Genomic DNA, 115,343 nt, shown 5'->3' with positions numbered 1-115,343 from the left:
TCAACTTCTTTTGAAAGCTCAAATAAGGCATAGAGCAGCGCCCGCAGCGGTGTGCCTGCCATTTCAGCATCACCGACCATCATGGCGCTTCTGAACTCAGTCGATAGTTTAAGCCGCGCAGAGTTGGCCTTTGAGGCATCACTCATGAGTTGATCAAAATGGTGAACCTTGAACGCTTTGGCGAAATTTTGATAGTTATCCAAGGTTTTTTCGCCTTGGTGCTCCATTTCTGCCATTTTCAGGTAGAAGCGCTCAACCGATTGGAGCTTCTGCCATTCGCCTTTCTCAAAACCAACAGGCACCAAAAACTGAACGGCAGTTTGCACCGCAAAATCAATCAATTCATCGACAAACGTTTTTTTACCTTTTTGGCGCGGAGCTTCGGCTTCAGTCACCATGTCTTTACCGTCGATACACGAATAAGCCGTTAATACTTTCAACGCGGCTGCATAACCAGCCATTTGCAGGTCTGCATCGGTGTAAAGGCCTTCAGCACCTTGTGCGCGAACCTTTTTGTCTAATCCAATTAACGATTCAACTTGTTCTTTAACGGCTTCTTCGATTTCCCAGCCCAAATCATCACGAAAGGTTTCTAGTGCTTGATGACGCTTACGCAAAATCAGAATGATGGTGCCTTTTACGTTAGAGCCTCCACGCAATGCTGAGTCAGTTTCAGTCACTACGTACCACGCTGCCGTCACCTGCAAGCCGCTGGCCCAGATAATATTAGCCATGTCCGCCCAAATGGCACCGCTTTGATGGGTAAACATCAGCACCTGCAAGCCATTGTCTGGCATCTTCTGCGCCATCTTTCGATAGGCCGCGACCATACCTGCGCGGAAGCTGTCGTCCTCCCCCTTAATAGCAATAGCTCGTCTACTATCCCAAATCCAGTGGGCAAACTCCTTTGGCGGATTTTTTCGTAACCAAGCAATAAAAAACTCTGTAATCTCTTCATACTTAACCGCATCTCCATACGGAGGGTCAGTTACGTATATATCATTTTCTACTTCTATATTATGCGCCGGATGACAGTTTACGAACGCTTTAGCTGGTAACGGAAAGCTATAGGTTTTCTCTAGCAGATATTTAGAAGCAAAAGAGAATGGTCTTACTCCATAGTTGTAAAAAGTATTTAGAGCCTGATTGTAGAATGTTTGCGAGATTGATTCGCGCGCAGCACCAGTTCCGTACCGACATAGTTTTGTGGACCAATCTAACAGCCTACTGAATGATACATATAGCTGCTCTGAAAATTCTGGGTCCGCTAGGAGCGTCTTTTTTATGATCCCTAACATCAAAAGTTGCCTAGGAGCAAACAAATGATGCCAATATGTCCAGCCTCGTTCTCTTATTGGTTGATCTGTGTTATATCCCCTCTCGATTACCATATCTGGTATGAAACCATTTTCCTGCCATTCATTAAAATGAGAAGCAACATAGTCAACGACCTTAGATTCTCGCTTTAGATCATCATTAGTAACTGATCGAAACTCGGTTTCAAGGCGGGATTTTCCATCGATCATTTTTTCCCACTGAACGCAGTAAAGGCGTTCTTGAAAAATATCATCTTTTCTTGGGATAAAATCACTTCTTTCCCATTTCCGAAGAAATGATGTAGTAATTCTACCGACACGAACATCACCACGGATACTGCTAATTTTTGATCTATAATGTTGTCCCGGATTGGGGCTGTGAATCAAATAACCATCATTAACAGTTGGATTATCCAGCACCTCCATTTCATTCTTATTTTTGCAGTACTTAACCTCAATCTCATACCGCTTTTCCGATTCAACTGGAATTAATCTAACAACTACAAACTTGCTAGCGCTAACTACAAGTGTCGGAAGAACCGGAACCGCCCAGCCACTTTCTGGACAAATTACTTCAACACAATAAAGGTATGCCTTTGCTCTCCAGCCTCGACCATCAACCTCAACTTCAAGCTCATCAATTTCTTTCTGAACTCTTTCAACCAATTTTGCTTGAGCCGCCGCAAAACCTGATTTGCTGTTCGCTTGCGCGCCGACGATATTGAAACTCCCCCACGTCAAAAGGCATGCCATGGGATTTAAATCAGAGGCATATACATTGCAACCGAGTCGAGCGGCTTCAAAAGGAATTTGTCCAGAGCCAGCAAATACGTCTGCAACCTTTGGCCTATGACCAAAACGTGCTATTCCCATTTGCTCTACTAACCCAGGAATCGAGTTTGCGGAGGTTCCTAAGTGAGAATTAACTCTGTTCCAGATAAGAGCAAAAAGTGAATCTCCAACTTCCTCCGCACGCTTTCCTGCGCGAACTTGATCATTAAAAGGAAGTACTAAGTAATCCCCAACATCCTCCCGTTTTGAAGCAGGTAAATTTTCTTCAATTCGCCTTTGCATTGATTCAGGGTCCATACCCATAAGAAGCTCAAAGATTTCTAAATCTTTTAAGCGATTCTCGGTCACTGGAAGCAGAGAACCTAAAATGCAAGCCTTGTTCAAGACTAGAGGTTTGCGACCTTTCCAATAACTACCTAATGCTACTAAAGTCTTGCTTTGAACGGCGCTCTGCTCTTTAAAACTTTCAGCAGATAATTTTTGCACAGGAAAGAGGTGCTCAATCAGAGCCGGCTTGTCTTTCCATTCAAACGGTTGTAATGCCATTAAAACTCTCCCTTTTCCATAAATCCAAACAGATCCTGGGGTTCGTCTTCAGCTTGAATCTTTTTAGACTTTGGCTTCCTTTTGGTTTCCAATTTAATATTGGCTCCATCCGATAGCGCACAGTAAATCGCTTTACGCCAGCCGCGCTGCATTTGATCGTCTCGACCCGCTTCGGCAGCGGTTTTACTATAAAGCCACCATCTTTCTTCTGGGCGCAGAGCCAACCACTTTTGGCAAATCACTAGACATTCGTCAGGAGAGGCATGTTCAGCAGCCCAGCCAAGCACGCACAACTCACGCCCAAGAAAGCGGTCGAGCTTTACTTTTCCGGTAGACCAGGTACCAGAACCTTGTTTTTTCACTTTTAGGCGAGCATTGAAATCTCGGCGAGCATCATCGCGAATCTTGGTCCATAGCTCCCTTGCCAAAATCAGGCGGCGCTCTACCGTTTCCCTGCGGGCTTCATCACCATCGAAGCCATAGTCCTCATAAATCACTACGGCATCTCGGGGTGCTGCGGGAATTTCTACATAAAAGTGATGCATGCCAAAATCAGACGGTGCACCGAAGTCAACTGTTTTACTCATCGTTGCTCGACCTCACCGGTTCCAATTTCAATTCCTAATTGCTTGGTAAATTGCTCCAAATCATGACCTGTCTTCGTATATACTTTCTTAAAAGTCATCACTACAGGTGCTTCAGGACTAAGAATACTTTGTAAATGAGCCAAAGCCGTTTCAACAAATTGAGCGCTTATTTTCATCTCACCCAAAGATAAATGAATCACTTTTGGAGCAGACCCAACCATTAGACTTACTTGCTCAAACTCTATGCCCTTTTCCTGCGCAATTTTTAGGCCTTCATAGGTTTTGGTTGAGCTGTCCATTCGTTTTGGAGAGGGGCTCACTAAGATCGCGGGCTTATCTTTTACAATGGGAATCTCTTTGGAACCCGACTCCGCAAAAGTGAAGTTACGCTTCTCTTCTAATCCATCACATTCAGCAAAAACATAAACCGTAGTTTCCTGATCGGATAACTGAATTGGTCCATTGTATGACTCACCGTTTCTGGCTTCTGAGCCATCGAGGGTGAACTTTATGTTTCCTTTTGGGGCTACAAACAACTCTACGGTTCTAGCAATTTCATCAAACCGATTGCGAATGGTTAGTCGATTTTTCCATGTTGTAGGAGTCCCTGTGAGATTTTTTCCAGTTGGATCAACGGCAAGGAATTGAACACGCAAAGCTTTGGTTGCCAGAATATTTTCCCCTAAAACGGGACTATTTTCTGAAACTTCACCATCCTCCGCATAATGTATCCTAGGGCAGTTTCCTGCATTGGCAACATCTATCTTCAAACGTACAGTTCCAGAATCATCAGGTGATGAGTCCTCACTTACAATCACTTCTGTTGTTTTTGGCTTAGGCTTTTTGGTGATATATCCATTTCCAAGATCTTCCCAAACACCTCTCTGATAAGCTTCTATTGAAAGTTGCTCAAAACCTTTGCTTGGTAGCCATGGCATCTGTGTCTTTTGCTTCATTTTATCAAGCAAATCGGTTTTACGAGCTTCATCCTGAGGTCCAAATAGCAATGACTCAGATCTTGCTCTCAACGCATCAAAGTTTTCTGTGATTTGCGTATATAGTTTGATTGGGTCAGACGTCAACGTCTTGATTATTTGTCGTTCGCCATTGTAAGACTCATTTGATGGATAGGTACTATCTAACGCCTTTGAGCGCAGCAAATCTTGCCCGCCACCATTACCAGGGAACAATACTTTATCGAAAACAGTAAGAACTGTCGTTTGAAAGTCCTGCTCATATTGGGCTTTCTTTTCATCCAGCTCTTTACGTTGAGGATGAGAGGTTGGAATCTCATTATCGGCCTTTGTAACTGCATAAACATGACGTGCGGCTTTTTCAATACTTGCAATTGATGACTTATCACCAGTTAAAACAAGTATATTGTTTTTATTAATTAAGCTTCTAAAGAAATTTGCTACAAACCCTGGTGGATTTTTTCCATCTGGACTTATGATTAATAGTGCTCTTGAAGACTTCAATGCTGCTTCTGCATCATCCATTTCAGGAAGTGGCAACACTTTTTCGTAAGCCTCCTTTGTAACTGGACGATACATTTCTTCGAGGCGGAAACTAATCAACTCCCGGACTTTATTCTCTGGGGCTTTATCTGCATAACCTTGAAGCTTCTTGGTTAGGTTTTCTTGATGGCTAAAATAATTTCTGCCTTCTTGAGTTTGATGTAGATACCATGCTGACTTGGCTAATTCTGCAAATGCAGCTCTGTAATCACTCCCTTGATGATTAGGATCAATCAAGCACTCAAGCATTTCGCTCTCAGTTAAACCTTTAACCGAATTTACAGCTGTTGATAGGCTTGCCGTTAGCAAAATTGTACCCACTTGCTTGGCATAGTGGGTGCCGCTATTTAAATCAATAATTTGTGCATGTGCACTATCGGTTGAATCCCAAAGATCTCGTGCGATAACATCTCGCATCTCAGATATTTCAGCCAATTTTTCTCTAACATCGTGGATTGAAAGATCAAAGTGTTGAGCTCCAATTAAATATACGTCCTCGTCACTTTCCCAAACGGATTTCAACAATCGGGAAACTAACTCCATCAAACCCCGCGTTTGTTTGAATTTTTCATTCTCTTTGAAGAGTGCAACTATGCTTTTGAAGCTAGGATGGAAAGGATATGTTGATTCAATGTCATTTGCTAAAGCCTCAGCACTTCGCTCAACAGTTTTGGCTTTAGCTGCTTCAGCAAGTCTTGTTGCGTAAACAGAGGCGATCTCAGAAATTTCACTTTTATCAGGAAGAGCTAAAAACAAGCGCTTTCTTAGAATTTCATAAATTTCATTTGACTCCAGATTTACAGGCGTAATTGAAACCTCTGCACGCCCAAGTTCTTGTGTAGCATCATCTAAAGCTCGTTGAATCAGCTTGCCCCCTGTGTCGTAGGCGGCTTCAAGGTCTGACACGACAATACACACATTCTTTTTCTTCTGTGCAGCTGTCAGCATATTGGAGAAAGCCCGTGTAACTACATCTGCAATGGTTCCTTGCCCAAGTACTTGGGTGCTGTAGTAATGAAAGTAAGGAGGCATCTCATCCAATAAAATAAGAATAGGTTCATCCCCATCAAATAGGTTAACCCAAGCTTGTTCGTCTGGTGCCTTGGCACCAGATTCCCAGTACTCCCGGAATACACCTTCTCTACCTAACTGGTGCGCTATTTCGCCCCAGAAATAAGTGTGGGGATTATTACGCCCGTTGAAGGCGGCTATTTTGGCTGAACCATAATCAGACTGGTATGGCATTGCGCCTATGTGACTATTGCGAAGCGCAGCGTCTTTGGCCAATAAACCAAAGCCGACCATCAAGTGGGTTTTACCACCACCCATTGCTTGCTTGAGGTGGAAGACAGTGTCATTTGATTTTCCAGCTAAACGGGCCATACCCTTGGCGAGCAATGTTTTAAAACCATCAGTGATGAAGGTCTTTTTAAAGTACTCTTGGCCATTGGTGTCGTTGATTATTTGATCAAGCTGCTCGATTTGATCGCCGACATTGATTTCCAATGCCTTCGGCTGCAACTGGCATGCATTACGTACGGTTTTCATTACACTGCTCCTAAATCTGCTTTTTTATTCTTGATCACTGCTTTCGCCAGCCTTGCCATCGCGTACCCAGCCATCTACTTCATCCTTTTTAAATTTCCAAAGACGTCCAATCTTGTGTGCAGGCATACCTTTCTCTGCAATCTACTTGTATACCGTGTCTCGCTTAATGCCGAGGTAATCTGCAATTTCATCAACGGATAACCATCTGTCTTCCATTTTGGACTCCATTCTGGTCGTTTTTTAGGCAACAAACCTTGAGGAACACCCATCTATAGGGCTATATCCTAACAAACAGGGTGTAAACTTGTCAGGATTCCAGAACTCCAACTTTGTCACGAACGAACAAAATAAACATTTTCAACAAGTTGATTGAACACTAAGGCCTTCGGTGCCATGCTGGAATTATGTTCAGTGATGGAGTAACCCGATGGATGCGTTCAGTTGGGGGATGGTAGGCTTGCTGGCCTTCTTCACGCTTGTCTTCGTGTGGAGTCTGTATAGCTACAAGGCGCATGCAAAAGAGAGACACCATGAAACCGATCGCTGATATCGCCCTCATGGCGGTGGTTGCGCTGGGCTTGATAGCACTTGGCAACACGCTGTTCGCTTGGCTACTGATCTGTCTGCCGCTGGTGTATGGTGCTGGCCAATACTGGCATGAGCCACCAGGCGCCCCATCACGGCCAGGTTGCAGTTAATGGCTCTTGCCGCCCTCACCTGCTGGCACTGGCCCGCCGGGCTGTTCACAGCGCTGAGCATCGCACTTATCTGGACAGCGAAAACCCTCAAGGCAACCCCGCGTCCAAAGCGTAAGGGTGGGCCAGTCATCAAAAATGGCTACTTCCGGAGCTAACTGCGCGCCTCCTTGGCCACACTGGCGATAAGGTACCTTGAGCAACCAAGCATCTCCTGAATCGCGGAATAACTGTGGCCTGTCACCAACAGCCTAGCGATGTGCTGACGCTTCTTCTCATCCTTGGTATTTCCCTTCATCCCTGGCCTTGGCAATACCCTGCTGCTGCCTGCGACGGCGATCTTCATAGTCTTTACGAGCGACGGCTGCGAGCATATCCAACAGCATGCCATTTACAGCCTGCAAGATGGCGCTGGTGAACTCGGCGCGGCTGTTCCCCTGTAATGCCACCCAGGAAGTCGGAAGCCCTGGCCGTGCCAGCGTAGCCCCGGATTCGTTCTCTAACCCGACCTGAATAGCGTTGGCACGCTCCTGACTAAAATATGGAGAACGTGATGATGACTGAGTTCAAACGTACCCAACGTGATTATCCTCTATCCTTTAAGATAGCCGTGCTATAGCCGGTTCAAAATATATTAAAAACTCACCTAAAAAGCGGCTTTGACTGCGTGTGGGGGCCTCGCATTGATTGATATGGGGAGGCTGCACGATTGATAATGGACTATGTGGGAACGCTGCACGATAGCAGGAACCCGTGAGCGGCCTCTCAATATGCTGTTTTAGTTACTTGTACCCCAAGCGGCCCACGAAAAGCCACTAACAAATTGAAGATAATAGATTATTTACATTCTGCATCGGCAAATAAGTGAGAGGGCGGCGGGGTGATTAACCCCGCCAAGTTCAGCCTAAGCGCTTCTGATGGCGTTCACGGTTATCGGCCTTACGCCGCTCGCTCTTACGCAGTAGGACATATAGGGCACCGCTACCGCCGTGACGCCGCTCGGCACTGTGTAGCGCCATCACCGCGGGGATCTGCGGTAGCCAGGCGCTGACATAACTCTTCAGCAGCGCCTGGGGCTGGCTACGCTCCCCCTTACCATGCAACACCAGTACGGTGCGGATGTCGCGAGCTAAACAGTCCGCGATAAACTGTAGTAAGGCGCTCCGGGCCTCGTTCAGGGTATGACGATGCAAATCCAGTACCGCCTGCAACGCATATTTTCCCAGGCGTAGCTTACGGTAGACCCCCTCCTGGATCCCGTCGCGTTTAAACCCCACCAGATCGTGGGGGCGTAACATCTCGACGCCCTCCAGCGAGAGATAATCCGACGACGCCGTCGATACCTGCTGCGCCGCCGCACGCCGGGCGAGCTGAGCCTCGCTCGGTGCGCTCTGCAAGGTAAGCTGTACCCGATCGGAGAGTAAAGGCTTCACCCCGACCATCGCCTGATGAAACAGCACATCGTGCTCCATCACGTCCTCTTCCTGACTCATCGCTTAGTCTCCACGCGTGAGGGTTGATCCTGAACCACCGTCAGACAACGCCGATACACTCGACGGGCCGCCTGCGTCAAGGCGAACAACAGCAGTCCACACAGCAACAACTCCACACTGACACGCCAGGTGATACCTTGCTCAGCCAACGTTGCCGCCAGGTAACTATACACCCAGGTTCCCGGCAACAACGTTAAGAACGATATCAGGGTATAACGCCAGAAGCCGATATCCGTCAGCCCATAGGCATAGTTCTGGATGTTATAGGGGAACAAGGGGACTAAGCGGGTAAAGATCAAAAAATCGACGCCATAGGCATCGATTCCGCGGGCGATACGTTGAAACAGGGGACGATCGCCGAAACGTGACAATAACCACTCACGTCCTAAATGACGGGCCAACAAGAAGGCACAGGCCGACGCCAATGTCGCGGCCAACAAGGAGAGCAATGTGCCCCAGAAGGCGCCAAACAGCAGCGCCGCCGCGATCACCAAGGCGCTGCCCGGAAACAGTAACAGCGAGGCAACGACGAAAAGTAGCACATAGCCGATCGCCCCATAACAAAATCCGAATGCACCGAGCAGTTGACGCAGCGCCGCCAGATCCGAACACAACGCGCGTAATGGCGTACACGCGAGGCCGACCACCAGCAATATCAACGCGGCCCAGGCGAACCCGCGCTTACCCCTTCTTTTCCATCATCATGACCTCTCAGTTCACACTCGCGACAGCCAACTGACGCAAATCAGTGCGCTGCGCCACACATTACATACATGGCAATTATCAAATTTTGCCAAAGGATAAATAATTCTCAGGGTTATAGACAACATACATGCGCTCAACTTATCGGCGCCTGTCGCACAATCTGGCTCGATAATGCAGGGAGTGACTATGGAAAGCCACTTTATCTGGTGGAACACAGAGCATCGCCCGTTAGACGTCCATCGCCTGACCGAAGACGTCATCGCCACCTCGCTCCACTACTCACCCAAGCGACGTGAGCGCTATCTGCATGCCCGCGTGGCACTAGCCGAACTGATGGCGATTCTGTATGGCTACAGTAAGTTGCCACGCACGGCGATCGACCGCCATGGTCGCCCTTTCTTTATCGATCCAACGCTGCCCGACTTTAGCCTGGCCTACGCCGGCCATATCGTCGGTGTGATGCTAGGCTGCACCGGTCAGGTTGGCCTCGACATCGAGGTGATCCGAGCGCGCCAAGGGGGATTTATCCCCTTGCAACAACAGTGGTTGAGTAACACAGAGAAAGCCTGGATTGCCCGGCAGGAGGATCGTTTAGAGGCGATAACCCAGCTCTGGACCATCCGCCAGTCGATCTTAAAAATCTCTGGGCTCGGCGACAGCGGGCTGCCGACCCTACATATCCAGCCCGGCGCCGGTAAGCTGCGATCCAGCATAACGCCTCAGGTTGAGACCTTGAGCGCCATCCATCATGACATGGCCTGGCCCTGTAGCCGCAGCCCGGCATTGCAACGCCTACACTACTGGCACATGCAGCCGAATGGACGCTTGGCCAACGTCGATAAGGAGAAACGCCAAGAGTTAGACCACTCTCCCAGTTTTCTCCGCTTTACGAGTCATACCATCCTACAGGCGCTCCCGGACTGAGCGCGACATCGGCGCGCCACCAATAACAAGGGAGGGCCGAAGCCCTCCCTGTCGTATCATGCGCATGTCCCGATGATCAGTGCGCGTCAACCAATACAATCTTCAGCACAAACAGCAGCGCGACCGCGACAACACAGGGGCTGATTTCACGCCAGCGACCGGTAAACGCCTTCATCACGCAATAGGAGATGAAGCCCAACGCAATGCCTTCGGTGATCGAGAAGCTAAAGGGCATCATCACGGCGGTAATAAAAGCCGGTACCGCCTCAGTGAGATCGTCCCACTTCACTCGAGCCAGACTCGACGTCATCAATACGCCGACATAGATCAACGCCCCCGCGGCGGCGTAGGCCGGCACCATAGCAGCCAGCGGAGAGAGGAAGATCACCAGCATAAACAACAGCCCCACCACCACGGCAGTCAGGCCGGTACGGCCGCCGACGGAGACGCCAGAGGAGCTTTCGATATAGGCGGTAACGGAGGAGGTACCAATGAACGAGCCGGCCACCGAGCTGATGCTATCGACATACAGCGCCTGCTGCATGCGGGGAAACTTACCGTTGGCATCCGTCAGTCCGGCCTTATCCGTCACCCCGATCAGCGTACCGGAGGAGTCGAACAGGTTCACCAGCATAAACGAGAAGATGACGCCAGACAGGCCGATGTTGAGTGCTCCGCTCAGATCCACCTGACCGACCACACTGGTCACACTCGGCGGCATGGAGAATATCCCGCTGTACTGCACGTCACCCAGCAGCAAGCCAATGGTGGTTGTCACTACAATGGAGACCAGGACGGCGGCGTGGATATTACGGGAAGCCAGGACGGCAATAATGAAGAAACCCAGAGCCCCCAGCAATACATGGTGCGAAGTCAGCTCACCGACTGTCACCAGCGTATCTTTATTTGGCACGATGATGCCCGCGTTCTTCAGCCCCATCATGGCGATGAATAGACCAATCCCGCTGGTGATCCCGACACGCAGGCTCAGCGGAATATTGGCGATCATCCAGTAACGGATGCGGAATACCGTCAATAGAAACAGGCCGACAGCGCCCCAGAAGATCGCCCCCATACCGATTTGCCAAGAGATCCCCATGGCACCAACGACGACAAAGGCGAAGAAGGCGTTCAATCCCATGGCCGGTGCCAAAGCAACCGGCAGGTTGGCCAGCAACCCCATCAGAATACTCCCGAAGGCGGCGATCAGACAGGTGGTGACAAATACCGCCTGGGTGTCCATGCCGGCCGCACTCAAGATCTGCGGGTTAACGAAGACAATGTACACCATGGTAAGGAAGGTGGTGAAACCGGCGATCACCTCGGTCCTAACGGTGGTACCATGCGCCTGCAGCTTAAAGACGCGCTCGAATACGCCCCGGGAAGAGGGTGTCGTGGACTGGGATGGGCTCATACATGAAATCCGTATAGTGTCTTGGATGGTTATCCTATACTAAAAATGCCAAATTATGATGTCTGTCACATCCTTTTTTTGGTGTTTTTTTGCCACCGATCAGCCAATGTGATGTAACGCAAACGCTTATATACATAAAATCGCTACAATAGACAAAGAAAAACGCTTTAATATCAAAATGATAAAAACAACAAGATTAAGGTAATCACAATGAAAAATATTAGCCTCAAGCACACGCAATCGCTTTCTCGCACAGCAATGTTGCATCTTCTGGCCGTTTCCCGTGGCGAGCAACCTGCCGATATTCGTATCGATAATGTTTTACTGCTAGATCTCATCAACGGCGGCACTCGACCGGGCCCCATCCTGATCAGCGGCGATAGCATCGCCGGCGTCGGCCCCGACTATGCCGATGCCCCGGCCCGCCAGCATATCGATGCCGGTGGCGCCGTCGCCGTACCCGGTTTTATCGATGCTCATCTCCACATTGAATCCAGCATGATGACACCGATCACCTTCGAGAGTGTGACGCTACCGCTTGGGGTGACCACCATCGTCTGCGACCCCCATGAGATTATCAATGTGATGGGCGAAGCGGGGCTAGCCTGGTTCTTACGCTGCGCCGACGGTGCCCGGCAGAATCAGTTTGTCCAAGTCAGCTCTTGCGTACCCGCATTGGCTGGCACCGATGTCAATGGCGCCGAGTTTCCGCTGCCGGCGATGTTGCATTACCGCGATCATCCCCATGTTTTAGGCTTGGCGGAGATGATGAATTTCCCTGGTGTCATCGCTGGCGATGAATCCACCCTAGATAAACTGGATGCCTTCCGCCATCTCACGCTGGATGGCCATAGTCCAACGTTGCACGGCAAGGCGCTGAATGCCTATCTGGCGGCAGGAATAGAGAACTGCCATGAAACCATGGCGCTAGAGGAGGGACGGGAGAAGTTGGCACTCGGCATGGCGCTGATGATTCGAGAAGGGTCGGCGGCGCGTAACCTGGATACCCTGGCACCGCTGATCACCGAGTTCAATAGCCCACAATGCATGCTATGTACCGATGACCGCAATCCATGGGAGATCGCCCATGAGGGGCATATCGATGCCCTGATCCGCCGCCTGATCCAACAGCATCATCTGGCGCCGCATGTGGCGTATCGCGTCGCCAGTTGGTCGGCAGCGCGCCACTATGGCCTAAAACGGCTAGGTCTGATCGCCCCAGGGAAAAAGGCCGACATCGTCCTGCTGGATGATGTCGAACAGGTCACCATCCGCCAAGTTTTCGCGGGAGGTCAACCCGTTGATGGTGCACAGTTACTGCGCGATGCTGCGGCGCGCCAGCTGGCGAGTTGCCCGCCGCAGCACAACACCGTACAGCGGGCGCCATTAAGCGCCGACGATTTGACGCTGACGCTGACACCCGGTACGGCCTACCGCGCACTGACGCTGATCCCCAATGAGCTGATTACCCCGGCCTGCATCGTCCGCTGGCAGGGTGATGATTTCGATACCCCAGATGTCTGCCGTATGGCGGTGATGGAGCGCTATGGCCACGGGAAGGCCCCGGCGTTGGGTCTACTGCATAACAGCGGTCTGAATAAAGGAGCCCTGGCGGCCACCGTCAGCCACGACAGCCATAACATCGTCACCATCGGGCACGATCCGGCAGAGATGGCGCAAGCCGTCAATCAACTCATCCAAGACGGCGGTGGGCTATGCGTCGTTGCCGACGGTCAGGTCCAGGCGCATCTGCCATTACCTATCGCCGGTTTAATGAGCTCTTTGTCGGCCGAAGAGATCGCTGAGGTAATCGACCAACTCAAACAGGCTTGCCACGCATGCGGTATGACCTTGAACGAACCCTTCATCCAGATGGCGTTCCTTTCCCTGCCGGTGATCCCGTCACTCAAACTGACTAGCCTCGGTCTGTTCGATGTCGATCACTTCTGCTTTACCGAGGTTCGCATGGACGAGGAGAGCGTTTAAACTAGGCAGAAATCTTGATACGGCGCGGGTGCTTTCCGCGCCGACTGGCCAAAAGGGACGACCATGAGCAGTATCCGCTGTATTCTCTTCGACTGTGACGGAACGCTGGTAGACAGCGAAATCATCTGTAGTAAAGCCTATGTCAGTATGTTCGCGCGCTATGGGATAACGCTATCCCTGGATGAGATCTATCGCGAGTTCAAAGGGGTGAGACTGTATGACATCATCGATATCATCCAACGTCGTCACCCTTTTCACGCCGATCGCGCCGAGATGGAGTCTCACTACCGCGCCGAAGTCGCGCGCCTGTTCGCTAGCGAACTCCAGCCGATCCCACACGCCCACGAGTTATTGAGTCAGATCTGCGTCCCTATGTGTACCGCCTCGAACGGGCCGGTCAGTAAGATGCAAAGCTCACTCGGCGCTACCGGTATGCTGCCATTCTTCGGCGATCATCTGTACAGCGGCTATGATATCCAAAGTTGGAAACCCGAACCGGATCTGATGCACCATGCGGCGCAAAGCATGGGAGTGACGATCGAGGAGTGCATTCTGGTGGATGACTCACCGGCCGGCGCACATGCCGGGATCGCCGCGGGTATTCCGGTCTTCTACTTTTGCGCCGATCCCCATAATCCGCCCATCGATCATCCCCTGGTGACCGCCTTCGATGATCTGCGCCAATTACCCTCGCTATGGCGCCAACGCGGCTGGCAACTGACTCACACCGCCTAGCCTCCTTATAGCGACGAGCCGCCCTGCGATGCAGGGCGGCTCGTCGGTAAAACGTATTGGCCAGATAGGCTTACTGCTCTCGACTTCCGGCTAACAACTGCTCCAGATCGTCGCCACCGATATGGCGGAAATCCTGACCTTTCACATAGTAGAAAATAAATTCGCAGATATTCTGGCAACGATCGCCGATGCGCTCGATGGAGCGGGCACAGAATAACGCCGTCAGGACGCTGGGGATGGTCCGTGAATCTTCCATCATATAGGTCATCAGCTGACGAACGATCCCTTCATACTCCTGATCGACCTTCTTATCTTCCCGATAGATACGAATGGCTTCATGCAAATCCATACGCGCGAAGGCATCCAGTACATCGTGCAGCATCTGCACCGTATGCTGCCCCAATGACTCCAGGCTAACCAGCAACGGTTGATGCTGCTGGGAGAACTTCTCCAACGCGGTACGACAGATCTTATCGGCCACATCACCGATGCGCTCCAGCTCAGAGATAGTCTTGATGATTGCCATCACCAGGCGTAAATCGCTGGCGGTCGGCTGACGCTTGGCAATAATTTTGACACAGGCCTCATCGATGGCGATCTCCATCATATTGACCTTGGCATCTCCCTCGATCACACGACGCGCCAACTCGGCATCCTGATTATGCATGGCAGTAATGGCATCGGTGAGTTGCTGCTCTACCAGGCCCCCCATGCTCATTACCTGAGTGCGGATATGCTCAAGCTCGGCATTAAACTGGCCGGAGGTATGCTTGTTTAAATTCAAATTATCCATATTCCCTTCCTCAACCATCAGCCATAACGACCAGTAATATAATCTTCCGTCTGCCGCTGTGCCGGTGCGGTAAACAGTTTATCCGTATCGCTAAATTCGATCAGCTCACCCAGATACATAAATGCGGTATAGTCGGAACAACGCGCCGCCTGCTGCATGTTATGGGTCACGATCACCACGGTATAATCCTGCTTCAGCTCGGTGATCAGCTCTTCGATGCGACTGGTCGAGATGGGATCCAATGCCGAGCAGGGCTCATCCAGCAGCAGCACCTCCGGACGGATAGCGATGCCGCGCGCGATGCACAGACGCTGCTGCTGACCGCCAGATAGGCTGTAACCGCTCTGATGCAGCTTATCCTTGGTCTCATTCCACAGGGCGGCCTTGGTCAGGGCCCACTGCACACGCTCATCCATATCGGCGCGTGACAGCTTCTCGAACAGACGAACACCGAAGGCGATATTGTCATAGATCGACATCGGGAAAGGCGTCGGCTTCTGGAAGACCATCCCCACCTTGGCGCGCAACAACGCCACATCTTGGCTATCCGTCAGGATGTTCTGACCATCCAACAGGATCTCCCCCTCGGCGCGCTGCTCCGGGTAGAGCTGGAACATCTTGTTAAAGGTACGCAACAGCGTCGACTTGCCACAACCGGATGGGCCGATGAAGGCGGTGACTTTATTCTGTTCAATATCCAGCGAGATATTCTTCAGCGCATGGAATTTACCGTAATAGAAGTTCAGATCGCGTACCTGAATTTTACTGTTGGTCGTGTCTGTCACTACATTACTCATCGTTTTTCTCTCTGTGAGCGGTGCCGCCGTGACGGCACCCCAAAATTAGTATTTTTTCTTGGCGAAAATCACGCGGGCCACGATATTCAGCAGCAAGACACACAGCGTGATCAGCAGTACACCAGCCCAAGCCAGCTGTTGCCACTCCGCAAACGGACTCATGGCAAACTTAAAGATGGTGACCGGCAGGTTAGCCAGCGGCTGCATCATGTCGGTGCTCCAGAACTGGTTGGAGAGTGACGTAAACAGCAGCGGCGCGGTCTCACCGGCGATACGGGCGATGGCCAACAGTACCCCGGTAATAATCCCCGAGACCGACGCTTTTAGGGTGATCGCCGAAATCATCTTCCACTTCGGCGTACCCAGCGCATAAGCGGCCTCACGTAGGCTATCAGGCACCAGCTTCAACATATTCTCGGTGGTACGAATAACGATGGGCACCTGCAACAGCGCTAGCGCAATCACGCCAGCCCAACCGGAGAAGTGCTGCATCTTCGCCACGACGATGGTATAGACGAACAGACCGACGACGATCGATGGCGCAGACAGTAAGATATCGTTAATAAAGCGAGTCACGTTAGCCAACAGACTATTACGGCCATACTCAGCCAGGTAGATCCCCGCCATGATGCCCAGCGGCGTGCCGATCACCGTTGCCCACAGGATCAACAACCCGGAGCCGACGATGGCGTTAGCCAACCCGCCCCCCTCGGTATTCGGCGGTGGCGTCATCTCAGTAAACAGCGCCAACGACATACCATCGATGCCACGGGTGAAGGTAGAGAATAGGATCCATACCAACCAGAACAGACCAAAGGCCATGGTGCCCATCGACAGGCACAGGGCGATGCGGTTCTTCTGCCGACGCCAAGCCTGCATGCGGCGACGAGACTCCGCCAGCTGCTGCGGGTTTTGCACATCCATCGTTGCCATCTTAACGTCCCTCATTTTTCGCCAGGCGCAGGATCATCAGCTTGGACAACGCCAACACGATGAAGGTAATCACGAACAGGATCAGTCCCAGCTCCATCAGCGCGGCGGTGTGCAACCCAGACTCGGCCTCGGCGAACTCGTTGGCCAATGCCGAGGTAATACTGTTACCCGGCATATACAACGAGAAGCTATCCAGCTGGTAGGTATTACCGATAACGAAAGTGACCGCCATGGTCTCCCCCAGCGCACGCCCCAGACCCAGCATGATGCCACCGATCACCCCATTTTTGGTGAAGGGTAAAACGATGCGCCAGATGACCTCCCAGGTGGTACAGCCGATGCCATAAGCCGACTCTTTCATCATCACCGGCGTCTGCTCAAACACATCGCGCATTACCGCCGCGATGTAAGGGATGATCATGATAGCCAGGATCACCCCGGCAGCCAGGATGCCGATGCCGAAGGCCGGGCCAGAAAATAGGGTACCGACGATGGGAATGCCAGCCAGCAATTCACCCACCGGGGTTTGAAAATATTCGGCAAACAATGGCGCGAAGATAAACAGCCCCCACATGCCGTAGACGATACTGGGGATCGCCGCCAACAGTTCGATCGCCACCCCTAAAGGACGACGCAACCAGTTGGGAGCCAACTCGGTCAAGAATAGCGCAATACCGAAACTGACCGGGACGGCAATGATCAACGCGATCAGCGAGGTCACCAAGGTACCGTAGATCGGCACCAAAGCCCCGAACTGCTCTGCTGGCGCATCCCATTCTTTGCTCCACAGGAAGGCGAAGCCAAACTTCTCCATGCTGGGCAGCGCGGCGATGATCAGGGAAACGATGATGCCTCCCAGCAACAACAACGTGATCAGCGCCGCCAGCTTGACCAACAGCGCAAAAATCACATCTCCGAGCTTACTCGGCGCTCTCATCATCGGCTGTTTATTAACGGAAGGCGAATCAGCCATGTCTATCTCTTCTTAAACGATCATGATAGGGCACGCCCGGAAGGGCGTGCCGAAAAATCATCAATACAGGGCGTTACCGCCGCTATCCTTGACGCTCGTCTTCCAGGCCGCGCGGATCTGCTCCACCACGGACGCGGGTAAGGTGGCATAATCCAATGCATTGGCCTGCTTGGCGCCATCGTTATAGGCCCAATCGAAGAACTTCAGTACCTCAGCCGTCTGCTTTGGCTTGGTCGATGCCTTATGCACCAGAATAAACGTCGTCGAGGTGATCGGCCATACATTATCGCCCGCCTGGTTCGTCAGATCCTGAGCGAAAGAGCGGCTCCAATCGGCCCCTTTAGCCGCATTGCTGAAGCTGACCTCCGTCGGGCTAACCGCTTGACCATCAGCAGAAACCAGTTTGGTGTACGCCAACTTATTCTGTTTAGCGTAGGCATACTCGACGTAGCCAATAGAGCCCGGCAGACGCTGGACAAAAGCGGCGACGCCGTCATTGCCCTTACCCCCTAAACCGGTCGGCCAATTCACCGTCGAACCGGCACCAACATCGGCCTTCCATTGCGGATTAACTTTGCTCAAGTAGCTGGTAAAGACGAAAGAGGTACCGGAACCATCCGCACGCCGCACCACGGCAATATTCTGATCCGGCAGTTTAACGCCCGGATTGAGTTTGGCGATCGCCGCGTCATTCCACTTCTTAATCTTACCCAGGTAGATGTCGCCCAGCGTCTCACCATCTAATGTCAACTCACCCGACTTCACCCCCGGTAGGTTCACTGCCATCACGACCCCACCGATCACGGTAGGGAATTGAAACAGACCGTCGGCCGCCAGCTTCTCATCGCTTAGCGGTGCATCGGAGGCACCGAAATCGACGGTGTTCGCGATGATCTGCTTCACGCCGCCTGAAGAACCAATACCTTGATAATTCACTTTGTTACCGGTTTCTTTCTGGTAGGAATCGGCCCACTTGGCATAAACCGGCGCCGGGAAGGTAGCGCCGGCACCTGTCAGGCTCTCAGCGGCGAAGGCCGGGGTGGCACTCAAGGAGACGGTCGCGGCGACAATCCCAGCGACAGCGGTACGCATCAGTTTCATATTCCCTCCAGGGAAGCGTTATCAAGCTAACGTATCAACAATCGGATCAAGTATGGTGCAGGAAGCAAAATAAGGCAGTTTGATGACAGTAAAATGTATGGATTATGACAGTTTTATGACAGTTGATCGTGGGAGGGAGAAGGAGGAGAAGAAGTCAGAGGAGCATCCGAGACGACCACGTTTATGAACGACAGCCCAGTGGCGAGGATAAGCTTCTTATGCAACTTTCTAGACAGTATCACATTTACGATCAGATAATCATCTATCTCTTTGATGATATTGCTAACCATTCATGGGATAATATAAAAATTTTCTATATCATAAGATATGTTTACAGGGTAACTAATAAATGATTCACCAAGATAACGATAAGCAACATATTAAACTGTCTTATGTGACACATTTTTATTGCAATCAGAAAAGTCTTGAATCTATATTTTCTTTGTTGAGAAAGTATGAGCAACTACCGTTATCCCTGCGTAGCGCAATTGAATTTATTATCATCGATGATGGCTCACCGATTTCTTATCAAATTGAAAAGTTTGATTTAAACATTACCTGGCTAAAAATTACTGAAGATATTAAGTGGAACCAAGCCGGAGCGCGCAATCTCGGTGTGACCTATGCAAAGTCAGATAAGATATTGCTCACTGATCTTGACCATGAACTACCCGAAGAGACGTTAAGCTATTTAATTAAAACTAAAAACCCAGGTAGAAATTTTTATAAAATTTATCGCCGCAGCGATGAGCGTGGCCTCTACAAAGGCCATTCCAATCTCTTTTTTATGTCGCGAGCGCGTTTCTTCCGTCACTTTGGCTATGACGAAGAGTTCGCTGGGAATTATGGTGCGGAAGACTATCGCTTTGTTAAATATCACAAATACCATGGTTCTCGACAGAAATATTTGCCTAAAAAGTTTGTCTGTTATGAAAGAAAGTTAGATCGTGAAAAAAGCTATCATAGTCTAGAGCGTGACTTATCGGCGAATACACCGATCGATCGGCAAAAACGGTATGAGTGTGAAAACTATGGCGATGAATATGGGCACAGTCGTATGTTCCTTAATTTTGAATGGCGTATCATCTACCGTCATAATCTATTCCCGGTAACGTTGCCGCAGCAAAAACGTTGGTGGAAACCGCTGTGGTGGTTACGTTATCTCTTCGCTTCGTTAGCCCGCTAACGCACGCTTGCAGAGCGCCACTAAAAAAGGGGATGAATACTCATCCCCTTATCATCACAGACGAAGACTTACTCAACGGTGACAGATTTAGCCAAATTACGCGGCTGATCTACGTCAGTACCTTTGATCAATGCAACATGGTACGAAAGCAGCTGTAATGGGACCGTGTAGAAAATCGGCGCGATCACCTCTTCTACATGCGGCAACGCAATGATACGCATCCCTTCACTTTCGCTAAACCCGGCGCTTTGGGCGGCGAAAACGTACAGCAGACCACCGCGGGCGCGCACCTCTTCAATGTTGGATTTTAGTTTCTCCAACAGTTCATTGTTCGGAGCGACCACCACCACGGGCATATCGGAATCGATCAGTGCTAATGGACCATGCTTCAGCTCGCCAGCGGCGTAGGCTTCGGCATGAATATAGGAGATCTCCTTCAGCTTCAGCGCACCTTCCATCGCGATCGGGTACTGATCACCACGCCCTAAGAACAATGCATGATGCTTATCCAGGAACTCCTCAGCTAACGCTTCGATGCTACGATCCAGCGACAGCATCTGTTCGATACGGCTCGGCAAGGCTTGTAGCGCATGAACAATATCATGCTCGATATCGGCAGCCATACCATGCAGACGACCGATACGCGCCACCAGCATCAGCAACACCGTTAATTGCGTGGTGAAGGCCTTGGTTGAAGCCACACCGATCTCGGTACCGGCACGCGTCATCAATGCCAGGTCGGACTCACGCACCAGCGATGAACTGGCGACGTTACAAATCGCCAGCGATCCCAGGTAGCCGATCGCCTTTGACAGACGCAACGCCGCTAGAGTATCAGCCGTTTCACCGGACTGAGATAGCGTGATGATCAGGCTGTTCTTGCGCACCGCAGACTTGCGATAGCGGAACTCCGACGCGATCTCCACATCACAAGGAATACCGGCCAATGCCTCAAACCAATAACGCGCCACCATGCCAGAATGATAAGAGGTGCCGCAGGCGATGATTTGCACATGCTCCACCTGTGATAACAGGCGATCCCCTGCCTCACCCAGTTCGCTCAGATCGATGCAGCCATGGCTAAAACGCCCCTCAAGGGTATTTTTAATGGCCTGAGGCTGTTCATAGATCTCCTTTTGCATGTAGTGACGATAATTGCCTTTGTCACCAGCATCGTACTGCACGTTGGACTCAATCTCGGCGCGTTCTACCGCCGCACCACTCGCATCGAAAATGGTCACGCTATGACGCGTCACCTCGGCAATATCCCCCTCTTCCAGGAAGATGAAGCGACGCGTTACGGGTAGCAAGGCAAGCTGATCGGAGGCGAGGAAGTTCTCTCCCATACCGCGACCGATGACCAATGGACTACCGGAGCGTGCACAGACCAGTACGTTAGGCTGTTGGCTATCCATGACGACGGTACCGTAAGCACCTCGTAGTTGTGGGATCACCCGCTTAACGACCTCTAACAGGGATCCGCCTTGACGCTGCTCCCAGTTCACCAAATGGGCAATCACTTCGGTATCGGTTTCAGAGGTAAAGTGATAACCACGCTCGATCAATTGCGCGCGCAGTATTTCATGATTTTCGATGATACCGTTGTGTACCACGCTAATGTGGCCGGACACATGGGGGTGCGCATTCTGTTCACTCGGCTCACCATGAGTCGCCCAACGGGTATGGGCAATACCGGTTCCCCCGATCATCGGAGATAGGGCGACAGCATCGCTCAATGCCTTGACCTTGCCGACTCGGCGTAAACGTTGTACATGGCCTTGAGAATCGACTATCGCCAATCCCGCCGAGTCATAACCGCGATACTCTAAACGGCGCAGGCCTTCTAACAGAATATCTGCGACATCACGTTGCGCCACTGCGCCAACAATTCCACACATACGATTTAATTCCTATAACAAAACCACCAAGGCGGTTTGTCGATGCCCGTATCGATCTGATTGATAAACGACGTATTACGTCGTTGCCCCGAGCCTTGTAGAGAGTGGGGCCACGCCTTATCTGTTGTAGGGCGCGTTATTATGTTTTGCGCTGTACTCCTGCTTGGAGTACAGCGCAAAACCGCTGCGGCCGTCAGGCCGCAGCGATCGCGCTTATTTTTTCTTCACCGGCCGTTTCCAACCGCGGATCTGTGACTGTTTCACCCGGCTAAGGACTAACTCATCGTCGCCAACGTCTTTCGTTACCGTTGTACCCGCCGCAATGGTCGCGCCGCGGCCAATGGTAACCGGCGCCACCAGTTGGCTATCGGAACCGACAAATACATCATCACCGATCACCGTCTGATGCTTATTGGCACCGTCATAGTTACAGGTGATCGTACCGGCGCCGATATTCACCCCCGCACCAATCTGCGCATCCCCGAGGTAACTCAAATGACCGGCTTTAGAACCATGGCCTAAATGCGCCTTCTTCATTTCGACGAAGTTACCCACATGCGCTTGAGCATCCAAACGGGCACCGGGGCGCAGGCGCGCAAATGGCCCCACAGTACAGGATTCGGCGAGCGCCGCCCCCTCGATCACCGTGTAGGGACTGATCACGCTATCGGCGGCAATCTGACAATCCTTCAGCACGCAACCGCTGCCGATATGCACCCGATCACCCAATGTCACCTTACCCTCAATGATCACATTGGTATCGATGATCACATCACGTCCATGACACAACTCCCCGCGCAGATCGAAACGCGCCGGGTCGAGCAACATGACGCCCGCTAACAACAGACGCTGCGCCTGCTGCTGCTGATAAGCTCGCTCCAAGCCAGCCAGTTGCAAGCGGTTATTCACGCCCTCAACCTCATACAGGTGATCGGGATGTACCGCCTCAATCCGCCGCCCTTCTTGATGAGCCATGGCGATAATGTCGGTGATGTAAAACTCACCCTGGGCATTATTGTTATCCAGACGTGCCAACCAACGTTTCAGATCCGCACCATTCGCCACCAGAATACCGGTATTAATCTCATCGATATGGCGCTGTGCTTCACTGGCATCCTTATGTTCGACGATACCCGTAACCACACCATCCTGACGCACGATACGACCATAGCCTGTCGGATCGGTGAGTTTGACGGTCAATAGTCCAATCCCTCCCTGCGGTTTGGCAGCGATCAGGCGTTGCAGCGTCGCAGTCGCGATCAGCGGCACGTCACCGTATAACATCAGGATATCTTCATCATCGGCAAAATAAGGTGCCGCCTGCTGCATCGCATGACCGGTACCTAACTGCTGTGCCTGTAAGACCCAATTCAATGGCTGACCGGCCAAACGAGACTGCAATAACTCGCCGCCATGACCATAGACCAGATGAACCTGATGTGCGCCCAGCGTCAATGCGCTGTCGATGACATGTTGCACCATCGGCTTACCTGCCAGCGGATGCAATACCTTGGGAAGATCGGAATACATGCGGGTCCCCTTACCGGCGGCAAGGATGACCACGCTTAACGGATGTGTCGACATAAGCAATCTGATCCATTCAAATTGATGGGCTCAAGTAAACCTGTTAGCCAGCAGGATTACTACATATTTCTCTACTCAAAACACGCTCAGACCCGTGAGCCTGAAGGGATGGGGTGATGATAGATAACTTGGCGCCGCAAGGGCAAACACTCTCTGCCTCGTGCGCTGTTTTTAGGGTTAGCGCTTAATAAGCAACCCGTAATCGATTAGGGGAGAACACTTTTTTTCACCATAAAAAAAACCTCTCCAATGGGAGAGGTTTTTGCGGCAGTCTGTCTGCTTACATCGCTTTTTTGGTCAGTTCGATTACACGCAGTTTCGCAATCGCCTTGGCCAGCTCTGCGGATGCCTGAGCATAGTCGACATCGCCGTGCGAGCTACGGATGTGCTCTTCGGCTTTACGCTTCGATTCCATCGCGCGCGCCTCGTCGAGGTCTTGACCACGGATAGCGGTATCGGCCAGCACGGTTACCGCGCTGGACTGCACCTCAAGGATGCCGCCGGACAAGTAGATAAACTCTTCCTCGCCGTGCTGTTTAACGATACGCACCATGCCAGGCTTAATGGCAGTAAGCAGCGGAGCATGACCCGGGTAGATACCCAGCTCACCTTCACTACCCGTCACCTGGATTTTTTGCACCAGCCCGGAGAACATCTGACGCTCCGCGCTGACCACATCCAGATGGAAAGTCATAGCCATATCACCCTCCTATCAGGCGTTACAGTTTCTTGGCTTTTTCCATGGCTTCGTCGATAGAACCCACCATGTAGAACGCCTGCTCCGGCAGATGGTCATAGTCACCGTTCATGATGCCTTTAAAGCCCTGAATGGTGTCTTTCAGTGACACATACTTACCCGGAGAACCGGTGAACACTTCGGCCACGAAGAACGGCTGAGACAGGAAGCGTTGGATCTTACGCGCACGGGCAACCACCAGCTTATCCTCTTCGGATAGCTCGTCCATACCCAGAATGGCGATGATATCCTTCAGCTCCTGATAACGCTGTAGGATGGACTGCACGCCGCGTGCGGTATCGTAGTGCTCCTGACCCACCACCAGCGGATCCAGCTGACGGCTGGTCGAATCCAGCGGGTCAACGGCCGGGTAGATACCCAGCGAGGCGATCTGACGACTCAGTACGACGGTCGCATCCAAGTGGGCGAAGGTGGTCGCCGGGGAGGGGTCAGTCAAGTCATCCGCCGGGACGTATACGGCCTGTACGGAGGTGATAGAGCCCGTCTTCGTTGAGGTGATACGCTCTTGCAACACACCCATCTCTTCCGCCAGGGTCGGCTGATAACCTACCGCCGACGGCATACGACCCAGCAGAGCAGAAACTTCGGTACCAGCCAAGGTATAACGATAAATGTTATCGATGAACAACAACACATCGCGACCTTCATCACGGAATTTCTCCGCCATGGTCAGACCGGTCAACGCCACACGCAGACGGTTTCCCGGCGGCTCATTCATCTGGCCGTATACCAGAGAAACTTTATCCAATACGTTGGAGTCGGTCATCTCGTGGTAGAAGTCGTTACCCTCACGGGTACGCTCGCCTACACCGGCAAATACGGAGTAACCGGAGTGCTCGATAGCGATGTTACGGATAAGCTCCATCATGTTAACGGTCTTACCCACACCGGCACCACCGAACAGGCCAACTTTACCGCCTTTGGCGAACGGGCAAATCAGGTCGATAACCTTGATGCCGGTCTCCAGCAGCTCCTGAGAGTTGGACAGATCTTCATAGCTCGGCGCCGCGCGGTGGATAGCCCAACGCTCTTCTTCGCCGATCTCGCCCTTCATGTCGACCGGATCACCCAGTACGTTCATGATACGGCCCAGGGTCGCCTTACCGACCGGAACCTCGATCGGATGGTCTTGGTCTTCAACCACCAGCCCACGGCGCAGACCGTCGGAGGAGCCCATCGCGATGCAGCGAACGACGCCGCCACCCAGCTGCTGCTGCACTTCCAGTACCAGTTTCGTGGCACCGCCTTTTACTTCCAGTGCGTTATACACCTTCGGCACGGCATCTTGCGGGAACTCCACGTCCACCACAGCGCCGATAACCTGGATAATCTTTCCAGTAGCCATCTTGAATCCTCTACGTAATTCGTAAACCTAGCTCTTAAACCGCAGCAGCACCCGAGACGATCTCGGTCAGCTCCTGGGTGATGCTGGCCTGACGAGCCTTGTTGTAGACCAACTGCAGCTCTTTGATCAGGTTGCCGCCGTTATCGGTTGCTGCCTTCATAGCAACCATTCGCGCGGCCTGCTCACTGGCCAGGTTTTCCACGACGCCCTGATAAACCTGAGATTCCACATAACGGCGCAGCAAGGTATCCAACAGCGCCTTAGGATCCGGTTCGTACAGGTAATCCCATGATTTCCGCTTCAGCTCTGCATCGTCAGCCTTCGGCAACGGCAACAACTGAAGGACCTGTGGTTCTTGGGCCATGGTATTGATGAACTTGTTGCTCACCACATACAGGCGATCCAGACGGCCTTCATCATAGGCCTGCAGCATCACCTTCACCGGACCGATCAACTCGGACAGCGAGGGGTTATCCCCCATACCGGTAACCTGAGCGACAACATTGCCACCCACGGACCCAAAGAAAGAGACCGCTTTCGAACCGATCAGCGCGAGATCGATGTCCACGCTCTTCTGGTTCCACTCTTTCATCTCTGTCAGCAGTTTCTTAAACAGGTTAATGTTCAAGCCACCGCACAGACCACGGTCGGTAGAAACCACCAGATACCCCACGCGCTTCACATCGCGCTCTTCCAGGTACGGGTGTTTGTATTCCAGATTCCCCAGCGCAAGGTGACCAATCACTTTGCGCATGGTTTCTGCATAGGGACGGCTGGCCGCCATGCGATCCTGCGTTTTACGCATTTTGGAGGCGGCGACCATCTCCATCGCTTTCGTGATCTTTTGCGTGTTTTGCACGCTGGCGATCTTGCTACGTATCTCTTTCGCGCCGGCCATCTCTGCTTCTCCTCAAAACCTTTTACGGCCCACCGTATTACTGCCGGCAGGCCGTAAGGCTATTACCAGGACTGGGTTGCTTTGAAGGTATCGAGGATGCCTTTCAGCTTGCCTTCGATCTCGTCGTTATAAGCACCGGTCTGGTTGATTTGTTGCATCAGGTCGGCCTGCTCACGCTCAACGTAAGCCATCAATGCCGCTTCAAAGGCACCAATCTTCGCCAGTTCGACGTCTTCCAAGTAGCCACGTTCGGCGGCAAACAGCACCAGCGACTGTGCGGCAACGGACATCGGCGCGTACTGCTTCTGTTTCAGCAGTTCGGTAACTTTCTGACCATGGCTCAACTGTTTACGGGTCGCGTCATCCAGATCAGAGGCGAACTGGGAGAAAGCTGCCAGTTCACGATACTGTGCCAACGCGGTACGAATACCACCGGACAGTTTCTTCATGATCTTGGTCTGTGCCGCGCCACCCACACGGGATACGGAGATCCCCGGGTTAACCGCAGGACGGATACCGGCGTTAAACAGGTTGGATTCCAGGAAGATCTGACCATCGGTAATCGAGATTACGTTGGTCGGAACGAACGCGGAAACGTCCCCGGCTTGGGTTTCAATGATCGGCAGCGCCGTCAGTGAGCCCGTTTGTCCCTTGACTTCACCCTTAGTGAAAGCCTCGACGTAATCGGCGTTAACACGCGCCGCACGCTCCAGAAGACGGGAGTGGAGGTAGAATACGTCGCCCGGGAATGCTTCACGTCCAGGCGGACGACGGAGCAGCAGGGAGATTTGACGATAAGCGACCGCTTGCTTGGACAGATCATCGTAGATGATCAGCGCGTCTTCGCCGCGATCACGGAAATACTCACCCATTGCACAACCGGCATACGGTGCCAGGTATTGCAATGCAGCGGATTCAGAAGCCGAAGCGACCACGACGATGGTGTTCGCCAGTGCACCGTGCTCTTCCAGCTTACGCACCACGTTCGCGATGGTAGAGGCCTTCTGACCGATAGCGACATAGATACACTTAATGCCGGAGTCACGCTGGTTGATGATGGCATCGACGGCCAGCGCGGTTTTACCGGTCTGACGGTCGCCGATGATCAACTCACGCTGACCACGGCCGATCGGGATCATGGCATCGACAGACTTATAGCCCGTCTGTACTGGTTGATCGACCGACTGACGCTCGATAACGCCCGGGGCGATAGCTTCAACGGCGGAGAAGCCGTCGTGCTCGACCGGACCTTTACCGTCGATCGGTTCACCCAGGGTGTTCACCACGCGGCCCAGCAGACCACGGCCTACCGGAACTTCCAGAATACGGCCGGTACACTTGACCTTCATGCCTTCGGCCAGGTCAGCGTAGGGCCCCATCACTACCGCCCCAACAGAGTCGCGCTCCAGGTTCAGTGCGATAGCGTAGCGGTTGCCCGGCAGCGCGATCATCTCGCCCTGCATGACATCCGCCAAACCGTGAACACGGATAATCCCGTCGCTCACGGAGACGATTGTACCTTCGTTGTGAGCCTCGCTCACCACGTCGAACTGAGCAATGCGCTGCTTGATCAGTTCGCTGATTTCGGTGGAATTCAGTTGCATGCTCCAGTCCCCTTAAGACTGCAAGACGTCTGCTAGGCGATCCAGACGGCCGCGGATGCTGCCATCGATCACCAAGTCACCCGCGCGGATCACCACGCCGGCCAATACAGACTTATCAATTTTGCAATTCAGCTTCACTTTACGTGACAGACGTTGTTCCATTGCGGCGCTGATTTTATCCAGCTGCGTCTGACTCAGAGGCGCGGCAGAGGTGACTTCTACATCCGCCGTCGCTTCCATCGCATCTCGCAGCGCAATAAACTGCTGCAGCACGTCAGGAATAACCTGTAAACGTCCGTTTTCCGCCATCACTCTAATGAAGTTCTGACCGGATTGATCGAGCTGGTCACCGCAAATCTTGATGAAACACGCCGCAAGGGTCTCCGGAGCCAGGGCACCGGACAACATTTCGGCCACGCTTTCATTGCGGGTCACCTCAGCGCTGAATGCCAGCATAGTCTGCCAACGATCCAGGCTGTTATGCTCAACAGCAAAGTCAAAAGCTGCTTTGGCGTAGGGGCGAGCTACCGTGATAAATTCAGACATCGGCCCCTCCCTCCTTACAGTTCAGCGACTAGTTTATCGACGATGTCGCTGTTCGCAGCTTCATCCACGGAACGTTCAATAATCTTCTCGGCACCGGCGATAGCCAGCATGGCGACCTGTTTACGCAGCTCTTCACGCGCACGCTTACGCTCGGCATCGATTTCTGCCTGCGCCTGCGCGACGATCTTGGCACGTTCCTGTTCCGCTTCGGCTTTCGCCTCATCGATGATCTGAGACTTACGCTTATTCGCTTGCTCGATGATCACCTGTGCGTCAGCCTTCGCCTTTTTCAGCTGGTCGGTCGCATTGGCTTGCGCCAAGTCCAGATCTTTTTTCGCACGCTCTGCGGAAGAGAGACCGTCAGCAATCTCTTTCTGACGCTTCTCGATGGCAGCCATAATCGGCGGCCATACATACTTCATACAGAACCAGACGAACAGGACAAACGCGATGGCCTGGCCGAGGATTGTTGCGTTAAGATTCACAGCACAATGCCTCTTAAATTAGTTAATCGGTTTGGTTGGCGTAACGGGATATTCCGGTTACGCGACGGCAAACATGACGTACAGACCCAGACCAACAGCAATCATCGGGATAGCATCCACCAGACCCATTACGATAAAGAACTGTGTACGCAGCAGCGGGATCAGATCCGGCTGACGCGCGGCGCCTTCCAGGAATTTCCCACCCAAGATGCCGATACCGATCGCAGCACCGATTGCCGCCAGACCCATCATCACAGCGGCAGCCATGTACAGCAGATCCATACTCAGGTTTTCCATGACAGTCTCCAGTTTGTTTCAGTTAAACGCAGTAGTGTTGTTAAAAAATAATCAGTGCTCTTCAGACGCCATCGACAGATAGACGATCGTCAGAACCATGAAGATAAAGGCTTGAAGCGTAATAATCAGAATGTGGAAGATAGCCCATGGAACGTTGAGCAACCACTGTGACCACCACGGCAACAGACCGGCAATCAGGATGAAAATCAGCTCGCCGGCATACATGTTACCGAACAGTCGCAAACCGAGAGAGATCGGCTTGGACAACAGGCTGACGCCTTCCAGAATCAAGTTAATCGGGATAAAAACAGGATGATTGAACGGTTGTAACGTCAGCTCCTTCACGAAGCCTCCCAGTCCCTTCATCTTAATGCTATAGAACAGAATCAGGATAAATACCCCGAGCGCCATGGAGAGCGTAATATTGACGTCCGCAGACGGAACAACACGCAATGCCGGCAGGCCCAGCCAGTGTTCGGCGATATAGGGCAAGAAATCGATCGGCACCAAGTCCATCAAGTTCATCAGGAATACCCAGACGAAGATGGTTAAGGCCAACGGAGCGACCAGTTTGCTCTTACCGTGGTACATATCGCGTACACTGCCATCGACGAAGCCGATGATCAGCTCGATGGCCGTTTGAAACTTACCCGGCACACCGCTAGTGGCATGTTTAGCGACTTTACGGAACAGAGCCAGAAAGATCAGGCCCAGCACCACAGAGAAGAACATGGAGTCGATGTTCAACGTCCAGAAAGACGCTGGGCCATCGTGCGGATTCACCAGCTCAAAAGTACGCAGGTCCAGCTGAAGGTTATTCAGATGGTGACCGATGTACTCTTGTGGCGTAGAGATTTCTCCTGCAGACATGATGCCTCTTACCCTTTAAGTAGTTAATACGGTAACTGTTTTAATTACGACTAATAAATGCTGGCGCGGTGATCTGCACCACCAGCACCGCAATGTAAGTCAGGCCTAGCGGAAGAAAGACCGCTTTCAACCACCCTAGCGACACGATAAGCAGCGCGATCGTACAGACCACCTTCAGCGCCTCGCCGGTGACAAATGCCCAAGCGATACGTCCCTCTCCCGGCTCCCCTACTCGCTGACGTAAAGCAAACAGCATAAAGACAGCATTGGGTAACCAGGCTGATAGACCGCCCAAGAGTGCGGACCATCCCCAGTTCGCCGTTTTCATCGACAGACAAATACTGAATAGAACAAAGGTCACTAACTGTAGAATCAGCAGGTTACGTACTGTCTTCCCGCCATAGAGTGCTCCAGACATGACGTTTGCTCTCTCCGTACCCCCCAGGAGGTATGCTGATTTGAGTGACGTAATAAAACTGCCTTTACGAGGCAGAGTCAAGCCAGAAAAACGTGAAAATTATACGGTGCACACCTACAAATTCAATGCATAAGTAGCCAAAAAGTGAATAGTAATTTAAATATTTTCACGTTTTATCGTCAAAGCCACAGAATCGACGTAATAATCATTTTTAGTGATACATCTGACAATTCCAATATTACATTTTTGCCAGCGTAGATGATCACAAAATAAAGCGATAAAAAAGCCTGTATACCATAGGGTTAAGGCTAATCTTTAGCCAAAATTGCTAATATAGACATTTAAAATCATAAAGTTAGGTTATTAACGCAACAATCTACTAAGTAAAACCAAATAGAAACAGCCTATTGACATACGGAGTAACCCACGTCGTTCCCCCCATCGCCCCCGCCTCAAAGGGCGAAAACACCCGGCAAATGGGGGGATACGATACGTCGATCCCCGTACACCGATACCCTTCACCTGGTCACCCGTGTAAAAAAAAGTAAAACAGAGTGCTCGGCAATGAATTGATGGTTAGGCTCGGCCTCCAGGATTCTGTTTATTTCTCAATCAATGGTTTTTTTGATTTTTTTTGATAAAAAACAAAATTAATGTGCTTTAAGCACCACCAGATGACGCTCCCCTTCCAGCATCGGTACCTGCAAGCGGATCACCGATTCCAAGGTCACGCCATCAGGTAAACTCTGCAATTCATCCTGCGGGACCACGCCCTTCAGCGCATAAAACCGCCCATGCGGAGCGGCCGGTAGGTGATGACACCAAGCGAGCATATCCTGTAACGAGGCGAAGGCACGACTGATAACACCATCGAATGGCGGTTCAGCCACAAAGCTTTCTACCCGGCTCTGTACCGGCTCGATATTGTTCAGTTGCAGCGCATGCTGTACTTGGCGTAGGAAACGTACCCGTTTCCCCAGACTATCCAATAGCGTGAAGTGAGACTCGGGACGTACGATAGCCAACGGAATCCCCGGTAGTCCGGGTCCCGTACCCACATCGATAAAGCGTTGTCCTTGCAGATGAGGACTGACCACGATGCTGTCCATGATATGGCGAACCAACATCTCACGCGGATCGCGTACGGAAGTCAGGTTATACGCCTTATTCCACTTATCCAGCAGCTCGACATACGCCAATAGCTGCTGTTTTTGCTGATCGGTTAACGAAATGCCAGCCTGCGCCAGCAGCGTATCCAGTTGCTTGTGCACGGGTTCTTTTCCTCTGTCAAATCCAGCTCGGCCGCAGCAACACTGCGGAGGCCAGAACGAAGTGATGAGCCGCGCTAAGGCGGCTCGGAAGCCATAGTTAAACGCTGCGGCGTAGCATTCCCTGCTTCTTCAACCAAACCAGTAGAATGGAGATCGCGGCCGGAGTGATGCCGGAGATACGCGATGCTTGCCCGATAGAACTTGGTTTATGATCGTTAAGCTTGGCGATCACCTCGTTAGACAAGCCATTCACCTGGCGATAATCCAAATCGGCCGGCAACAGGGTGTGCTCGTTACGCATCTGCTTTTCGATCTCATCCTGCTGTCTAGCAATATAACCTTGATATTTAACTTGAATCTCAACCTGCTCGGCCGCCTGACGATCCTCTAGCGGGGGCGCAAACGGGGCTAATGAAGTGAGCGCAGCGTAATCCATCTCCGGGCGCCGCAGCAGATCTTCGCCATTAGCCTCGCGCGATAACGGCGTCTTCAGCAACGCATTGATTGTCGCCGCCTGCTCGGCCTGGGGATGTACCCAGGTATCACGCAGACGCTGACGCTCCCGTTCCATGTTTTCTAACTTCCGGTTGAAGTGAGCCCAACGTTCATCGTCAACCAGACCCAATTCACGCCCGATCGGTGTGAGGCGCAGATCGGCATTGTCTTCGCGTAGCATCAGGCGATATTCGGCCCGCGAAGTGAACATACGGTACGGCTCTTTGGTCCCTAGAGTGCAGAGATCATCCACCAAGACACCGAGATAAGCCTGATCTCGCCGTGGAGCCCAACCTTCCAACTCGGCGGCACAACGCCCAGCATTGAGGCCCGCCAGCAGACCTTGGGCAGCGGCTTCTTCGTAACCGGTGGTGCCATTAATCTGACCGGCGAAGAATAATCCCTGGATATACTTGCTTTCCAATGTTGGCTTCAGATCGCGCGGATCGAAAAAGTCATACTCGATAGCATAGCCTGGGCGCACGATTCGGGCATTTTGCATTCCATCCATCGAGCGCACGATCGCCATCTGAACATCGAATGGCAGGCTGGTGGAGATGCCGTTAGGGTAGATCTCGTTGCTGGTTAGCCCTTCTGGCTCTAAGAAGATCTGATGCGCGTTACGATCGGCAAAGCGCATGACTTTATCTTCGATCGAAGGGCAATAGCGTGGGCCGATCCCTTCGATGATCCCTGCATACATCGGGCTACGATCCAGATTGTTACGGATCACCTCATGAGTACGTTCGTTAGTATGGGTGATATAACAGGGTAGCTGACGCGGATGTTGACTTGCGTCACCCAGGAAGGAGAACACCGGTGCCGGATTATCGCCATGTTGCTGTGCTAAGGCGGCGAGATCGATGGTTCGAGCATCCAAACGGGGCGGAGTTCCCGTCTTCAACCGGTTGACGCGTAATGGCAGTTCACGCAGTCGATGGGCAAGACCGATCGAAGGCGGATCCCCGGCACGACCCCCACTGTAGTTTTCCAGACCGATATGGATCTTACCGTTTAGGAAGGTTCCAACCGTCAATACGACCGCTTTCGCCCGGAACTTTAGTCCCATCTGAGTGATCGCGCCAACGACACGATCGTTTTCGACGATCAGATCCTCGACGGCCTGTTGGAAGATCATCAGATTAGGCTGGTTTTCCAATGCCATACGAACCGCTTGGCGGTACAACACACGATCCGCTTGCGCACGTGTCGCCCGCACCGCGGGGCCCTTGCTGCCGTTGAGGATCCGGAATTGGATCCCGCCTTTGTCGATCGCCTGAGCCATTAATCCACCCAGGGCATCGACCTCTTTAACTAAGTGTCCCTTACCGATGCCGCCGATAGCCGGATTACATGACATATGGCCAAGCGTGTCGATATTGTGAGTTAACAGTAGGGCCTGGCGGCCCATTCGGGCTGAAGCCATGGCCGCTTCGGTACCGGCATGGCCGCCGCCGATAATGATGACATCAAAGGGATCGGGGTAAAACATGGTACTGCACCTCGCGCTAACCGAAAGGCTGTCAACGATCGTTATTTGCCTAGGGGTGGGGATTCTACTCAAGTTTAGGCGTAGGTCCAACCGAAGAGGATCGTGGATCCTTCGCCCAGTATTTAAAAGATCTTTTTTATTTAAAGATCTCTTTATTAGATCTTCTATTAGGATCGTGATCCTTTGTGGATAACACGTTTTTCTCAATAAGGATCAAGTGACTACGCAGGATCATTTACTGTGGAAGATCGGTGATCCCAGACCGTAAAAGCTGGGATCTTTATTGGTTGTTATGCACAGGACAAAAAATGGCTAGCGGTTGTTATTGGGATAACTACCTGTTTCTTACTGCTTATAACAAGACTTATACACAGACTAAGTGGACAAAAAACAGACTTAATGAATAAGTTTTTCCCACTCGGCAAGCCATTCTTCTGCTGGATCCTCGGGAACATCGTGCTGCTTGATGTCGATCTTGATCACTTCACCGATCCGTTGGGCACCGAATGCGATCAAAATGCGATCGACAATAGCGATCCCTCCGCAGAAGGTGTCGTATTCACTACTACCGATCCCCACTGCGCCGAAATGGATCCCGGTGAGATCCGGCTGTTGAGTTTCAATCTGCTCAAACAAGGGCTGTAAGTTGTCGGGGAGTTCACCTGCGCCATGCGTTGAGGTCACCACCAGCCAAATCCCTTGTTGTGGCACTTCATCAAGCTCGGGACCGTGCAGTACCTGCACCTCATGCCCTTGTGCAAGCAGCTTATCGGCTAGATGTTCTGCGACATATTCGGCATTACCCAGAGTACTGCCGCTGATTACGGTGATGTGTGCCATGATGATCCCAGCCTGTGATTCGGAGGCGCTATTGTACGCTGCGAATTTGCTGGGATCTAGCTGTGGATAATATGGGAATGAAAAGGGATCGTTTCTTCGCCTTCAGGGCTTAATGTCCCGCATGATCGGGTTTTGTAGCGAGATTAGGGTCTCCGTCGACTGGATCTCATCGATAGTCTGGATCTTGTTGATAAGTACATGCTGCAGCGCCTCGATGGACTTAGTCATCACCTTGATGAAAATACTGTAGTGACCGGTGGTGTAGTAAGCCTCAACTACCTCATCTAGGCTCTCCAGACGGGCTAAGGCTGAGGGATAGTCTTTAGCACTTTTTAAGATGATGCCGATAAAACAGCAGACGTCGTAGCCCAACATTTTCGGACTGACTTGTACGCAGGCACCGCTGATCACGCCGGCTTGCTTCATCTTTTCTACGCGTACATGGATCGTTCCTGGGCTGACGTTAAAGTTTTTAGCCAATTCGGCGTAGGGCGTACGGGCATTCTTCATCAATGCGTTAAGGATGCCGCGATCGAGATTATCGATCGGATAAATTTCTGCCATTTTTATCCTCGGTTTTTGAATAATTAATAATTTTTGATGCGATATAATGAACGATTAAAACCTAACTGGCGATATTTGTTGTTGATTATTGAATTCAATGCCACTTCTGTTGCTTAATCTATAGCAACAGGACAGACAGGTGGTGAGTACAGTCATGAAAAAATACTATATTGAAAAACAACAACAGATCAGCTTTGTAAAGCAGCATTTCTCTCGTCAGTTGGAGCAGCGACTTGGCTTAATCGAGGTCCAAGCGCCTATCCTGAGCCGTTTGGGCGATGGTACTCAAGATAACCTGTCAGGTCATGAGAAAGCGGTCCAGGTAAAGGTTAAAAACCTACCGCAGGATACCTTTGAAGTGGTTCATTCATTGGCGAAGTGGAAGCGTAAGACGCTCGGAACCTATGATTTTGCCCCGGGGGAAGGGTTGTATACCCATATGAAGGCCCTACGCCCGGATGAAGATCGTCTATCAGCCATTCATTCGGTCTATGTGGATCAGTGGGACTGGGAGCGAGTGATGGGCGATGGAGAGCGTACTCCGGCGTATCTGCAGGACACCGTTCGTCAGATCTATGCGGCGATGAAGACGACGGAACAAGAGGTCTGTGAACGCTATGGCTTAACGCCCTTCTTACCGGCGGAGATCCACTTTATTCACAGTGAGATGCTACTGCGTCGTTACCCTGATCTGGATGCTAAAGAGCGTGAGCGCGCCATTACACGTGAATTGGGTGCCGTGTTCCTGATGGGGATCGGTGGGTGCCTGTCGAACGGCCAAGCACATGATGTGCGAGCGCCGGACTATGATGATTGGACATCGCTCGGTTCTGAGGGACTGGGGGGGCTGAACGGCGATATTCTGGTGTGGAACCCGGTATTGGAGGATGCCTTTGAACTGTCTTCAATGGGGATCCGTGTGGATGCGCAGGCGTTAAAGCGTCAACTGGCGCTCACCGATGATGAGGACCGCATGGCACTGGAGTGGCATCAGTCGTTGCTGCGTGGTGAGATGCCGCAGACTATCGGCGGTGGTATCGGCCAATCCCGTTTAGTGATGTTATTGCTGCAACAACAGCATATCGGTCAGGTGCAGTGTGGTGTGTGGCCGCCGGCGATTCGCCAGCAAGTGCCGGCGATCCTCTAACTGTCCTGACACTAACGGCGCCAGCGACGCAGCAGGCGCCCCTTAATACCGCTATCAAAGCGCCAAATATAATCAAAGACTTTCATTATGCTGGGCTTGCCATGTGGCGACATGGCCACTGCGTGAAAGCAGTGGCCATTCTGTTTTTGCAGCTGTTTTATTTCTCGCTGCGTCTCTTCAGGGAGACGTTGGGCGATAAAGTCAGAAATGACCACCGCATCCGCCTGCTGCCAGGCCGGTTGTTGTAATAACGTGCTGGTCTGTGCCAGGCAACGAGCCAGATCGGTCCCCCCCCTAAAGCGTTGGCTGAGGAAGCGGATCGCCTGATCGATGCCATCATCGGCGGTGAGTTCGTGTTGTACGATGTCGCTGGAAAATAACATGATGTAACAGCGACGATTATCGGCCAGAGCGATACGCATCAACGCCAGGCAAAAGGCTTTAGCGCACTGTTCATGGAAGCCACCCATCGAGCCCGAGGTGTCGACGCAGACGATAAAAGGCCCCTTAGGTTGCTGTTGGTGGTGATGGTAAGCGATCAGGCGTTGTACCGGCTGTTCACGCCAGGCATCCCCCTGCAGGCGATAGGTCATCAGCCGCTTTTCCAGTAAGCGGCGGTAGAATTCATACTCCAACTCACTCAATCCCAGAATCGAGAGTTCGCTCGGCATGAGGCGTAGGATCTCGTCGCTCTGGTGAATACCACTGACCTCCTCCGGCATCACGGAGGGCTCACGTAATAAGACATGACGAATCTCTTGCTGAGTGTCGGCCTCCTCTTTCGCTTCGGCAGCGCGGCTACGTCCTAGACGTTCGGCTAATTGTTGCAAATCAGGTTGGCCAGCCAGGAAGTCGCCATACTGCACCAGTAGCTGATAGTCGCCATGTTGAGGCGTCGAGCGACTGAGGTCCCATAGACGTCCTGCTGCGTTTTCATTTTCTGCCAATACCGGTTCGAGGGCTCCGCTCAGTTGTAGACGTTGTTGTAACTCTTGTTGCAGGAGTGCGCGTTCTTCCTCCATCACCTGATGATGGAGTGTCAGCGTGCGTGCGACTAAGCTAAGGCGCCAGCGTTGTAGAAACAGCGCATGGAAACTGTCGCTGTGGGGAAAGTTTCCTTGTGGACACAGTTGACGCGCCTCGTGATTAAAAGGGGAGTCCTGGTTGGTAAGCCAGGTGAGTGTCGTGGGTAAGTTGCGGAAGAACTCTCCGTTGCCTAACAGCAGCTGATGTTGGTATAGGGTGAACTCTTGCGCCAAGTCATCGGGGACATTGGTTTCACTGATCCGCTTACGCAACCGTCGTTGCCAACCGGGCCACTCCCGATCGATAAGCTGACGCAGACGCGGGTGCTTCTCAAAAAACGCTGCCAACTGGGGGGCGGCGATGAGGCCGACCAAAAAGTCTTGTAGCAACTCGCTTTCATTCATGACCAGGAAGGCTTCGACGGCCTCGAGCGATGGCATGTCAGATCGTCTCTCCCTGTAAGCGTGCGGCAAGCGCGTTAAGGTGCTCTTCGACTTCCAGCAGGCTGGCTTCGATTTGAGCGAGCCAGTCGCTACTGACGAAGAGACAAGGCTGTTGGCTGGCGAATTGTTGACGTTGTTGCTGCAACGCTTGGCGCAGTTTATCGAGGTTGGCCAGAATATCGTCGCTCGCTCGTTGACGCGGATCGCCCGGCAGGCTCAATAGACTGGATTGTTGGCTGATGTCGCGCACCTCCAACTGATGCTGTGTGGTAATGGCAACATCGATGCTTAGGGCAAAACCGATCCCATTGAGGCGGGCTCGTAACTCGCCGCCCTTCTGGAGCCAGCGGTTGAGGGTGGCCGTTTCGATCACCAAATGGGTGACTTGCATATCATGTAGGCGCAGCGGTTGCAGCAGCAGGAGCGTCAGCTGTGATGTATCGAGTCCATCCGGTAAGGCGTGCTGAGACTTACGGTTGAAGAGCCCGGCTTTGGTTTGCAGCGTCAGGGCTCGGGTCTGTTGATAGTCGCGCTGACTCTGTAGCCACTGTGTCTCCAGTTGTTGTATTTGCAACAGGAGTGCCTGTTGACGATAGGCCTGCTGGGTTAGGATCAATTGAATATGTTGATTGAGCAGTTGGCGTGAGGGCAGGTCGTGCCAGAGACACTCCTTCAACAGGATCAGATCCAGCGGTGCGACACTACTACGTCCGCTAAAGAAGGCGCAGGCTTGTAACAGACGGACGGCTTTTTTCCAGCGCCGATCAGAAATATAGGGCGCGTTTTCCAACGAATCGATATGCTGGCGTAACTGAAAGATCAGCTCGAAGACGCTATCCGGCAGCGTGACGCTGATCAGCTGTTGTTGCCACTGTTGAAACTCTTCGCTGCCGATGGTGAGGCTAGCGGGTACGGGGTTATAGCCATCATCCTGATGGCTGTTGATCAGGGCGCGGAAATTGTTCTTTTCCTGTACCTTATCTAACCATAGCCGAATCAGCATGCGGTCATACAGTGCTTCGAGTCCACCATCAGCCTCCGGTAGTTCGTTTGAGGCGGTGACCAGTAGGCGTAGGGGAATGGCTACTTCGCATTCACCGTTACGGAAACGGCGTTCGTTGATGGCGGTCAATAGGGTGTTCAGGATCGCGGGGCCCGCCTTCCAGATCTCGTCTAAGAAGACGATCTCTGCTTCGGGCAGGTAGCCCTGAGTCAGGCGTTGATAACGCCCTTCATCTTTTAACGCCTGGATAGAGAGGGGGCCGAAGACCTCTTCTGGCGTGGAGAAGCGCGTCATCAGGTATTCGAATGCGCGCGCATCGCGAAAGGCGAACTTGAGCCGGCGCGCGATTAGGCTCTTAGCGATGCCGGGCGGACCGAGTAAAAACACACTCTCGCCGCACAGTGCCGCCAATAGGCATAGGCGTACCGCTTGTTGCCGCTCATATAAACCTGACTCCAATGCATGGCTCAGCCGAGAAATACGTTCGGCCAATTGACGGGGTTGCGTCATACTAATCTCTATTCATGACATGGATGATTTTGTTGTATCTATTTATAAGGTGTATGACCAGCTTTATTTCGCCCGTGTCGGGATGGTGAAGAGAGAGGGCCAAGCGCCAAGACGCCATGTTGTTTGTTACATAATCAACGATATTCTTGCGGGTTTTACGGTGGGAATGCGAGGGTATTTATGCATACTGTGCAACCTTTATCTGCGCTCGGGATGTTGGCGCATCTATGGCTGACGGAAATTTCACAACGAAAAATGTTATGAGTACAGAACAGAAACGCTCACTGACCACAGTGACCCTGGCGGCTATCGGCGTAGTGTATGGCGATATCGGTACCAGTCCTCTTTATACACTCCGCGAGTGCTTTGCCGGACATTATGGCTTCGAAGTGAAGCCGGAGATTGTCTTCGGTTTTCTCTCGTTGATCTTTTGGATGCAGATCCTCATCGTTTCGCTGAAGTATCTGACCTTTGTCATGCGGGCGGATAACGCCGGTGAAGGGGGCATCTTAACGTTGATGTCGCTGGCTGGGCGTAATACGACGGCGAAGGTCACGGCGACACTGGTGATCCTCGGGTTGATCGGCGGTAGCTTCTTCTACGGTGAGGTGGTGATCACACCAGCCATTTCCGTGATGTCGGCTATCGAGGGGCTGGAGATTGCCGCGCCCTCGCTCGATCCCTATATCGTCCCCCTCTCCGTCTTAGTATTGACCGTGTTATTTTTTATCCAGAAGCACGGTACCGGAAGCATCGGTCGCCTGTTTGCCCCAGTGATGGTGTTATGGTTCCTATCGCTGGCGATCCTTGGGGGACGTAGTATTCTCGCTAACCCTCAGGTACTACATGCCTTGGACCCACGCTGGGCAATCAACTTCTTTGTCGAATATAAGAGCCTCGCCTTCTTTGCATTGGGGGCTGTAGTGTTGTCGATCACCGGGGTCGAGGCGTTGTATGCCGACATGGGGCACTTCGGCAAGAAGCCGATTCGCTTGGCCTGGTTCCTGTTTGTCATCCCCTCGCTGATGCTGAACTATTTCGGGCAGGGGGCATTATTGCTGACCGATCCGACCGCGATTAAAAACCCCTTCTTCTTGCTGGCGCCAGACTGGGCGCTGATCCCCTTGTTGGTCCTGGCGACCCTGGCGACGGTGATCGCTTCGCAAGCGGTAATCTCCGGGGTCTTCTCCCTGACGCGTCAGGCGGTGCGTTTAGGCTATCTGCCGCCGATGCGTATCATCCATACTTCGGATATGGAGGCCGGGCAGATCTACATTCCGGCGATCAACTGGGCGTTGTACATCAGCGTGGTATTGGTGATCATCGGCTTCGAGCGCTCTAGCAATCTAGCGGCGGCGTATGGTATTGCGGTGACCGGTACCATGGTACTGACCAGCATGCTCTCTTGTACCGTGGCATTGAAGAACTGGCACTGGAACCGCTTCATCGTGGCCGTGTTGCTGCTGGGGTTGTTGTGCCTCGATGTGCCGCTATTTAGCGCCAACGCGATGAAGATCCTATCAGGCGGCTGGTTGCCGCTGACCTTGGGTCTGCTGATGTTTATCATCATGACGACCTGGAAGAGCGAGCGTTTTCGTTTACTACGTCGTTTGCATGAACACGGTAACTCTCTGGAGGCGATGATTGCCTCTCTGGAGAAGTCACCACCGGTACGGGTGCCTGGCACGGCGGTGTATATGTCGCGCGCGGTGAATGTTATCCCCTTGGCAATGTTGCATAATCTAAAACATAACAAGGTATTGCATGAACGGGTGATCCTGTTGACGTTGCGTACCGAGGATGCCCCCTACGTGCATAATGTGCGGCGAGTGACCCTGGAGCAACTTTCGCCGACCTTCTGGCGTGTCGTAGCCAGTTACGGTTTTAAAGAGACGCCGAACGTCGAGGAAATTTTCCATCGCTGTGGGTTGGAGGGATTACCCTGCCGTATCATTGAAACCTCCTTCTTCATGTCGCATGAGTCGTTACTGTTGGGGCATCGTCCCTGGTACCTCAAGGCTCGTGGTCGCCTATTTATGGCCTTGAGCCGTAATGCGCTCCAAGCGGCCGATCAGTTTGAGATCCCACCTAACCGGGTGATCGAGTTAGGGACGCAGGTCGAGATCTAACGTCGTATCCCGACCTGATTTCTTACGAAAGGGCGCCATTGGGCGCCCTTTTTGATTGAAACCGCGCTTTGGCTGAATCGCTTTTGCCTCGAAACGTTTCGATAGCGATCACATTTTTTTATTTTTTCCTTGGTTCGTTCTCACCCTCCCCTTACACTTAGCCGATGAGCGAAACGTTTCGCTGGTGGAGTGAGTCATGAAAAAAGGCACAGTACTGAATTCTGAGGTTTCGGCGTTAGTCGCCCGTCTTGGCCATACGGATAGCGTCGCCATCGGGGATGCGGGTTTACCGATCCCTGATCGGGTGGCGCGTATCGATCTGGCGTTGACCCATGATATTCCGCGTTTTATGCAGGTTGTGGAGACGGTAACGGCGGAAATGCAGGTGGAGCGTGCCGTTGTGGCGCAGGAGATGGCGCAGATCAATCCTGACGTCCACCAGCAATTGCTGGATTGGCTACAGCAGTTAGGTCGGCGTCAGGGAAATGACATTCAAATCGATTATGTCACGCATAGCCAGTTTAAGACGCTGAGCGCTGAGAGTAAGGCGATCATCCGTAGCGGTGAATGCTCTCCCTACGCCAATGTACTGCTGTATGCCGGCGTGACCTTCTGAGGCCATTATGCAACCGTTACTGGCGTTAAACGCAATCGATAAGTCTTTTCCTGGCGTGAAGGCGTTATCCGGCGCGTCATTGAATGTGTATCCCGGCCGCGTGATGGCGCTGGTGGGGGAAAATGGTGCGGGCAAATCCACCATGATGAAGGTGCTGACCGGGATCTACCAGAAAGATGCCGGCTCGCTGCATTACTTGGGACAGGAGACCGCGTTTAGTGGCCCGAAATCCTCTCAAGAGGCGGGCATCGGCATCATTCATCAAGAGTTGAATCTCATTCCGCAGCTTACCATTGCGGAGAATATCTTTTTAGGGCGTGAGTTTACTAATCGCTGGGGGCGCATCGACTGGACAAAGATGTACGCTGAGGCCGACAAGCTATTGGCACGTCTCAATCTAGGGTATAGCAGCCATCGTCTGGTCGGTGAGTTGTCTATCGGTGAACAGCAGATGGTGGAGATCGCCAAGGTTCTGAGTTTCGAGTCGCGGGTGATCATCATGGATGAACCGACGGATGCGTTGACCGATACGGAGACCGAGTCGCTGTTCAGTGTGATCCGCGAACTCAAGGCACAGGGGCGTGGCATCGTCTATATCTCTCATCGCTTGAAAGAGATTTTTGAGATTTGCGATGACGTGACGGTATTCCGCGACGGTCAGTTTATCGCCGAGCGGCCCGTTGACGAGCTGACAGAAGACACACTGATCGAAATGATGGTTGGGCGCAAACTGGAGGAGCAGTATCCACGTCTGGATAAGGCTCCCGGGGCGTTGCGTTTACAGGTTGAGCAGTTGTCCGGCCCGGGCGTGAATGCCGTCTCCTTTACCCTGCGTAGCGGCGAGATCTTAGGCATCTCCGGATTGATGGGGGCCGGGCGTACTGAGCTGATGAAGATCCTGTATGGCGCATTGCCACGAACCCAGGGTTCGATCACGTTGGAAGGGCATGACGTGCAGATCCGTTTGCCTCAAGAGGGATTGGCCAACGGCATCGTTTATATCTCGGAAGATCGTAAACGTGATGGCTTGGTGCTGGGTATGTCGGTGAAGGAGAACATGTCGCTGACGGCGCTGCGCTATTTCAGCCGTCTCAATGGATCGCTTAAGCATGGTGAAGAGCAGGAGGCGGTCAGCGACTTTATCTCGTTGTTCAATATCAAGACACCATCGATGGAGCAGGCGATCGGTTTACTTTCCGGTGGTAACCAACAGAAGGTCGCTATCGCGCGTGGGTTAATGACACGCCCCAAGGTATTGATCCTCGATGAGCCGACGCGAGGCGTCGATGTCGGTGCAAAAAAAGAGATCTATCAGCTAATTAACCAGTTTAAGGCGGATGGTTTGAGCATCATCCTGGTCTCCTCGGAGATGCCTGAAGTACTGGGAATGAGTGATCGTATCCTGGTGATGCATGAAGGGCATCTGAGCGGGGAGTTCCCGATCGAACAGGCAACACAAGAAGTGCTGATGGCGGCCGCCGTCGGCAAGCAATACGGCGTTAAGCAGGAGTAATCCCCGATGAATAACCAAGTCTCAGTCAATCAGGGCGGATTCAGCAAAGCCCGGCTCAAAACCTGGCTGGTGGAGCAGAAGTCGCTGATCGCCTTATTGGTGCTGATCGCGGTGGTCTCCTCCATGAGCCCCAATTTTTTCACCTTGAATAACCTGTTCAACATTCTGCAACAGACCTCCGTCAATGCCATCATGGCCGTTGGTATGACGCTCGTGATCCTGACCTCTGGCATCGATCTATCCGTTGGTTCGTTGTTGGCCTTGACCGGTGCGGTGGCGGCGTCCATCGTCGGTTTGGATGTCAATGCGTTACTGGCCGTCGGTGCGGCGCTGGCGTTGGGGGCGGCGATCGGTGGGTGTACCGGTATCATTGTGGCGAAAGGGAAGGTGCAAGCCTTTATCGCGACCCTGGTGATGATGCTACTGCTGCGCGGGGTCACCATGGTGTATACCGATGGAAGCCCGGTCAATACTGGTTTCTCGGCGCAGGCGGACCTCTTTGGTTGGTTCGGTATCGGTCGTCCATTGGGGATGCCGACGCCGATCTGGCTGATGATTATCGTATTTGCGCTGGCTTGGTACATGCTGCACCACACGCGTTTAGGGCGTTATATCTACGCGCTGGGGGGAAATGAAGCCGCGACCCGTTTATCGGGTATCAATGTCGATCGCGTCAAGATTGTGGTTTATGCCTTATGCGGCCTGTTATCGGCCTTGGCTGGCGTGATTGAAGTGGCTCGTCTCTCCTCGGCACAGCCGACCGCCGGGACTGGTTATGAGCTGGATGCCATCGCGGCAGTGGTGTTGGGTGGAACTAGCTTAGCGGGTGGCAAGGGGCGGATCATGGGAACACTGATCGGTGCCTTGATCTTGGGCTTCTTGAATAACGGATTAAACTTACTCGGTGTCTCCTCCTACTACCAAATGATCGTCAAGGCTGCGGTGATTCTGTTGGCGGTTTTGGTAGACAACAAAAGCAATAAATAACCTTACCTACAGGAATCGATGAGATGAACATGAAAAAACTGGCAACCCTGATCTCTGCCGCGGCGCTGAGCGCCTCTCTCAGTGCTAACGCCCTGGCGCAGGATACGATCGCCTTGGTGGTATCTACCCTGAATAACCCCTTCTTTGTTTCGATGAAAGATGGGGCACAGAAGGAAGCGAATAAACTGGGCTACAAGCTAGTGGTCTTAGACTCCCAGAATAATCCGGCTAAAGAGTTGGCGAACGTGCAGGACTTGACGGTGCGCGGCGCGAAACTGATGTTGATTAACCCGACCGATTCCGATGCGGTCGGTAATGCGGTAAAAATGGCGAATCAGGCCAACATTCCGGTGATCACCTTGGACCGTGCTGCCAGTCAAGGTCAGGTCGTTAGTCATATCGCCTCCGACAACGTCGCGGGCGGTAAGCTGGCTGGTGATTTTATCGCCCAGAAACTGGGGGCCGGCGCTAAGGTGATCCAGTTGGAAGGGATCGCGGGAACCTCCGCAGCACGTGAGCGGGGCGAGGGCTTTAAGCAGGCTGTCGCTGCCCATAAGTTTGACGTCTTGGCCAGTCAGCCAGCCGACTTCGATCGTACCAAAGGATTGAACGTCATGCAGAATTTGCTTACCGCTCACCCGCAGGTACAGGCCGTCTTCGCGCAGAACGATGAGATGGCCTTGGGCGCCCTGCGTGCTTTGCAAACGGCAGGGCGTAACGATGTCTTGGTCGTCGGCTTCGATGGCACGCAAGACGGCGAAAAAGCGGTACAGAGTGGTAAGCTGGGTGCCACGGTGGCACAGCAGCCGGAGCAGATCGGCGTCATTGGCGTAGAAACCGCCGATAAGGTGATCAAAGGGGAGAAAGTCCCGGCTAATATTCCCGTTGAGCTGAAGCTGGTGACCAAGTAATACGCCGCGGATAAGATCTGGGCAGTACCGCCGTCGGTGAAGCGGCGGCGGTAGATAAGTAGGAATACAGAGTATGCAAACAGGCAAACTGGTCGTATTAGGCAGCATCAATGCTGATCATATCCTTAAGGTTGAACACTTTCCCCGCCCGGGGGAGACCCTAACAGGCAAGGGGTATCAAGTAGCATTCGGTGGTAAGGGAGCCAACCAGGCGGTTGCTGCCGGACGTAGCGGTGCCGATGTCGCCTTCATTGCCTGTGTGGGCGCCGATGATATCGGTGAACGGATCCGCAGCCAGTTGGTCAGCGATGGCGTGAATATCGCTGCCGTTGAGGCCGTGGCGGGAGAGAGCACCGGCGTGGCGCTGATCTTTGTTAACCAGGACGGTGAGAATGTTATTGGCATCCATGCGGGTGCTAACGCGGCCCTGACGCCGCAGTATCTGGCGCGCTATCAGGCGTTGGTGACGCAGGCAGACGCCTTACTGATGCAGTTGGAATCCCCCATCGAGACGGTATTGGCGGCGGCGAAGCTGGCGCGAGCCCATAACACCAAGGTGATCCTCAACCCGGCCCCGGCGCGGGAGCTCCCAGAGGCGTTGTTACATCATATCGATGTGATCACGCCTAATGAAACCGAGGCAGAATGTCTGACCGGCATTCAAGTGCACGATGATGAGAGTGCCCGCCAGGCCGCCGCAGTATTGCATGGTAAGGGGATCGCTACCGTGATGATTACCCTCGGCAGTCGTGGCGTGTGGGTCAGTCAGGAGGGGCTAGGGGGCATTATTCCCGGCTTCCGGGTAGAGGCTATCGATACCATCGCCGCTGGCGATACCTTTAATGGTGCGTTGTTGACCGCCTTGTTGGAGGGGAATCCCTTATCTGACGCAGTACGCTTCGCGCATGCGGCCGCCGCTATCGCGGTGACGCGTGAAGGCGCGCAACCCTCCGTACCCTGGCGCAGGGAGATCGATGCATTCTTGCAGGCCCATCAGGAGTAAGCGTACGTGGCAACTATGAAGGATGTCGCTCGCTTAGCGGGCGTCTCCACCTCGACCGTATCCCATGTGATCAATAACAATCGCTTCGTGAGTGAGAGTGTACGTCAGCGGGTGCAGGCGGCGGTACAGCAACTGAATTATGCCCCTTCAGCGCTGGCGCGCAGCCTGAAGATGAACCAAACCCACACCATCGGTATGTTAGTGACGACCAGCAACAACCCCTTCTTTGCTGAGGTCGTCCGTGGTGTCGAGCGTAGTTGTTATGAGCGCGGCTACAGCCTGATCCTGTGTAACACCGAAGGCGATCCGGCGCGGATGAGCCAGAGCATGGAGACATTATTACAGAAGCGGGTCGATGGTCTGTTGATGATGTGTACCGAGAATTTCCGCCCCCCACAGGAGATGATCGCCCGTTACCCGGCGATGCCGACGGTAATGATGGATTGGGCGCTATTCGATGGACCAAACGATGTCATTCAAGATAACTCCTTCCTCGGTGGCCAGATCGCGACACGCCATCTGATTGAGCGGGGATATACTCGAATCGCCTGTCTGGCAGGGCCTAAGGATAAGACACCATCGCGCCAGCGATTGGAGGGCTTCCTGCATGAAATGGCACAGGCTGGCCTGCCTGTTCCTGAATCGTATATCCTGTTTGGCGATTTCGAGTTTGCCGGTGGCGTTCAGGCTATGCGGCAATTATTGGCCTTAGCACAACCGCCTCATGCGTTATTTACCGGTAATGATGCCATGGCTGTCGGCGTCTATCAGGTGCTATTTGAGGCGGGGTTACGCGTGGGTGAAGACATTGCCGTCGTCGGCTATGACGACATCGAACTGGCGCGTTATATGGCGCCGCCGCTGACTACTATCCATCAGCCTAAGGATGAGCTTGGTGAGTTGGCTGTCGACACCTTGGTGTATCGCTTACGCCATCCTACGATGGAGCCACAAACCTTGGTTCTGACGCCTCAACTGGTCGCTCGCGGCTCTGTCGGTATTTGTCAGTGTTGAGAAGGCTTGCTCGCTTGCGGCATGACACGACGCCCCTTGAGGAGATGATCGCCATCGGTACGACGGAGTAACACGAAGACCCCCGCTGATAGTAGTGTCACGCCACCCATGGTGATGAAAGTATAGTGGAAGTGATCGACCAGTGAACCACTCACCTGGGTGTCATAGAAGCGGAGTACCGCGGCACTGACCGCAACGCCGAAACTGATGGAGAGTTGTTGTGTGACGGCGAGTACGCTGTTACCGGAGCTGGCGTTGTGGTCATCTAAATCGCCCAGGGTGATAGTGTTCATCGCAGTAAACTGGGTCGACATAAACATACCTAACAGGAATAGCGGTAGGATTAATTGCCACAGTGGGCGGTCGGCCGTCTGGAGCGCAAACAGGGCGATCATTAGCCCGATAACCAACGTGACGCCAACCAGCGTATTCCGGTATCCCAGACGGTGAAGAACCCCCGTGACCAATGATTTACCCAGCATCGATCCGAGTGCCGTCGGGGCCATCATGCATCCGGCGATGATCGCACTATAACCGAAACCGACTTGTAGCATTAACGGCATCAAGAATGGGATGCAACCGGTGCCCAGTCGAGAGGCGATATTGCCGAGGATACCGACCGAAAACGTATGGGTACGGAACAGTGGCAGGGCGATCAAGGGGTGGGGATGGCGCTGGGCATGGATAATATAGAGTAGCAGTGAGGCTAAGCCCGCCGCGACACCTCCCCAGGCATAGAGCTGAGGCAGGACACGTTCACCGAAGAGCTCCATACCACACGATAAAAGGACCAAGCCGAGGCCAAACAAGATAAAGCCACGTATATCGAAGCCGCGCGTTGGTGCCGTGAAATCGGGCATATAACGCAGCGCGTAGAGAATACCGATGATACCGATCGGGAGGTTGATCAAGAAAATCCAGTGCCAGGTGGCATAGGTGACTAACCAACCGCCGAGCAGCGGACCGAGAACCGGGCCGACCAACCCCGGTAGGCTGATGAAGTTGAGCACCGGCAGCAGTTCATCGCGTGGGTAGGCGCGGAGTAAAGCTAAACGCGCTACTGGCATCATCATTGCACCCCCGACGCCTTGCAGGATGCGGGATGCAACCAGCATCTCCAACGAGCCGGAGAGGGCGCAGAGCAACGAGCCGAAGGAGAACAGCGAGACGGCGGCGATAAAGACACGCCGCGTGCCCAAACGGTCGGCTATCCAGCCGCTGATTGGGATTAACATGGCGACCGTCAGAGTATAGCTAATAATGGCGGATTGCATTACCAGCGGGGAGCGCTCCAGACTACGGGCGATGGCGGGCAGCGCGGTATTCAGGATGGTGGCATCCAGCGCCTGCATGAAAAAAGCCATTGCCGCAATCCAGGGCAGGCCGGCCATACTCCGGGCGGTCTTGGTCATAGGTTTTCCGTCGTGTGTTTAGGCTCCGTCTATCCCCAATAGATCCTGACAGGCCGTATAGGCACCCTGTGCATCGCTGGCCAGGATGGCATCGACGATCGCCTGGTGTTGCTCTAGCTTAACGACCTCATTACCGGTTACCGAACGGAAGTAGCTCTGATAGACCGAGTTAAACAAGTTCGAGAACGACGTTAGGAACGGGTTGGCGCTCGCTTGATAGATCTGCTGGTGGAATTGTACATCGACCCGGATCCAGCGTTCGCGATCAAAATGGCTATTCAGTTCACGCATCTCTCGCATTAAATCATTAATGGCGGCTTTCTGAGTACCGCTGGCATGCATCGCCGTCAGCAGGCAGGCTTGTGGCTCAAGTGCATTACGCAGTACTAGGAAGTGCTCTTTAACGTGTTCGAAGTTTTCGCGGGTAAGCCACCAGGTCAACAATTCCTGATCGAGGAAGTTCCAACTGTTACTCGGCATCACGCGCGTGCCGATGCGAGGGCGAGGGAGCAGCATTCCTTTAGCGGCCAGCATTTTGACTGCTTCACGCACCGCTGTCCGGCTGACGCCATAGATCTCTCCCAGTTCGAGTTCACCCGGTAGTATGCTGCCGGCCTGATATTCGCCGGACAGGATCCGCTGGCCTATCTTCTCGGCGAGAAGATAGGAGAGATTGCGCTGGGCGGCTTGTTGTTGAGCATTAAGTTGCATGGCTAATCAGTCCTAATCGGATACGTATATCAATAGATACTCTTGTTCATTTTATCCTACAAAAGGGGGGCTACGCTGCATTGTTGGATAAAAATAGGCCACGGCTTATGCTTTTTTGTGCTGATTGGTGAAAATGAAGACAGTCGCACATTTTTTTAAAATTAAGACTTGTCACCTCGCGAGAAGTCCCTATAATGCGCCACCACTGACCGGGAACAACGACAACAACGTCGCCCAGTCAGGCAGAGAAAGCAAAAATAAATGCTTGACTCTGCGGGCGAAAAGCGTAATATACGCAGCCCACGCCGACGACAACTTAACGAGTTCTCGCGGCGATGCTCTTTAACAAATTATCAGACAATCTGTGTGGGCACTCGCAAGATTCGTATTAAGCATTCCTCGGAATGCCAAAATATTTAAAGTCTTGAAGAGTGACAGCAGTTAATTCATTACGAATAAACAGTTTAATTTCTTTGAGCATCAAGCTTTTAATTGAAGAGTTTGATCATGGCTCAGATTGAACGCTGGCGGCAGGCTTAACACATGCAAGTCGAGCGGTAGCAGGGAGAAAGCTTGCTTTCTCCGCTGACGAGCGGCGGACGGGTGAGTAATGTCTGGGGATCTGCCTGATGGAGGGGGATAACTACTGGAAACGGTAGCTAATACCGCATAACGTCGCAAGACCAAAGTGGGGGACCTTCGGGCCTCATGCCATCAGATGAACCCAGATGGGATTAGCTAGTAGGTGAGGTAATGGCTCACCTAGGCGACGATCCCTAGCTGGTCTGAGAGGATGACCAGCCACACTGGAACTGAGACACGGTCCAGACTCCTACGGGAGGCAGCAGTGGGGAATATTGCACAATGGGCGCAAGCCTGATGCAGCCATGCCGCGTGTATGAAGAAGGCCTTCGGGTTGTAAAGTACTTTCAGTAGGGAGGAAGGTGTGCGTGTTAATAGCACGTGCAATTGACGTTACCTACAGAAGAAGCACCGGCTAACTCCGTGCCAGCAGCCGCGGTAATACGGAGGGTGCAAGCGTTAATCGGAATTACTGGGCGTAAAGCGCACGCAGGCGGTTTGTTAAGTTGGATGTGAAATCCCCGGGCTTAACCTGGGAACTGAATCCAAGACTGGCAAGCTAGAGTCTCGTAGAGGGAGGTAGAATTCCAGGTGTAGCGGTGAAATGCGTAGAGATCTGGAGGAATACCGGTGGCGAAGGCGGCCTCCTGGACGAAGACTGACGCTCAGGTGCGAAAGCGTGGGGAGCAAACAGGATTAGATACCCTGGTAGTCCACGCTGTAAACGATGTCGATTTGGAGGTTGTGCCCTTGAGGCGTGGCTTCCGAAGCTAACGCGTTAAATCGACCGCCTGGGGAGTACGGCCGCAAGGTTAAAACTCAAATGAATTGACGGGGGCCCGCACAAGCGGTGGAGCATGTGGTTTAATTCGATGCAACGCGAAGAACCTTACCTACTCTTGACATCCAGCGAATCCTGTAGAGATACGGGAGTGCCTTCGGGAACGCTGAGACAGGTGCTGCATGGCTGTCGTCAGCTCGTGTTGTGAAATGTTGGGTTAAGTCCCGCAACGAGCGCAACCCTTATCCTTTGTTGCCAGCGGTTCGGCCGGGAACTCAAAGGAGACTGCCAGTGATAAACTGGAGGAAGGTGGGGATGACGTCAAGTCATCATGGCCCTTACGAGTAGGGCTACACACGTGCTACAATGGCGTATACAAAGAGAAGCGACCTCGCGAGAGCAAGCGGACCTCATAAAGTACGTCGTAGTCCGGATTGGAGTCTGCAACTCGACTCCATGAAGTCGGAATCGCTAGTAATCGTGGATCAGAATGCCACGGTGAATACGTTCCCGGGCCTTGTACACACCGCCCGTCACACCATGGGAGTGGGTTGCAAAAGAAGTAGGTAGCTTAACCTTCGGGAGGGCGCTTACCACTTTGTGATTCATGACTGGGGTGAAGTCGTAACAAGGTAACCGTAGGGGAACCTGCGGTTGGATCACCTCCTTACCTGAAAATACGAAGTATTGTGTAGTGCTCACACAGATTGTCTGGTAAATGTCAACGAGCAAATACCTTATGCAGGCTTGTAGCTCAGGTGGTTAGAGCGCACCCCTGATAAGGGTGAGGTCGGTGGTTCGAGTCCACTCAGGCCTACCAACTCCCTTCCTGGGTGAAGCGGAGCGGGTAATAAGGTATCGGCAGTAAAGTCATGGGGCTATAGCTCAGCTGGGAGAGCGCCTGCTTTGCACGCAGGAGGTCTGCGGTTCGATCCCGCATAGCTCCACCATATTTCAGAACATACTGAGAAATCAGCATGTTGTGAAATATTTTGCTCTTTAACAATCTGGAACAAGCTGAAAATTCGAAAACAATCGAATTGCTTTTAATAAAGTGATTCGAGAGTCTCTCAAATGCTTACAGCACGAAGTGAAACACCTTCGGGTTGTGAGGTTAAGTGACTAAGCGTACACGGTGGATGCCTAGGCAGTCAGAGGCGATGAAGGACGTGCTAATCTGCGATAAGCGTCGGTGAGCTGATATGAAGCATTATTAGCCGGCGATGTCCGAATGGGGAAACCCAGTGCAATCCGTTGCACTATCGTTAAGTGAATACATAGCTTAACGAGGCGAACCAGGGGAACTGAAACATCTAAGTACCCTGAGGAAAAGAAATCAACCGAGATTCCCCCAGTAGCGGCGAGCGAACGGGGAAGAGCCCAGAACCTGAATCAGTTTGTGCATTAGTGGAAGCGTCTGGAAAGTCGCGCGATACCGGGTGATAGCCCCGTACACGAAGGTGCACAGCTGTGAGTTCGATGAGTAGGGCGGGACACGTGTTATCCTGTCTGAATATGGGGGGACCATCCTCCAAGGCTAAATACTCCTGACTGACCGATAGTGAACCAGTACCGTGAGGGAAAGGCGAAAAGAACCCCGGCGAGGGGAGTGAAATAGAACCTGAAACCGTGTACGTACAAGCAGTGGGAGCATCCTTCGGGGTGTGACTGCGTACCTTTTGTATAATGGGTCAGCGACTTATATTTTGTAGCAAGGTTAACCGAATAGGGGAGCCGTAGGGAAACCGAGTCTTAACTGGGCGTCTAGTTGCAAGGTATAGACCCGAAACCCGGTGATCTAGCCATGGGCAGGTTGAAGGTTGGGTAACACTAACTGGAGGACCGAACCGACTAATGTTGAAAAATTAGCGGATGACTTGTGGCTGGGGGTGAAAGGCCAATCAAACCGGGAGATAGCTGGTTCTCCCCGAAAGCTATTTAGGTAGCGCCTCGTGAACTCATCTTCGGGGGTAGAGCACTGTTTCGGCTAGGGGGTCATCCCGACTTACCAACCCGATGCAAACTACGAATACCGAAGAATGTTATCACGGGAGACACACGGCGGGTGCTAACGTCCGTCGTGAAGAGGGAAACAACCCAGACCGCCAGCTAAGGTCCCAAAGTCATGGTTAAGTGGGAAACGATGTGGGAAGGCACAGACAGCCAGGATGTTGGCTTAGAAGCAGCCATCATTTAAAGAAAGCGTAATAGCTCACTGGTCGAGTCGGCCTGCGCGGAAGATGTAACGGGGCTAAACCATGCACCGAAGCTGCGGCAGCGACACTATGTGTTGTTGGGTAGGGGAGCGTTCTGTAAGCCTGTGAAGGTGGCCTGTGAGGGCTGCTGGAGGTATCAGAAGTGCGAATGCTGACATAAGTAACGATAAAGCGGGTGAAAAGCCCGCTCGCCGGAAGACCAAGGGTTCCTGTCCAACGTTAATCGGGGCAGGGTAAGTCGACCCCTAAGGCGAGGCCGAAAGGCGTAGTCGATGGGAAACAGGTTAATATTCCTGTACTTGGTGTTATTGCGAAGGGGGGGACGGAGAAGGCTAGACCGGCCGGGCGACGGTTGTCCCGGTTTAAGCGTGTAGGTGTGATGACCTGGCAAATCCGGTTATCTTTAACACTGAGGCGTGATGACGAGGCACTACGGTGCTGAAGTGGTTAATGCCCTGCTTCCAGGAAAAGCCTCTAAGCTCTAGATAACACTGAATCGTACCCCAAACCGACACAGGTGGTCAGGTAGAGAATACCAAGGCGCTTGAGAGAACTCGGGTGAAGGAACTAGGCAAAATGGTGCCGTAACTTCGGGAGAAGGCACGCTGGCATGTAGGTGAAGTCCCTCGCGGATGGAGCCGAAGCCAGTCGAAGATACCAGCTGGCTGCAACTGTTTAATAAAAACACAGCACTCTGCAAACACGAAAGTGGACGTATAGGGTGTGACGCCTGCCCGGTGCTGGAAGGTTAATTGATGGGGTCAGCCGCAAGGCGAAGCTCTTGATCGAAGCCCCAGTAAACGGCGGCCGTAACTATAACGGTCCTAAGGTAGCGAAATTCCTTGTCGGGTAAGTTCCGACCTGCACGAATGGCGTAATGATGGCCAGGCTGTCTCCACCCGAGACTCAGTGAAATTGAACTCGCTGTGAAGATGCAGTGTACCCGCGGCAAGACGGAAAGACCCCGTGAACCTTTACTATAGCTTGACACTGAACATTGAACCTTGATGTGTAGGATAGGTGGGAGGCTTTGAAGTGTGGACGCCAGTCTGCATGGAGCCGACCTTGAAATACCACCCTTTAATGTTTGATGTTCTAACCTGGTCCCGTAATCCGGGATAGGGACAGTGTCTGGTGGGTAGTTTGACTGGGGCGGTCTCCTCCCAAAGAGTAACGGAGGAGCACGAAGGTTAGCTAATCCTGGTCGGACATCAGGAGGTTAGTGCAAAGGCATAAGCTAGCTTGACTGCGAGAGTGACGGCTCGAGCAGGTGCGAAAGCAGGTCTTAGTGATCCGGTGGTTCTGAATGGAAGGGCCATCGCTCAACGGATAAAAGGTACTCCGGGGATAACAGGCTGATACCGCCCAAGAGTTCATATCGACGGCGGTGTTTGGCACCTCGATGTCGGCTCATCACATCCTGGGGCTGAAGTAGGTCCCAAGGGTATGGCTGTTCGCCATTTAAAGTGGTACGCGAGCTGGGTTTAGAACGTCGTGAGACAGTTCGGTCCCTATCTGCCGTGGGCGTTGGAAGATTGAGAGGGGCTGCTCCTAGTACGAGAGGACCGGAGTGGACGCACCGCTGGTGTTCGGGTTGTGATGCCAATTGCATTGCCCGGTAGCTACGTGCGGAAGAGATAAGCGCTGAAAGCATCTAAGCGCGAAACTTGCCTCGAGATGAGTCTTCCCTTGGACCTTGAGTCCACTGAAGGAACGTTTAAGACTAAGACGTTGATAGGCTGGGTGTGTAAGCGTAGCGATACGTTGAGCTAACCAGTACTAATGATCCGTGAGGCTTAACCTTACAACACCGAAGGTGTTTTAGAGAGACGAATTTAGCTTGTTCAAGATTGGAACCAATGGCCTGAATGGCGGTTGGTGAAACAGAATTTGCCTGGCGGCGATAGCGCGGTGGTCCCACCTGACCCCATGCCGAACTCAGAAGTGAAACGCCGTAGCGCCGATGGTAGTGTGGGGTCTCCCCATGCGAGAGTAGGGAACTGCCAGGCATCAAATTTAGCGTGCTGATATGGCTCAGTCGGTAGAGCGCACCCTTGGTAAGGGTGAGGTCCCCAGTTCGATTCTGGGTATCAGCACCACTTTTTCGGGGTTTAGTTTGGCAAACAGAATTTGCTTGGCGGCGATAGCGCGGTGGTCCCACCTGACCCCATGCCGAACTCAGAAGTGAAACGCCGTAGCGCCGATGGTAGTGTGGGGTCTCCCCATGCGAGAGTAGGGAACTGCCAAGCATTAAATAAAGCAAAAAAGCCGCTCAATGAGCGGCTTTTTTGCGTTTAACGCCAATCATCCTGCACCTCTTTATGTATGATTCGATATCGATGGGGAGTTATCCTCCCGCACCGACGGATTTATTTTCTTTTGCTACTCTTTTGAGCTTGCAACCAATTCTGTACGAAGTCGGCGATCTCCTCGACGTGGTTGATATTGAGCAGAGGTACATGGCAGGGATGGGGATGGTCACTGGCTAAAGCGATGACATGCTCATCGAGTAAACCGGCGAAGGGCTTCCCTACCGTTTGCCGATAGAGTGCAATCTTAGCGATAGTTTCATGCTTAAATCCCTCCACTAAAATAAGATCGCAGCGGGCGGCATCAATACGCGAGGCGAGAAAGCGCAAATCGAGGGGGGATTGTTCGGGGGTCTCTGTCATCAGGGCCCAACGTAAATCGCTGGCCACTAGGGTTTGCTCGGCGCCCGCCTTACGCAATTCATAGCTGTCTTTACCCGGCGTATCAACATCCATATCGTGGTGAGTATGTTTGATCAGTGCGATACGGATGCCACGCGTGTTTAGACAAGGGATGAGTTTTTTGAGTAACGTCGTTTTTCCTGTGCCGCTGTAGGCGGCAATACCCAGTAGAGGAGGCGTATTCACGATAGTCTCGGTTCCTGTTGCTGAGCCTGCTGACACTCTTGCAGGCTGTTGATATTGATAAAATTTGCACATCGCGGATCGTGAACGGCCTGAGCGTGTACCTGTGCCATGAATAACATCAACTTGCGGTCACCCTGTTGTAGGAATTGCTCGAGGGCGGGCAAGATGTCGCGATGCCAGAGCGCTAATGTTGGATGGCTGTGTTCGCCGTCGTCGATATAGGCTACATGAGCATCGCCTTTACCCTGCCACAGGATATCGACCAGATCGTGAGGAATGAAAGGGGAATCACAAGGAACAGTGATAAGCCACTCGCTTTGACATTGCGCTAATCCGGCGGCAACACCGGCGAGTGGACCAGGAAAGTCAGGTAGACTATCACCGATAACCTTACAGCCACTTTGTTGGTAAACCCCCTGGTTACGGTTCGCGCTGATGACGACTCGACATACTTGTGGCGCTAGACGCTGAAGTACCCATTGGTATAACGGGAGTCCATGTAAGGTGACTAATCCTTTATCTTTGCCTTGCATGCGGGTTGCGCGCCCTCCAGCCAGAATAACGCCTTCAATATCCTGCATAATGAGCGTGCTCCTCGGATTATGGTTAGCGATCACCTGATTAGGGTCATCCATATAGTCATCGATGTAATAGTTTGTAAATAGTGAGTGTTATACGGTAAACGGCTATCTTTGTTAAATTAGGATTGCTAGTTTTAGCGGCTTAGTAAAGATAAAAGAGAAGGTACTCCATGAAATGTCATCGCGTTAACGAATTGATTGAGTTGATCCATCCGGCCTGGCAACAGGAGCCGGATCTGAATCTCATCCAGTTTCTGCAGCAACTAGCTAATGAGGCGGGGTATGAGGGAGCCTTAGCCGATTTAACCGACGATATCCTCATTTATCACCTCAAGATGCGCGGTAGTGAGAAGAGCGCGGTGATCCCAGGATTACAGAAAGATTATGAGGAAGACTTTAAAACGGCGCTGCTGCGTGCACGCGGTGTGATTAAAGATTAATCTCATGACGACATCGGCCTTTAACTTCCAGACGCTAACCCCTGATTTGATATTGGAGGGTTTAGCACAGTGTGGGATCCGCGTCGACTCTGGGCTTAGCGAACTCAATAGCTATGAAAATCGCGTCTATCAGTTGATGGACGAGGAGCGGCAGCGCTATGTGGTGAAGTTTTACCGCCCGGAGCGTTGGAGCGATGCTCAGATTGCCGAGGAGCATGCCTTTGCGGCGGAGCTCGTGCAGGCGGAGATCCCGTTGGCGGCGCCACTTCGCCTACAGGGTGCAACGTTACATCATTATCAGGGTTATGCCTTTGCTGTCTTTCCTAGCCTTGGCGGGCGTCAGTATGAGGTAGATAACCTCGATCAGCTGGAGTGGGTCGGTCGTTATCTAGGGCGAATCCACCAGGTCGGCCGCTGTCAGCGTTTCAGGGAGCGCCCTACGATGGGGTTGGATGAATATGTCTACCAGCCTCGTGCTGAATTGGCGCACTCGCCTCTGGTCCCCGATGATCTACGTGAGAGTCTCCTCGCAACGTTGGATGCATTGATCGGTGCCTTGGTGGTGCTATGGCGGGATGATTACTCATTGTTACGTTTGCATGGTGATTGCCATCCCGGCAATATTCTGTGGCGGGATGGTCCGCTCTTTGTCGATCTGGATGATGCCCGCAATGGTCCGGCGATCCAGGATCTGTGGATGTTGCTTAACGGCGATGAAGCAGAGAAACGATTACAGTTGGATATCGTGTTGGAGGCCTACACCGAGTTCAGCGATTTTGATGTTCGGGAGTTAGCGCTGATCGAGCCATTGCGTGCCATGCGTATGATTCATTATCTCGCATGGGTATGTCGCCGTTGGCAGGATCCGGCTTTTCCTCGTAGTTTCCCCTGGATGGCGGATCGCCAGTTTTGGCACAGTCAGATCCAGACCTTTCATCAGCAGTTGGGTCTATTACAGGCTGCCCCGCTGAAATTGACCCCAATGTATTGATAACCAAGCCCTGAGGATGGAGATGAGAGTATGAAAAAGATGTGGCTGGCCCTACTGGGCATGGTAATGGCATTTGGTGTATCGGCTGCCCCCTTTACCAATGGCGAACAATATATCACCCTGGATAAGCCAGTAAATGGTGCACCACAGGTGTTAGAATTTTTCTCTTTTTATTGCCCGCACTGTTATGAGTTTGCTGAGGTTTACCATATTCCTCAAACCATTGAGAGCAAGTTGCCGCAAGGCGTTAAGCTGACTAAATACCACGTCGAATTCTTGGGACCGTTAGGGAAACAGTTGACTCAGGCTTGGGCGGTAGCCATGGCGTTAGGCGTCGAGAATAAGATTACCCAACCGATGTTTGATGCGGTACAGAAGAGTCAGACGATTAAGAGTGCGGCGGATATCCGTAACGTCTTCATTCAGGCTGGGATCCCTGCGGCAGAATATGATGCTGCTTTAGATAGCTTTGTGGTGAAATCTCTGGTGGTTCAGCAAGAGAAAGCGGCACAAGATTTCCAACTACGTGGTGTGCCTGCCGTCTTTGTTAATGGTAAATATATGGTCAGAAACGAGGGGTTGGATACTAGCTCAATGGAAAATTATGTTAAACAGTTTGCTAATGTAGTGCAGTTCCTGGCGACACAACCCTAAATACCACTCGCCCTATAAGACGTCGAATAGTGGATCTATTCGACGTCTTTCTTATTTATGATTTATGCTGATATTTTTGACGCAGTTGGCTGATTAACTGGTCCTTGCGCTGCCAAAGGGTATTCAACCAGAGCTGAAAGTGACGCTTAAAGCCCTTATCATTGAAGTAGTCTCCGCGAATCTCATCACTGATAGGAATCGTTTCGATATCGACGACGATGCTTTGCATGCGCCCACAAAGGAGATCCCAAAATGGCCGGTGTAGATTGTTTGGATAGAGCAGCGTCACATTGAGTACGCGATCGAACTGTGATCCCAACGCACTGAGGGTAAAGGCAATGCCGGCTGCTTTAGGCTGCAATAGATTCTGATATGGCGAATGTTGTTGCTCACGTTTTTCCGTAGTACAACGCGATCCTTCGACGAAGTTGACGATGGTGGTGGGGTGTAGACGGAATTTCTCGCATGAGCGGCGGGTTGTCTCAATATCCTTACCGCGACGCTCCGGATGTTTCAGCAAATAGCTGCGAGAATAACGGCGCATGAATGGCATATCCAATGCCCAGCAAGCGAGGCCGATAAAAGGCACCCAAGCGAGCTGCTGCTTGAGGAAATACTTATTCATGGGGATATGATTGCGGAGTAATACACAGAGTACCACAATATCTGTCCAGCTTTGGTGGTTGCTGATTAGCAAATACCAGTTCTCTTTGCTTAGCCCCTCCAACCCACGAACATGCCAACGGAGCTTGGGGTTGAGGCTCATTAATCCCGCGAGTCCCTGACACCAGCACCACATTAAGCCATCGGAATAACGAGAAATAGCGCGCCATACGTTGGGGAAGGGTAAGAGTAGCTTTACCACACCGAGCAGAGCGATGGGGATCGAGCAGGCGGCGGTGACTATGATGGTCAACAATGTTGTAAGTACAAAGATAAATGGAGACAACATCGAAGCAAGCAACATAGGCATCTGAGGGACACATCGCAGTTTATGGAATAAGGTCAGTAATTTTAACAGAAGGGGACGACTGTCGGCACATTTTGTCCCCCACGACACGTTGATGTTAAAAGGCACTCGGCGTCTGAAAAATCACCGACACAATAATAATAGCTAAACAATAGGGTAGCGATTTTCCTGACGACAATAAATCTATGCACAATGCATCTACTATTAATTTATGCAGAGATATTATTGGAGATAAAGTGTAATTAATTGATTTGTATGTGAAATATATTATAACCCTTGCCTGATTCTTCCCCGTGAGCTAAAAGAACACGATTTTGTACACAAACTTATCCACAGCGCGATCCTGCCAGATCTCGCATAGAACGGGGAGACAAAACGATGCTGAGCATTCGTCAGCGCACTCGACCTGTGGCATGCTTATGATCTGATGACCACCACGATAAAGATAGATTATGGCCCAGATAGCTGAAAATCCCCTGATCCTGGTTGATGGATCCTCATACCTCTACCGCGCCTATCATGCGTTTCCGCCGTTGACCAATGGCGCTGGCGAGCCTACCGGGGCGATGTACGGTGTGCTGAATATGCTGCGTAGTTTGATTATGCAGTACCAGCCGAGCCATATTGCCGTTGTCTTCGATGCCAAGGGCAAGACTTTCCGTGATGAGTTATTCGCTGAATATAAATCACATCGTCCTCCAATGCCGGACGACTTGCGTGAGCAGATTGCACCATTGCATCAAATGGTACAGGCGATGGGATTACCGTTGTTGGTGGTACCGGGTGTCGAGGCTGATGATGTGATCGGTACATTGGCACGTCGAGCCGAGCAGGCAGGGCGTCATGTGTTGATCAGCACTGGCGATAAAGACATGGCACAGCTGGTGACGCCGAACATCACCTTAATCAACACGATGACCAATACGGTCCTGGGGCCTCAGGAAGTATTTGATAAATACGGTGTTCCTCCAGAGTTGATAATCGACTTTCTAGCATTAATGGGCGACGCATCAGATAATATTCCTGGCGTCCCAGGGGTCGGTGAGAAGACAGCGCAGGCACTGTTGCAGGGGATCGGCGGATTGCAGTCGATCTATGGGGACATCGACCGTGTCGCAACCTTGAGTTTTCGCGGAGCGAAAACCATGGGGGCAAAGCTACTGCTCAATAAAGAGAAGGCCGACCTCTCCTATCTGTTGGCGACCATTAAAACCGATGTCGATTTGGCGCTGGATTGCGATGATTTAGCGATCAAACCGCTAGATAGCGCCACGTTGCATACCCTGTTTCAACGCTATGAGTTTAAACGTTGGCTGAGCGATGCGCAGGATGGATCCTGGCTCACGGCTGCACAGGGGATGAAAACGAAGGCGGTGAAACCTGCCAGCGAGGAGGCGAACCTGTCCGCCGTGGCAACCGCGGCGACGCTTTCACGCGAGGGGTATCAAACGATTTTAGATGAGGCGGCGTTAGAGGCATTGATTGCTCGTTTGCAACACGTTGGTTGCTTCGCCTTCGATACAGAAACCGACTCGTTGGATGTCTTATCCGCTAACTTGGTGGGGATCTCGTGCGCCGATGCGCCGGGACAAGCTTATTATATCCCATTGGCTCATGATTACCTGGATGCGCCGGCGCAGCTCGATCGTGAGTGGGTGCTGGCTCGCTTACAGCCACTATTGGAAGACGAAAAGGTCGCCAAAGTCGGGCAGAATCTGAAGTACGATATCGGCGTGATGGCGCGTCATGGCATCATCCTGCGTGGCGTGGCGTTTGACACCATGCTGGAGTCGTATGTCTTGAATAGTGTGGCCGGGCGTCACGATATGGATAGCCTGGCTGCCCGCCATCTGGATCATAAGACCATTACTTTTGAAGAGGTGGCGGGAAAAGGGAAAGGCCAACTGACCTTTAACCAAATTCCCTTGGAGCAGGCGGCCGAGTATGCGGCTGAAGATGCCGATGTGACCCTGCGCTTACACCAACGTCTCTGGCCGACGTTGGAGAGTGAGGCGGGACCTCGTCATGTCTTTTGTGACATCGATATGCCATTGGTTCCCGTACTGTCACGGATGGAGCGCACCGGGGTATTGATCGATAGCACTATCTTAGGTCAACACTCCCAGGAACTGGCGGTACGTCTGAGCGCGTTGGAACAACAGGCGCATACCTTGGCGGATGAGCCCTTCAATCTCTCTTCGACTAAACAGCTCCAGAGTATCCTGTTCGACAAACAACAGCTGCCGATTCTGAAGAAGACGCCGGGTGGCGCGCCATCAACGAATGAAGAGGTATTGGTTGAGTTAGCGGAGCAGGGATATGAGCTACCGCAGGTGATCCTGGATTACCGTACACTCGCTAAGTTGAAGAGTACTTATACCGATAAGCTGCCGCAGATGGTAAGCCCACTAACCGGACGGGTTCATACTTCTTATCATCAGGCTGTCACCGCGACGGGGCGGCTCTCTTCCAGCGATCCCAACCTGCAAAATATTCCGGTACGCAGCGACGAGGGGCGGCGTATTCGTCAGGCGTTTATCGCGCCAGCAGGCAGTAAGATCGTAGCGGCGGACTATTCTCAGATCGAATTACGTATCATGGCGCATCTGTCGGGCGATCGTGGGCTGTTGGAGGCCTTTGCGGCGGGGAAAGATATCCACCGTGCGACGGCCGCCGAAGTCTTTGGTCTGCCGTTGGAGGCGGTAACGGCCGATCAACGGCGCAGCGCCAAGGCGATTAACTTTGGCCTGATTTATGGTATGAGCGCCTTTGGGCTGGCACGCCAGTTGAATATTGGTCGTAACGAGGCTCAGCGTTACATGGATCTCTATTTCGAGCGTTATCCGGGCGTATTGGCTTATATGGAGCGGACACGTCAACAGGCGTCTGAACAAGGGTATGTCGAGACGCTAGATGGTCGGAGGCTCTATCTGCCGGAGATTAATGCGCGTAATGCGATGCGTCGCAAGGCTGCAGAACGGGCGGCGATCAACGCACCGATGCAGGGAACTGCCGCGGATATTATTAAGCGGGCGATGATCGCCGTCGATGCCTGGTTACAGCAGTCGCAGCCACAGGTACGCATGATTATGCAGGTACACGATGAATTGGTCTTCGAGGTGCCGGAGGCGCAGGTTGACGAGGTCGTCAGTCACGTTCGTACATTGATGGAGGGCAGCTTGGCGCTGGCCGTACCCTTGAAGGTTGATATCGGCTGTGGTGAAAATTGGGATCAAGCGCATTGAATGGTGTCGATTTAATCCTTTTATGTAATTTACCTACATAAAAACGCAGTTAATGCACAAAATAGCGACGTTAACGGTGTTTATTGTGTAACTAAACAACGAAAAAGTTTGCGCATACTCTAAAATGTTGTACAGTTACCGATGTAGGGTACAGAGGTAAGATGTTCTATCTTTCAGACCTTTTACTTCACGTAATCGGATTTGGCTGATTATTAGCCGCCCCAGTCAGTTATGACTGGGGCGTTTTTTTTGTAGGGAATGCCTACCCCACCCTGTGTTCTTGCCCCTTTATTCGTCCAGACCGTGGTGAGGGCGCATGGCGTATCGTTTTCCCTGTTTAACCGTGTGTTATCCCTGAGTTTTCATGTCTATTCGTGGTTATTTTGTGGAAAAATTACATAAAAAAAGCCGCTGATGCGGCTTGTGTCAGATAGCGTAATCCTAGCATGCGGTGTTATTCACCGAGACTCGACGCATCATCGCTGTCTTCGGCTTGTTGCGGTGCGATCTCGCTGAACCAGGTATCCAGCTTGTCACGCAGTTTATCGACACCGAATTTTTTCAGTGAAGAGAAAGCCTCGACTTGAATATCCCCCATGAACGGCAAGACGGCTTCGCGTACCAGATTAAGCTGTGCCTTGCGGGCTCCGGAAGCTAACTTGTCCGCTTTCGTGAGCAACAGTAACACCGGCAATCCGGCCTCGACGGCCCAAGCGATCATCTGCTGGTCAAGATCCTTCAGCGGGTGACGGATGTCCATCAGCACCACTAATCCCTTCAGACATTGACGTTGTTGTAGATATTCACCCAGAGCGCGCTGCCATTTGCGCTTCATCTCTTCCGGCACCTCGGCATAACCGTAGCCGGGTAGATCGACCAGACGCACACCATCGTCAACTTCGAACAAGTTGATGAGCTGAGTACGTCCCGGTGTTTTACTGGTGCGAGCCAAGCTCTTTTGATTGGTGAGGGTATTTAATGCGCTGGATTTCCCGGCATTAGAACGCCCGGCGAACGCGACTTCGATACCGATATCCGCAGGCAGGTGGCGAATATCTGGGGCGCTGGTGACGAAATGCGTCACATGGTAGTTATAAGTTTGACGGGCCAAGCTGGTCGTCTCCCTGTTGCTGGCAGAATAATGGTGGGAATTATAACCATAAAGGCGCGCAAGGGCGCGTAAATCCGTCACCTGTTTAGTCTGGGTGCTGTAAGACACAGGCATCTCATCATGTGCGAGATCGACGATAGCCTATGCTGAAAAAACCGTTTCATACTGTAAGGCTTTGATTTTTTACTTATTCATATTCAATTAATTACATAACTTATGTGATCTGTATCGTGGGAAGAGCGCGAGAGAACCATATTGTCGTTTACCGTCAGTAAGATAGAGTGATTACACGGTAGGGATGCCGTGAAAGGGACCTCAAGACCAGGATGGTGAGAGATCGGGTGTGTCAGGATGACGCAGCGAGATGCAGGATGCAGCCATAGGACGTGGCTTGGCAGACAGGATGTTTGTCACAGGGAAGAGGCTCGAGGATGAGCTGCCCCGTGAGGGGGCTCAAGGAAGAGAGCAGGGACGCACAAGCGCAAAGGGATAAACCGGGACGTTGTTTGCCGTTAAGGACGATGAGTGTCAATATCCTTCTGCAGAAGGTATAGAATTAAGGCGACAGTTTAGACTGTCGCCTTTTTTCTTTGCGGCCTTTCTGATAGATTCCGCCGCAGTTTTCGACATCTCTGACCAAGAGTATAAGTTATGAGTCCGGTGAATAAATCTAAGGCCGTTAAAGGCAAAAAAACACGTAAGACCCGCCAGGAGCTAGATCTGGAGGGACGTGAGCGTAAACGCCAGAAGAAGCGCCGCGGCCATAAGCCGGGTGCACGTAATAATGAGCAGAGTACCCAAGGTGGGAAGGGCGGCATACATGCCGATCGCGATCCGCGCATCGGTAGCAAAAAGCCGGTCACGTTGGTGGTCGAGCCTGGCGTCGTGAAAAGTCGGGTACAGGTTGTGAAGCAGCCAGAGACGAAGACAGTATTGACGCCGGAGGCAGAACTGGCGCGTTTGGAAAATGATCCGCGTCTGGATGCCTTGCTGGAGCGCTTGGAAGAAGGCGCGACGCTGAACAGTGAGGAGCAGCGCTATGTGGATGAGATGCTGGATCGCATCGATGAATTGATGGAAGAGTTGGGCATCGAACTGGAAGATGACGAGGAGGAAGAGAAAGACGAGGACATCATGCAGCTGCTGCGCCGCGGTAGCCCAAAAGATGCGATCTGATGCCGAATGGCGTTGATTCTGGTCATAGCCTCGTTGCTCACATGTTATCTACTGTGGTTATTGGCTAAACTATGGCGGCTGTCGCAGCGCAAAACGCGCTGGCAACGAGCCGCCATACGTTACGGTCGGCCACCGGCTTCTCCACTGCGTGCCGGCAGGAGAAAACAGAATAAGGAGTGAGCACCCATGTCGGAACAGACTATCGTCTGGGATCTGGCCCTGATCCAAAAATATAACTATTCCGGGCCACGCTATACCTCATACCCCACCGCGCTGGAGTTTAACGAAGACTTTAACGAAGCGGCTTTTCAACGTGCGGTGGTCCGTTATCCCGAGCGTGCACTATCTCTCTACGTCCATATCCCGTTCTGTCACAAGCTGTGTTATTTCTGCGGCTGCAACAAGATTGTCACTCGCCAGACGCATAAGGCAGATGAGTATCTGGATAAACTGGCATTGGAGATTGCTGCACGGGCTCCGTTGTTTGCCGGGCGTACCGTCAGTCAGTTGCATTGGGGGGGCGGAACGCCGACCTATCTCAACAAGGCGCAGATTAGTCGCCTGATGGCGTTGTTGCGTACACACTTTCATTTTGCCCCGCAGGCTGAGATTTCAATCGAGATCGATCCGCGTGAGATAGAACTGGACGTCCTCGATCATCTGCGTCATGAAGGATTTAATCGCCTCAGCATGGGGGTACAGGACTTTAATAAGACGGTACAACAGCTGGTTAACCGTGAGCAGGATGAGGCGTTCATCTTCGCCCTATTGCGTCACGCGCGGGAAATCGGCTTTACTTCGACCAATATCGATCTGATTTATGGCCTGCCGCGTCAGACCCCGGAGAGTTTCGCTTTTACCCTACAAAAGGTGATCGAGTTAAATCCCGATCGCCTAAGTATCTTTAACTACGCGCATATGCCGAAGCTCTTCGCCGCTCAGCGTAAGATTAAGGATGCCGACCTGCCCAGCGCCGATCACAAGCTGGCGATCTTGCAGCAGAGTATCGCGACCTTGACGGGGGTCGGTTACCAGTTTATCGGTATGGATCACTTTGCCCATCGGGATGATGAGCTGGCGGTGGCTCAGCGGGCCGGTAAGTTGCACCGTAATTTCCAGGGGTATACGACCCAGGGCGATAGCGATCTGCTGGGATTAGGCGTGTCGGCGATTAGTATGATCGGCGATAGTTACTCGCAGAATCTGAAGGTACTGAAGGAGTATTACGCTGCGGTTGAAGCGCAGGGTACCGCGTTATGGCGTGGATTGACCATGAGCCAAGATGATTGTATCCGCCGTGACGTGATCAAGGGGCTCATTTGTAATTTCCGCCTCGATTACGCCCCGATCGAGCAACACTATGGTATTCGCTTCGTGGACTACTTCGTCGAGGATTTGGTGCTACTTCGCCCGTTGGCTCAGGATGGGCTGGTGGAGTTGGGGGCGGATGCCATTACCGTGACGCCGCGTGGGCGTCTATTGATTCGCAATATTTGCATGTGTTTTGATGTCTATCTACGCCGTCAGGCACGGATGCAACAGTTCTCTCGTGTGATTTAAGCATCGGGCCAGAGCCGGATACCAAACAGCCCCGCATAAGCGGGGCTGTTTGGTTTAGCGTGTGTCGAGATGGTGGACGTGGTTAGACGCTCCAGAATAACAGCGCTAATAACTGGGGCGACATGATGCGCAAGAACATCGCCAGAGGATACACGGTGGCATAGGAGAGCGCGGCCGCCCCGCTCGTGGCATGCAGACCATTAGCGAAGGCGAGGGCTGGGGGATCGGTCATGGCGCCAGCCAGCATGCCGCAGAGCGTCAGGTAGTTCATCTTGATCAGTAGGCGTGCCATGATGGCTGCGGTGATCAGCGGAATGGCGGTGATCAGGATGCCATAACCAATCCAGGTGACCCCTTCGCCGTTGATCAGCGTATCGATGAAGTTACCGCCTGATTTTAGTCCGACGACCGCCAGAAACAGCACGATCCCCAGCTCGCGTAGGGCCAGGTTGGCGCTGGGTGGCATAAACCAGTACAGCTTGCCGATGCTACCGATACGGCCAAGAATGAGGGCAACGACTAACGGGCCACCGGCTAATCCTAGTTTGAGCGCCGCCGGAAATCCGGGGATAAACAATGGGATCGAACCTAGTAGTACCCCTAACCCAATACCGATAAAGACCGGTAGCATTTGCACCTGTTGCAGTTTTTGCTGCGCGTTGCCGACGATGGCGGCGACGGCATCGATCGATTGGGGGCGTCCGACCAGATTCAGGATATCACCAAACTGAAGGGTCGCATTGTTGCCCGCCACTAATTCGACCCCGGCGCGGTTGAGGCGGGAAATGACCACATCGTACTTTTGCTTCAGGTTAAGATCGCGGATCTTCTTCCCTAACACTTTCTCGTTCGTCACGACGACACGACTGACTTGGAGCTCTGTGCCGCGTGTCGACAGTGACGTATCGACCTGTTCGCCGATCACCAACCGGGCGCTCTCCAGCTCTGGTTTCTGTCCAACCAGATGAAGGAGATCGCCGATCGCTATTTGAGTCGTTGGCAACGGTACCATCAGTAGATCGCCCCGCTTGAGACGCGAGCAGACGATGGTATCGCTATTCAGGATCGGGACATCTTGAATCGATAGACCGTCCAGATTTGGATTGCGTACCATGATATTCATGGTTTGCAGCAGTTCATGATGATGGCCATTACGCGAATCGAAGTCACGCGCCTCGGCATCGACGTTGATGCGGAATAGTAAGCGTACTAACCACATCACCAAGAGGATCCCGCAAATTCCAAACGGGTAGGCCATGGCGTAGCCCATCCCCATCAGATTGATTTGGTCGGGCGCCGATCCTAAATCGGTCAGGATCTGTTGTCCGGCACCAAGCGCGGGGGTATTGGTGACCGCGCCGGAGAAAATCCCAAGGATGATGGGCAAGGGGACGTCGAACAGCTTATAGATGGCGGCGGTGATCAGGCCACTGATCGCCACCATTAAGACAGCAAAGGCGTTGAGGCGTAGCCCCGAGACGCGTAGTGATGAGAAGAACCCCGGCCCAACCTGGATGCCGATGCTGTAGACGAACAGGATTAGGCCAAACTCCTGAATAAAATGCAGCATATCGTTGTTGAGGATCAGCTGATAGCTTTGGGCGAAATGGCCGACGATAATGCCGCCGAACAACACGCCGCCGATCCCAAGGCCAACGCCGTAAATCCGCCAGTTACCGATCCATAACCCAAGTACGGCGACCAGCGATAGCATACTGACCGTTAGGGCGATATCACTCATGGACACATCCTTGATAGTAAGAAGATCCGCTATAAATCTATACGGTTATATAACCGTATGAGGACGCATGGAAAAATCACCTATTCTATTCTCACAGAATACTGCATAGGGTTATGTGCCATCAGGCACATAACCCTATGGCATGTATTGGCTATCCTAGCAGATATTCGCGCAGGCGCGGTGTAGTAAGCGGTTACGACAGGATGCCGCTACACCACAAGAAGGTATAGGGTTAGCCTAAGAGATGAAATAGCGCGGCGCATAACACGGCGGCAACGGCGGCATGTGAAGAGGGACCACCAGCCGAACTGAGTTCGGCACCGTGAGAGAGCATGGCATACAGTGAGTCGATCATCATAATTCTCCCTGAAAATGTCGTCGATCATACGCGTCGCACCGGACGTGTAAAGATCGTACTTGGCGTTTTTTTGTGCGGCGCGTGGCGTTTTTACTCAGTAATCAGCACGCCATTGACTATTCCATGCCTAATTCTTTCAGTTTACGGGTTAGCGTATTTCGTCCCCAGCCTAACAATCGCGCCGCCTCTTGCTTGTGCCCTTGGGTGTGCTGTAGCGCACAGGTTAATAGGGTACGTTCCATTTCTGGGAGCGCCTCAGCGAGCAGATCCTGCCGTCCATTCTGTAAGGCTTGCTGCGCCCACTGGCGTAGTAATAGAGGCCAATTGGCAGGGCTATCCGATGGACAGGATGTCGTGTCATGGGGTTCGCTAAGGCGCTCATTCGGGAGATCTTGGACGAGCACCTCTTGGCCGGCGGCCATGACCGTCAGCCAGCGGCAAGTATTTTCCAGTTGGCGCACGTTACCAGGCCAGGGCAGGCGTGTTAACGCCGCCTCGGCCTCGGGACTCAACACCTTAGCTTCAACGCCCAACTCGCGCGCGGCGACTTTGAGGAAGTGGCGCGCCAGGCGGGGAATATCCTCACGCCGTTCGCGTAGTGGGGGCAGGTGAATACGGATGACGTTGAGGCGGTGAAACAGATCTTCGCGAAACTTCCCCTCCTGGACCCGCACCTCCAGATGCTGGTGGGTGGCGGCGATGATGCGTACGTCGACCTTGACCGGCGCATAGCCACCAATACGGTAAAACTGACCATCGGCTAACACGCGCAGCAGGCGGGTTTGGACATCCAATGGCATGTCGCCGATCTCATCGAGAAACAGGGTACCACCATCCGCCTGTTCGAAGCGTCCCTGACGGATTTGGTTGGCGCCGGTGAAGGCTCCCTTCTCGTGGCCGAATAACTCAGACTCGATCAGATCGCGTGGGATAGCCGCCATATTCAAGGCGATAAAGGGGGCTTGGGCGCGAGGGCTATGGCGATGTAGGGCGTGAGCGACTAACTCCTTACCGGTTCCCGACTCACCGTTGATCAAGACACTGATGGAGGAGCGAGACAGTCGACCGATGATACGAAATACATCCTGCATCGCGGCAGCCTCACCGATAATATCGGTGCTAGGATCGCCCGCCGGTGTTTGGCGCGAGGGTTGTTGTTGTTCCTGATAGTGGCTGATGGCGCGCTCGACCAAGGCGACGGCCTCATCGATATCGAAAGGTTTGGGCAGATAATCGAAGGCACCCTGTTGATAGGCGCTGACGGCGGCGTCGAGATCGGAGTGGGCGGTCATAATGATGACCGGTAGCAGGGGATGGCGCTGTTTGATCTGTTGGAGCAGCGCCAGACCATCCATACCGGGCATACGAATGTCAGACAGTAGGACGTCCGGCGTCTGACTGCTGAGCGCCGTCAGTACCGCCTGGCCGTTGTCGAATGTGGTGCAGCAGAGACCGGCGCCCGTCAGCGCGCGTTCTAATACCCAGCGGATGGCACTGTCATCGTCGACGATCCAGACGAGACCCGGTTGCATTGTCATGGTGACCACCTGTTGCGTTAGGGGCGGAGGCTATTTGCGAATCGGCAAATACACCGAAAATTCGGTATGGCCTGGCCAGCTGTTAAATTCAATTTTGCCCTGATGTTGATCGATCAGGTTACGTGCAATTGACAGGCCAAGTCCGGTTCCCCCGCTACGACCGCTGACCATCGGGTAAAACAGCGTGTCTTGTAGTTGGGCGGGGATCCCGGGCCCGTCGTCTTCGATATCGATGCGCGCCGCCAGACGATAGCGTTCGCCGTGCAGGGTGATCTGAAGCGCCGTCCGTGTCCGTAGGGTAATGGTGCCACCACGCTCGCCTAGTGCCTGCAGGGCATTACGGGTGATGTTTAACAGCACCTGTTCAATCTGCTCCGGATCGTGATTAAGCTCCGGCAGACTGGGATCGTAGTCGCGCAGTAGGGTCACGTTATCGGGACATTCTAAGGACACTAACTGGCAGACGCGTTCGACCACCTGATGGATATTCTCTGTGACGCGTTGCCCTGGACGTTGTGGCCCTAAGAGGCGATCGACCAGGTTACGTAGGCGGTCGGCCTGCTCGATGATCACCTGGGTATATTCGGTCAACGCGGGGTCGGGCAGTGCTCGCGCCAGCAGTTGGGCCGCGCCGCGTAAGCCACCGAGCGGGTTCTTGATCTCATGAGCGAGTCCACGTACCAGATCGCGTGCGGCGACTTGCTGAGCGTGCTGTAACTGCTCCTGGCTGAGTCGGCGTTGGCTGTCTAAGGTAGCCAGTTCGAGCATCATCAACCCTTCGTGTAGGGGTTGGGCCGTTAACGTCATGACGTGAGGCTGGCTGTCGACCACCAACATGACTTCGTTGTCGGTAAATCCCTGTCCGCTACGGAGGCTGGCCTGCATCATGTCGATGTCTAACGACAGGTAGCTTAATAGATCCGGTAGCGGTGTGCCGAAAAGTTTACGTGGACTTTGCGCCAGTAACTGTTGGGCGGCCGGGTTGGCATAGCGGATGACCAACGCATCATCCAAGACTAATACACAGGTCATCAAGGCATTCAGCAACTGCCAGGCATCGGGTTGTTCGCGCTGAGGCGCGATGGTCGGGTCGGCCATGGGCATACTCCTGCACTATTTTGGTGCAATATGATTTTTGCACTGTAGCATGCTTTTGTTACCGAGAGGGTGGGCGGCACGCTTTTTTCCTCACCGGTCTGTGATGCATGGCGAAAAAAACCCATCCGAAGATGGGCTGAAAGTTTCCACGGCAACAAAAACAGAGACGTACTGTATGGGGTGTCTGGCCGTTGCCCGGTGCAGTGCCAGGCAACGGCACGCTGTCGCTTATACGCTGTAGTACAGTTCAAACTCAACCGGGTGCGGCGTCATGCGTACACGATCCATCTCTTCCTGGCGCAATGCGATGTAGGCATCGATGGCGTCATCGGTGAAGACACCGCCACGCGTCAGGAACTCGCGATCGCTATCCAGAGCCGCTAGGGCCTCATCCAGCGAACCGGCCACGGTCGGGATCTCTTTGGCCTCTTCCGGCGGCAGGTCATACAGGTTTTTATCCATGGCGTCGCCGGGGTGGATTTTGTTGATGATGCCGTCGAGACCGGCCATCAACAGTGCGGCGAAGCACAGGTAGGGGTTAGCCGCCGGATCCGGGAAGCGCACCTCGATGCGGCGAGCCTTCGGCGATGCCACCACCGGGATACGAATGGAGGCGGAGCGGTTGCGGGCAGAGTAGGCCAGCATCACCGGTGCCTCATAGCCCGGCACCAGACGCTTATAGGAGTTGGTGGTCGGGTTCGCTAGCGCGTTGATCGCCTTCGCGTGTTTGATCACCCCACCGATGTAGTACAGTGCCATCTCGGACAGGCCGCCGTATTTGTCACCGGCAAACAGGTTACTGCCGTTCTTGGAGAGGGACATGTGGCAGTGCATACCGGAACCGTTGTCACCAAACATCGGTTTTGGCATGAAGGTAGCGGTCTTACCAAAGGCGTGGGCGACGTTATGTACCACATACTTGTAGATCTGGATTTCGTCGGCTTTCTTGGTCATGGTGTTGAAGCGAGTAGCCACTTCGTTCTGCCCGGCAGTCGCCACCTCGTGGTGATGCGCCTCGACGACCAAACCCATCTCTTCCATGGTCAGACACATGGTAGAACGGATGTCCTGTGAGGAGTCGACCGGCGGAACCGGGAAGTAGCCGCCCTTGACGGCGGGGCGATGGCCCTTGTTACCGCCTTCATATTTGGTCGAGGAGTTCCAGGCGCCCTCGATGTCATCGATGGCGACATGGCTGCCACGGATGCTACTACCGAAGCGGATATCGTCGAACAGGAAAAATTCTGGTTCCGGCCCGAAGAGTACGGTGTCGGCGATACCAGAGGCGCGCAGGAAATCTTCGGCACGCTTGGAGATGGAACGAGGATCGCGATCATAACCCTGCATGGTTCCCGGCTCCAGGATATCGCAGCGGATGATCAGGGTCGGCTCCTCGTAGAACGGGTCGAGCACCGCCGTGGTGGCATCCGGCATTAACACCATGTCAGATTCATTGATGCCTTTCCAGCCACCGATAGAGGAGCCGTCAAACATTTTACCTTCTTCGAAGAAGTCGGCGTTTACCTGATGAGCCGGAATAGTGACGTGCTGCTCTTTACCTTTGGTGTCGGTAAAACGCAGATCGACAAATTTAACTTCGTGCTCATTCAGCATCGCTAAGATATGTTCAGCGGACATACTCTACTCCCGGTTTCTTTGGTCGCCGTGCAACGGATCACGGATGATAGAAAGTGGTTTTAGCCATCGTGACATAGTATTAGCTAGAAACGTGCCAACTTTACAAATTGCCCGGATGGCGCATAATTACCTAACTCTGACATTGTGTCAGGCGCTACCGATGGAGCTGAGTGCTCCATAACGGTGCAAAACACTTCAGCAAGCGCACAATCTTGGTGCAAGCTGTTTATTCCCGCGCCATTTAGCATCGTGAATAGGATCACAAACCGCCATTCGCAGCATTGTTTCTGCGAGAAGCTTGTGATCCTGTTTAGTCCCTCGCTTAATACGTGTACAATAGCGCGCTATTTCTAATGCCTGAGGCAAAGCTGTGATCGAAAATCTGCGTAACATCGCCATTATTGCGCACGTTGACCATGGGAAAACCACCCTGGTCGACAAACTGTTGCAACAATCCGGGACCCTGGGTGAACGTAACGACGCGACTGAGCGCGTAATGGACTCCAACGATTTGGAGAAAGAGCGTGGGATTACTATCCTCGCTAAAAACACCGCCATTAATTGGAATGGCTATCGCATCAACATCGTAGATACCCCGGGGCACGCCGACTTCGGCGGCGAGGTAGAGCGTGTGATGTCTATGGTTGACTCGGTTCTGCTGCTGGTCGACGCAATGGATGGCCCGATGCCGCAGACTCGCTTCGTTACCCAGAAGGCGTTCGCCAATGGGTTGAAGCCGATCGTGGTCATCAACAAGGTTGATCGCCCGGGCGCACGTCCGGATTGGGTCGTCGATCAGGTCTTCGATCTGTTCGTTAACCTGGGTGCTACCGACGAGCAGTTGGACTTCCCGATCGTCTACGCGTCTGCCCTGCAGGGGATCGCCGGTCTGGATCACGCCGACATGGCCGAGGATATGACTCCGCTGTTTGAGGCTATCGTCGAGCATGTTGCCGCGCCGGACGTTGACCTGGACGGTTCATTCCAGATGCAGATCTCCCAGCTGGACTACAACAACTATGTTGGGGTTATCGGCATCGGCCGCATCAAGCGCGGTAAGGTGAAGCCGAACCAGCAGATCACCATCGTCGACAGCGAAGGTAAGCGTCGTAACGGTAAGATCGGCCAGGTTCTGGGCCATCTGGGCCTGCAGCGCATCGAGACCGATGTGGCCGAAGCGGGTGACATCGTTGCAGTTACCGGTCTGGGCGATCTGAACATCTCTGATACGCTGTGCGATCCGAACAACGTCGAAGCGTTGCCGGCGCTGACTGTCGATGAGCCGACCGTTAGCATGTACTTCTGCGTTAACACCTCACCGTTCTGCGGTAAAGAAGGTAAGTTCGTGACCTCCCGCCAGATCCTGGAGCGTCTGCAGAAGGAACTGGTACACAACGTGGCACTGCGTGTGGAAGAGACGCCTGACCCGGATGCCTTCCGTGTTTCTGGTCGTGGTGAGCTGCATCTGTCCGTGCTGATCGAAAACATGCGTCGTGAAGGCTATGAACTGGCCGTATCTCGTCCGAAGGTTATCTATCGTGAGATCGATGGCCGCATGCAGGAGCCGTTCGAGCAGGTTACTCTGGACATCGAAGAGCAGCATCAGGGCTCTGTGATGGAAGCACTGGGTATCCGTAAGGGTGAGATCCGTGACATGTCCCCGGATGGTAAGGGTCGTGTTCGCCTGGATTACATCATCCCTAGCCGTGGCTTGATCGGTTTCCGTACCGACTTCATGACCATGACCTCTGGTACCGGTCTGCTGTACTCTACCTTCAGTCACTACGACGACGTCCGTCCGGGTGAAATCGGCCAGCGTCAGAACGGCGTGCTGATCTCTAACGGCCAGGGCAAGGCTGTCGCCTATGCGCTGTATAGCCTGCAGGATCGCGGTAAGCTGTTCCTCGGTCATGGTGCGGAAGTGTATGAAGGCCAGATCATCGGTATTCACAGCCGCTCTAACGACCTGACCGTTAACTGCCTGACTGGTAAGAAGCTGACCAACATGCGTGCCTCCGGTACCGATGAGGCGACCACCCTGTCTCCGCCGATCAAAATGACCCTGGAGCAGGCGCTGGAATTCATCGATGATGACGAACTGGTCGAAGTGACGCCGCATTCTGTACGTCTGCGTAAACGTCACCTGACCGAGAACGATCGTCGCCGCGCTAACCGTGGCCCGCGTGACTAATCGTCTCGTTTGAGTGTTTGAGAAAAGGGCACCGTGTGGGTGCCCTTTTTTATGGTTGCGAGGATCCCACCTCGCTAAAATGGGAACGCGCGTTTTTTCTTCTACGTATCCCTTTCTGCTTTTCTCCCTTTCTGTCTGTTCGCTCACCGTTTTTCCGTCTACAGTGGAGACTCTCACGCCAATAAGCTGAAATCGGGAGCTGCACATGTTGTATATCTTTGATTTGGGTAACGTGATCGTCGATATCGACTTCCAGCGGGTGTTGGGGGTCTGGAGTCGCTACAGCGGGGCGCCGTTGGCGACGCTGAGCAAGCGTTTTACGATGGGAGAGACGTTTCGCCAGCATGAGCGAGGCGAGATCGATGATGAAACCTTCGCTCGACGCCTGTGTGCAGAGATGGGGATCTCACTGAGTTTTGCCCAGTTCGAGTTGGGGTGGCAGGCGATCTTTGTCGCGCTCCGTCCAGAGGTGATCGCCATCATGCAGCGGTTGCGCACTCAGGGGGAGCGGGTGGTTGTACTCTCTAATACCAATCGCCTGCATACTCACTTCTGGCCTAAGCACTACCCGCAAGTCGCGGCCGCCTGCGATCGGATGTATTTGTCGCAGGACTTGGGGATGCGTAAACCAGAGGCCGAGATTTACCGTTATGTCCTCGAACAGGAGCGAGCGACGGCGGCGCAGACGGTATTCTTCGATGATAATCACGATAACATTGCGGCGGCGCAGGTGCTGGGTATCCGTGCCATTCAGGTGGATGACCGGCAGGTTATCCCGGCCTACTTTGCGCATGAGCCGTAATGGCTTCTGGGAGAGGGCATGCCCGTTTCTTGGCATAATGACTGGCTTCCTCCGTGACGGTAGGAAGGATTGACCCGTGTCGGACGGGGATGACTGATAGGAGTGGCTATGGCGCCCTTTTCCTTAAAACACCTGAAAGGTGGGTTCTGCTTCGCCCAGATACTGTGGCGGCGGGTCGATGAAGATCGTATGACGATGGTGGCGGGGTCGTTGGCCTACGTCTCGTTACTCTCATTGGTACCGCTGGTGACGGTAGTGTTCTCCCTGTTCACCGCCTTTCCGATGTTCGCCAGCGTTTCCGATCAGTTGAAGCATTTTATCTTTACCAACTTCGTACCCGCGGCCGGCGATGTGGTGCAATCCTATCTGGAACAGTTTGTTGCGAATTCGAGTAAGATGACCGCCCTGGGTATTATCGGTCTGATCGTCACCGCACTGCTGCTGATCTCGTCGGTGGATGGGGCGTTGAACCATATCTGGCGCAGCGAACGTAAGCGCGCCATCGTATATTCATTCGCGGTCTATTGGATGATCCTTACCCTGGGGCCGCTGCTCGTCGGTGCCAGCATGGGGATCAGCACCTACCTATTATCGCTACGCTGGCTGGCCGATAGCCGTGTTTACTCCCTCGTCGATCAGTTACTACGTTTATTCCCGTTGCTGTTGTCATGCGTCAGCTTCTGGTTATTGTATTGCATCGTCCCGACACAGCGGGTGCCGCTGCGTGATGCACTGATAGGTGCGTTGGTGGCTGGCGGTTTGTTTGAGCTGGGGAAGAAGGCTTTTGCGTTGTATATCACCGCCTTTCCATCATATCAGCTGATCTATGGTGTATTGGCGGTGATCCCGATGTTGTTCGTCTGGGTATATTGGAGCTGGTGTATCGTTCTGCTCGGTGCAGAGATCACCGTGGCCATCGGCGACTTTCGCACCCATCGTCAGCAAGCGAGAGGATTACAGCAGACGCTAAAATCCCATCATGAGTAAGGAGTCAGAGGAATAATGATTGCGTTAATTCAGCGCGTGACCCGCGCCAGCGTAACGGTGGAACAGCAGATTGTCGGCGAGATCGGTGCGGGGCTGCTGGTATTGTTGGGCGTGGAGAAGGATGACGATCAGCAAAAGGCGAAGCGTTTGTCTGATAAGGTGTTGGGATATCGTATTTTTAGCGATGAGAATGACAAGATGAATCTCAACGTGCAACAGGCCGGCGGCAGTGTCTTGGTCGTCTCCCAGTTTACGCTTGCGGCCGACACCCAGAAGGGGATGCGTCCCAGCTTTTCCCGTGGCGCGGTGCCAGATGAGGCCGAGCGGTTATATGACTATTTTACGGCGTGCTGCCGTGCCAGTGGCGTTGCTACGGAGACCGGGCGTTTTGCCGCCGATATGCAGGTAGAACTGCTTAATGATGGGCCGGTCACCTTCTGGCTGCAGGTCTAGCCAGTCACCCTGTGCGGCGTCGAGCAGTACGCCGCCACACAGGGGGCCGAGTTACGACTCTGTCTGGATACCGACTCGCTTGTCGCGTAGCATCCGTACGACTAACCACAGCCATAGCAATCCGCTGAGCAGATTGAACAGATTGAAGGCACCGTTACCACTGAGCAGCCAGGCGTGTTTTCCCACCTCGATACCCAATGTGTAGATCAACATACTGATCATCCCCATGGCGGCGGAGACTGTCCCCTTACTCATCTCGCTGGAGAAGAGCGTGAGGCGATACAGACCGGCGTTGGCTAGGCCGATACCGAAAGCGTATAGGCTGAGCCCCGCCATCATCCACAGATAGGCGTGGGGGCTATAGAGCGTCGCGACGGCGGCGATGGTCAGCCCGCCGACCATCGGCCAGGCGCCTAGCTGAATCAAGCGGCGTACTGGGCGCCGCCCACTCAGGCGAGCCAGCGTAAAGTTACCCAGGATCAGCATGCCGAAGATCGGCACCTGCAACAGGCCGTAGTCATAACTACTTAGCCCTTCACCACTGATGATGATCACCGGTGACTGCGCTATCCAGGTCAGTAGTGGCAGGCTGGCAAAACCACACGCCAGCGCACCGCAGAGGAAACGCCCATTCTTCAATACCAATGCGTAGTCATGACCTAGCGCGGGCAGTGACAGTTTTTCCCCACGGCGGGTGGCCGTTTCCGGCATGGCCTTATATAGTCCGATAAAGGCGATCAGCGCCAGGACGGCGAACAGGATAAACATGCTTTCCCAGGGCAGGACATGTACCCAAGCCGCGCCCGCCAATGGACCGAGCAGTGGCGCGATCAGGGCAACGTTGGCCATCAGGGCGGTGATCTTGATACATACCGACTCCTCGAACGACTCTTGGATGGCGGCATAGCCGACGGCCCCGATGAAGCACAGGCTGATCCCTTGCAGGAAACGCAGCAGTGTAAATTGTTCGATACTGTCGGTGAACAGGATGGCCAGACAGGTGACAGCGAAATAGAGGGTGCCGGTCAGCATCACCGGACGCCGACCGATACGGTCAGAGAGTGGGCCGAGTAGCCATTGCAAGAACATGCCGCCAGCGAGGTAAGCCGTCATGGAGGTGGGAACCCAGCTGTCATCGACGCCGAAAGTTTGTACTACCGAAAGCATTCCGGGTTGGATCATATCGTTTCCGATATAAGTCGCGAACTCGTATAACACCAGACAGAGTGGAAAGAGCAACGCGCGTCGGCCGAGGCGGCGCGTAGGAGAAGAACGGTTTTGTTGCATAGTATTGGTCGCTAAAAGGGAAAGCAGTCAGACCCAGCGGGATCGCCTGTGAAATAGCGGCTGGTAGGGCTGGTTATTCTGCCGTCAGTGAGCGTACTTGGCAACAGCCGTTCGTGCGTTAGCGCGCGATCGCCCACAGCGGATCAACGCTGCGGGCGGTGTATTAGGCCGTGCGTTTTTGCCAGGCAACGGATTGTAGGCGGGCATCCAGCTCCGTGTGAGCCACATGATTGGTATAGTTGCTCATCACTTTTTGCGCCAGACATAAGATGACGTCAAGGATGTGGCGGCGCGTAAAACCGGCGGCAAGGAAAGCCTCGAGGGTCGCCTCATCGACTTCTCCCCGTTGGCGTACCATGGCCAAGGTGAAAGTGCGTAATGCCTCCAGACGCGCGTTAGGCAGCGGAGTCTCATTGCGCAGAGCATCATTGATCGCCTCATCGACTTTCATCGCTCTGGCGATCAGGGTATGTGCCGGTACACAGTAGTGGCAGCGATGTTCGACATTAATGGTCTGCCAGACTACGGTTTTTTCTTCATCATCGAAGCTGCTGTGGAGGAAAAGATGATGCAGCGTCTGGTAACCGGCTAGCAGTTGTGGCGACTCCGCCATGATGGCATGGAGTGCGGGAAGGCCGCCATTGTTGCGCTTACTTTGCTGCAGTAGCTCCCGACTCTCGGGTGGCGCGTTGGTCTCATCGTATTTTTCAAATGTCAGCATCATGTGTTTCCCTGGTGTGATGGGAGATGCCTCGCATTGGGGCGAGGAGCCTCGTGGTTAAATTTCACTCTAGATATTTTTGAACGATCATTCAAGTTTGTTTTTTGAATAAACGTTCAAAAAAGTGCGCTACAATGAAGAAAATAAAACGGATGGTTAGGCGGTGATATGGCGCGACCTCTACAACATGATCGTGATGAGGCGCTGCAACAGGCCGTGATCCTGTTCTGGCGTCAAGGCTATTTTGCGACATCGATGAAAGATATTGAGCGGGCACTGAATATGCGCCCCGGTAGTATTTACGCTTCGTTTGGCAGTAAAGAGGTGCTGTTTACGCGCGCGTTAGCCTGTTATACCCAGCAGCAGATCGCCGCCTATGAGGCATTACTCATCGCTCATGGCGATCCGTTTGCGGCCACGGTGGATTTTCTCCAACAGTTTGGCCAGCCCATTCCTGCATCGATCCCCTCGGCTGTCTGTTTCTTAGTGAAGAGTCTGCTGGAGGTAGAGGGGCAACAGGATGATAGCCTCGCCTCACAGGTACGCTTACACCTGGCAGCGATGGAGGCGGCGTTTTATCGCGCCTTTCTTCCTGTGCTGACGGAGCCGCAGGCTCGACAGTTGGCGCAGTGGTTGCAGAAAGAGGTGATCGGTATTCGTATCATGGCATCACAACTCGGTGATTCGCCCGCCTTGGCGCGGCTGGTGGCTGAGAGTGTTAAGACGTTGCAGCGTTGGCCGCGCAGCGATAGTTGATGAACGCCCGCAGCTCTCGCCCCCTGCGAGGGCACGATTGGCGGGGTCTGCTTGAATATCTCTCATCCCTCCTTGTCATTTCTTCATGAGTAAAATGCATTTTGCGGTTGACGAATCCATCGACTTACGGCAACTTCTATTTAGACGTCTAAACGTATAGATGTTTAATTTTGGCGTGCGGTGGAGCGCACAGGGCAGCGAGCATAAGGATGATCGGGATGAGTTTTTTTCACGCAAGCCAGCATGATGCGCTAAACCAGAGCCTGGCCGAGTTGCAGGGTAGGATCCAGGTTTCCTTTGAGTTTTTTCCCCCCCGTACGCCGGAGATGGAGCAGACACTCTGGCAATCCATCGATCGACTCAGCACCTTGAAGCCCGCGTTTATCTCGGTGACCTATGGCGCAAATTCCGGTGAGCGCGATCGTACTCACTCGGTGATCAAGGGCATCAAGGAGCGTACCGGGCTAGAGGCTGCTCCCCATCTGACTTGCGTCGATGCCAGCCGTGAGGCGTTACGTGCCATCGCCCGAGATTACTGGCAGAGTGGTATCCGTCATATTGTGGCGTTACGCGGTGATTTGGCAGCGGGGGCGGGGCGCCCCGAGATGTATGCCAGCGATCTGGTGGCGTTATTGCGCGAGGTGGCGGACTTCGATATCTCGGTTGCCGCGTATCCCGAGGTTCACCCGGAGGCGAAGAGTGCCCAGGCCGATCTGTTGAATCTTAAGCGTAAGATTGATGCGGGAGCCAATCGAGCGATCACCCAATTTTTCTTTGATGTGGAAAGCTATCTACGCTTTCGCGATCGTTGTGCGGCGGCGGGGATCGAGGCTGAGATTGTGCCGGGGATCCTGCCGGTTTCAAACTTTGGGCAACTTCAGCGTTTCGCTGCACTGACCAACGTGCGAGTACCGCAATGGATGATGGCGATGTTCGATGGCTTGGAGAATGATGTGGAGACACGCAAGCTGGTGGGGGCGAATATTGCCATGGATATGGTTAAGCTACTCTGCCGTGAAGGGGTGAAGGATTTCCATTTCTACACCTTAAACCGCGCGGAGCTGAGCTATGCTATCTGCCATACCCTGGGGGTACGACCGCAAGCCTAAAGGATGGTAGAACCGTACGACGTGTTTGACGAGTCCTGATATCGGTTGACCGTTTTTTGTCTGTAAAATGCCTGATGAACATCATCGGGCGTTTTATATTTCAGGGCCTGATGTGGTCGCTCATAACGCTATTCAGGACAGGTCAGTTGTTAGCAAAAGCCCGCCTAAGCGGGCTTTTTCGTGCCGTAATCTTCGGCCCATACTAGCCGGTGTTACGCATCCCAGCGGCAACGCCAGCGATGGTAACCATCAGCGCTTGTTCGACGTTTGCGTCCGGCGTCTCTTGTTGGCGTGAGCGATGCAGCAGCTCGGCCTGCAAGACGTTGAGTGGATCGGTATAGACGTTACGTAGGGCGATAGATTCGGCGGCCCAAGGAAGATCGGCCATCAGATGGTCGGTGTTGGCGATGGCCAGTACCGCCTGGATATCGCGTTGTACCTGCTGGCGCAGATCGTTCCCCAATGGCCACAGGGCCGGATCGACCAGGCGTTGATCATAGTACTCCGCCAGCCACAGATCGGATTTAGCGAACACCATCTCGAGCATATCGATACGCGTGGTGAAGAACGGCCAGTCACGGTACATGTTCTCTAGTGTGTCCCGCTTGCCCTGATCCATCGCCTCGGACAATGCGGCGCCGGCACCGAGCCAGGCTGGTAGCATCAGGCGATTTTGTGTCCAGGCGAAGATCCAGGGGATGGCTCGCAGGCTCTCGACCCCTCCGGTAGGACGGCGCTTGGCAGGGCGAGAGCCCAGTGGGAGTTTGCCCAGCTCCAGCTCCGGTGTGGCCGAGCGGAAATAGGGAACGAAGTCGGGGTTCTCGCGCACATAGCGGCGGTAGAGCGCACAGGAGGTTTGTGATAGCTCATCCATGATATCGCGCCAAGCCTGCTTCGGCGCTGGCGGCGGCAGTAGGTTAGCCTCCAGAATGGCGCTGGTATACAGCGTCAGGCTACTGACCGCGATCTCGGGTAAGCCGAGCTTAAAGCGGATCATCTCCCCTTGCTCGGTGACACGCAGGCCCCCCTTCAGGCTGCCCGGCGGTTGGGAGAGCAGGGCATCGTGTGCCGGTGCGCCGCCACGGCCGATAGAGCCGCCACGACCATGAAATAGGGTCAGGGCGATCCCCGCCTGGTCGCAGACGCGCACCAGTGCCTCTTGCGCACGGTATTGAGCCCAGGAGGCGGCCATCACCCCGGCATCCTTGGCGGAGTCGGAGTAACCGATCATCACCATCTGCTTGCCTTGGATGAAGCCGCGATACCAGTCGATGCTGAGCAGTTGGCTCATCACCGCCTCGGCATTGTTCAGATCATCGAGCGTTTCAAACAGCGGCGCTACCGGTAGGTTGAAGGGACAGCCGGCTTCTTTCAGGAGTAGGTGTACCGCTAAGACATCCGAAGGCGTACGTGCCATGGAGATGACGTAGGCGGCGATGGCGCCAGCCGGTGCCTCGGCGATGACCTGACAGGTATCGAAGACTTCCTTGGTCTCTGGCGACGGTGTCCAATGGCGTGGCACCAATGGACGTTTGGAGTTCAGTTCACGCAGCAGGAAGGCCTGCTTGTCTGCCTCGGACCAGGTTTCATAGTCGCCTAGGCCTAAGTAACGCGTCAGCTCGGCGATGGCCTCGGTGTGGCGTGTGCTCTCCTGGCGGATATCGATACGTACCAGCGGGACGCCGAAACAATGAACCCGGCGTAGGGTATCCAGCAGCTGCCCGTTGGCGATGATCCCCATCCCGCAGGCCATAAGCGAGCGGTAGCAGGTGTGTAGCGGTTGCCACAATTGGTCGTTGCTGATCAGTAGATCGTTGGGGCGTGGCGGATGCTCGCCGCGCAGGCGGGCATCGAGGTAGGTCTGCGTATCGATCAACTGACGGCGCAGACGTTTTAAGACCTCACGATAAGGCTCTTGCGCCTCCTCACCAGCCAGCACGCGCAGCTCCGGGGTGCAGACCGTCATGGAGAGTTCCGATACCAACACCTGGACGTCGCGCAGGAATAGCTCGGCGGCTTTCCAACGGCTGAGCAACAGGGCACGGCGTGTCACCTCGGCGGTGACATTGGGGTTACCGTCACGGTCGCCGCCCATCCAAGCGGTGAAGCGTACGGGTACGGCCTCGACGGGGAGCTGGTAACCGAGCGCTTTTTCTAATTGCTCGTTGAATTCGCGCAGAAAGGCGGGGACACCTTCCCACAGGCTATTTTCGACGACGGCATAGCCCCATTTGGCTTCATCGATCGGCGTGGGGCGATTCTTTCGAATTTCGTCGGTATGCCAAGACTGTGCGACCAATTGGCGCAGGCGACGCATGATCTGATTGCGTTCGTAGTCGGCCAGATCGTCATGGTCCAACTGACTGAGGCAGGTATTCACCTCGACCAGCTTATGGATCAGTGTCCGGCGGGTGATCTCGGTCGGATGCGCGGTCAGGACCAGCTCGATCGAGAGATTGTCGACGGCCTGGCGGATCTGAGTCTCGTCCAGGTTCTTCTTCTTCAACCGGGTGAATAATTGTGAGAGGGCATCGGGGTTGCTGGCCGCCTCGCCATGGGGAGAGATACGATGGTATTGCTCCGCGACGTTAGCCAGATTGAGGAACTGGCTAAAGGCCCTTGCCACTGGCAACAGTTCATCGTTAGACAGGTTTTGCAGTGTGTTCAGCAACGCCTGGCGGCTGGCTTCATTGCCAGCACGTGACGACTTGGACAGCCTGCGGATGGTTTCGACGCGATCCAGGATCTGTTCACCCAGTGCGTCTTTGATAGTATCGCCCAGCAGCTTGCCCAACATGCTGACATTGCCACGCATCGCCGAATATTGCTCATTCATAGAACCACTGCCCCTCCCAAGACGTAAATTTCTTTCACCCGGAAATTGTAGAGTGTCTCTTTATAAAGCCACGTTCCGTCTTCTGCGTCAATTGACACAATTTCTTGCCAAAATACACAATTTAGCGGCGTTAACTGAAATTTAATTACGGCATGACCTGAATGGGTCTATTTGATAACAGTTACATTGCAAATGTTGCCGCGTCATCGTTTGCTAACGCAGTTAACGGCCCATTTAGGGCCGACAAAAGTGATGAATCAACTGCATCAACAGCGTGCGCGTTGGCAAAATAAAATCCGTTGCCAGGTACTCATCCGGCTGATGCGCTTGTTCAATCGAGCCAGGACCGAGCACCAGAGTTGGACAGATCTCCTGTAGGAACGGGGCTTCGGTGCAATAGTTGACGACCTCGGCACGCTCGCCTAGCAATTTTTCTATTGTCTGTACCAGCGGGGCATGACGTGGACACTCGTAGCCGGGGATCGGCGGATGCAACGATTCGATGCGTAACCGTCCGGGCCACTGGCGGACGATGGGATCCAGGGCCTGAGTGAGTAGTTCATTGAGGTCGTTAAGCGTCATCCCCGGCAGGGGGCGCATATCCAGATGGAGTTCACAGCAGGCACAGATACGGTTAGCGGCGTCACCGCCATGGATATGCCCCAGGTTTATCGTCGGGTAGGGAATGTTAAACGCCGGATTATGGTAACGCTGTTGTAGCGTATTGCGCAGCGTCAGTAGCTGGCCGATGGCATCATGCATGATCTCGATGGCGTTGATGCCACGAGCCGGATCGCTGGAGTGACCGGATTGACCGGTGATACGAATAGCCTCCGAGAGGTGACCTTTATGTGCTCGGATCGGTTTGAGGGAGGTCGGTTCGCCGATAATGCAGCAGGCGGGGCGTAGCGCCGTATTCGCCGCGAAATAGCGAGCCCCGGCCATTGAGGTTTCTTCATCCGCCGTTGCCAGAATATACAGCGGTTTCGCCAATTTATGCAGTTCGATATCTCGTAATGCATCGAGGATAAAGGCGAAGAAGCCCTTCATATCGGCGGTGCCAAGGCCATATAGTTTATTATCCTGTTCGCTGAGGGTGAAGGGATCGCGCGTCCAGCGCCCCTCGTCGAAGGGGACCGTATCCGTATGCCCTGCGAGCATTAGCCCATCAGGCCCTTGGCCATAGCTAGCTAACAGATTGAATTTCTTTCTTGTTCCTGGAACGGGCTGAACTTCGACCCGGAATCCCATATCGCTCAACCAACCTGCCAACAGATTGATTAATCGTTCATTACTCTGATCCAGTGCCGCATCGTTGGCACTGATGGATGGCGTGGCGATAAGCGCACGGTATAGCTCGATAAATGAGGGTAATTGCGTATTCAATGTTGACAGCCTCCGCTGGGGATAGTATCAATATTCATGCATTTATTTTGAATAAAAATACACTTAAAGCTTGTTTGAAAGAAACAGACAGGGAAGCCCGGATGCCGGCATGGCTGCGGGGCTAACGGGATGAACGACGAGGCGCAGAGGGAGATCGGCGTCTCGCCCGCTATCCATAGTTAACCAAGAGAGGCTATCGCAGCAATGTCTAACATCCCAACGACCTTAAGAGCATTAGTCGTCGGCGCCAGCGGTTATACCGGTGCCGAATTGGCCGCCTACCTACAGCGTCATCCCTATATCACCATAGCCGGTTTGATCGTCTCGGCGCAAAGTGTTGATGGTGGTAAGCGCTTATCCGATCTGCATCCTCGCCTAAAAGGCGTGGTCGACCAACGGCTTATTGCCAGTGATGATATGGCCTCTTTGGCTGAGCTGGCGGATGTGGTCTTCCTGGCGACGGATCATGCCGTGAGTCATCAATTAGCCCCGCAGTTTCTCGCTGCGGGTTGTACGGTCTTCGATCTCTCGGGTGCGTATCGGGTAAATCAGGCGGCGTTTTATTCGCAATATTACGGTTTTACTCATCAATATCCTGAATGGTTAGCCCAGGCGGTCTATGGCCTCGCGGAGTGGCAGGCTGACGCGCTACGTTCGGCGCAGCTGATCGCCTTGCCGGGCTGCTATCCCACGGCGGCACAACTGGCACTTAAGCCTTTGCTGGCTGCCGGTTTGGTTGATACGACGCAGTGGCCGGTGATCAATGCCGTCAGCGGGGTGAGTGGTGCCGGACGCAAGGCCAGCCTGAACAACAGCTTTTGTGAGGTGAGCCTGCAACCGTATGGCCTATTCACCCATCGTCATCAGCCAGAGATCGCGGCGCATCTGGGAATACCGGTTATTTTCACCCCCCATCTGGGGAACTTCCCGCGTGGGATCTTAGCGACCATCCACCTGCGGGTGAAAAGCGGCGTCGATGCGGCGGAGATCGCTACGGCGTTCTATCGCGCTTATCAGGAACAGCCGCTGGTGCGCCTAAATACAGAGACGTTGCCATCGGTTGGGGCGGTGGCTGGCACGCCCTATTGCGATATAGGTTTCGCCTTACAGGGTGAGCATCTGATCGTGATCGCCGCCGAAGACAACCTGTTAAAAGGGGCAGCAGCCCAGGCAGTGCAGTGCATGAATCTACGCTTTGGCTTTCAGCAGACTTGCGCCCTGCTTTAATTCAAACCAGTTGGAGAGACAGAGGCAGCTATGGATCCATTAATCATTAAACTCGGCGGTGTGTTACTCGATAACCCTCAGGCGATGGAACGCCTTTTCCAGGCGTTGCTACGCTATCGCCGTACTGACCAGCGTCCGATCATCATCGTTCACGGCGGCGGCTGTCTGGTGGATGAGTTGATGGCGCGTCTGCAACTCCCCGTAGAGAAAAGAAATGGTCTACGTGTCACGCCCGCCGATCAGATCGGCATCATCAGCGGTGCATTGGCGGGGACGGCGAATAAGACCCTACAAGCCTGCGCCATTGCCCACGGTTTGCCCGCCTTGGGCTTATCGCTGGCAGACGGCGATATGGTACGGGTCACGCTCCTGGATGAGGCGCTCGGTCATGTGGGTGCGGCGCAGCCGGGATCGCCACAGTGGGTGCGTCAGCTATTGGCGGCGGGGTTCCTGCCGATCGTTAGCTCTATCGGCATCAGTGCCGACGGTATGGTGTTGAATGTTAATGCCGATCAGGCTGCGACGGCGTTGGCCGCAACCTTACAGGCCGATCTACTATTGCTCTCTGATGTCAGCGGCATCCTTGACGGCAAGGGGCAACGTATCGCCGAACTGAGCGCGACGAAGGTACAGCAGCTGATCGCACAAGGCATCATCACCGATGGCATGGTGGTGAAAGTGAATGCCGCACTTGAAGCCGCGCAGACGCTAGGGCGGGCCGTCGATATCGCCGGCTGGCGTTGCGCCGAAAAATTACCGGCCCTGTTTAATGGCGAGGCCGTCGGTACACGTATTTACGCCTAACACAAACACAACGACATGATTCGGTTGAACACAAGGAAAATAACTATGGCAACCCCAACTATTAGCAAAATCGTTCTGGCTTATTCCGGTGGTTTAGATACCTCCGCCATTATCCCGTGGCTAAAAGAGAACTACGGGGAGTGCGAGGTCATCGCCTTCGTCGCGGATATCGGCCAGGAGCGTGAGGATCTGGTGGGCATCGAGCAGAAGGCGCTGCGTTCTGGCGCCTCGGCCTGCTATGTGGTGGATCTGCGTGAAACCTTCATCAAGGAGTATGTTTATCCGGTACTGAAGAGTGGCGCGTTGTATGAAGGGAGCTATCTGCTGGGAACCTCAATGGCTCGCCCGTTGATCGCTAAAGCTCAGGTCGAGTTGGCCCTGGAGCTCGGCGCCGATGCACTGTGCCACGGTGCGACCGGTAAGGGTAATGATCAGGTACGCTTCGAGACGACCTATACCGCGCTCGCGCCGCAACTGCAGGTGGTGGCGCCGTGGCGTGAGTGGGATCTGCGTTCGCGTGAGGCTCTGCTCGATTATCTGAAGGTGCGCGACATTCCGACGACGGCTACTCTGGAGAAGATCTACAGCCGTGACGCTAACGCCTGGCACATTTCTACCGAAGGTGGGGTGTTGGAGAGCCCGTGGAATGCCGCGAATCAGGATTGCTGGGTCTGGACCACGGCGCCGGAGGAGGCACCGGATCAGCCAGAGTTGGTCACCGTCGGTGTCGAGCGGGGCGAGGTGGTGTCGGTCAATGGTGTGATGATGACCCCCTTCGGCTGCTTGCAGACGCTGAACGAGATCGGTGCTCGTCATGGTGTGGGACGTATCGATATCGTGGAAAACCGTCTGGTCGGTATCAAGTCACGCGGCTGCTATGAAACCCCCGGGGGCACCATCATGATGGCGGCGCTACGCGGTGTGGAGCAACTGGTTTTGGATCGCGATAGCTTCCAGTGGCGTGAGAAGTTGGGCCAGGAGATGTCTTATGTCGTGTATGACGGGCGTTGGTTCGCTCCGTTACGCCAGTCGTTACAGGCAGCGGCTGACGCCTTGGCCGAGGCGGTCAGCGGTGAGGTAGTGATTAAGCTATATAAAGGTCAGGCGACGGCGATCCAGAAGAAATCGGCTAACAGCTTGTATAACGAAGCCTTTGCAACCTTCGGTGAGGATGACGTTTACGATCACAGCCATGCTGGCGGTTTTATCCGCTTATTCTCTCTGTCATCGCGTATTCGGGCGTTGAACAGCGCCAAATAATCGGCGCGAGCCAGCGAGGTCATAGGTGGGCCAAAGGGTGGCCCGTCGATGAGGTATTCACAGTACGGAGCAGGCACGATGGCACTTTGGGGTGGGCGTTTTAGCCAAGCAGCAGATCAACGGTTTAAACAATTCAATGACTCTTTGCGTTTCGATTATCGTTTAGCAGAGCAAGATATCATCGGCTCCCTGGCGTGGTCACGAGCGTTGGTCGATGTCGGCGTGTTGACGCAGCAAGAGCAGCAGACATTGGCCCAGGCGCTGGCAGCCCTGTTAGAGGAGGTGCGCGCCGAGCCACAGACGATGCTACACAGTGATGCCGAGGATATTCACAGTTGGGTGGAGCAGCAACTGATCGGGAAAGTCGGTGATCTCGGGAAGAAGCTGCATACCGGTCGCAGTCGTAACGATCAGGTCGCGACCGATCTTAAACTGTGGTGCAAGGCGCAGGGGGCGCTGTTGTGTCAGGCATTGCAGGCGCTACAGCAGGCGTTGATCAGCTGCGCGGAGCAACATCAGGATGCAGTGATGCCGGGTTATACCCATTTGCAGCGTGCCCAGCCGATCACCTTTGCACACTGGTGTCTGGCCTATGTGGAGATGCTGGCGCGTGACGAAAGTCGGTTGGCGGATGCGTTGCGCCGCTTAGATAGCAGCCCATTGGGGTGCGGGGCTTTGGCTGGTACCGCTTATCCCATCGATCGTGAGCAGTTGGCGGGCTGGTTAGGGTTCGCGGCGGCGACGCGTAATAGCCTGGACAGTGTCTCCGATCGTGATCATGTCCTCGAGTTGCTATCTACCGCGGCCATCAGCATGGTACATCTGTCGCGCTTTGCGGAAGATCTGATCTTCTTTAACAGTGGTGAGGCTGGCTTCATCGAGCTGTCGGATCGGGTGACTTCCGGCTCGTCGCTGATGCCACAGAAGAAGAATCCCGATGCTTTGGAGTTGATCCGGGGGAAATGTGGTCGGGTGCAGGGTGCGTTGAGCGGCATGATGATGACCCTAAAAGGCTTACCCTTGGCTTATAACAAAGATATGCAGGAGGACAAGGAAGGATTGTTTGATGCCCTCGATACTTGGCTCGACTGTCTGCATATGGCGGGCTTGGTGTTAGTCGATCTGCAGGTAAAACGTCCGCGTTGTACCGAGGCGGCGCAGCAAGGTTATGCGAATGCCACGGAGCTGGCAGATTACTTAGTCGCCAAGGGGGTGCCATTCCGTGAGGCACATCATATCGTCGGTGAGGTGGTGGTGGCGGCCCTGGCGCAGGGTAAACCGTTGGAGGCCTTGCCGCTGGCGACGCTGCAAGCCTTTAGCCCGGTCATCGGCGAGGATGTTTATGCAACGTTAGCGTTGGCGTCGTGTCTGGCTAAGCGTTGCGCCCGTGGTGGCGTGGCACCACAGCAGGTGGCGCAAGCCATTGCCGAGGCACAGCGCCGTTTAGGGTGAGACTCCGTGTCGTGAGAATGAGCGGCTCCTGAGGGTGCCGCTCGATCATTGAGGCGGTGGATCTTTATCCTGAACTCACTACTCTCCGGGGCAACGTAGGCAGCGTTCGATCTCGTCATCACCGAGGTGTAGTTGGCTTTGCAGGTCGCGCAGGGCGGTACGCAGCCCCTCTTCGATCACCGGATGGTAGAACGGCATATCCAACATCTGGTCGATAGTCAGTTGCTGCTGGTGGGCCCAGGCGAGCAGATGGGCGAGGTGCTCTGCATCCGGGCCAATCATCTCGGCCCCAAGGAAACGACCACTGCCTTGCTCGCCGTATACGTGTAACAACCCTTGGTTACGTAGCATCACGCGGGAACGGCCCTGATCCTCAAAGGAGACTTCGCCGACGGCGAAGCAACCGCAGGCACCATATTTTTCGTTCAGCTCACGGAACGTAGCACCGACCATGGCGATCTGCGGATCGGAAAAGACCACCGAAAGCGGGCTACGGCGCAGGCCGGGGCGGATTTGCGGGTAGCGACCGGCATTGTCACCGGCGATCCGGGCTTGGTCGCTGGCCTCATGCAACAAGGGTAATTGGTTGCTGGCGTCGCCGGCGATGAAGATATGTGCGGCGCTGGTCTGCATGGTTAGCGGGTCAGCTATGGGAACACCGCGTGCATCTCGTTGTAGACGGGTATTCTCTAAGCCGAGGTTATCGACATTAGGGCGTCGTCCGGTGGCGGCTAATACATAGTCTACTCGGCACGTTTGCATCTGGCCGTTGCGATCGCGATAGCGGATACACACCTGATCGCCCTCGCGCTGCATCATCTCGATATCTACATCAGGATCGAGATAGAACGCCTCGCTCAATGTTGTGGCCGCATAGCGGCGCACCGCATCGTCTGTCAGCGGCCCTACCGCTCCACCGATACCGAATACTTTGATCTCTACGCCTAAGCGGTGCAAGGCCTGTCCCAGTTCGAGGCCAATAACACCCGGGCCGAAGACGGCAACGGCGCGTGGCAGGGTATCCCAGGCGAACAGATCGTCGTTGACGATCAAGCGATCGCCCAGCGCGTTCCAATCCGTAGGCCAAGTCGGGCGTGAACCAGTGGCGATCACGATGCGTTGTGCGTGGAGGCGAGTGTGGTCATCAACCTGTAGGGTATGCTCATCGAGGAAGCGGGCATAGCCCATGATCTTATCTTCGGCGGGGATACTCTCGACTCCTTCCATTACAAAGCCCACGAAGCGATCGCGTTCACGCTTGACGCGATCCATTACCGCCCGGCCATCGATATGGATCTCGCCTTGTGGATGGACTCCAAAGGCGGGAGCTCGGGCTATCTGATGAGCCGCTTCCGCCGCCGCGATCAGCAATTTTGAGGGCATGCAGCCTACGCGGGCACAGGTGGTGCCAAAGGGGCCGCCTTCGATCATGACGACATGTGGAGTATGGCGCTTGGCGGCACGGTAGGCGCCCAAACCGGCGGTGCCACCGCCGATAACGGCCACATCGACATGTAATTCTTTCATCGTGTGATTCCTCATGCGCAGAAAAAAAAGGCGGGGCAAGCCCCGCCAATGTGTTGGCTTTCATGAGCCATGGATGGCTCTATCGTTATTAAGCCTATTGCAGGTAATGCTCCAAATCATCGCTGCCGCCAATATGTCGGCCGCCGATAAAGACTTGTGGAACCGTCGCTCGCCCCGTGACGGCGCGCAGGCTGACCAGTGTTGCGTCTCGACCTAGGGAGATCTCTTCATATTGAAGGCCTCTATCGCGGAGTAACTGCTTTGCCTTGGCGCAGTAAGGGCAATCGGGTTTTGTGAAGAGTGCAATCGAGGGCTGTAGTTGATGTTCCGGTGCGAGGTAGTTCAGCATCGTATCGGCGTCGGAAACCTGGAAGGGATCGTCCAAGGTATCAGGCTCGATGAACATTTTCTCTATCACGCCGTCACAGACCAACATGGAGTAACGCCAGGCGCGCGGACCGAAGCTTTGTTCGGACTTCTCGACCATCATGTTCATGCCACGGGTAAAGTGGCCCTCTCCGTCCGGCAAGAACGTCACATGCTCGGCCTTCTGCGCCTCTTTCCATGCTTCCATGACGAAAGCATCGTTGACGGATACGCAGAGAATGCGGTCTATACCATACTGCTGGAAGATAGGCGCCAATTCGTTGTAGCGTGGTAAGTGGCTTGAAGAGCAAGTTGGTGTGAATGCTCCCGGCAATGAAAAAACGATGACGCGTTGGTCACGGAACAGTTCATCGCTGGTCACTTCGATCCATTGATCACCTTGATGAGTATGAAAGGTAACCTGTGGGACTCTTCTGCCTTCTTGACTGCTAAACATGCATGACAACCTTTTCTCGGAAACAAAACGACGTTATGGCCTGTTACTTATCATTCATTATTGAGACTCCCTCTTGATAGTTCTAATCGTTCATTGCTATCTTATTCATCGGTGCTTGCTATCTGTTGCGGGGGAAACATGAATATCCGGGATTTGGAGTATCTGGTGGCGTTGGCAGAGCATCGCCACTTTCGACGGGCGGCTGATTCGTGCCATGTCAGCCAGCCAACGTTAAGCGGTCAAATCCGTAAGCTAGAAGATGAGCTTGGGGTCATGCTGTTGGAACGGACCAGTCGTAAGGTATTGTTTACGCAGGCAGGTCTACTGTTGGTCGAGCAGGCACGTACCGTGTTGCGCGAGGTCAAGGTGCTGAAGGAGATGGCCAGTCAGCAGGGTGAGGCGATGTCCGGTCCGTTACACATTGGGTTGATCCCGACGGTTGGACCCTACCTGTTGCCGCAGATCATCCCCATGCTACACCAGGCCTTCCCTAAATTAGAGATGTATCTGCATGAGGCTCAGACTGCTCAACTACTGGCGCAGTTAGATAGCGGTAAGCTGGATTGTGCCATCCTGGCCTTGGTCAAGGAGACAGAGGCGTTTATCGAGATCCCGCTATTTGATGAGCCGATGACGCTGGCGGTGTATAGCGATCACCCTTGGGCGAGGAAAGAGCGTATCGCGATGCCGGAGTTGGCGGGGGAACATCTGTTGATGTTGGAGGATGGTCACTGTTTGCGCGATCAGGCGATGGGCTTCTGTTTTGAGGCCGGTGCCGATGAGGATACCCACTTCCGGGCTACCAGTCTGGAGACACTGCGTAATATGGTGGCTGCCGGCAGTGGTATCACACTCTTGCCCGATCTGGCGGTGCCCATCGAGCGGCAGCGTGATGGAGTGAGTTATCTCCCCTGTTATAAGCCGGAACCGAAGCGAACTATCGCTCTGGTCTATCGTCCTGGTTCACCTTTACGCGCGCGCTATGAACAGCTCGCGGAGGCGATCCGCGAGCATATGCAAGAGGTGATGAACCAGCGTGAAGCATTAAAACAGGCGGTTTAACCCGTTTAGTGCCGCGACGCGATAGGCTTCGGCCATGGTCGGGTAGTTGAAGGTAGTATTGACGAAATATTCGATAGTATTGCCTTCCCCCTTCTGTTCCATGATCGCTTGGCCGATGTGGATAATCTCGGCGGCGCGCTCACCAAAGCAGTGAATGCCTAGAATCTGCTTAGTATCACGATGGAACAGGATTTTTAACCCACCGACATTCATCCCCGCTATCTGTGCGCGAGCCAGATGCTTAAACTGCGAGCGACCGACCTCATAGGGGATCTTCATCGCCGTCAGCTCCTGTTCCGTTTTACCGACGGAGCTGATCTCTGGAATGGTGTAGATCCCGGTAGGGATATCTTCGATAAGATGGGTATGCGCTTGACCGCGAGTAATGACTTGGGCGGCGATACGTCCTTGGTCATAGGCGGCCGAGGCTAGGCTAGGATAGCCGATGACATCCCCGACGGCATAAATATGCGGTACGTCGGTCTGGTAACGGGCGTTCACGTTGAGTTGACCGCGTTTATCGGCGGATAATCCGACCGCCTCTAGCTGTAGCCCGTCGGTATTCCCGGTACGACCGTTAGCGAACAACAGGCAGTCTGCCTTCACCTTTTTGCCGGATCGCAGGTGAACGATCACCCCATCATCCAGCCCCTCAATTTGTTCAAACTCCTCGTTGTGGCGGATGACTACGCCGTTATTCCAGAAGTGATAGGAGAGCGAGTCTGACATCTCCTGATCCAAGAAAGAGAGGAGGCGATCGCGGGTATTAATCAGATCGACTTTGACGTTGAGGCCACGGAAGATCGAGGCATACTCACAACCGATTACGCCGGCGCCATAGATGATGATATGGCTAGGTTCGTGATGGAGATTAAGGATGGAGTCACTGTCGTAGATGCGGGGGTGGCTGAAATCGATCTCTTGCGGGTGATAGGGGCGCGAGCCGCAAGCGATGACGATGTTATCCGCCGTGAGTGTGTCGCTGCTACCATCCGCATAGGTCACGCTTAGCGTATGCGCATCGATAAATCGCGCTTGGCCGTAGAATAGTTGGCAATGATTACGTTCATAAAACCCCTGGCGCATGCGGGTTTGTTGATTAATTACGCTATCGGCGTGACGTAGGATATCGGGGAAAGTGGCACTGATTAGGCGGGTATTGTCGCTGTAAAGCGGGTTTTGGTTAAACTCAATGATACGACTTACTGCATGACGTAGGGCTTTTGAAGGGATGGTGCCCCAGTGGGTACATCCTCCACCGACGCTGAATTGCCGTTCGATCACGGCAACGCGCGCCCCTTGTTTAACCAATCCCATGGCGGCGCCTTCACCTCCGGAGCCTGAACCAATCACAATGGCGTCAAAACGGAAATGCTGTTGCATGTTAGAGTAGGCCTTTTTTTATACAAAACCACAACGGCATCTTAACATGGAATACTATGTAGCCCAATCATCCTCATTATTTATATAAGAAATATTTATGATTAGTAGGTAATGATGGAATAGCCTCGCCGAGGATCGAGGCGATGGTTAATCCAGCGTGGTGTAGCTAAGTTTGATATAGTGAGACGATGGTGGGACACACGGCGTGCCTGCCGGAAGGCCAGATATGAAGAGAGTAACGGGTAAACCTATGGGCGTTAGGGCACAACAAAAAGAACGGACCCGCCGTTCCCTCATCGAGGCGGCATTTAATCAGCTTAGTGCCGAGCGCAGTTTCGCGAGTCTGAGCCTGCGAGAAGTGTCACGTGAGGCGGGGATCGCGCCGACCTCATTTTACCGTCATTTCCGCGATGTGGATGAGTTGGGTTTGACCATGGTGGATGAGAGCGGCTTGATGTTGCGCCAGTTGATGCGCCAGGCACGTCAGCGAATCGCCAAGGGCGGCAGTGTGATCCGCACCTCGGTTGCGACCTTCATGGAGTTTATCGGCAATAATCCGAATGCGTTTCGTCTCTTGTTACGTGAGCGCTCAGGGACCTCTGCTGCATTTCGTGCGGCGGTTCAACGTGAAATTCAGCATTTTATTGCGGAACTTGCCGATTATCTGGAAATCGAAAACCACATGCCGCGCAGTTTTACCGAAGCACAGGCCGAGGCAATGGTTACCATTGTGTTTAGCGCGGGTGCTGAGGCGTTAGATATCGATAACGAGCAACGACGCCAGCTAGAAGAGCGCCTAGTGCTACAGCTGCGGATGATTTCTAAAGGGGTGTACTACTGGTATCGTCGTGAGCAGGAAAAGGCACATCTGGCGCAGCTACAGCTCGCCGAAGGTGCCGAAGGTAGCATTCACCATCATAAGTCATAGGGGAGGAGATGAGTAAACGTCGTCTTGATATAGGAACGCTGATCCTGTCTACCGTGGCAGGCTTATCCATTAGCGGCTCATTCTCTGCGCTGTTTAGCAGCGTGGTGCCTTTTTCTATTTTTCCACTGTTGGCCTTGGTGCTCTCCGCCTATTGCCTGCACCAACGTTATCTCAACGTTGCCATGCCGGAAGGCATGCCGATGCTCTCCTCGTCTTGCTTCTTACTCGGTCTGCTGTTTTATAGCACCTTGATTCGTGTCGAGTATCCGGCTATCGGTTCCAATTTTCTCCCCTCCTTGCTGTGCGTGGTGCTGGTGTTGTGGATCGGCGTACGCATCAAGAAACAGCGCGATCGTATCGTGCAGGAGCGGGATGATGAGGATGATGACGATAAAGGTCTCTGAATCGGTAACAACGACTCGGGCAGCCTATTGGCTGCCCGATTTTTTTTGAACTTAACGGCGCTCAAGCAGTACGCCGCACTCCATGTGGTGGGTATAGGGAAACTGGTCAAACAGTGCCAGGCGTGTCATGCGATGGCTCTGACTGAGAGTCTGGAGATTGGCGCACAATGTCTCAGGATTACAGGAGATGTATAAGATCTGAGGATAGCCTTGCACCATGTTGAGCGTCTCTGCGTCTAGGCCGCTACGTGGCGGGTCGACGAAGATGGTATTGCAGGCATAGCTGTGTAGATCGATACCTTGCAACCGGTTGAAGGCACGAACGCCTTGCATTGCCTGGGTAAACTCTTCGGCCGACATACGAATGATCTGAACGTTGTCTATCTGATTGGCGGCAATGTTGTATTGTGCGGCGGCCACAGAGGGCTTGGCGATCTCCGTGGCGAGGACGCGGCGGAAGTTACGTGCCAGCGCCAGGGAGAAATTACCATTACCACAATACAGCTCCAGTAAGTCGCCACGCGCATCCTGGGTTGCATCCAGCGCCCACTCTAACATCTGGATGTTGATCGCCGCGTTGGGCTGGGTGAAGCTATTCTCCACCTGACGGTAGATCATGTCGCGTCCAGCGATCGGCAGGACCTCATCGACCCAATCTCGATCGAGACAGATTTTGGTTTTACTGGCGCGTCCGATCAGTTGAACATCATACCCTTGAGCTTGTAGCTGGTTACGTAGCGTCTGTGCAGCGTGGCGCCAGGCGTCATCCAGCGGGCGATGGTAGAGCAGCGAGATGATGGCTTGATTGCTACGCGTCGAGAGATAATCGATCTGGAACAACTTGTGGCGCAACGTCGGATTAGGGCGTAGGGCATCGATCAGCAAGGGCATCAGTCGGTTGATTAGCTCGCTAGCCGCAGGGAACTGATCGACGCGGATACGTCGTTTAGTCTGAGCGTCAAACATGATGTGGTATAGATCGTCACCCTCATGCCAGATACGGAATTCTGCACGCATCCGGTAGTGGCTAGCCGGGGAGCGAAAAGCCTGAACGGCGGGGGCGCCGAAGGGCTGCATCATCTGCGCCAAACGGTGGATCTTTTCCTGGAGCTGTTCATCATAGTGTTCGGTTGGCAGCATGCTTGGTGTCATATCGGTTCTCATCGGCATGGGGTTCAGGCAGCGTGTTTACGCCGCTGCGGATGTTTGTCCGCGACAGGGTAGTACTGACACGCTGCACTCTGAAGGCGGAATGCGCTTGAATGGCGACAGGTATCCTAAAAGCTGGGATTGTAGGCGATGGACGCATGATGTCCAGCCCCAGATGGGCTTTTCCATTAGCCGTCTGCCAGGCGGGGTGGCCAGAGTGATGCTGGTTTTGGGGGGGAACGGCATTGCCTTCCGCCACGCATTGTATTACCGCTCTACATGACTACATGACTACATGACTACATGACTACATGACTACATGACTACATGACTACATGACTACATGACTACATGACTACATGACTACATGACTACATGACTACATGACTACATGACTACATGACTACATGACTACATGACTACATGACTACATGGCTACGCGAGATAATATCGGGATGCGGAGAGTGCTGGCGAGAGTCGATACTCGCCAGCCGGGGCTTTTGTTAGAAACGATAGTTCAGCATAGTGACAAAAATATCATCAGTACTGATGTGATTGTTGCGGGTGAATGTGTTGTTATCCAATAGGTTAATCTTATATTCGAGGATTAACGCTAGATTTCTATTGAAGGCATAGGTCGTCGCTAGGTCGAGATATTTGACGTAGGTTTGGTTGCTGCCTGCGTCGCCCTTCAGATCCTTGGCCGTCCCGTTTAGGTAAGCGATGGAGGGTTTCAGGCCGCAGTCGAACTGGTATTGTGCTAACAGCTCATAACCACGCGCCTTGGGAGCGAAGCCATCCTGTTTACCGATGTAGTGCATATTTTTGACTTCGCCATAGATAGCAGCCAGATACACATTATGGTTGTCATATTTGGCACCGACGTTCCATCCCGTGGCGCGCTTACCTAACTGATCTTCACGCTGCTCCAGCGTTCGGGCTGAATTGGCGTATGAGCTACCGATACTGAGACCATTAGTGAAGTGATAGACTAAGGAGGTCCCGACGCCATTACCATTCTGGTGAGCCACGCCGCGAGGGTTATTGCTCAATGGCCCAATCTGATTTTCCGGATCGTTCCAGCCATCGTTTTTACCTTGGACTTGTAGGGCGAAGTCTAATCCCTCGACGAGATTAAAAATATTACGGTTGCGGTAGGTGGCGACGTTGTTGGTACGATAAGTCATAAAGTTATCGATACCATCATAGGATAGTCCACCGAAGACAGGTACTGGGGCACCAGTCCAGCCATTAATATCGTTGAGGATGCCGTAGTTTCGACCATAATCAAAACTTCCGTATTGTCCGAAGCCGACGCCGGCATAGCCGATACGAGTGGTGTTTCTATTACGGTAGGTGCTTTCTGATTGATTTAATTTAACGTTATATTCCCAACGGGCATAACCAATCATCAAGTCGTTAATTTTGGTTTCACCGCGTAGAGTAAATTTAACTTTAGATTGATCGCCCGCGATATGATTATCAGATGAGAAATAGTGACGGACCTTAAATGAACCATCTAAATAAACCCGGTTGCCATCCTTGTTATAAATTTCAGCAGCCTGTGAAATGAGCGGTAACATACCCATGCAGCTTATGGTTGATAATACCATAAGCGAGCGGATCTTATTCATCATTGATTCCCGAAAGTGATTACATAAAGTTATTAAAATAGGTAGCAAGAGTGTTGCTTTTTTTATGATTATATAAAAAATGGGCACATTTTTGTGATGAATGTCACGTATTTAAGTCTATTTGTATCATGAATATCTTTAAACAGAGATCATGGTCACGTTAATCATTAGGCTTGAATCGATAGAATTTTAAAAACTCCACTCGGTCTTCTTCACAAAAAATCACCAGAGATTACTGCTATGTCTATAAGCAAAAAAAAATCGTTGTTAGCCTTGGTTATCGCTACATCTAGCCTCTTTTGCTCGCCGACGCTTTTCGCTACCGAGGTCGCTAGCCAGCCCAATCTAGGGGCTACATTGACGCAGTTGACACAGCAATACCCTATTCATTGGATCTCTATTGAGCAAGTTGCCGAGAGCCTGAAGGGTAAGGCACCGATTAGTGTCGGGTTTGATATTGATGATACGTTACTTTTCTCTAGCCCGGCATTTTTCTATGGTAAGCAAAAATTCTCTCCGGATAGCAATGCCTTTTTGAAGAATCAAACGTTCTGGGATGAGGTAAGCAGTAGCGGTTGGGATCGCTTCTCTATTCCGAAAGATTCAGGTCGTGCATTGATGGAGTTGCATTTAAAACGTGGCGATCATGTTTATTTTATTACGGGTCGGCCGATGCCCTCTAATGGGAAAGAAGATTTAACGCAAACGCTGAAAGATGACTTTAAGATTCCGGATAATCAGCTGAATAAGGTTATTTTCGCCGGGACGAAGCCCGATGCGAAGGTTGAATATATGCAGAAACATCATATCACTATGTTCTATGGTGATTCTGATAACGATATCCTTGATGCGCGAAAAGCGGGGGCCGAAGGTATCCGTGTATTACGTCCATTGAACTCCACTAATAAGCCGATGCCGAAAAATGGTGTATTTGGTGAAAAAGTAATCATTAACTCCCAATACTGATCGGCGGCATAAAGATAAGAGGACATGATGAAGCATGCATTTAAATTGAGTCTGGCCGCCGCCATGATGGTGTTGGCCGGTTGCGCCGCCCATCCTAAGGATGCGCAGCAGAGTGCACAACAGCAACTGTCATCTCAGGCAACGCTGGCTGTTAACTGGATGCAGCAGTCAGGTGAGTATCAGGCGTTGTCCTGGCAGGCGTTCAATGTAGCGAAAACAGCATTTCTCAATAATCCGGCCCCGAAGGGGAGTAAGAAGGCGGTGATCGTCGATATCGATGAAACGATGTTGGATAACACTCCCTATGCGGCATGGCAGATTAAACAGTCGCGCAGTTTCAGCGAGGCGGATTGGGATAAGTGGGTAGAGGCACGCCAGGCGAAGGCACTACCGGGCGCGGCTTCCTTTGCGCACTTCGTGCTCGATCATGGTGGACGTGTCTTCTATATCTCCAACCGCACTCAGCAGGGCTTAGCGAGCACTGAGGCCAATCTGAAAGCTCAGGGTTTTCCTGATATCAGCGCACAGACATTGTTGCTAAAAGATAGCAGCGGTAGTAACAAGGTCGCTCGTTTCAAGCGGGTGAGCGAAATGGGTTATTACCCGGTGTTGTTCGTCGGCGATAACCTGAATGACTTTACCGGTGAGACTTATCACCAGGCTAACGCGCAGCGTAAGGGGTTTGTGGCGGAGAATCACCAGAAATTCGGTACGCAGTTTATTATTCTACCCAATCCCTCTTATGGTGATTGGGAGGGGGGAATGGCACCGGGTTATTGGCAACAGTCTGCCGCCGGGAAGTTGAAGATCCGTGATGCTAACCTGTCGGCTTGGCATCCGTCGGCACAGTAAACCTCCTGTACTGGGCGCCGATTTCGGCGCCTTTAATGACCTATTATGTGCTATCACCAGCACATTTTTTTGTCACTAAAAACTCGACTGATTAATCGTTATTTTAGTCGAAAATGATGTTGATTGCGTTGAGCCTCATATAATTCTCTCATTGCCCTTCTATTTCCCTATTATGACGCCAATCGTTGGCGAGATTGCATACGTTTGAGAGTATCCCTACTAGCGTGTGACGGGTAGAATGCCTCGTTTTTTTTGGGGTTGGTGGCAGGGCGCCAACCCTTTACGCTGAGATGAAAAGTAGGGTCATATCATAATGAATAACAAATATCCGGTTATTGCGTGGTTGCCGCTTACGGTCGTTGCTATGCCTAACGTTGCACTGGCCGCGTCGAGTGACATGGTCGTAACCGCGAGCCGTTTTAGCCAGCCCGTATCGACGGTGTTGGCTCCAATGGATGTGGTGACGCGCGATGAGATCGAGCGTTGGCAATCGAAGAGCCTCGATGAGGTAATGCGCCGTCTACCGGGGGTCGACATCGCCCAAAATGGGGGGTTAGGTCAGAACTCCACGCTTTATCTGCGTGGTAGCGAAGCGCGGCAGGCTCTCATCCTGCTGGACGGTATTCCGCTGGCGCGCCCGGGGATCAGTAATGTTGCCGCATTGAACAAGATCCCTATTGCCATGGTGCAGCGTATCGAATATATCCGTGGGCCGCGTTCGGCAGTTTACGGTTCTGGGGCCATCGGTGGTGTGATTAATATCATTACACTGGATGCGGAGCCGGGGGCGAGGTTGGGGATCGGGACTGGTTCGAATCATTATCAGCAATATGATGCCGGGGTACGCCAGCAGTTAGGGAATACAACACTCTCCTTGGCTGGTGCATTCCAATCGACGGAAGGATTTAATGTGAAGCCCGATTCCCCTTATGCACCTGACGGTGACCGTGATGGTTTCCGTAATAAGGTGCTATGGGGAGGGGTCGAGCATCGTTTTACGCAAGCGTGGTCAGGTTTTGTCCGTGGCCATGGCTATAGCGATGCCTCGGATTACGATGCGGGGAAATATGGTAAGGCGAGTAGTGGTACCCAGCGTCAGCTTTACAATCATAGCTATGATATGGGGCTGCGCTATCAGTCTGGAGTCTATGCTTCGCAGTTAATCGCGGCTTACCAGCGTGTTAAAGACTATAACTACGGTCCGGTCTATGGTCGCTATGGTAAGGGGAGTTCACTGGATGATCTGCGCCAGTATAACCTGCAATGGGGTAATACCTACCGTTTCGACAGCGGTATGCTGAGTGCCGGCGCCGACTGGCAGCAGCAACGCTTGATCTCATCGGATATCCAGAAGAAGCAACATTACCAGCGCTACGACACAGGGTTTTATCTGAGCGGCCAACACAAAGTGGGTAGCGTGACACTCGAGGCCTCCGGACGAGCGGATAATGATCAGCAATTTGGCTGGCATGGTACCTGGCAGAGCGCGGCTGGTTGGGAGTTTGCCTCTGGCTACCGAGCGACGCTCTCCTATGGTACCGGTTTTCTGTCACCCTCTTTGGGGCAACAGTTCGGTGCCGATCGGATGAATATCAAGAGTAACCCAGACTTGCGTCCAGAAGAGTCTCGCCAATGGGAGCTGGGATTAAGTGGGTTGAGTGGTCCGTTGGATTGGCAACTTTCGGCTTATCGTAATCAGGTGCGTAATCTGATCACCTATTTTAGCGATCCTGATACCCAACAAGGGCAGTACCTTAACATTGACTCAGCGACGATTAAGGGGGTGGAGTGGGTCGGCAGTTTTGATACTTGGGTAGTGAGTCATCGGATTACTTTGCAATATATCGATCCTCGAGATGATAAGACAGGCGAGCTATTGCCACGCCGTTCCCGTCATCAAGGTAAGTATCAATTGGATTGGGCAATGGGGTCGCTGGAGATGGATCTAGCCTACCAATATTATGGCCGCCGTAATGATAGCTCGGCTCCCGGTGGAAAACTTCCGAGTTATAGTACGATGGACGTTTCGGCCTCTTATCCTGTTACATCTCAACTGACGGTTCGTGGTAGAATTGGTAATCTTCTGGATAAAAATTACCAAACCGCTTATGGCTACCAAACCGCAGGACGGGAATATTATCTCTCCGGTAGCTACACCTTCTGATGATGTAGCCACTGCCAAGCCCACCGTGCTGGTGTTCGACTCTGGGGTCGGTGGGCTTTCCGTTTATCAAGAGATCCAAGCCTTATTGCCGGATCTCCACTATATCTATGCATTCGATAACCAAGGTTTCCCTTATGGGGAGAAAGAGGCTGCATTTATTACCGAGCGGGTGCTACTGATCGTTGAGGCGATTCAACGGCGTCATACGCTATCGGCTATGGTTGTGGCGTGTAATACAGCGAGTACCATTGTATTACCGGCATTGCGCGAGCGTTTTTCTTTTCCGGTCGTGGGTGTGGTTCCCGCTATCAAGCCTGCGGCGAAACTGACACGTAATGGGATCGTCGGCCTATTGGCGACGCGCGCCACCGTTCAACGTGCCTACACGCATGAACTCGTCGCTCGTTTTGCGGCTGATTGCCAGATTAAGATGTTAGGCTCGGCCGAGTTGGTCGAGATTGCCGAGGCTAAGTTACATGGTGAGGCAGTAGAACTACAACGGCTGCGTGCGATTTTGCGCCCATGGCTCACCATGGCTGAGCCACCGGATACGGTTGTACTAGGCTGTACCCATTTCCCGTTGTTACGTGCGGAATTGGCTCAAGTATTACCGGTAGGAACGCGGATGGTCGATTCGGGTGCCGCGATTGCGCGTCGGGTTGCTTGGCTGATTGCCAATCAGCCAACTCTGACTGGAACTGATCGGCGTAATGTCGCCTATGCGACGCATTGTGATGCGCAAACAGCGGCATTATTGCCCGTTTTATGCCAGCAGGGTTTCGATGCACTCGAAGAATTGTCCATATAAGCGGCGATTTATACCGAGTTGCTGAAAAGTTGCCCTGTCGCGCGATTTTTTTAAAATTAGGACTTGTCACCTCGCGAGAAGTCCCTATAATGCGCCACCACTGACCGGGAACAACGACAACAATGTCGCCCAGTCAGGCAGAGAAAGCAAAAATAAATGCTTGACTCTGCGGGCGAGAAGCGTAATATACGCAGCCCACGCCGACGACAACTTAACGAGTTCTCGCGGCGGCGCTCTTTAACAAATTATCAGACAATCTGTGTGGGCACTCGCAAGATTCGTATTAAGCATTCCTCGGAATGCCAAAATATTTAAAGTCTTGAAGAGTGACAGCAGTTAATTCATTACGAATAAACAGTTTAATTTCTTTGAGCATCAAGCTTTTAATTGAAGAGTTTGATCATGGCTCAGATTGAACGCTGGCGGCAGGCTTAACACATGCAAGTCGAGCGGTAGCAGGGAGAAAGCTTGCTTTCTCCGCTGACGAGCGGCGGACGGGTGAGTAATGTCTGGGGATCTGCCTGATGGAGGGGGATAACTACTGGAAACGGTAGCTAATACCGCATAACGTCGCAAGACCAAAGTGGGGGACCTTCGGGCCTCATGCCATCAGATGAACCCAGATGGGATTAGCTAGTAGGTGAGGTAATGGCTCACCTAGGCGACGATCCCTAGCTGGTCTGAGAGGATGACCAGCCACACTGGAACTGAGACACGGTCCAGACTCCTACGGGAGGCAGCAGTGGGGAATATTGCACAATGGGCGCAAGCCTGATGCAGCCATGCCGCGTGTATGAAGAAGGCCTTCGGGTTGTAAAGTACTTTCAGTAGGGAGGAAGGTGTACGTGTTAATAGCACGTGCAATTGACGTTACCTACAGAAGAAGCACCGGCTAACTCCGTGCCAGCAGCCGCGGTAATACGGAGGGTGCAAGCGTTAATCGGAATTACTGGGCGTAAAGCGCACGCAGGCGGTTTGTTAAGTTGGATGTGAAATCCCCGGGCTTAACCTGGGAACTGCATCCAAGACTGGCAAGCTAGAGTCTCGTAGAGGGAGGTAGAATTCCAGGTGTAGCGGTGAAATGCGTAGAGATCTGGAGGAATACCGGTGGCGAAGGCGGCCTCCTGGACGAAGACTGACGCTCAGGTGCGAAAGCGTGGGGAGCAAACAGGATTAGATACCCTGGTAGTCCACGCTGTAAACGATGTCGATTTGGAGGTTGTGCCCTTGAGGCGTGGCTTCCGAAGCTAACGCGTTAAATCGACCGCCTGGGGAGTACGGCCGCAAGGTTAAAACTCAAATGAATTGACGGGGGCCCGCACAAGCGGTGGAGCATGTGGTTTAATTCGATGCAACGCGAAGAACCTTACCTACTCTTGACATCCAGCGAATCCTGTAGAGATACGGGAGTGCCTTCGGGAACGCTGAGACAGGTGCTGCATGGCTGTCGTCAGCTCGTGTTGTGAAATGTTGGGTTAAGTCCCGCAACGAGCGCAACCCTTATCCTTTGTTGCCAGCGGTTCGGCCGGGAACTCAAAGGAGACTGCCAGTGATAAACTGGAGGAAGGTGGGGATGACGTCAAGTCATCATGGCCCTTACGAGTAGGGCTACACACGTGCTACAATGGCGTATACAAAGAGAAGCGACCTCGCGAGAGCAAGCGGACCTCATAAAGTACGTCGTAGTCCGGATTGGAGTCTGCAACTCGACTCCATGAAGTCGGAATCGCTAGTAATCGTGGATCAGAATGCCACGGTGAATACGTTCCCGGGCCTTGTACACACCGCCCGTCACACCATGGGAGTGGGTTGCAAAAGAAGTAGGTAGCTTAACCTTCGGGAGGGCGCTTACCACTTTGTGATTCATGACTGGGGTGAAGTCGTAACAAGGTAACCGTAGGGGAACCTGCGGTTGGATCACCTCCTTACCTGAAGATACGAAATATTGTGTAGTGCTCACACAGATTGTCTGATAGATGTTCGAGCAAAGCGTCTGCGAAGTCGACCCAGTGTCCCCTTCGTCTAGAGGCCTAGGACACCGCCCTTTCACGGCGGTAACAGGGGTTCGAATCCCCTAGGGGACGCCATTTGCGGTATCGGGTGAAAGACGGTGCCAACAATATTGCAAAACGGACTTACGAGTCATGTTTGCAATATTTTGCTCTTTAACAATCTGGAACAAGCTGAAAATTCGAAAACAATCGAATTGCTTTTAACAAGTGATTCGAGAGTCTCTCAAATGCTTGCAGCACGAAGTGAAACACCTTCGGGTTGTGAGGTTAAGTGACTAAGCGTACACGGTGGATGCCTAGGCAGTCAGAGGCGATGAAGGACGTGCTAATCTGCGATAAGCGTCGGTGAGCTGATATGAAGCATTATTAGCCGGCGATGTCCGAATGGGGAAACCCAGTGCAATTCGTTGCACTATCGTTAAGTGAATACATAGCTTAACGAGGCGAACCAGGGGAACTGAAACATCTAAGTACCCTGAGGAAAAGAAATCAACCGAGATTCCCCTAGTAGCGGCGAGCGAACGGGGAAGAGCCCAGAACCTGAATCAGTTTGTGCATTAGTGGAAGCGTCTGGAAAGTCGCGCGATACCGGGTGATAGCCCCGTACACGAAGGTGCACAGCTGTGAGTTCGATGAGTAGGGCGGGACACGTGTTATCCTGTCTGAATATGGGGGGACCATCCTCCAAGGCTAAATACTCCTGACTGACCGATAGTGAACCAGTACCGTGAGGGAAAGGCGAAAAGAACCCCGGCGAGGGGAGTGAAATAGAACCTGAAACCGTGTACGTACAAGCAGTGGGAGCATCCTTCGGGGTGTGACTGCGTACCTTTTGTATAATGGGTCAGCGACTTATATTTTGTAGCAAGGTTAACCGAATAGGGGAGCCGTAGGGAAACCGAGTCTTAACTGGGCGTCTAGTTGCAAGGTATAGACCCGAAACCCGGTGATCTAGCCATGGGCAGGTTGAAGGTTGGGTAACACTAACTGGAGGACCGAACCGACTAATGTTGAAAAATTAGCGGATGACTTGTGGCTGGGGGTGAAAGGCCAATCAAACCGGGAGATAGCTGGTTCTCCCCGAAAGCTATTTAGGTAGCGCCTCGTGAACTCATCTTCGGGGGTAGAGCACTGTTTCGGCTAGGGGGTCATCCCGACTTACCAACCCGATGCAAACTACGAATACCGAAGAATGTTATCACGGGAGACACACGGCGGGTGCTAACGTCCGTCGTGAAGAGGGAAACAACCCAGACCGCCAGCTAAGGTCCCAAAGTCATGGTTAAGTGGGAAACGATGTGGGAAGGCATAGACAGCCAGGATGTTGGCTTAGAAGCAGCCATCATTTAAAGAAAGCGTAATAGCTCACTGGTCGAGTCGGCCTGCGCGGAAGATGTAACGGGGCTAAACCATGCACCGAAGCTGCGGCAGCGACACTATGTGTTGTTGGGTAGGGGAGCGTTCTGTAAGCCTGTGAAGGTGGCCTGTGAGGGCTGCTGGAGGTATCAGAAGTGCGAATGCTGACATAAGTAACGATAAAGCGGGTGAAAAGCCCGCTCGCCGGAAGACCAAGGGTTCCTGTCCAACGTTAATCGGGGCAGGGTAAGTCGACCCCTAAGGCGAGGCCGAAAGGCGTAGTCGATGGGAAACAGGTTAATATTCCTGTACTTGGTGTTATTGCGAAGGGGGGACGGAGAAGGCTAGACCGGCCGGGCGACGGTTGTCCCGGTTTAAGCGTGTAGGTGTGATGACCTGGCAAATCCGGTTATCTTTAACACTGAGGCGTGATGACGAGGCACTACGGTGCTGAAGTGGTTAATGCCCTGCTTCCAGGAAAAGCCTCTAAGCTCTAGATAACACTGAATCGTACCCCAAACCGACACAGGTGGTCAGGTAGAGAATACCAAGGCGCTTGAGAGAACTCGGGTGAAGGAACTAGGCAAAATGGTGCCGTAACTTCGGGAGAAGGCACGCTGGCATGTAGGTGAAGTCCCTCGCGGATGGAGCCGAAGCCAGTCGAAGATACCAGCTGGCTGCAACTGTTTAATAAAAACACAGCACTCTGCAAACACGAAAGTGGACGTATAGGGTGTGACGCCTGCCCGGTGCTGGAAGGTTAATTGATGGGGTCAGCCGCAAGGCGAAGCTCTTGATCGAAGCCCCAGTAAACGGCGGCCGTAACTATAACGGGCCCTAAGGTAGCGAAATTCCTTGTCGGGTAAGTTCCGACCTGCACGAATGGCGTAATGATGGCCAGGCTGTCTCCACCCGAGACTCAGTGAAATTGAACTCGCTGTGAAGATGCAGTGTACCCGCGGCAAGACGGAAAGACCCCGTGAACCTTTACTATAGCTTGACACTGAACATTGAACCTTGATGTGTAGGATAGGTGGGAGGCTTTGAAGTGTGGACGCCAGTCTGCATGGAGCCGACCTTGAAATACCACCCTTTAATGTTTGATGTTCTAACCTGGTCCCCGTAATCCGGGATAGGGACAGTGTCTGGTGGGTAGTTTGACTGGGGCGGTCTCCTCCCAAAGAGTAACGGAGGAGCACGAAGGTTAGCTAATCCTGGTCGGACATCAGGAGGTTAGTGCAAAGGCATAAGCTAGCTTGACTGCGAGAGTGACGGCTCGAGCAGGTGCGAAAGCAGGTCTTAGTGATCCGGTGGTTCTGAATGGAAGGGCCATCGCTCAACGGATAAAAGGTACTCCGGGGATAACAGGCTGATACCGCCCAAGAGTTCATATCGACGGCGGTGTTTGGCACCTCGATGTCGGCTCATCACATCCTGGGGCTGAAGTAGGTCCCAAGGGTATGGCTGTTCGCCATTTAAAGTGGTACGCGAGCTGGGTTTAGAACGTCGTGAGACAGTTCGGTCCCTATCTGCCGTGGGCGTTGGAAGATTGAGAGGGGCTGCTCCTAGTACGAGAGGACCGGAGTGGACGCACCGCTGGTGTTCGGGTTGTGATGCCAATTGCATTGCCCGGTAGCTACGTGCGGAAGAGATAAGCGCTGAAAGCATCTAAGCGCGAAACTTGCCTCGAGATGAGTCTTCCCTTGGACCTTGAGTCCACTGAAGGAACGTTTAAGACTAAGACGTTGATAGGCTGGGTGTGTAAGCGTAGCGATACGTTGAGCTAACCAGTACTAATGATCCGTGAGGCTTAACCTTACAACACCGAAGGTGTTTTTAGAGAGACGAATTTAGCTTGTTCAAGATTGGAACCGATGGCCTGAATGGCGGTTGGTAAAACAGAATTTGCCTGGCGGCGATAGCGCGGTGGGCCCCACCTGACCCCATGCCGAACTCAGAAGTGAAACGCCGTAGCGCCGATGGTAGTGTGGGGTCTCCCCATGCGAGAGTAGGGAACTGCCAGGCATCAAATTTAGCAGTACCCCGGAAACGGGTGTGATACAAAATTCGGTGGAGCGGTAGTTCAGTTGGTTAGAATACCTGCCTGTCACGCAGGGGGTCGCGGGTTCGAGTCCCGTCCGTTCCGCCACCCTATTTAGGGGCGTAGTTCAATTGGTAGAGCACCGGTCTCCAAAACCGGGTGTTGGGGGTTCGAGTCCCTCCGCCCCTGCCAGATAAAAAGCCTTCTGTGAAAACAGAAGGCTTTTTTGTTTTTATTTCCGCCAAAGTTCGCTGTCGTGCTCGTTTGCTTGCTGAGCATACTAGCCCTACGGTGTAGGGCGCTGGGTTCTGTTTATTTCGCCCTGCTATGTCGAGGGCAGCGCGGTAGCATTTATCGCTTGCTGATATGTTCTGTTATCAAGCATGGTTGATGAACAAGGGAGAGAGTGAGTCCACCATTTGCGCGATCTCCTCCTGACGATCGCTATTATGCAGCCAAATGGCATAGACCGGTCGGATGAGCTTCTCGACCTGCTCTACGCGTTTTAATTCATTTTCTGCTCTACTAGCCCAAGTTTCAGGGAAAAATGCGCTAGCATGCGTTTGACGCAAGATTCGCTCGGCGATCAATAGCGAGCTGCTATCCAACAATGGCGGCATACTATGATTGATGGATGATGGATGGGGTAGGAAGTCGGCGCCCCAATCGAGCTGGATGAAAGGCTGCGTTTTTTTCGGCGTACTATCCTTACTAACGTACAGCGCAAGATGGAATTCACCAACTTGTGTACTACTAAATTCATCGGCCTTGGGAATTTCTGTGGCGATCAGTAGATCCAGCTGGCGCTCATGTAACTGACGGATATGTGTATGGCGCTGACCGCTACGTATTTCTAGCTGTAGACTCGGGTTATCTCGGTAGAGTTGCGGTAGCCACTCTGCGAGCACAGATTCCCAGAGCAGCGTCGGAGCGCCGATAGAGAACGTCTTAGCTTGGCCCGCATGAATCATCTCCTGCTTGGCCAGCTGCCAGGTATTCATCAGACTTTCGGCATAGGGTACGAGCTTCTGGCCAGCAGGGGTAAGCTGGATATTATTCCGGTGTCGAGTGAATAGCTCGGTACCGACTTGATTTTCCAACTGACGGATACGGAAGCTGACGGCAGATTGTGTCAGGTAGAGGGTTTCGGCAGCTTTGCCGAAGTGACGTGTACGACTGACTTCCAAAAAGGTTTTGAGTAATTCGGTATCCACGATTCACCTGCAAAAAATTTTATCATCATGATTTAAATGTTTTGTTTTACAGCTTGTCAAGCCTATCTAATACTCCGCGCCATAAATAGCACGGCCATAGAGAATTAGGAGCGTGTCAGATGCCGGAAAGCTTCCATACCACTCATCGTTTCTTTGATAACAAACACTATCCACGTGGTTTTTCACGTCATGGTGATTTCACCATCAAAGAGGCTCAGTTACTTGAGCGCTTTGGGTATGCATTTAATGAATTAGATCTCGGAACTCGCGAGGCTCAAACGGATGAAGAGCTGCTGTTTGTTGCTGTATGTCGTGGTGAGCGTCAGCCAGCAACCGAGGCGGAGAAAGTCTGGGCGAAGTATGTGACCCGTATCCGCCGTCCGAAGCGTTTCCATACGCTCTCTGGCGGCAAGCCACAGATGGAAGGGGCTGAGGATTACACTGAGTCTGACGATTAATGGTGGTTGGACGACACTCGGCCTTCTGAGTTAGAGGCGTAACAACACCCTGTGAGCGGTATGCTGGCAGGGTGTTTTTTATTGTAAGTCGATCGGTATGAAGGGTCAGCGTTAGATACCCATTGTATGACGTTGTGGTAAGAAAAAGGCCCTGAGTATCAGGGCCTGGCGGAGCCGTGTGCGATGACACAACTAGGCGGGTTTATTCGATATTCTGGATCTGCTCACGCATCTGTTCGATCAAGACTTTAAGCTCAATCGCTGAAGCGGTGATATCTGCGTTGATTGACTTAGAGGCCAGCGTGTTTGACTCGCGGTTGAACTCCTGCATCATGAAGTCTAGGCGGCGTCCAACGGCCTCTTTTTTCTTCAGGATAGCGTAAGTCTCTTTTACGTGTGCGTCTAAACGGTCTAACTCTTCCGCCACATCGATGCGCTGGGCCATGAGTACCAACTCTTGCTCCAGACGGTTATTCTCGAGTTGGACCTGAGCCTCTTCGAGTTTATTGACTAAACGCTCGCGCTGCCATTGGAGGATCTCCGGCATCCGGCTACGTACCTTGGCGACCTCGGCGGAGACAGCCTCGAGGCGCTGCTCGATTAATGCCTTAAGCGCGCCACCCTCACGCTCACGCGCGTCGATGAAGTCATCAATGGTGCTATCCAGGGCGCTCAACAGGTCACTGCTGATGGCATCCAGGTCTTGTTCGGCGGCGGCCATCACGCCTGGCCAGCGCAGCACATCCAGCGGATTGATCTCGCCTTCATCACTCTGAAGTTTGACCCAGTTAGCGGCTTCCACTAGCTGTTTAGCCAGATTCTCGTTGAGGATTAGCGCACTCTGTGCGCTGGGATCGAGTTCGAAACGCAGGTTGCACTCAACCTTACCTCGGGTCAGACGAGTGCGCAGGCGCTCACGGATCACCGGCTCCAGGCTACGAAACTGTTCAGGAAGACGGATGTAGGTTTCCAGATAGCGTTGGTTGACTGAGCGCAGCTCCCAGGCTGCGCTGCCCCAGTTACCCTTGACTTCGCGTCGGGCGTAAGCGGTCATGCTACGGATCATAGTGCCTGCCTATTACTAAAACGGTGTGTGTTGTCGGGATTATAGCCCCGCGACGTCCTGCGTGATAGGCATAAGCGGATGAAGGCCGTATAATGCGCAGCCGATTACTGAATTACCTGCGGAGATGAGCTTATGCGTCCTGAAGGCCGAGCAGCCGGACAGATCCGTCCACTGCGTTTGACTCGCCATTATACCAAGCATGCGGAAGGCTCCGTACTGGTGGAGTTTGGCGATACCAAGGTGTTGTGTACCGCCAGTGTTGACGAAGGGGTGCCGCGCTTTTTAAAGGGCCAGGGCCAAGGCTGGGTTACCGCAGAATATGGCATGCTGCCCCGTTCCACCCACAGCCGTATGGCGCGTGAGGCGGCCAAGGGCAAGCAGGGCGGCCGTACCATGGAGATCCAGCGTTTGATCGCGCGTTCGCTGCGCGCCGCGGTAGACCTGAAGAAGTTGGGTGAGTTCACGATCACCCTGGATTGCGATGTGATCCAGGCGGATGGCGGCACGCGTACCGCCTCTATCACCGGTGCCTGCGTGGCATTAGCCGATGCCTTGAATGCCCTGGTCGCGTCCGGCAAGTTGAAGGCGAGCCCGCTGAAGGGGATGGTTGCCGCCGTCTCTGTCGGTATTGTTGCCGGCGAGGCGCTATGCGATCTGGAGTATGTAGAGGACTCTGCCGCCGAAACCGACATGAATGTGGTCATGATGGAGGATGGCCGGATGATCGAAGTGCAAGGCACAGCTGAAGGAGAGCCATTCAGCCATGAGGAGCTATTAACACTCTTGGCATTGGCCAAAGATGGCATAGGTCAGATCATCCAGGCGCAGAAGGCTGCGTTAGCATAATGATTTTAGGCGACTCTATCAGTCGCCTTTTTTTTGCCCGTAAGATGGGCATTCCGGGTATTAACAGACTTTGAAGGAGAAAAGTATGAAGGCCTATCAGCGCCGCTTTATTGAATTTGCACTCAGCAAGCAGGTTCTCAAGTTCGGCGAGTTTACGTTGAAATCTGGGCGTACTAGCCCTTATTTCTTTAACGCAGGGCTATTTAATACCGGGCGAGATCTGGCGCTGTTGGGACGCTTCTACGCCGAGGCGTTGGCGGACAGTGGTATCGCATTCGATGTGTTGTTCGGGCCGGCGTATAAAGGGATACCGATTGCGACCACGACGGCGGTAGCGCTGGCCGAGCATCACGATATGGACGTGCCTTACTGCTTCAACCGTAAGGAGGCCAAGGATCATGGTGAGGGGGGGGCCCTGGTTGGCAGCCCTCTGCAGGGACGAGTGATGTTAGTGGATGATGTGATCACTGCTGGTACCGCTATCCGTGAGTCGATGACGCTGATCCAGGCGAACGGCGCGGCCTTGGCCGGGGTGCTAATCTCCCTCGATCGTCAGGAGCGTGGCCGCGAAGCGTTGTCCGCGATCCAAGAAGTTGAACGCGACTATGGTTGTCGGGTGATCTCCATCATTACCCTAAGCGATCTGATCCATTATCTGGAAGAGCAACCAGGGATGGCGCAGCATCTGGCGGCGGTTAAGGCGTATCGTACGCAATACGGCGTGTGAGTTGCGTGCAGGCCGCCTCAGCGCGGCCTGCTGCGCGATCATTGCAACTGGCTCGCCAGCAATGGCCAACGGGTATCAAACTCCTGCGTTGGGCGGTAGCGAAACTCGGAGCGGACGAAACGCGATAGCATCCCTTCGCAGAAGGCCAGTAATTGGCTGGCCAACAACGTCTCATCGTGAGCGAAAGCGTTGCCTTCACGCAGGCGTCGCTCCTTCAGTACTTGGCGTAACTGTGCCTCGATACGCTCAAATAACTGATTGATACGACCCTGTAGACGATCTTGCTCGAACATGAGGGCATGACCGGTCATGATGCGGGTCAGCCCAGGGTTACGCTCTGCGAAGCCCAGGATCAGCAGCAGAATAAGACGAAGCCGATTGAGCGTATCTTTCTCATCCTGCAATATCAGGTTAATCCGTGAGATGAGTGAGTCTTCAATAAACTCAATGAGACTATCGAACATCCGTGTTTTACTGGGAAAATGGCGATAAAGCGCGGCCTCTGATACGCCGACGTTAGCCGCCAGCTTTGCCGTGGTGATGCGTTGGCTGCCATCGCTAGATTCGAGCATTTGCGCGAGCGCCTGCAAAATCTCTTCACGACGGTTCCTTTTCGTATTTTCTTTTTCTGCCATGCCTGACAAGACCCTTGCTAAACGGCGAAAACGGATTCCCCACAACAGACACCGCCGCAACGGAGTGCGACGGTGTTATTTGGCTTGATAGCGTTGCGTGCGGCGGATTGGATTACTGGCGGCCAGAGTGACCGAATCCCCCTGCACCGCGCGAGCTATCTTCGAACGACTCTACCAGGTTAAAGTCAGCCTGCACCACCGGTACCAGTACCAGCTGCGCGACGCGCTCGCCAGGCTCGATGGTGAAGGTGGTTTGCCCACGGTTCCAGACGGAGATCATCAACTGCCCCTGGTAGTCGGAGTCGATCAAGCCGACCAGATTGCCCAACACGATGCCATGCTTATGGCCTAAACCGGAGCGTGGCAGGATCAGCGCGGCCAGAGACGGGTCGGCGATATGGATGGCTAACCCGGTCGGTAACAGGGTGGTTTCGCCTGGCGCCAGCACCACGGCGCTATCCAGGCAGGCGCGGAGATCCAGACCTGCAGAGCCGGGAGTGGCATAGGTTGGCAGGGGGAACTGTTGTCCGATGCGCGCGTCGAGGATCTTAACGTCGATTTTTTTCTTCATAGTGTCTGACAATCTCATTGATTAAGGCGCTACCCAGAA

At 53.2% G+C, this 115,343-nt stretch carries 95 protein-coding genes, 6 tRNA genes, 7 rRNA genes and 1 pseudogene (2 of these 109 running past the window's edge); 53 read left to right on the top strand and 56 right to left on the bottom strand.

Annotation, left to right across the window (positions count from 1 at the left end):
• The 4 genes in view from DCL27_RS16770 to DCL27_RS17870 are tightly spaced (at most 24 nt apart) and all read right to left on the bottom strand, a layout consistent with a single transcriptional unit that may run on beyond the window.
• A protein-coding gene (locus DCL27_RS16770) for an anti-phage-associated DUF1156 domain-containing protein (protein WP_035596314.1) crosses the window boundary here: on the bottom strand, positions 1–2,654 show its 5' portion. Its footprint begins 193 nt before the window's first position; 2,654 of the gene's 2,847 nt are visible here — the first part of the coding sequence; the start codon lies at positions 2,652–2,654; its stop codon lies beyond the left edge, outside the window.
• On the bottom strand, positions 2,654–3,241 hold the full coding sequence (locus DCL27_RS16765; protein ID WP_035596317.1) for an anti-phage-associated DUF3780 domain-containing protein: 588 nt from the start codon (positions 3,239–3,241) through the stop codon (positions 2,654–2,656). Before DCL27_RS16765 ends, DCL27_RS16770 begins: the two co-directional genes overlap by 1 nt.
• A complete protein-coding gene (locus DCL27_RS16760) occupies positions 3,238–6,306 on the bottom strand; it encodes an anti-phage-associated DUF499 domain-containing protein (RefSeq protein ID WP_035596320.1) in 3,069 nt (1,022 codons plus the stop codon). Before DCL27_RS16760 ends, DCL27_RS16765 begins: the two co-directional genes overlap by 4 nt.
• Positions 6,307–6,330: 24 nt before the next feature.
• The gene (locus DCL27_RS17870; RefSeq protein ID WP_445224729.1) at positions 6,331–6,447 is read right to left on the bottom strand and encodes an excisionase family DNA-binding protein; all 117 of its coding nucleotides are present in this window, start codon (positions 6,445–6,447) and stop codon (positions 6,331–6,333) included.
• A 389-nt stretch (positions 6,448–6,836) separates the two neighbouring features.
• Here DCL27_RS17870 and DCL27_RS16750 point away from each other — a divergent pair, with 389 nt between their 5' ends.
• Positions 6,837–7,004 (top strand): hypothetical protein, encoded by a 168-nt coding sequence (locus DCL27_RS16750; protein ID WP_223931164.1) that lies wholly within the window; start codon positions 6,837–6,839, stop codon positions 7,002–7,004.
• Positions 7,005–7,155: 151 nt separating this feature from the next.
• On the opposite strand, the gene DCL27_RS17865 is transcribed toward DCL27_RS16750, so the two are convergent.
• The 4 genes and pseudogenes from DCL27_RS17865 to DCL27_RS16735 all read right to left on the bottom strand — a co-directional run bounded on the left by DCL27_RS17865 (position 7,156) and on the right by DCL27_RS16735 (position 9,147).
• A complete protein-coding gene (locus DCL27_RS17865; protein ID WP_445224728.1) occupies positions 7,156–7,299 on the bottom strand; it encodes a helix-turn-helix domain-containing protein in 144 nt (47 codons plus the stop codon).
• Positions 7,280–7,465 (bottom strand): annotated as a pseudogene (locus DCL27_RS17860) (recombinase family protein); the annotation flags it as partial. The gene DCL27_RS17865 and the pseudogene DCL27_RS17860, both read right to left, overlap by 20 nt.
• Positions 7,466–7,900: 435 nt before the next feature.
• Positions 7,901–8,494 (bottom strand): DNA endonuclease SmrA, encoded by a 594-nt coding sequence (gene smrA, locus DCL27_RS16740; protein WP_035596324.1) that lies wholly within the window; start codon positions 8,492–8,494, stop codon positions 7,901–7,903.
• Positions 8,491–9,147 carry a TVP38/TMEM64 family protein gene (locus tag DCL27_RS16735; RefSeq protein ID WP_374189234.1) on the bottom strand — a complete coding sequence of 219 codons (657 nt, stop codon included), beginning with the start codon at positions 9,145–9,147 and terminating at the stop codon, positions 8,491–8,493. The genes smrA and DCL27_RS16735 overlap by 4 nt, the downstream gene beginning before the upstream one ends.
• 238 nt (positions 9,148–9,385) lie before the next feature.
• Here DCL27_RS16735 and DCL27_RS16730 point away from each other — a divergent pair, with 238 nt between their 5' ends.
• A complete protein-coding gene (locus tag DCL27_RS16730; protein WP_228594451.1) occupies positions 9,386–10,123 on the top strand; it encodes a 4'-phosphopantetheinyl transferase family protein in 738 nt (245 codons plus the stop codon).
• A 76-nt stretch (positions 10,124–10,199) separates the two neighbouring features.
• On the opposite strand, the gene DCL27_RS16725 is transcribed toward DCL27_RS16730, so the two are convergent.
• Positions 10,200–11,537 (bottom strand): NCS2 family permease, encoded by a 1,338-nt coding sequence (locus tag DCL27_RS16725; protein WP_035602796.1) that lies wholly within the window; start codon positions 11,535–11,537, stop codon positions 10,200–10,202.
• 210 nt (positions 11,538–11,747) lie between these two features.
• Between DCL27_RS16725 and adeD the strand changes: the two genes are divergently transcribed.
• Positions 11,748–13,523: an adenine deaminase gene (gene adeD, locus DCL27_RS16720; protein WP_005291163.1), complete on the top strand. Its 1,776-nt coding sequence runs from the start codon at positions 11,748–11,750 to the stop codon at positions 13,521–13,523.
• A 63-nt stretch (positions 13,524–13,586) separates the two neighbouring features.
• Positions 13,587–14,258: a 6-phosphogluconate phosphatase gene (gene yieH / locus DCL27_RS16715; protein ID WP_035598609.1), complete on the top strand. Its 672-nt coding sequence runs from the start codon at positions 13,587–13,589 to the stop codon at positions 14,256–14,258.
• A 70-nt stretch (positions 14,259–14,328) separates the two neighbouring features.
• Here yieH and phoU read toward each other — a convergent pair whose 3' ends face one another.
• The 5 genes from phoU to pstS are packed head-to-tail and all read right to left on the bottom strand — an operon-like array spanning position 14,329 to position 18,855.
• Positions 14,329–15,051 (bottom strand): phosphate signaling complex protein PhoU, encoded by a 723-nt coding sequence (gene phoU / locus DCL27_RS16710; protein ID WP_005295697.1) that lies wholly within the window; start codon positions 15,049–15,051, stop codon positions 14,329–14,331.
• 17 nt (positions 15,052–15,068) lie between these two features.
• The gene (gene pstB / locus DCL27_RS16705) at positions 15,069–15,848 is read right to left on the bottom strand and encodes a phosphate ABC transporter ATP-binding protein PstB (RefSeq protein ID WP_005291170.1); all 780 of its coding nucleotides are present in this window, start codon (positions 15,846–15,848) and stop codon (positions 15,069–15,071) included.
• A 45-nt stretch (positions 15,849–15,893) separates the two neighbouring features.
• A complete protein-coding gene (pstA, locus tag DCL27_RS16700) occupies positions 15,894–16,781 on the bottom strand; it encodes a phosphate ABC transporter permease PstA (RefSeq protein ID WP_005295702.1) in 888 nt (295 codons plus the stop codon).
• Between the two features lies 1 nt (position 16,782).
• A complete protein-coding gene (gene pstC / locus DCL27_RS16695) occupies positions 16,783–17,754 on the bottom strand; it encodes a phosphate ABC transporter permease PstC (protein ID WP_005291184.1) in 972 nt (323 codons plus the stop codon).
• Positions 17,755–17,814: 60 nt separating this feature from the next.
• Positions 17,815–18,855, bottom strand: a complete 1,041-nt coding sequence (gene pstS, locus DCL27_RS16690) for a phosphate ABC transporter substrate-binding protein PstS (protein ID WP_005291187.1) — start codon at positions 18,853–18,855, stop codon at positions 17,815–17,817.
• Between the two features lie 349 nt (positions 18,856–19,204).
• Here pstS and DCL27_RS16685 point away from each other — a divergent pair, with 349 nt between their 5' ends.
• Positions 19,205–20,041 carry a glycosyltransferase gene (locus tag DCL27_RS16685; RefSeq protein WP_005291194.1) on the top strand — a complete coding sequence of 279 codons (837 nt, stop codon included), beginning with the start codon at positions 19,205–19,207 and terminating at the stop codon, positions 20,039–20,041.
• 68 nt (positions 20,042–20,109) lie between these two features.
• Here DCL27_RS16685 and glmS read toward each other — a convergent pair whose 3' ends face one another.
• The 15 genes from glmS to asnC form a co-directional block, all read right to left on the bottom strand.
• Positions 20,110–21,939, bottom strand: coding sequence for a glutamine--fructose-6-phosphate transaminase (isomerizing) (gene glmS, locus DCL27_RS16680; protein ID WP_035598612.1), 1,830 nt, complete (start codon positions 21,937–21,939; stop codon positions 20,110–20,112).
• Between the two features lie 213 nt (positions 21,940–22,152).
• A complete protein-coding gene (gene glmU / locus DCL27_RS16675; RefSeq protein ID WP_005291201.1) occupies positions 22,153–23,523 on the bottom strand; it encodes a bifunctional UDP-N-acetylglucosamine diphosphorylase/glucosamine-1-phosphate N-acetyltransferase GlmU in 1,371 nt (456 codons plus the stop codon).
• A gap of 280 nt (positions 23,524–23,803) precedes the next feature.
• A complete protein-coding gene (locus tag DCL27_RS16670; protein WP_005291204.1) occupies positions 23,804–24,223 on the bottom strand; it encodes a F0F1 ATP synthase subunit epsilon in 420 nt (139 codons plus the stop codon).
• A gap of 19 nt (positions 24,224–24,242) precedes the next feature.
• Positions 24,243–25,625 (bottom strand): F0F1 ATP synthase subunit beta, encoded by a 1,383-nt coding sequence (atpD, locus tag DCL27_RS16665; RefSeq protein WP_005291207.1) that lies wholly within the window; start codon positions 25,623–25,625, stop codon positions 24,243–24,245.
• A 34-nt stretch (positions 25,626–25,659) separates the two neighbouring features.
• The gene (gene atpG, locus DCL27_RS16660; protein ID WP_005291210.1) at positions 25,660–26,523 is read right to left on the bottom strand and encodes a F0F1 ATP synthase subunit gamma; all 864 of its coding nucleotides are present in this window, start codon (positions 26,521–26,523) and stop codon (positions 25,660–25,662) included.
• 62 nt (positions 26,524–26,585) lie between these two features.
• Positions 26,586–28,127, bottom strand: coding sequence for a F0F1 ATP synthase subunit alpha (gene atpA / locus DCL27_RS16655; RefSeq protein ID WP_035598615.1), 1,542 nt, complete (start codon positions 28,125–28,127; stop codon positions 26,586–26,588).
• A gap of 12 nt (positions 28,128–28,139) precedes the next feature.
• Positions 28,140–28,673, bottom strand: coding sequence for a F0F1 ATP synthase subunit delta (gene atpH / locus DCL27_RS16650; protein WP_005291216.1), 534 nt, complete (start codon positions 28,671–28,673; stop codon positions 28,140–28,142).
• A 14-nt stretch (positions 28,674–28,687) separates the two neighbouring features.
• On the bottom strand, positions 28,688–29,158 hold the full coding sequence (gene atpF, locus DCL27_RS16645) for a F0F1 ATP synthase subunit B (protein WP_005291219.1): 471 nt from the start codon (positions 29,156–29,158) through the stop codon (positions 28,688–28,690).
• A gap of 57 nt (positions 29,159–29,215) precedes the next feature.
• Complete coding sequence (atpE, locus tag DCL27_RS16640; protein WP_004093904.1) at positions 29,216–29,455, bottom strand: F0F1 ATP synthase subunit C; 240 nt, start codon at positions 29,453–29,455, stop codon at positions 29,216–29,218.
• Between the two features lie 51 nt (positions 29,456–29,506).
• On the bottom strand, positions 29,507–30,325 hold the full coding sequence (atpB, locus tag DCL27_RS16635; RefSeq protein WP_005291224.1) for a F0F1 ATP synthase subunit A: 819 nt from the start codon (positions 30,323–30,325) through the stop codon (positions 29,507–29,509).
• Positions 30,326–30,365: 40 nt separating this feature from the next.
• Positions 30,366–30,743: a F0F1 ATP synthase subunit I gene (gene atpI, locus DCL27_RS16630; RefSeq protein WP_035598617.1), complete on the bottom strand. Its 378-nt coding sequence runs from the start codon at positions 30,741–30,743 to the stop codon at positions 30,366–30,368.
• Positions 30,744–31,393: 650 nt separating this feature from the next.
• Entirely contained in the window at positions 31,394–32,014 is a 621-nt protein-coding gene (gene rsmG / locus DCL27_RS16625; protein WP_035598620.1) for a 16S rRNA (guanine(527)-N(7))-methyltransferase RsmG, read from the bottom strand.
• Between the two features lie 97 nt (positions 32,015–32,111).
• Positions 32,112–34,001, bottom strand: a complete 1,890-nt coding sequence (gene mnmG / locus DCL27_RS16620; protein WP_035598622.1) for a tRNA uridine-5-carboxymethylaminomethyl(34) synthesis enzyme MnmG — start codon at positions 33,999–34,001, stop codon at positions 32,112–32,114.
• 396 nt (positions 34,002–34,397) lie between these two features.
• Complete coding sequence (mioC, locus tag DCL27_RS16615; protein WP_005291236.1) at positions 34,398–34,841, bottom strand: FMN-binding protein MioC; 444 nt, start codon at positions 34,839–34,841, stop codon at positions 34,398–34,400.
• Between the two features lie 102 nt (positions 34,842–34,943).
• Positions 34,944–35,405 carry a transcriptional regulator AsnC gene (gene asnC / locus DCL27_RS16610; protein ID WP_035598624.1) on the bottom strand — a complete coding sequence of 154 codons (462 nt, stop codon included), beginning with the start codon at positions 35,403–35,405 and terminating at the stop codon, positions 34,944–34,946.
• A gap of 154 nt (positions 35,406–35,559) precedes the next feature.
• On the opposite strand from asnC, the gene asnA reads away from it, so the two are divergent.
• On the top strand, positions 35,560–36,552 hold the full coding sequence (asnA, locus tag DCL27_RS16605; RefSeq protein ID WP_005291241.1) for an aspartate--ammonia ligase: 993 nt from the start codon (positions 35,560–35,562) through the stop codon (positions 36,550–36,552).
• Positions 36,553–36,563: 11 nt separating this feature from the next.
• Here asnA and viaA read toward each other — a convergent pair whose 3' ends face one another.
• The gene (gene viaA, locus DCL27_RS16600; RefSeq protein ID WP_035598628.1) at positions 36,564–38,018 is read right to left on the bottom strand and encodes an ATPase RavA stimulator ViaA; all 1,455 of its coding nucleotides are present in this window, start codon (positions 38,016–38,018) and stop codon (positions 36,564–36,566) included.
• A gap of 1 nt (position 38,019) precedes the next feature.
• Positions 38,020–39,534, bottom strand: a complete 1,515-nt coding sequence (ravA, locus tag DCL27_RS16595) for an ATPase RavA (protein WP_005291247.1) — start codon at positions 39,532–39,534, stop codon at positions 38,020–38,022.
• A 260-nt stretch (positions 39,535–39,794) separates the two neighbouring features.
• Here ravA and kup point away from each other — a divergent pair, with 260 nt between their 5' ends.
• The 7 genes from kup to rbsR all read left to right on the top strand — a co-directional run bounded on the left by kup (position 39,795) and on the right by rbsR (position 47,707).
• The gene (gene kup / locus DCL27_RS16590; protein WP_005295722.1) at positions 39,795–41,663 is read left to right on the top strand and encodes a low affinity potassium transporter Kup; all 1,869 of its coding nucleotides are present in this window, start codon (positions 39,795–39,797) and stop codon (positions 41,661–41,663) included.
• Positions 41,664–41,859: 196 nt separating this feature from the next.
• Positions 41,860–42,279: a D-ribose pyranase gene (gene rbsD / locus DCL27_RS16585; RefSeq protein ID WP_005291254.1), complete on the top strand. Its 420-nt coding sequence runs from the start codon at positions 41,860–41,862 to the stop codon at positions 42,277–42,279.
• 7 nt (positions 42,280–42,286) lie between these two features.
• Complete coding sequence (gene rbsA / locus DCL27_RS16580; protein WP_035598631.1) at positions 42,287–43,792, top strand: ribose ABC transporter ATP-binding protein RbsA; 1,506 nt, start codon at positions 42,287–42,289, stop codon at positions 43,790–43,792.
• A gap of 6 nt (positions 43,793–43,798) precedes the next feature.
• Positions 43,799–44,779: a ribose ABC transporter permease gene (rbsC, locus tag DCL27_RS16575; RefSeq protein ID WP_005291260.1), complete on the top strand. Its 981-nt coding sequence runs from the start codon at positions 43,799–43,801 to the stop codon at positions 44,777–44,779.
• A 23-nt stretch (positions 44,780–44,802) separates the two neighbouring features.
• On the top strand, positions 44,803–45,690 hold the full coding sequence (rbsB, locus tag DCL27_RS16570) for a ribose ABC transporter substrate-binding protein RbsB (RefSeq protein ID WP_005291262.1): 888 nt from the start codon (positions 44,803–44,805) through the stop codon (positions 45,688–45,690).
• A 73-nt stretch (positions 45,691–45,763) separates the two neighbouring features.
• Complete coding sequence (gene rbsK, locus DCL27_RS16565) at positions 45,764–46,693, top strand: ribokinase (RefSeq protein ID WP_005291265.1); 930 nt, start codon at positions 45,764–45,766, stop codon at positions 46,691–46,693.
• 6 nt (positions 46,694–46,699) lie between these two features.
• Entirely contained in the window at positions 46,700–47,707 is a 1,008-nt protein-coding gene (gene rbsR / locus DCL27_RS16560) for a ribose operon transcriptional repressor RbsR (protein ID WP_005295728.1), read from the top strand.
• On the opposite strand, the gene mdtD is transcribed toward rbsR, so the two are convergent.
• The gene (mdtD, locus tag DCL27_RS16555) at positions 47,698–49,119 is read right to left on the bottom strand and encodes a multidrug transporter subunit MdtD (protein ID WP_005291272.1); all 1,422 of its coding nucleotides are present in this window, start codon (positions 49,117–49,119) and stop codon (positions 47,698–47,700) included. The genes rbsR and mdtD overlap by 10 nt on opposite strands.
• Positions 49,120–49,137: 18 nt before the next feature.
• Entirely contained in the window at positions 49,138–49,830 is a 693-nt protein-coding gene (locus DCL27_RS16550) for a FadR/GntR family transcriptional regulator (protein ID WP_005291277.1), read from the bottom strand.
• A gap of 489 nt (positions 49,831–50,319) precedes the next feature.
• On the opposite strand from DCL27_RS16550, the gene DCL27_RS16545 reads away from it, so the two are divergent.
• The 7 genes from DCL27_RS16545 to rrf (DCL27_RS16515) all read left to right on the top strand — a co-directional run bounded on the left by DCL27_RS16545 (position 50,320) and on the right by rrf (DCL27_RS16515) (position 55,658).
• A 16S ribosomal RNA gene (locus DCL27_RS16545) occupies positions 50,320–51,863 on the top strand.
• Between the two features lie 73 nt (positions 51,864–51,936).
• Positions 51,937–52,013, top strand: a tRNA-Ile gene (locus DCL27_RS16540).
• Positions 52,014–52,067: 54 nt separating this feature from the next.
• Positions 52,068–52,143 (top strand) — tRNA-Ala (locus DCL27_RS16535).
• Positions 52,144–52,305: 162 nt separating this feature from the next.
• Positions 52,306–55,213: ribosomal RNA gene (locus tag DCL27_RS16530) — 23S ribosomal RNA — on the top strand.
• Between the two features lie 89 nt (positions 55,214–55,302).
• Positions 55,303–55,418 (top strand): 5S ribosomal RNA (gene rrf, locus DCL27_RS16525).
• A 14-nt stretch (positions 55,419–55,432) separates the two neighbouring features.
• Positions 55,433–55,508 (top strand) — tRNA-Thr (locus DCL27_RS16520).
• A gap of 34 nt (positions 55,509–55,542) precedes the next feature.
• Positions 55,543–55,658 (top strand): 5S ribosomal RNA (gene rrf / locus DCL27_RS16515).
• Together the 16S, 23S and 5S rRNA genes with 3 tRNA genes alongside form the textbook arrangement of a ribosomal RNA operon.
• 120 nt (positions 55,659–55,778) lie before the next feature.
• Here rrf (DCL27_RS16515) and mobB read toward each other — a convergent pair.
• Positions 55,779–56,306: a molybdopterin-guanine dinucleotide biosynthesis protein MobB gene (gene mobB / locus DCL27_RS16510; RefSeq protein WP_005280527.1), complete on the bottom strand. Its 528-nt coding sequence runs from the start codon at positions 56,304–56,306 to the stop codon at positions 55,779–55,781.
• Complete coding sequence (mobA, locus tag DCL27_RS16505; RefSeq protein WP_035594096.1) at positions 56,303–56,887, bottom strand: molybdenum cofactor guanylyltransferase MobA; 585 nt, start codon at positions 56,885–56,887, stop codon at positions 56,303–56,305. Before mobA ends, mobB begins: the two co-directional genes overlap by 4 nt.
• A 170-nt stretch (positions 56,888–57,057) precedes the next feature.
• Between mobA and DCL27_RS16500 the strand changes: the two genes are divergently transcribed.
• From DCL27_RS16500 to dsbA, 3 genes are read left to right on the top strand one after another with little or no spacing between them, the layout of a single operon-like run.
• On the top strand, positions 57,058–57,327 hold the full coding sequence (locus DCL27_RS16500) for a YihD family protein (protein ID WP_005280534.1): 270 nt from the start codon (positions 57,058–57,060) through the stop codon (positions 57,325–57,327).
• 4 nt (positions 57,328–57,331) lie between these two features.
• Positions 57,332–58,318 carry a serine/threonine protein kinase gene (locus DCL27_RS16495; RefSeq protein ID WP_035596725.1) on the top strand — a complete coding sequence of 329 codons (987 nt, stop codon included), beginning with the start codon at positions 57,332–57,334 and terminating at the stop codon, positions 58,316–58,318.
• A 30-nt stretch (positions 58,319–58,348) separates the two neighbouring features.
• Positions 58,349–58,972 (top strand): thiol:disulfide interchange protein DsbA, encoded by a 624-nt coding sequence (gene dsbA, locus DCL27_RS16490; RefSeq protein ID WP_035596728.1) that lies wholly within the window; start codon positions 58,349–58,351, stop codon positions 58,970–58,972.
• 55 nt (positions 58,973–59,027) lie between these two features.
• On the opposite strand, the gene DCL27_RS16485 is transcribed toward dsbA, so the two are convergent.
• Complete coding sequence (locus DCL27_RS16485; protein ID WP_005280540.1) at positions 59,028–59,945, bottom strand: acyltransferase; 918 nt, start codon at positions 59,943–59,945, stop codon at positions 59,028–59,030.
• Positions 59,946–60,394: 449 nt separating this feature from the next.
• Here DCL27_RS16485 and polA point away from each other — a divergent pair, with 449 nt between their 5' ends.
• Positions 60,395–63,187: a DNA polymerase I gene (polA, locus tag DCL27_RS16480; protein ID WP_035596729.1), complete on the top strand. Its 2,793-nt coding sequence runs from the start codon at positions 60,395–60,397 to the stop codon at positions 63,185–63,187.
• A gap of 161 nt (positions 63,188–63,348) precedes the next feature.
• Complete coding sequence (locus tag DCL27_RS17855; protein WP_071892919.1) at positions 63,349–63,396, top strand: spot 42 RNA, inhibition of DNA synthesis; 48 nt, start codon at positions 63,349–63,351, stop codon at positions 63,394–63,396.
• Positions 63,397–63,641: 245 nt separating this feature from the next.
• Here the strand turns inward: DCL27_RS17855 and yihA are convergent, their stop codons facing one another.
• A complete protein-coding gene (gene yihA, locus DCL27_RS16475; RefSeq protein WP_035596746.1) occupies positions 63,642–64,298 on the bottom strand; it encodes a ribosome biogenesis GTP-binding protein YihA/YsxC in 657 nt (218 codons plus the stop codon).
• A 651-nt stretch (positions 64,299–64,949) separates the two neighbouring features.
• Between yihA and yihI the strand changes: the two genes are divergently transcribed.
• Both yihI and hemN read left to right on the top strand, forming a co-directional pair.
• Positions 64,950–65,474: a Der GTPase-activating protein YihI gene (yihI, locus tag DCL27_RS16470; protein ID WP_005280548.1), complete on the top strand. Its 525-nt coding sequence runs from the start codon at positions 64,950–64,952 to the stop codon at positions 65,472–65,474.
• A gap of 186 nt (positions 65,475–65,660) precedes the next feature.
• Positions 65,661–67,034: an oxygen-independent coproporphyrinogen III oxidase gene (gene hemN, locus DCL27_RS16465; protein ID WP_005280552.1), complete on the top strand. Its 1,374-nt coding sequence runs from the start codon at positions 65,661–65,663 to the stop codon at positions 67,032–67,034.
• 82 nt (positions 67,035–67,116) lie between these two features.
• On the opposite strand, the gene DCL27_RS16460 is transcribed toward hemN, so the two are convergent.
• The 5 genes from DCL27_RS16460 to glnA all read right to left on the bottom strand — a co-directional run bounded on the left by DCL27_RS16460 (position 67,117) and on the right by glnA (position 73,407).
• Positions 67,117–68,775, bottom strand: coding sequence for a putative transporter (locus tag DCL27_RS16460; RefSeq protein WP_005280555.1), 1,659 nt, complete (start codon positions 68,773–68,775; stop codon positions 67,117–67,119).
• A 232-nt stretch (positions 68,776–69,007) separates the two neighbouring features.
• On the bottom strand, positions 69,008–69,130 hold the full coding sequence (locus DCL27_RS16455) for a YshB family small membrane protein (protein WP_005280558.1): 123 nt from the start codon (positions 69,128–69,130) through the stop codon (positions 69,008–69,010).
• A gap of 119 nt (positions 69,131–69,249) precedes the next feature.
• Entirely contained in the window at positions 69,250–70,665 is a 1,416-nt protein-coding gene (gene glnG, locus DCL27_RS16450) for a nitrogen regulation protein NR(I) (RefSeq protein WP_035596731.1), read from the bottom strand.
• 36 nt (positions 70,666–70,701) lie between these two features.
• On the bottom strand, positions 70,702–71,769 hold the full coding sequence (glnL, locus tag DCL27_RS16445; protein ID WP_005297417.1) for a nitrogen regulation protein NR(II): 1,068 nt from the start codon (positions 71,767–71,769) through the stop codon (positions 70,702–70,704).
• 228 nt (positions 71,770–71,997) lie between these two features.
• The gene (glnA, locus tag DCL27_RS16440) at positions 71,998–73,407 is read right to left on the bottom strand and encodes a glutamate--ammonia ligase (RefSeq protein ID WP_005280572.1); all 1,410 of its coding nucleotides are present in this window, start codon (positions 73,405–73,407) and stop codon (positions 71,998–72,000) included.
• A 370-nt stretch (positions 73,408–73,777) separates the two neighbouring features.
• On the opposite strand from glnA, the gene typA reads away from it, so the two are divergent.
• The 4 genes from typA to dtd all read left to right on the top strand — a co-directional run bounded on the left by typA (position 73,778) and on the right by dtd (position 77,840).
• Positions 73,778–75,598 (top strand): ribosome-dependent GTPase TypA, encoded by a 1,821-nt coding sequence (gene typA / locus DCL27_RS16435; protein WP_005280575.1) that lies wholly within the window; start codon positions 73,778–73,780, stop codon positions 75,596–75,598.
• Positions 75,599–75,803: 205 nt separating this feature from the next.
• On the top strand, positions 75,804–76,400 hold the full coding sequence (yihX, locus tag DCL27_RS16430) for a glucose-1-phosphatase (RefSeq protein WP_035596733.1): 597 nt from the start codon (positions 75,804–75,806) through the stop codon (positions 76,398–76,400).
• Between the two features lie 108 nt (positions 76,401–76,508).
• On the top strand, positions 76,509–77,387 hold the full coding sequence (locus DCL27_RS16425) for a virulence factor BrkB family protein (RefSeq protein WP_005280582.1): 879 nt from the start codon (positions 76,509–76,511) through the stop codon (positions 77,385–77,387).
• 15 nt (positions 77,388–77,402) lie between these two features.
• A complete protein-coding gene (dtd, locus tag DCL27_RS16420) occupies positions 77,403–77,840 on the top strand; it encodes a D-aminoacyl-tRNA deacylase (RefSeq protein ID WP_005280585.1) in 438 nt (145 codons plus the stop codon).
• 51 nt (positions 77,841–77,891) lie between these two features.
• Here the strand turns inward: dtd and DCL27_RS16415 are convergent, their stop codons facing one another.
• Both DCL27_RS16415 and DCL27_RS16410 read right to left on the bottom strand, forming a co-directional pair.
• Entirely contained in the window at positions 77,892–79,127 is a 1,236-nt protein-coding gene (locus tag DCL27_RS16415) for an MFS transporter (protein WP_005297421.1), read from the bottom strand.
• Between the two features lie 163 nt (positions 79,128–79,290).
• Positions 79,291–79,851, bottom strand: coding sequence for a carboxymuconolactone decarboxylase family protein (locus tag DCL27_RS16410; protein ID WP_005280590.1), 561 nt, complete (start codon positions 79,849–79,851; stop codon positions 79,291–79,293).
• Positions 79,852–80,016: 165 nt separating this feature from the next.
• Here DCL27_RS16410 and DCL27_RS16405 point away from each other — a divergent pair, with 165 nt between their 5' ends.
• On the top strand, positions 80,017–80,604 hold the full coding sequence (locus DCL27_RS16405) for a TetR/AcrR family transcriptional regulator (RefSeq protein WP_035596734.1): 588 nt from the start codon (positions 80,017–80,019) through the stop codon (positions 80,602–80,604).
• Positions 80,605–80,822: 218 nt separating this feature from the next.
• Positions 80,823–81,713, top strand: coding sequence for a methylenetetrahydrofolate reductase (metF, locus tag DCL27_RS16400; RefSeq protein WP_005297426.1), 891 nt, complete (start codon positions 80,823–80,825; stop codon positions 81,711–81,713).
• 202 nt (positions 81,714–81,915) lie between these two features.
• Here the strand turns inward: metF and ppc are convergent, their stop codons facing one another.
• Positions 81,916–84,549, bottom strand: coding sequence for a phosphoenolpyruvate carboxylase (gene ppc, locus DCL27_RS16395; RefSeq protein WP_005280601.1), 2,634 nt, complete (start codon positions 84,547–84,549; stop codon positions 81,916–81,918).
• A 234-nt stretch (positions 84,550–84,783) separates the two neighbouring features.
• Positions 84,784–85,935, bottom strand: a complete 1,152-nt coding sequence (gene argE, locus DCL27_RS16390; RefSeq protein WP_005280604.1) for an acetylornithine deacetylase — start codon at positions 85,933–85,935, stop codon at positions 84,784–84,786.
• 204 nt (positions 85,936–86,139) lie between these two features.
• On the opposite strand from argE, the gene argC reads away from it, so the two are divergent.
• The 4 genes from argC (at position 86,140) to argH (ending at position 90,678) form a co-directional block, all read left to right on the top strand.
• Positions 86,140–87,162, top strand: coding sequence for an N-acetyl-gamma-glutamyl-phosphate reductase (gene argC, locus DCL27_RS16385; RefSeq protein WP_035596737.1), 1,023 nt, complete (start codon positions 86,140–86,142; stop codon positions 87,160–87,162).
• A gap of 30 nt (positions 87,163–87,192) precedes the next feature.
• Entirely contained in the window at positions 87,193–87,966 is a 774-nt protein-coding gene (argB, locus tag DCL27_RS16380) for an acetylglutamate kinase (protein ID WP_005280610.1), read from the top strand.
• Positions 87,967–88,011: 45 nt separating this feature from the next.
• Entirely contained in the window at positions 88,012–89,226 is a 1,215-nt protein-coding gene (locus DCL27_RS16375; RefSeq protein WP_035596740.1) for an argininosuccinate synthase, read from the top strand.
• A 78-nt stretch (positions 89,227–89,304) separates the two neighbouring features.
• Positions 89,305–90,678: an argininosuccinate lyase gene (argH, locus tag DCL27_RS16370; RefSeq protein ID WP_035596743.1), complete on the top strand. Its 1,374-nt coding sequence runs from the start codon at positions 89,305–89,307 to the stop codon at positions 90,676–90,678.
• A 78-nt stretch (positions 90,679–90,756) separates the two neighbouring features.
• Here argH and DCL27_RS16365 read toward each other — a convergent pair whose 3' ends face one another.
• Positions 90,757–92,205, bottom strand: coding sequence for a dihydrolipoyl dehydrogenase (locus tag DCL27_RS16365; RefSeq protein WP_047060685.1), 1,449 nt, complete (start codon positions 92,203–92,205; stop codon positions 90,757–90,759).
• Positions 92,206–92,299: 94 nt separating this feature from the next.
• Positions 92,300–93,028: a glutathione peroxidase gene (locus tag DCL27_RS16360; protein WP_035599879.1), complete on the bottom strand. Its 729-nt coding sequence runs from the start codon at positions 93,026–93,028 to the stop codon at positions 92,300–92,302.
• A gap of 138 nt (positions 93,029–93,166) precedes the next feature.
• Here DCL27_RS16360 and oxyR point away from each other — a divergent pair, with 138 nt between their 5' ends.
• Positions 93,167–94,090 (top strand): DNA-binding transcriptional regulator OxyR, encoded by a 924-nt coding sequence (gene oxyR, locus DCL27_RS16355; protein ID WP_005280624.1) that lies wholly within the window; start codon positions 93,167–93,169, stop codon positions 94,088–94,090.
• Here oxyR and sthA read toward each other — a convergent pair.
• Positions 94,073–95,473, bottom strand: coding sequence for a Si-specific NAD(P)(+) transhydrogenase (gene sthA / locus DCL27_RS16350; RefSeq protein WP_228594450.1), 1,401 nt, complete (start codon positions 95,471–95,473; stop codon positions 94,073–94,075). The genes oxyR and sthA overlap by 18 nt on opposite strands.
• A gap of 250 nt (positions 95,474–95,723) precedes the next feature.
• On the opposite strand from sthA, the gene fabR reads away from it, so the two are divergent.
• Both fabR and DCL27_RS16340 read left to right on the top strand, forming a co-directional pair.
• Positions 95,724–96,401 carry an HTH-type transcriptional repressor FabR gene (gene fabR, locus DCL27_RS16345; protein ID WP_005297440.1) on the top strand — a complete coding sequence of 226 codons (678 nt, stop codon included), beginning with the start codon at positions 95,724–95,726 and terminating at the stop codon, positions 96,399–96,401.
• Between the two features lie 8 nt (positions 96,402–96,409).
• On the top strand, positions 96,410–96,805 hold the full coding sequence (locus tag DCL27_RS16340; protein WP_035599882.1) for a YijD family membrane protein: 396 nt from the start codon (positions 96,410–96,412) through the stop codon (positions 96,803–96,805).
• Between the two features lie 51 nt (positions 96,806–96,856).
• Here the strand turns inward: DCL27_RS16340 and trmA are convergent, their stop codons facing one another.
• On the bottom strand, positions 96,857–97,957 hold the full coding sequence (trmA, locus tag DCL27_RS16335; RefSeq protein ID WP_035599884.1) for a tRNA (uridine(54)-C5)-methyltransferase TrmA: 1,101 nt from the start codon (positions 97,955–97,957) through the stop codon (positions 96,857–96,859).
• Positions 97,958–98,457: 500 nt separating this feature from the next.
• Positions 98,458–99,591, bottom strand: coding sequence for a porin (locus DCL27_RS16330; RefSeq protein WP_035600183.1), 1,134 nt, complete (start codon positions 99,589–99,591; stop codon positions 98,458–98,460).
• A 237-nt stretch (positions 99,592–99,828) separates the two neighbouring features.
• On the opposite strand from DCL27_RS16330, the gene aphA reads away from it, so the two are divergent.
• The 10 genes from aphA to DCL27_RS16280 all read left to right on the top strand — a co-directional run bounded on the left by aphA (position 99,829) and on the right by DCL27_RS16280 (position 109,979).
• Complete coding sequence (aphA, locus tag DCL27_RS16325; protein WP_005280643.1) at positions 99,829–100,554, top strand: acid phosphatase AphA; 726 nt, start codon at positions 99,829–99,831, stop codon at positions 100,552–100,554.
• 27 nt (positions 100,555–100,581) lie between these two features.
• A complete protein-coding gene (locus DCL27_RS16320; protein ID WP_005297447.1) occupies positions 100,582–101,406 on the top strand; it encodes a 5'-nucleotidase, lipoprotein e(P4) family in 825 nt (274 codons plus the stop codon).
• A 313-nt stretch (positions 101,407–101,719) separates the two neighbouring features.
• Positions 101,720–103,570 carry a TonB-dependent vitamin B12 receptor BtuB gene (btuB, locus tag DCL27_RS16315; protein WP_035600181.1) on the top strand — a complete coding sequence of 617 codons (1,851 nt, stop codon included), beginning with the start codon at positions 101,720–101,722 and terminating at the stop codon, positions 103,568–103,570.
• A complete protein-coding gene (gene murI / locus DCL27_RS16310) occupies positions 103,515–104,378 on the top strand; it encodes a glutamate racemase (protein WP_035600174.1) in 864 nt (287 codons plus the stop codon). The genes btuB and murI overlap by 56 nt, the downstream gene beginning before the upstream one ends.
• Before the next feature lie 384 nt (positions 104,379–104,762).
• Positions 104,763–106,306: ribosomal RNA gene (locus DCL27_RS16305) — 16S ribosomal RNA — on the top strand.
• Positions 106,307–106,389: 83 nt separating this feature from the next.
• Positions 106,390–106,465: transfer RNA gene (locus tag DCL27_RS16300), tRNA-Glu, on the top strand.
• A gap of 190 nt (positions 106,466–106,655) precedes the next feature.
• Positions 106,656–109,564 (top strand): 23S ribosomal RNA (locus DCL27_RS16295).
• A gap of 90 nt (positions 109,565–109,654) precedes the next feature.
• Positions 109,655–109,771: ribosomal RNA gene (rrf, locus tag DCL27_RS16290) — 5S ribosomal RNA — on the top strand.
• 47 nt (positions 109,772–109,818) lie between these two features.
• A tRNA-Asp gene (locus DCL27_RS16285) sits at positions 109,819–109,895 on the top strand.
• An 8-nt stretch (positions 109,896–109,903) separates the two neighbouring features.
• A tRNA-Trp gene (locus tag DCL27_RS16280) sits at positions 109,904–109,979 on the top strand.
• 185 nt (positions 109,980–110,164) lie between these two features.
• On the opposite strand, the gene hdfR is transcribed toward DCL27_RS16280, so the two are convergent.
• Positions 110,165–111,001: an HTH-type transcriptional regulator HdfR gene (hdfR, locus tag DCL27_RS16275; RefSeq protein ID WP_005290039.1), complete on the bottom strand. Its 837-nt coding sequence runs from the start codon at positions 110,999–111,001 to the stop codon at positions 110,165–110,167.
• A 119-nt stretch (positions 111,002–111,120) separates the two neighbouring features.
• Here hdfR and DCL27_RS16270 point away from each other — a divergent pair, with 119 nt between their 5' ends.
• Entirely contained in the window at positions 111,121–111,459 is a 339-nt protein-coding gene (locus tag DCL27_RS16270) for a MaoP family protein (protein WP_005290042.1), read from the top strand.
• 202 nt (positions 111,460–111,661) lie between these two features.
• On the opposite strand, the gene DCL27_RS16265 is transcribed toward DCL27_RS16270, so the two are convergent.
• Positions 111,662–112,525, bottom strand: coding sequence for a YicC/YloC family endoribonuclease (locus DCL27_RS16265; protein WP_005290044.1), 864 nt, complete (start codon positions 112,523–112,525; stop codon positions 111,662–111,664).
• 132 nt (positions 112,526–112,657) lie between these two features.
• Here DCL27_RS16265 and rph point away from each other — a divergent pair, with 132 nt between their 5' ends.
• Together rph and pyrE are read left to right on the top strand one after the other, a co-directional pair.
• Entirely contained in the window at positions 112,658–113,371 is a 714-nt protein-coding gene (gene rph, locus DCL27_RS16260; protein WP_005290046.1) for a ribonuclease PH, read from the top strand.
• A gap of 85 nt (positions 113,372–113,456) precedes the next feature.
• Complete coding sequence (gene pyrE / locus DCL27_RS16255; protein ID WP_228594449.1) at positions 113,457–114,098, top strand: orotate phosphoribosyltransferase; 642 nt, start codon at positions 113,457–113,459, stop codon at positions 114,096–114,098.
• A gap of 38 nt (positions 114,099–114,136) precedes the next feature.
• Here pyrE and slmA read toward each other — a convergent pair whose 3' ends face one another.
• The 3 genes from slmA to coaBC form a co-directional block, all read right to left on the bottom strand.
• Positions 114,137–114,733, bottom strand: a complete 597-nt coding sequence (gene slmA / locus DCL27_RS16250; protein WP_005290050.1) for a nucleoid occlusion factor SlmA — start codon at positions 114,731–114,733, stop codon at positions 114,137–114,139.
• A gap of 112 nt (positions 114,734–114,845) precedes the next feature.
• On the bottom strand, positions 114,846–115,304 hold the full coding sequence (gene dut, locus DCL27_RS16245; protein ID WP_005290054.1) for a dUTP diphosphatase: 459 nt from the start codon (positions 115,302–115,304) through the stop codon (positions 114,846–114,848).
• Positions 115,282–115,343, bottom strand: the end of a protein-coding gene (gene coaBC / locus DCL27_RS16240) for a bifunctional phosphopantothenoylcysteine decarboxylase/phosphopantothenate--cysteine ligase CoaBC (RefSeq protein WP_035597614.1). 1,156 nt of this gene lie beyond the right edge of the window; only the last 62 of its 1,218 coding nucleotides appear in the window; the start codon falls outside the window, past its right edge — the gene reads right to left on this strand; its stop codon occupies positions 115,282–115,284. Before coaBC ends, dut begins: the two co-directional genes overlap by 23 nt.

Source organism: Edwardsiella tarda ATCC 15947 = NBRC 105688, from assembly GCF_003113495.2.
Lineage (GTDB): Bacteria > Pseudomonadota > Gammaproteobacteria > Enterobacterales > Enterobacteriaceae > Edwardsiella > Edwardsiella tarda.
Note: the sequence above shows the minus strand (reverse complement) of the source record. Positions and strands in the feature narration are given on the sequence as shown.

Coding starts and splice junctions, on each gene's coding strand:
- DCL27_RS16330 (WP_035600183.1), bottom strand. CDS start 99,591: ATGATGAATAAGATCCGCTCGCTTATGGTATTATCAACCATAAGCTGC.
- pstB (WP_005291170.1), bottom strand. CDS start 15,848: ATGAGTAATGTAGTGACAGACACGACCAACAGTAAAATTCAGGTACGC.
- argC (WP_035596737.1), top strand. CDS start 86,140: ATGTCTAACATCCCAACGACCTTAAGAGCATTAGTCGTCGGCGCCAGC.
- metF (WP_005297426.1), top strand. CDS start 80,823: ATGAGTTTTTTTCACGCAAGCCAGCATGATGCGCTAAACCAGAGCCTG.
- slmA (WP_005290050.1), bottom strand. CDS start 114,733: ATGGCAGAAAAAGAAAATACGAAAAGGAACCGTCGTGAAGAGATTTTG.
- DCL27_RS16270 (WP_005290042.1), top strand. CDS start 111,121: ATGCCGGAAAGCTTCCATACCACTCATCGTTTCTTTGATAACAAACAC.
- DCL27_RS16415 (WP_005297421.1), bottom strand. CDS start 79,127: ATGCAACAAAACCGTTCTTCTCCTACGCGCCGCCTCGGCCGACGCGCG.
- DCL27_RS16760 (WP_035596320.1), bottom strand. CDS start 6,306: ATGAAAACCGTACGTAATGCATGCCAGTTGCAGCCGAAGGCATTGGAA.
- aphA (WP_005280643.1), top strand. CDS start 99,829: ATGTCTATAAGCAAAAAAAAATCGTTGTTAGCCTTGGTTATCGCTACA.
- glnA (WP_005280572.1), bottom strand. CDS start 73,407: ATGTCCGCTGAACATATCTTAGCGATGCTGAATGAGCACGAAGTTAAA.
- rbsA (WP_035598631.1), top strand. CDS start 42,287: ATGCAACCGTTACTGGCGTTAAACGCAATCGATAAGTCTTTTCCTGGC.
- DCL27_RS16365 (WP_047060685.1), bottom strand. CDS start 92,205: ATGAAAGAATTACATGTCGATGTGGCCGTTATCGGCGGTGGCACCGCC.
- atpG (WP_005291210.1), bottom strand. CDS start 26,523: ATGGCCGGCGCGAAAGAGATACGTAGCAAGATCGCCAGCGTGCAAAAC.
- yihI (WP_005280548.1), top strand. CDS start 64,950: ATGAGTCCGGTGAATAAATCTAAGGCCGTTAAAGGCAAAAAAACACGT.
- DCL27_RS16455 (WP_005280558.1), bottom strand. CDS start 69,130: ATGATCGACTCACTGTATGCCATGCTCTCTCACGGTGCCGAACTCAGT.
- dtd (WP_005280585.1), top strand. CDS start 77,403: ATGATTGCGTTAATTCAGCGCGTGACCCGCGCCAGCGTAACGGTGGAA.
- DCL27_RS16500 (WP_005280534.1), top strand. CDS start 57,058: ATGAAATGTCATCGCGTTAACGAATTGATTGAGTTGATCCATCCGGCC.
- pstA (WP_005295702.1), bottom strand. CDS start 16,781: ATGGCAACGATGGATGTGCAAAACCCGCAGCAGCTGGCGGAGTCTCGT.
- mobA (WP_035594096.1), bottom strand. CDS start 56,887: ATGCAGGATATTGAAGGCGTTATTCTGGCTGGAGGGCGCGCAACCCGC.
- DCL27_RS16765 (WP_035596317.1), bottom strand. CDS start 3,241: ATGAGTAAAACAGTTGACTTCGGTGCACCGTCTGATTTTGGCATGCAT.
- mnmG (WP_035598622.1), bottom strand. CDS start 34,001: ATGTTTTACCCCGATCCCTTTGATGTCATCATTATCGGCGGCGGCCAT.
- rbsK (WP_005291265.1), top strand. CDS start 45,764: ATGCAAACAGGCAAACTGGTCGTATTAGGCAGCATCAATGCTGATCAT.
- pstS (WP_005291187.1), bottom strand. CDS start 18,855: ATGAAACTGATGCGTACCGCTGTCGCTGGGATTGTCGCCGCGACCGTC.
- asnA (WP_005291241.1), top strand. CDS start 35,560: ATGAAAAAATACTATATTGAAAAACAACAACAGATCAGCTTTGTAAAG.
- DCL27_RS16410 (WP_005280590.1), bottom strand. CDS start 79,851: ATGATGCTGACATTTGAAAAATACGATGAGACCAACGCGCCACCCGAG.
- DCL27_RS16460 (WP_005280555.1), bottom strand. CDS start 68,775: ATGAGTGATATCGCCCTAACGGTCAGTATGCTATCGCTGGTCGCCGTA.
- DCL27_RS16360 (WP_035599879.1), bottom strand. CDS start 93,028: ATGTTTAGCAGTCAAGAAGGCAGAAGAGTCCCACAGGTTACCTTTCAT.
- polA (WP_035596729.1), top strand. CDS start 60,395: ATGGCCCAGATAGCTGAAAATCCCCTGATCCTGGTTGATGGATCCTCA.
- DCL27_RS17865 (WP_445224728.1), bottom strand. CDS start 7,299: ATGAAGGGAAATACCAAGGATGAGAAGAAGCGTCAGCACATCGCTAGG.
- rph (WP_005290046.1), top strand. CDS start 112,658: ATGCGTCCTGAAGGCCGAGCAGCCGGACAGATCCGTCCACTGCGTTTG.
- murI (WP_035600174.1), top strand. CDS start 103,515: ATGGCTACCAAACCGCAGGACGGGAATATTATCTCTCCGGTAGCTACA.
- sthA (WP_228594450.1), bottom strand. CDS start 95,473: ATGCAACAGCATTTCCGTTTTGACGCCATTGTGATTGGTTCAGGCTCC.
- rbsC (WP_005291260.1), top strand. CDS start 43,799: ATGAATAACCAAGTCTCAGTCAATCAGGGCGGATTCAGCAAAGCCCGG.
- atpI (WP_035598617.1), bottom strand. CDS start 30,743: ATGTCTGGAGCACTCTATGGCGGGAAGACAGTACGTAACCTGCTGATT.
- DCL27_RS16685 (WP_005291194.1), top strand. CDS start 19,205: ATGATTCACCAAGATAACGATAAGCAACATATTAAACTGTCTTATGTG.
- DCL27_RS16750 (WP_223931164.1), top strand. CDS start 6,837: ATGAAACCGATCGCTGATATCGCCCTCATGGCGGTGGTTGCGCTGGGC.
- adeD (WP_005291163.1), top strand. CDS start 11,748: ATGAAAAATATTAGCCTCAAGCACACGCAATCGCTTTCTCGCACAGCA.
- rbsD (WP_005291254.1), top strand. CDS start 41,860: ATGAAAAAAGGCACAGTACTGAATTCTGAGGTTTCGGCGTTAGTCGCC.
- atpE (WP_004093904.1), bottom strand. CDS start 29,455: ATGGAAAACCTGAGTATGGATCTGCTGTACATGGCTGCCGCTGTGATG.
- hemN (WP_005280552.1), top strand. CDS start 65,661: ATGTCGGAACAGACTATCGTCTGGGATCTGGCCCTGATCCAAAAATAT.
- yihX (WP_035596733.1), top strand. CDS start 75,804: ATGTTGTATATCTTTGATTTGGGTAACGTGATCGTCGATATCGACTTC.
- pyrE (WP_228594449.1), top strand. CDS start 113,457: ATGAAGGCCTATCAGCGCCGCTTTATTGAATTTGCACTCAGCAAGCAG.
- DCL27_RS16550 (WP_005291277.1), bottom strand. CDS start 49,830: ATGCAACTTAATGCTCAACAACAAGCCGCCCAGCGCAATCTCTCCTAT.
- atpB (WP_005291224.1), bottom strand. CDS start 30,325: ATGTCTGCAGGAGAAATCTCTACGCCACAAGAGTACATCGGTCACCAT.
- mioC (WP_005291236.1), bottom strand. CDS start 34,841: ATGGCACACATCACCGTAATCAGCGGCAGTACTCTGGGTAATGCCGAA.
- DCL27_RS16670 (WP_005291204.1), bottom strand. CDS start 24,223: ATGGCTATGACTTTCCATCTGGATGTGGTCAGCGCGGAGCGTCAGATG.
- mdtD (WP_005291272.1), bottom strand. CDS start 49,119: ATGACCAAGACCGCCCGGAGTATGGCCGGCCTGCCCTGGATTGCGGCA.
- phoU (WP_005295697.1), bottom strand. CDS start 15,051: ATGGATAATTTGAATTTAAACAAGCATACCTCCGGCCAGTTTAATGCC.
- oxyR (WP_005280624.1), top strand. CDS start 93,167: ATGAATATCCGGGATTTGGAGTATCTGGTGGCGTTGGCAGAGCATCGC.
- glnG (WP_035596731.1), bottom strand. CDS start 70,665: ATGCAACCGGGTCTCGTCTGGATCGTCGACGATGACAGTGCCATCCGC.
- pstC (WP_005291184.1), bottom strand. CDS start 17,754: ATGGCTGATTCGCCTTCCGTTAATAAACAGCCGATGATGAGAGCGCCG.
- atpH (WP_005291216.1), bottom strand. CDS start 28,673: ATGTCTGAATTTATCACGGTAGCTCGCCCCTACGCCAAAGCAGCTTTT.
- argH (WP_035596743.1), top strand. CDS start 89,305: ATGGCACTTTGGGGTGGGCGTTTTAGCCAAGCAGCAGATCAACGGTTT.
- DCL27_RS16340 (WP_035599882.1), top strand. CDS start 96,410: ATGAGTAAACGTCGTCTTGATATAGGAACGCTGATCCTGTCTACCGTG.
- atpA (WP_035598615.1), bottom strand. CDS start 28,127: ATGCAACTGAATTCCACCGAAATCAGCGAACTGATCAAGCAGCGCATT.
- DCL27_RS16320 (WP_005297447.1), top strand. CDS start 100,582: ATGAAGCATGCATTTAAATTGAGTCTGGCCGCCGCCATGATGGTGTTG.
- glnL (WP_005297417.1), bottom strand. CDS start 71,769: ATGGCCGACCCGACCATCGCGCCTCAGCGCGAACAACCCGATGCCTGG.
- DCL27_RS16425 (WP_005280582.1), top strand. CDS start 76,509: ATGGCGCCCTTTTCCTTAAAACACCTGAAAGGTGGGTTCTGCTTCGCC.
- DCL27_RS16375 (WP_035596740.1), top strand. CDS start 88,012: ATGGCAACCCCAACTATTAGCAAAATCGTTCTGGCTTATTCCGGTGGT.
- yieH (WP_035598609.1), top strand. CDS start 13,587: ATGAGCAGTATCCGCTGTATTCTCTTCGACTGTGACGGAACGCTGGTA.
- dsbA (WP_035596728.1), top strand. CDS start 58,349: ATGAAAAAGATGTGGCTGGCCCTACTGGGCATGGTAATGGCATTTGGT.
- glmU (WP_005291201.1), bottom strand. CDS start 23,523: ATGTCGACACATCCGTTAAGCGTGGTCATCCTTGCCGCCGGTAAGGGG.
- DCL27_RS16495 (WP_035596725.1), top strand. CDS start 57,332: ATGACGACATCGGCCTTTAACTTCCAGACGCTAACCCCTGATTTGATA.
- viaA (WP_035598628.1), bottom strand. CDS start 38,018: ATGCCATCGCTCGAGGCCGTCGAAGCCTTCCTGGTCATGAATGAAAGC.
- DCL27_RS16730 (WP_228594451.1), top strand. CDS start 9,386: ATGGAAAGCCACTTTATCTGGTGGAACACAGAGCATCGCCCGTTAGAC.
- argB (WP_005280610.1), top strand. CDS start 87,193: ATGGATCCATTAATCATTAAACTCGGCGGTGTGTTACTCGATAACCCT.
- asnC (WP_035598624.1), bottom strand. CDS start 35,405: ATGGCAGAAATTTATCCGATCGATAATCTCGATCGCGGCATCCTTAAC.
- rbsB (WP_005291262.1), top strand. CDS start 44,803: ATGAACATGAAAAAACTGGCAACCCTGATCTCTGCCGCGGCGCTGAGC.
- DCL27_RS16405 (WP_035596734.1), top strand. CDS start 80,017: ATGGCGCGACCTCTACAACATGATCGTGATGAGGCGCTGCAACAGGCC.
- DCL27_RS16265 (WP_005290044.1), bottom strand. CDS start 112,525: ATGATCCGTAGCATGACCGCTTACGCCCGACGCGAAGTCAAGGGTAAC.
- atpD (WP_005291207.1), bottom strand. CDS start 25,625: ATGGCTACTGGAAAGATTATCCAGGTTATCGGCGCTGTGGTGGACGTG.
- glmS (WP_035598612.1), bottom strand. CDS start 21,939: ATGTGTGGAATTGTTGGCGCAGTGGCGCAACGTGATGTCGCAGATATT.
- trmA (WP_035599884.1), bottom strand. CDS start 97,957: ATGACACCAAGCATGCTGCCAACCGAACACTATGATGAACAGCTCCAG.
- ppc (WP_005280601.1), bottom strand. CDS start 84,549: ATGAATGAGCAATATTCGGCGATGCGTGGCAATGTCAGCATGTTGGGC.
- dut (WP_005290054.1), bottom strand. CDS start 115,304: ATGAAGAAAAAAATCGACGTTAAGATCCTCGACGCGCGCATCGGACAA.
- DCL27_RS16485 (WP_005280540.1), bottom strand. CDS start 59,945: ATGCCTATGTTGCTTGCTTCGATGTTGTCTCCATTTATCTTTGTACTT.
- smrA (WP_035596324.1), bottom strand. CDS start 8,494: ATGAGTCAGGAAGAGGACGTGATGGAGCACGATGTGCTGTTTCATCAG.
- fabR (WP_005297440.1), top strand. CDS start 95,724: ATGGGCGTTAGGGCACAACAAAAAGAACGGACCCGCCGTTCCCTCATC.
- btuB (WP_035600181.1), top strand. CDS start 101,720: ATGAATAACAAATATCCGGTTATTGCGTGGTTGCCGCTTACGGTCGTT.
- ravA (WP_005291247.1), bottom strand. CDS start 39,534: ATGACGCAACCCCGTCAATTGGCCGAACGTATTTCTCGGCTGAGCCAT.
- kup (WP_005295722.1), top strand. CDS start 39,795: ATGAGTACAGAACAGAAACGCTCACTGACCACAGTGACCCTGGCGGCT.
- DCL27_RS16725 (WP_035602796.1), bottom strand. CDS start 11,537: ATGAGCCCATCCCAGTCCACGACACCCTCTTCCCGGGGCGTATTCGAG.